At 67.1% G+C, this 98506-nt stretch carries 76 protein-coding genes and 1 tRNA gene; 39 read left to right on the top strand and 38 right to left on the bottom strand.

Translation table 11 applies throughout. From position 1 onward, the window contains the following. Together JZ792_RS14740 and JZ792_RS14735 are read left to right on the top strand one after the other, a co-directional pair. The coding region (locus JZ792_RS14740; RefSeq protein WP_216911010.1) for an N-acyl-D-amino-acid deacylase family protein at window positions 1–1621 on the top strand (1621 nt) is incomplete at its 5' end. Then, window positions 1618–2223, top strand: coding sequence for a TetR/AcrR family transcriptional regulator (locus JZ792_RS14735; protein ID WP_216911009.1), 606 nt, complete (start codon window positions 1618–1620; stop codon window positions 2221–2223). The genes JZ792_RS14740 and JZ792_RS14735, both read left to right, overlap by 4 nt. 17 nt (window positions 2224–2240) lie before the next feature. Here JZ792_RS14735 and JZ792_RS14730 read toward each other — a convergent pair. The 3 genes from JZ792_RS14730 to JZ792_RS14720 all read right to left on the bottom strand — a co-directional run bounded on the left by JZ792_RS14730 (window position 2241) and on the right by JZ792_RS14720 (window position 4119). Next, window positions 2241–2325: transfer RNA gene (locus JZ792_RS14730), tRNA-Ser, on the bottom strand. An 83-nt stretch (window positions 2326–2408) separates the two neighbouring features. Then, window positions 2409–2900 (bottom strand): MarR family winged helix-turn-helix transcriptional regulator, encoded by a 492-nt coding sequence (locus tag JZ792_RS14725; protein WP_308165300.1) that lies wholly within the window; start codon window positions 2898–2900, stop codon window positions 2409–2411. A gap of 43 nt (window positions 2901–2943) precedes the next feature. Further along, a complete protein-coding gene (locus JZ792_RS14720) occupies window positions 2944–4119 on the bottom strand; it encodes an alpha-hydroxy-acid oxidizing protein (RefSeq protein ID WP_308165299.1) in 1176 nt (391 codons plus the stop codon). Window positions 4120–4390: 271 nt separating this feature from the next. On the opposite strand from JZ792_RS14720, the gene JZ792_RS14715 reads away from it, so the two are divergent. Then, the gene (locus JZ792_RS14715; protein WP_216911008.1) at window positions 4391–5392 is read left to right on the top strand and encodes an NAD(P)H-quinone oxidoreductase; all 1002 of its coding nucleotides are present in this window, start codon (window positions 4391–4393) and stop codon (window positions 5390–5392) included. A gap of 113 nt (window positions 5393–5505) precedes the next feature. Here the strand turns inward: JZ792_RS14715 and JZ792_RS14710 are convergent, their stop codons facing one another. Next, the gene (locus tag JZ792_RS14710) at window positions 5506–6708 is read right to left on the bottom strand and encodes a cysteine desulfurase-like protein (protein WP_109522824.1); all 1203 of its coding nucleotides are present in this window, start codon (window positions 6706–6708) and stop codon (window positions 5506–5508) included. Between the two features lie 294 nt (window positions 6709–7002). On the opposite strand from JZ792_RS14710, the gene JZ792_RS14705 reads away from it, so the two are divergent. From JZ792_RS14705 to JZ792_RS14675, 7 genes are all read left to right on the top strand, one after another. Beyond that, a complete protein-coding gene (locus JZ792_RS14705) occupies window positions 7003–7605 on the top strand; it encodes a bacterial proteasome activator family protein (protein WP_216911007.1) in 603 nt (200 codons plus the stop codon). Between the two features lie 273 nt (window positions 7606–7878). Next, entirely contained in the window at window positions 7879–8727 is an 849-nt protein-coding gene (wzm, locus tag JZ792_RS14700; RefSeq protein WP_438804333.1) for a galactan export ABC transporter permease subunit Wzm/RfbD, read from the top strand. Between the two features lie 12 nt (window positions 8728–8739). Next, entirely contained in the window at window positions 8740–9615 is an 876-nt protein-coding gene (wzt, locus tag JZ792_RS14695) for a galactan export ABC transporter ATP-binding subunit Wzt/RfbE (protein ID WP_216911006.1), read from the top strand. After that, window positions 9612–10658, top strand: coding sequence for a galactofuranosyltransferase GlfT1 (gene glfT1 / locus JZ792_RS14690; RefSeq protein ID WP_254189829.1), 1047 nt, complete (start codon window positions 9612–9614; stop codon window positions 10656–10658). Before wzt ends, glfT1 begins: the two co-directional genes overlap by 4 nt. A gap of 239 nt (window positions 10659–10897) precedes the next feature. Then, a complete protein-coding gene (rsgA, locus tag JZ792_RS14685) occupies window positions 10898–11941 on the top strand; it encodes a ribosome small subunit-dependent GTPase A (protein ID WP_216911005.1) in 1044 nt (347 codons plus the stop codon). A gap of 55 nt (window positions 11942–11996) precedes the next feature. Further along, the gene (locus JZ792_RS42015) at window positions 11997–12899 is read left to right on the top strand and encodes a hypothetical protein (RefSeq protein ID WP_254189828.1); all 903 of its coding nucleotides are present in this window, start codon (window positions 11997–11999) and stop codon (window positions 12897–12899) included. A gap of 180 nt (window positions 12900–13079) precedes the next feature. Then, window positions 13080–13931, top strand: coding sequence for an SDR family oxidoreductase (locus tag JZ792_RS14675; protein WP_216911004.1), 852 nt, complete (start codon window positions 13080–13082; stop codon window positions 13929–13931). A gap of 48 nt (window positions 13932–13979) precedes the next feature. On the opposite strand, the gene JZ792_RS14670 is transcribed toward JZ792_RS14675, so the two are convergent. Beyond that, window positions 13980–15875 carry a glycosyltransferase gene (locus tag JZ792_RS14670; RefSeq protein WP_216911003.1) on the bottom strand — a complete coding sequence of 632 codons (1896 nt, stop codon included), beginning with the start codon at window positions 15873–15875 and terminating at the stop codon, window positions 13980–13982. 171 nt (window positions 15876–16046) lie between these two features. Beyond that, window positions 16047–16628 (bottom strand): GtrA family protein, encoded by a 582-nt coding sequence (locus JZ792_RS14665; RefSeq protein ID WP_308165298.1) that lies wholly within the window; start codon window positions 16626–16628, stop codon window positions 16047–16049. 130 nt (window positions 16629–16758) lie between these two features. Here JZ792_RS14665 and JZ792_RS14660 point away from each other — a divergent pair, with 130 nt between their 5' ends. Continuing rightward, window positions 16759–17751 carry a glycosyltransferase gene (locus tag JZ792_RS14660; RefSeq protein WP_216911002.1) on the top strand — a complete coding sequence of 331 codons (993 nt, stop codon included), beginning with the start codon at window positions 16759–16761 and terminating at the stop codon, window positions 17749–17751. Continuing rightward, window positions 17748–19403 (top strand): DUF2142 domain-containing protein, encoded by a 1656-nt coding sequence (locus JZ792_RS14655; protein ID WP_216911001.1) that lies wholly within the window; start codon window positions 17748–17750, stop codon window positions 19401–19403. The genes JZ792_RS14660 and JZ792_RS14655 overlap by 4 nt, the downstream gene beginning before the upstream one ends. Window positions 19404–19443: 40 nt before the next feature. Here JZ792_RS14655 and rfbB read toward each other — a convergent pair whose 3' ends face one another. Further along, complete coding sequence (gene rfbB / locus JZ792_RS14650) at window positions 19444–20454, bottom strand: dTDP-glucose 4,6-dehydratase (RefSeq protein ID WP_216911000.1); 1011 nt, start codon at window positions 20452–20454, stop codon at window positions 19444–19446. A gap of 307 nt (window positions 20455–20761) precedes the next feature. On the opposite strand from rfbB, the gene JZ792_RS14645 reads away from it, so the two are divergent. Further along, a complete protein-coding gene (locus JZ792_RS14645) occupies window positions 20762–21481 on the top strand; it encodes a DUF8020 domain-containing protein (protein ID WP_109522831.1) in 720 nt (239 codons plus the stop codon). Between the two features lie 115 nt (window positions 21482–21596). On the opposite strand, the gene JZ792_RS14640 is transcribed toward JZ792_RS14645, so the two are convergent. Continuing rightward, the gene (locus JZ792_RS14640; protein WP_216910999.1) at window positions 21597–22577 is read right to left on the bottom strand and encodes an alpha/beta hydrolase; all 981 of its coding nucleotides are present in this window, start codon (window positions 22575–22577) and stop codon (window positions 21597–21599) included. A gap of 257 nt (window positions 22578–22834) precedes the next feature. Here JZ792_RS14640 and rfbA point away from each other — a divergent pair, with 257 nt between their 5' ends. Together rfbA and JZ792_RS14630 are read left to right on the top strand one after the other, a co-directional pair. Next, window positions 22835–23707 carry a glucose-1-phosphate thymidylyltransferase RfbA gene (rfbA, locus tag JZ792_RS14635; RefSeq protein ID WP_216910998.1) on the top strand — a complete coding sequence of 291 codons (873 nt, stop codon included), beginning with the start codon at window positions 22835–22837 and terminating at the stop codon, window positions 23705–23707. 2 nt (window positions 23708–23709) lie between these two features. Beyond that, the gene (locus JZ792_RS14630) at window positions 23710–24267 is read left to right on the top strand and encodes a dTDP-4-dehydrorhamnose 3,5-epimerase family protein (RefSeq protein ID WP_109522834.1); all 558 of its coding nucleotides are present in this window, start codon (window positions 23710–23712) and stop codon (window positions 24265–24267) included. Between the two features lie 58 nt (window positions 24268–24325). Here JZ792_RS14630 and JZ792_RS14625 read toward each other — a convergent pair whose 3' ends face one another. Further along, window positions 24326–25792, bottom strand: coding sequence for an MFS transporter (locus JZ792_RS14625; RefSeq protein ID WP_216910997.1), 1467 nt, complete (start codon window positions 25790–25792; stop codon window positions 24326–24328). A gap of 85 nt (window positions 25793–25877) precedes the next feature. Here JZ792_RS14625 and JZ792_RS14620 point away from each other — a divergent pair, with 85 nt between their 5' ends. Beyond that, window positions 25878–26285, top strand: a complete 408-nt coding sequence (locus tag JZ792_RS14620; protein WP_216910996.1) for a MarR family winged helix-turn-helix transcriptional regulator — start codon at window positions 25878–25880, stop codon at window positions 26283–26285. A gap of 27 nt (window positions 26286–26312) precedes the next feature. On the opposite strand, the gene JZ792_RS14615 is transcribed toward JZ792_RS14620, so the two are convergent. Continuing rightward, a complete protein-coding gene (locus JZ792_RS14615; RefSeq protein WP_254189825.1) occupies window positions 26313–27146 on the bottom strand; it encodes a helix-turn-helix domain-containing protein in 834 nt (277 codons plus the stop codon). A gap of 259 nt (window positions 27147–27405) precedes the next feature. Beyond that, window positions 27406–27966 carry a DUF4282 domain-containing protein gene (locus JZ792_RS14610; protein WP_216910994.1) on the bottom strand — a complete coding sequence of 187 codons (561 nt, stop codon included), beginning with the start codon at window positions 27964–27966 and terminating at the stop codon, window positions 27406–27408. A gap of 228 nt (window positions 27967–28194) precedes the next feature. On the opposite strand from JZ792_RS14610, the gene JZ792_RS14605 reads away from it, so the two are divergent. From JZ792_RS14605 to JZ792_RS14595, 3 genes are all read left to right on the top strand, one after another. Beyond that, entirely contained in the window at window positions 28195–28668 is a 474-nt protein-coding gene (locus tag JZ792_RS14605) for a hypothetical protein (RefSeq protein WP_405179076.1), read from the top strand. Window positions 28669–28859: 191 nt separating this feature from the next. After that, window positions 28860–31061, top strand: a complete 2202-nt coding sequence (locus JZ792_RS14600) for a molybdopterin-dependent oxidoreductase (protein ID WP_216910992.1) — start codon at window positions 28860–28862, stop codon at window positions 31059–31061. A gap of 231 nt (window positions 31062–31292) precedes the next feature. Beyond that, window positions 31293–31919, top strand: coding sequence for a pyridoxamine 5'-phosphate oxidase family protein (locus JZ792_RS14595; protein ID WP_216910991.1), 627 nt, complete (start codon window positions 31293–31295; stop codon window positions 31917–31919). Window positions 31920–31931: 12 nt separating this feature from the next. Here JZ792_RS14595 and JZ792_RS14590 read toward each other — a convergent pair whose 3' ends face one another. Then, the gene (locus JZ792_RS14590; protein WP_216910990.1) at window positions 31932–32435 is read right to left on the bottom strand and encodes a GtrA family protein; all 504 of its coding nucleotides are present in this window, start codon (window positions 32433–32435) and stop codon (window positions 31932–31934) included. Between the two features lie 156 nt (window positions 32436–32591). Here JZ792_RS14590 and dprE1 point away from each other — a divergent pair, with 156 nt between their 5' ends. The 6 genes from dprE1 to JZ792_RS14560 all read left to right on the top strand — a co-directional run bounded on the left by dprE1 (window position 32592) and on the right by JZ792_RS14560 (window position 43393). After that, window positions 32592–34010, top strand: a complete 1419-nt coding sequence (gene dprE1 / locus JZ792_RS14585) for a decaprenylphosphoryl-beta-D-ribose oxidase (protein ID WP_216911022.1) — start codon at window positions 32592–32594, stop codon at window positions 34008–34010. Next, entirely contained in the window at window positions 34007–34768 is a 762-nt protein-coding gene (gene dprE2, locus JZ792_RS14580; RefSeq protein WP_216910989.1) for a decaprenylphospho-beta-D-erythro-pentofuranosid-2-ulose 2-reductase, read from the top strand. Before dprE1 ends, dprE2 begins: the two co-directional genes overlap by 4 nt. A gap of 282 nt (window positions 34769–35050) precedes the next feature. Then, complete coding sequence (locus JZ792_RS14575; RefSeq protein WP_216910988.1) at window positions 35051–37216, top strand: arabinofuranosyltransferase; 2166 nt, start codon at window positions 35051–35053, stop codon at window positions 37214–37216. 229 nt (window positions 37217–37445) lie between these two features. After that, window positions 37446–39470: a glycosyl transferase gene (locus tag JZ792_RS42010; RefSeq protein ID WP_308165297.1), complete on the top strand. Its 2025-nt coding sequence runs from the start codon at window positions 37446–37448 to the stop codon at window positions 39468–39470. Between the two features lie 62 nt (window positions 39471–39532). Continuing rightward, a complete protein-coding gene (locus tag JZ792_RS14565) occupies window positions 39533–43051 on the top strand; it encodes an arabinosyltransferase domain-containing protein (protein ID WP_216910987.1) in 3519 nt (1172 codons plus the stop codon). Window positions 43052–43234: 183 nt separating this feature from the next. Further along, window positions 43235–43393, top strand: coding sequence for a hypothetical protein (locus JZ792_RS14560; RefSeq protein WP_198654040.1), 159 nt, complete (start codon window positions 43235–43237; stop codon window positions 43391–43393). Window positions 43394–43531: 138 nt separating this feature from the next. Here JZ792_RS14560 and JZ792_RS14555 read toward each other — a convergent pair whose 3' ends face one another. Next, a complete protein-coding gene (locus tag JZ792_RS14555) occupies window positions 43532–46867 on the bottom strand; it encodes an arabinosyltransferase domain-containing protein (RefSeq protein ID WP_216910986.1) in 3336 nt (1111 codons plus the stop codon). Between the two features lie 228 nt (window positions 46868–47095). On the opposite strand from JZ792_RS14555, the gene JZ792_RS14550 reads away from it, so the two are divergent. Continuing rightward, entirely contained in the window at window positions 47096–47593 is a 498-nt protein-coding gene (locus JZ792_RS14550) for a peptidylprolyl isomerase (RefSeq protein ID WP_216910985.1), read from the top strand. A 68-nt stretch (window positions 47594–47661) separates the two neighbouring features. Here the strand turns inward: JZ792_RS14550 and JZ792_RS14545 are convergent, their stop codons facing one another. The 17 genes from JZ792_RS14545 to JZ792_RS14465 form a co-directional block, all read right to left on the bottom strand. Then, window positions 47662–49206 (bottom strand): acyl-CoA carboxylase subunit beta, encoded by a 1545-nt coding sequence (locus JZ792_RS14545; RefSeq protein ID WP_109522846.1) that lies wholly within the window; start codon window positions 49204–49206, stop codon window positions 47662–47664. After that, window positions 49203–54665, bottom strand: a complete 5463-nt coding sequence (gene pks13 / locus JZ792_RS14540; RefSeq protein ID WP_216910983.1) for a polyketide synthase Pks13 — start codon at window positions 54663–54665, stop codon at window positions 49203–49205. Before pks13 ends, JZ792_RS14545 begins: the two co-directional genes overlap by 4 nt. 91 nt (window positions 54666–54756) lie before the next feature. Further along, entirely contained in the window at window positions 54757–56670 is a 1914-nt protein-coding gene (fadD32, locus tag JZ792_RS14535; protein ID WP_216910982.1) for a long-chain-fatty-acid--AMP ligase FadD32, read from the bottom strand. 194 nt (window positions 56671–56864) lie between these two features. Continuing rightward, window positions 56865–57896 (bottom strand): LLM class F420-dependent oxidoreductase, encoded by a 1032-nt coding sequence (locus JZ792_RS14530; protein ID WP_254189824.1) that lies wholly within the window; start codon window positions 57894–57896, stop codon window positions 56865–56867. A gap of 211 nt (window positions 57897–58107) precedes the next feature. Beyond that, window positions 58108–59040: a cutinase family protein gene (locus JZ792_RS14525; RefSeq protein WP_254189833.1), complete on the bottom strand. Its 933-nt coding sequence runs from the start codon at window positions 59038–59040 to the stop codon at window positions 58108–58110. A 47-nt stretch (window positions 59041–59087) separates the two neighbouring features. Further along, complete coding sequence (locus JZ792_RS14520; protein WP_216910981.1) at window positions 59088–59642, bottom strand: DUF732 domain-containing protein; 555 nt, start codon at window positions 59640–59642, stop codon at window positions 59088–59090. A 112-nt stretch (window positions 59643–59754) separates the two neighbouring features. Continuing rightward, a complete protein-coding gene (locus tag JZ792_RS14515; RefSeq protein ID WP_438804332.1) occupies window positions 59755–61626 on the bottom strand; it encodes an alpha/beta hydrolase-fold protein in 1872 nt (623 codons plus the stop codon). A 275-nt stretch (window positions 61627–61901) separates the two neighbouring features. Next, window positions 61902–62939, bottom strand: a complete 1038-nt coding sequence (locus JZ792_RS14510) for an alpha/beta hydrolase (protein ID WP_216910980.1) — start codon at window positions 62937–62939, stop codon at window positions 61902–61904. A gap of 358 nt (window positions 62940–63297) precedes the next feature. Beyond that, window positions 63298–64287, bottom strand: coding sequence for an alpha/beta hydrolase (locus JZ792_RS14505; protein ID WP_254189823.1), 990 nt, complete (start codon window positions 64285–64287; stop codon window positions 63298–63300). Between the two features lie 266 nt (window positions 64288–64553). Next, window positions 64554–65609, bottom strand: a complete 1056-nt coding sequence (locus JZ792_RS14500; RefSeq protein WP_216910979.1) for an alpha/beta hydrolase — start codon at window positions 65607–65609, stop codon at window positions 64554–64556. A gap of 297 nt (window positions 65610–65906) precedes the next feature. After that, window positions 65907–66989 (bottom strand): alpha/beta hydrolase, encoded by a 1083-nt coding sequence (locus JZ792_RS14495; RefSeq protein ID WP_254189821.1) that lies wholly within the window; start codon window positions 66987–66989, stop codon window positions 65907–65909. 255 nt (window positions 66990–67244) lie between these two features. After that, window positions 67245–69119, bottom strand: coding sequence for an arabinofuranosyltransferase AftB family protein (locus JZ792_RS14490; RefSeq protein ID WP_216911016.1), 1875 nt, complete (start codon window positions 69117–69119; stop codon window positions 67245–67247). A 58-nt stretch (window positions 69120–69177) separates the two neighbouring features. Next, complete coding sequence (locus tag JZ792_RS14485; protein WP_216910977.1) at window positions 69178–70110, bottom strand: decaprenyl-phosphate phosphoribosyltransferase; 933 nt, start codon at window positions 70108–70110, stop codon at window positions 69178–69180. 13 nt (window positions 70111–70123) lie between these two features. Further along, window positions 70124–70630, bottom strand: coding sequence for a phosphatase PAP2 family protein (locus JZ792_RS14480; protein WP_109523219.1), 507 nt, complete (start codon window positions 70628–70630; stop codon window positions 70124–70126). Window positions 70631–70749: 119 nt separating this feature from the next. After that, on the bottom strand, window positions 70750–72687 hold the full coding sequence (locus JZ792_RS14475) for a glycosyltransferase (RefSeq protein ID WP_254189820.1): 1938 nt from the start codon (window positions 72685–72687) through the stop codon (window positions 70750–70752). Window positions 72688–72751: 64 nt separating this feature from the next. After that, window positions 72752–73978, bottom strand: a complete 1227-nt coding sequence (gene glf, locus JZ792_RS14470; RefSeq protein ID WP_216910975.1) for a UDP-galactopyranose mutase — start codon at window positions 73976–73978, stop codon at window positions 72752–72754. 192 nt (window positions 73979–74170) lie between these two features. Further along, window positions 74171–74893 (bottom strand): SDR family NAD(P)-dependent oxidoreductase, encoded by a 723-nt coding sequence (locus JZ792_RS14465; RefSeq protein WP_216910973.1) that lies wholly within the window; start codon window positions 74891–74893, stop codon window positions 74171–74173. 100 nt (window positions 74894–74993) lie between these two features. Here JZ792_RS14465 and JZ792_RS14460 point away from each other — a divergent pair, with 100 nt between their 5' ends. Further along, the gene (locus tag JZ792_RS14460; protein WP_216910971.1) at window positions 74994–75620 is read left to right on the top strand and encodes a TetR/AcrR family transcriptional regulator; all 627 of its coding nucleotides are present in this window, start codon (window positions 74994–74996) and stop codon (window positions 75618–75620) included. On the opposite strand, the gene JZ792_RS14455 is transcribed toward JZ792_RS14460, so the two are convergent. The 5 genes from JZ792_RS14455 to JZ792_RS14435 form a co-directional block, all read right to left on the bottom strand. Further along, the gene (locus JZ792_RS14455) at window positions 75609–75881 is read right to left on the bottom strand and encodes a hypothetical protein (RefSeq protein ID WP_216910969.1); all 273 of its coding nucleotides are present in this window, start codon (window positions 75879–75881) and stop codon (window positions 75609–75611) included. The genes JZ792_RS14460 and JZ792_RS14455 overlap by 12 nt on opposite strands. Window positions 75882–75997: 116 nt before the next feature. After that, window positions 75998–76552 carry a hypothetical protein gene (locus tag JZ792_RS14450; RefSeq protein ID WP_216910966.1) on the bottom strand — a complete coding sequence of 185 codons (555 nt, stop codon included), beginning with the start codon at window positions 76550–76552 and terminating at the stop codon, window positions 75998–76000. 224 nt (window positions 76553–76776) lie between these two features. After that, on the bottom strand, window positions 76777–77547 hold the full coding sequence (locus JZ792_RS14445; protein ID WP_216910964.1) for a MerR family transcriptional regulator: 771 nt from the start codon (window positions 77545–77547) through the stop codon (window positions 76777–76779). Further along, the gene (locus JZ792_RS14440; RefSeq protein WP_216910962.1) at window positions 77522–78037 is read right to left on the bottom strand and encodes a hypothetical protein; all 516 of its coding nucleotides are present in this window, start codon (window positions 78035–78037) and stop codon (window positions 77522–77524) included. Before JZ792_RS14440 ends, JZ792_RS14445 begins: the two co-directional genes overlap by 26 nt. Before the next feature lie 68 nt (window positions 78038–78105). Continuing rightward, window positions 78106–79335, bottom strand: coding sequence for a SpoIID/LytB domain-containing protein (locus JZ792_RS14435; protein WP_254189819.1), 1230 nt, complete (start codon window positions 79333–79335; stop codon window positions 78106–78108). Window positions 79336–79781: 446 nt separating this feature from the next. Between JZ792_RS14435 and JZ792_RS14430 the strand changes: the two genes are divergently transcribed. Then, a complete protein-coding gene (locus JZ792_RS14430; protein ID WP_216910960.1) occupies window positions 79782–81797 on the top strand; it encodes an N-acetylmuramoyl-L-alanine amidase in 2016 nt (671 codons plus the stop codon). A gap of 73 nt (window positions 81798–81870) precedes the next feature. Here JZ792_RS14430 and JZ792_RS14425 read toward each other — a convergent pair whose 3' ends face one another. Together JZ792_RS14425 and JZ792_RS14420 are read right to left on the bottom strand one after the other, a co-directional pair. After that, window positions 81871–82671 carry an HAD family hydrolase gene (locus tag JZ792_RS14425; RefSeq protein WP_216911012.1) on the bottom strand — a complete coding sequence of 267 codons (801 nt, stop codon included), beginning with the start codon at window positions 82669–82671 and terminating at the stop codon, window positions 81871–81873. A 74-nt stretch (window positions 82672–82745) separates the two neighbouring features. Continuing rightward, window positions 82746–83639: a hypothetical protein gene (locus JZ792_RS14420; protein ID WP_216910950.1), complete on the bottom strand. Its 894-nt coding sequence runs from the start codon at window positions 83637–83639 to the stop codon at window positions 82746–82748. Between the two features lie 180 nt (window positions 83640–83819). Here JZ792_RS14420 and JZ792_RS14415 point away from each other — a divergent pair, with 180 nt between their 5' ends. From JZ792_RS14415 to JZ792_RS14380, 8 genes are all read left to right on the top strand, one after another. After that, complete coding sequence (locus JZ792_RS14415; RefSeq protein ID WP_216910948.1) at window positions 83820–84797, top strand: ABC transporter permease; 978 nt, start codon at window positions 83820–83822, stop codon at window positions 84795–84797. A 61-nt stretch (window positions 84798–84858) separates the two neighbouring features. Continuing rightward, window positions 84859–85788, top strand: a complete 930-nt coding sequence (locus JZ792_RS14410) for an ABC transporter permease (RefSeq protein WP_216910946.1) — start codon at window positions 84859–84861, stop codon at window positions 85786–85788. Beyond that, on the top strand, window positions 85785–87635 hold the full coding sequence (locus tag JZ792_RS14405) for an ABC transporter ATP-binding protein (protein ID WP_216910944.1): 1851 nt from the start codon (window positions 85785–85787) through the stop codon (window positions 87633–87635). Before JZ792_RS14410 ends, JZ792_RS14405 begins: the two co-directional genes overlap by 4 nt. A gap of 45 nt (window positions 87636–87680) precedes the next feature. Beyond that, window positions 87681–89360 carry an ABC transporter family substrate-binding protein gene (locus tag JZ792_RS14400; RefSeq protein ID WP_216910942.1) on the top strand — a complete coding sequence of 560 codons (1680 nt, stop codon included), beginning with the start codon at window positions 87681–87683 and terminating at the stop codon, window positions 89358–89360. Then, the gene (locus JZ792_RS14395) at window positions 89357–91045 is read left to right on the top strand and encodes an ABC transporter family substrate-binding protein (protein WP_216910941.1); all 1689 of its coding nucleotides are present in this window, start codon (window positions 89357–89359) and stop codon (window positions 91043–91045) included. The genes JZ792_RS14400 and JZ792_RS14395 overlap by 4 nt, the downstream gene beginning before the upstream one ends. Window positions 91046–91113: 68 nt before the next feature. Beyond that, window positions 91114–92793 (top strand): ABC transporter family substrate-binding protein, encoded by a 1680-nt coding sequence (locus tag JZ792_RS14390; protein WP_216910939.1) that lies wholly within the window; start codon window positions 91114–91116, stop codon window positions 92791–92793. A 46-nt stretch (window positions 92794–92839) separates the two neighbouring features. Beyond that, window positions 92840–94507 carry an ABC transporter family substrate-binding protein gene (locus JZ792_RS14385; protein ID WP_216910937.1) on the top strand — a complete coding sequence of 556 codons (1668 nt, stop codon included), beginning with the start codon at window positions 92840–92842 and terminating at the stop codon, window positions 94505–94507. After that, window positions 94504–95187, top strand: a complete 684-nt coding sequence (locus tag JZ792_RS14380) for a hypothetical protein (protein ID WP_308165296.1) — start codon at window positions 94504–94506, stop codon at window positions 95185–95187. Before JZ792_RS14385 ends, JZ792_RS14380 begins: the two co-directional genes overlap by 4 nt. On the opposite strand, the gene JZ792_RS14375 is transcribed toward JZ792_RS14380, so the two are convergent. Continuing rightward, window positions 95184–95690 carry an NUDIX domain-containing protein gene (locus tag JZ792_RS14375; RefSeq protein ID WP_216910935.1) on the bottom strand — a complete coding sequence of 169 codons (507 nt, stop codon included), beginning with the start codon at window positions 95688–95690 and terminating at the stop codon, window positions 95184–95186. The genes JZ792_RS14380 and JZ792_RS14375 overlap by 4 nt on opposite strands. A gap of 111 nt (window positions 95691–95801) precedes the next feature. Here JZ792_RS14375 and JZ792_RS14370 point away from each other — a divergent pair, with 111 nt between their 5' ends. The 3 genes from JZ792_RS14370 to JZ792_RS14360 all read left to right on the top strand — a co-directional run. Next, entirely contained in the window at window positions 95802–96524 is a 723-nt protein-coding gene (locus JZ792_RS14370) for a FadR/GntR family transcriptional regulator (RefSeq protein ID WP_216910933.1), read from the top strand. A gap of 36 nt (window positions 96525–96560) precedes the next feature. After that, the gene (locus JZ792_RS14365) at window positions 96561–97244 is read left to right on the top strand and encodes a sterol desaturase family protein (RefSeq protein WP_216910931.1); all 684 of its coding nucleotides are present in this window, start codon (window positions 96561–96563) and stop codon (window positions 97242–97244) included. Window positions 97245–97580: 336 nt separating this feature from the next. Then, the coding region (locus JZ792_RS14360) for a DUF8832 domain-containing protein (protein ID WP_254189817.1) at window positions 97581–98506 on the top strand (926 nt) is incomplete at its 3' end.

Raw genomic sequence — 98506 nt, 5'->3', positions numbered from 1 at the left:
GGACGGGTGCGGGGAGGTGGTCGACGCGAGCGGTAAGTGGGTGCTGCCGGGGATGGTCGATATCCATACGCATTACGACATCGAGGTGCTGCGGGGGCCCGCGCTGGCGGAATCGGTGCGCCACGGGGTGACCACGGTGCTGCTCGGGTCGTGTTCACTGTCGACCGTGCACGTCGACGCGACGACGGCGGGCGATATCTTCGGACGGGTCGAGGCGATTCCGCGGCGGCACGTGATCGAGGCGATCAGCGAGAAGAAGACGTGGAATTCGGCGCGCGAGTATGTCGCGGCGCTGGAGGAACTTCCGCTGGGGCCCAATGTCGCGGCGTTCATCGGCCACTCCGATATCCGGGGCGCGGAAATGGGACTCGACCGGGCCACCCGAGGCGATATTCGCCCGACCGCGGCCGAAATGGCTTCGATGGAGGCCGCGCTCACCGAGGCGCTCGACGCGGGATTCGTCGGAATGTCGGCTCAGCAATTGCGATTCGACAAACTCGACGGTGATCTCTGCCGGTCGCGCACCCTGCCGTCCACCTATGCGAAAGCGCGGGAACGGCGGCGGCTCAACGCGATTCTGCGGCGTCGGCGTCGTGTGTTGCAGGCCGGTCCGGATATCACCTCGCCGCGCAGCATCATCGCGATGACCTCGAGCACGCTCGGGATCGGACGGCGGCGGCTCAAGACGAGCCTGCTCTCGGCCGCCGACCTGAAGGCCAATCCGTTCCTGGTCTATCTCATGGGTGCGATATCGCGGGTCCTCAACGGGCTCGGCGGGGATTTCCGCTGGCAGCATCTGCCGGTGCCGTTCGAGGTGTATGCCGACGGTATCGACCTGGTGATCTTCGAGGAGTTCGGTTCCGGCGCGGCGGCACTGCACCTGTCGGATCAGGTCGAGCGCAATGCCCTGATGCGGAACGAGAAGTACCGGCGCGAATTCAGGAAGCAGTACGACTCGAAATTCGGTATGCGGGTGTGGCATCGCGATTTCTTCGATGCCGAGATCGTGGACTGCCCGGACGACACCGTCGTCGGCAAGACCTTCGGCCAGGTCGGACAGGATCGCGGCGGCTTGCATCCGGTCGACGCGTTCCTCGACCTCGTCGTCGAATACGGGACGAAACTGCGCTGGCGGACAACGATTTCCAATCATCGCCCGGAATTCCTGGCCAAACTCGGCGCCGATCCCGGTGTGCAACTCGGATTCTCCGACGCGGGCGCGCACCTGCGCAATATGGCGTTCTACAACTTCGGGTTGCGTTTCCTGCGCCGCGTCCACGACGCGGAGCGGGCCGGGTGCCCGTTCATGACCATCGAACAGGCCGTGCACCGTCTCACGGGCGAACTCGGCGACTGGTACGACATCGACGCGGGGCGTCTGCGCGAAGGCGATCGGGCCGATATCGTCATCATCGATCCGGCCCACCTGGACGAATCACTGGACTCCTACGCGGAGTGCCCGGTCCCCCAGTTCGATAATCTGCCCCGCATGGTCAATCGCAACGACGACACCGTGACCGCCGTATTCATCGGCGGCCAACGGGTATTCGGCGACGGAGAACCGACGGCGGCTCTCGGCGACACGAAAATCGGGCGGTTCCTGCGGGCCGGCGCGAAGTGACGGCGCCGCCGCGCCGGACACAAGCCGAACGCAAAGGCGCGACCATCGCGAAACTGGTCGACGCGACCATCGAGGCGATAGAAGAGGTCGGCTATCACCGGGCCTCGATCGGCGAGATCTGCACGCGAGCGGGTGTGTCAAAAGGCGGGCTGTTCCGGCATTTCGATTCCCGGCTCGATGTGGTCGTCGCCGCGGCGCAAGAGGTCGGGCGACGGCATATGGCCAACTTTCGTGACCTGACCACCACCGAGGACCGGCTACCGCCGATCGACCTCGTCCGCTACGCGCGCGCGGCGATCCGGCACGAGACGAATGTCGTCTGGTTCGAATTGCTCGTCGCGGCACGGACCGAACCCGAACTCCGCGAGCGGCTGCATCCGGTGGCGCGGGCACTGATCGACGATGTCGAACAGGCCGCGATCGACGCGCTCGACCCGGAGGTGCCCCCGGATCTCACCCGCCTGGTCGCGACCTCGCTGATCCACATGTTCGACGGCGAGTCGATCTTCCGGCACACCTATCCGCGTCCGGATCTCGAGGAGGAGAGGCTGGAGAACGCGGCGCGGCTGGTCGAAGTGCTCAGCCGACAGGCGGTGACCTGAGAAGACCGATGAATGTGCGGAGACGGAGGGATTTGAACCCCCGGTCGCTCTCGCGACGCTCGCTTTCAAGGCGAGTGCATTCGGCCGCTCTGCCACGTCTCCCTGCGGGTCGGCGCGTGGACGACCCGTGCGGCGACTCTACCTTGCGGGGTGGGGGCACGCCCAATGAGATATGGGCGGTGTTGTCAGTCGCCGCGGCGGGCGATGGCGGCGTCGATGCGGGCGAAGACGTCGGCGATGACCTCGAGTTGATCGGGGGTGAGCAGGTCGATGAAATCGCGGCGGACGGCTTCGACGTGGCGGGGGGCGGCGGCCTCGAGGCAGCGCATGCCCTCTTCGGTGAGTTCGGCGATGACGCCGCGGCCGTCGTCCTCGCAGGTGTTGCGGCGGACCAGGTGCTGGTCCTCCATTCTGCGGATCTGGTGGGTCAGCCTGCTGCGGGAGGACAGGACGCCGTCGGCGAGTTCGCTCATCCGGAGGCGGTTGTCGGGGGCCTCCGACAGCAGCACCAGGATGCGGTATTCGGGGAGACTGAGGTCGCTATCGGTCTGCAACTGCCGGTTCAACGCCGCGTTCATCCGCTGATTACCGTCGATGTAGGCCCGCCATGCCCGTTGCTGCGCCGGGTCGAGCCACCGGGGCTCGGCAGGTGCGCGACGGTTCGGTTCGAGATCCACACTTCCATTCTAATGCCGTTGAACAGCACAAACACTTTTCGATTCAGCGGGAGGTGACGATCAGGGAGCGGCTCAGTTCGGCGGGGGTCGCGCAGCCGGACAGCCCGAGCGCGGAATCGAAATCGGCGAGCAGCATCCGGAGCGCGTGCCGCACGCCATCGCGGCCCGCCAGGCCGAGACCGTACACCCACGGGCGGCCGTACAGCACCGCTTTGGCACCCAGTGCCAGGGCGATCAGCATTTCCGAGCCGGTGCGGACGCCGGAGTCGAACAGGACGTCCGCGCGATCGCCGATGGTGGCGATCACCGCGGGCAGGGCATCCAGTGCCGCGACCGAACCGTCGACCTGGCGGCCGCCGTGATTGCTGACGACGATCGCGTCGGCCCCCGCGTCGACCAGTTGCCTGGCGTCGTCGGGGTGCATGACACCTTTCACCGCGATCGGCAGATCGGTCCATTCCCGCAGGTGGGCGAGGTCGGACGGGCGCAGGTCGTGGTTGCCGAACAGGCCGCGCCAGGCGAGGACGGCGGCCCGCATCGCTTCGGGGCTCTCGTGCGGGGGCGCGGCGAGGCGGTCGAGGAATACCGGGTCGGACAGGTAGTTGGCGATCCCCTTACCGTGTAGGAAGGGCAGGTGCGCGACCTCGAGATCGCGGGGCCGCCAGCCGAGGGTCGGGGTGTCGACGGTCACCACGATCGCGGAGGCCCCGGCACGCTCGGCGCGCTCGACGAAGGATCGCGCCAACTCGTCGTCGGAGGGCCAGTACAGCTGATACCACCAGGCGCCCGCGGCCGCGCCGACCTCCTCGATCGGCGTGGACGCCGCGGTGGAGAGAACGGTGCCGATTCCGAGTTCTCGCGTCACCTCCGCCACGATCACCTCGCCGCCCTCGTGCATCAATTCGAGCACCCCGATCGGCGCGGTGAGCACCGGGGCGGCCAGTCGCGTGCCGAGTACTTCCACCGACAGATCACGCGCATCGGGTCCGGTCGTGCCGCGCAACATTCGCGGCAGGATGCGATGGCGGTCGAATGCCGCGCGATTGGCCGCGGCGGTCCGCTCGGACGACGCGCCGCCCGCGACATAGGCGAAAGCGGACCGCTCCAGTTCACGCTCCGCACGTTCCTCCAAACCCGCTGCCGTCATCGGCAATTCGGGTACGTCACCTACCGATCCGCCCTGGTAGATCTCGTTTTGGAAGTCGACGAAATTACTCACGCCGGGAACGGTAGCGCCTCCGGCTCATCCGCGCGGCCCGGCGGGCAAATCGAAATCCAGGGATTACATACCGGGCTCGGCGCTGTGCGAATTCGGCAATATTCGCACCGGCAATGCGGACGGGTTCGCGTGCGGCGGACGGGTACCCTTTTGCACGCAAGAATCGATGTCGCCGGTGACCGGGTGACTCGCCCCGGAATCGACCGGCGGCGGCCCGGCGGGACACGGCCGAGACACTCACGTGCGACACGAGTCGCGGAGAGGCGGAGCAGTGCGCGCTATCAAGCTGAACGGTTTCGGCGGCCCCGAGGTCATGACATGGGGCGAGGCGCCGGATCCGAGGCCGGGGCACGCGGAGGTGCTCATCGACGTCGTGGCGGCGGGCGTCAATCGGGCCGACCTCCTGCAACGGCAGGGCTACTACTCGCCGCCGCCGGGATCCAGCGAGATCATGGGCCTGGAATGTTCGGGCGTCATCGCGGAAGTCGGCGAGGGCGTGCGGGATTGGCAGGTCGGTGACCGGGTCTGCGCGCTGATGTCCGGTGGCGGTTACGCCGAACGCGTCGTGGTGCCCGCCGCCCAGTTGCTGCCGGTGCCGCAGGATTTCGATCTGGGCGCGGCGGCCGGACTACCCGAGGTGGCCGCGACGGTCTGGTCGAATCTGGTGATGACGGCGGGTCTGCGAGCCGGGCAGCTGGTACTGATCCACGGCGGCGGCAGCGGCATCGGCACCCACGCGATCCAGGTGGCGGTCCAGCGAGGCGCGCGGGTGGCGGTCACGGCCGGTTCGCCCGAGAAATTGCAGCGCTGCAAGGAACTCGGTGCGACGGTGCTGATCAACTACCGCGACGACGATTTCGTCGCCGCCGTACGCCGCGAGACTTCGGGAGCGGGCGGCCCCGGCGCGGACATCATCCTCGACAATATGGGTGCGGCCTATCTCGCGCGCAATGTCGAGGCGCTGGCCGCGCACGGGCATCTGGTGATCATCGGTATGCAGGGCGGTGTCACCGCGGAACTCAATCTCGGTGCGTTGCTGGCGAAATGGGGCACGGTGCACGCGACGAACGTGCGCGGCAGGCCCGCGTCGGGTCCGCACAGCAAGGCCGAGATCATCGCCGAGGTGCGCGCACAGCTGTGGCCGCTGGTCACCGACGGCGCCATCGTGCCGGTCATCCACGCGGAACTGCCGATCGCCGAGGCCGCGGACGCGCATCGATTACTCGAATCGTCCGACGCGTTCGGAAAGGTCACGCTGCGGGTGCGGGACTGAGGACCACCGCGAGCGATGTCCGCGCGGCCGTGTCGGTTCGCGGACAGCGCGCCGAGCGCGGTTCTACTCGCGGGCGGTGCCTATCGCGGGCGGTGCCTACTCGAGAGAGGTGCTTACTCGAGAGCGGCGAGCGCCCGGCCGAGCTGGTCGATCTCGAATTTGGTCGTGTACGGGGCCAGGCCGACGGTCACCGCGCCGCCCTCGTCGTTGACGCCGAGCGCGTCGAGCAGGCGGCTGCCGCCGTGCACGCCGCTGAGCGTGCCGATACGGGCGTCGGCGAGTTTGGCCGCGACCTTCTCGGCCTGCATGCCGGACAGGGTGAAACTGACCGTCGGGATGCGGGTGGAGGCGCGGCCGATCACCGTCAGATTCGGGATCTTGTCCAGGGTGTCCATCAGATGCTCGAACAGCTGATCGTGATAGTCCTGTAGCGAGGTGATGGAGATCTCGAGTCGCTCGCGGCGGGTACCCGAGGCACGCTCGTCCAGGCCCGCCAGGAATTCGATGGACGTCGTCAGCCCGGCGAGCAGGGCGTACTGGTGCCCGCCGACCTCGAGCCGTTCGGCGCCTTTCGCGTAGGGGTTCAACGACATCGACGGGATGCGGTCGAGGAAGGCCGGATCGCGGAAGACCAGCGCGCCGATCTGCGGGCCGCCCCACGCGGGTGCGCTCAGCGCGACGACGTCGGCGTTGAGTTCATCGATATCGATCAGCGCGTACGGCGCGGCGCCGAACGCGTCGGCGACAAGCAGGCCGCCCACCTCGTGCACGCGGTCCGCCGCCACCCGCACGGCGGGGGCCGATCCGACGATCGGGGAGGCGGCGGTGAGGGCGACCAGCCGCGCCGTCGGCCCGATCAGCTCCTCGAACTGCCACGACGGCATCTCGCAGGTCTCGATCTCGACTTCGGCCCAGCGCACGTGGGCGCCGTAGCGGTTGGCTATCCGCAACCACGGCGCGACATTCGCCTCGTCGTCCAAACGGGACAGCACGATGCCCGTGCCGAGCCCGAGCCGGGAGCTCAGCGACTCCGCGAGCCAGGCCAGCAACACCGCCCGATCGGGACCGAGGACAACGCCCGCGGGATCACCGCCGACCAGATCGGCGACGGCCTCGCGGGCCGCGTCCAGGATCGCGGCACTGCGCACGGCGGCGCCGTTGCGCCCGATGTGAGAGAACGACGACGTACGGAAACCCGTTGACACGGCACGGGATACCGAATCCGGAACCAGCATGCCTGCCTGCGGATCCAGATGGATCCAGCCGTCGCCCAGGGACGGTATCAGGCCCCGAACCCTCGCGACGTCGTAAGTCATGCTGGCCACTCTAAGGGCAGTGGGCAAGCCCATGTAACAGTGTTCCCCCCGAGGTTCCCCCCGACCGGCGCGGACGAGTGCGATCGCCCCCGGTTACGCGGCGGCGTGACAGGGCGCGGCGAACTGGGACTCAGCATGGCAACCGACTTTCGACAAATCCGAACCATACGACGACCCGAACAGTTTAGGACGCTACCGGCCCGCGCAGACACCGACCGGCGAACAGCTCGGTCGGCTCGGTGTGCCCGACTCCCGCCTTAGCGCGATCGACCCGGATTCGACATGATGGAGATCATGACGCACTCGGATGAGTCACCCGATTCCATCGTCGTGGTCGGTCCCGACGGACAGCACCTCGTCATACCGGCCGACGCGGGTACACCGCTGACCGGTCAGGTGGTGTCCGGAACCGGGAAGAAATCCGACGATCAGGACGATCGCGACGACGCGGGCGAATCGCTGGCCGACATGGTGGAGCAGCCCGCGAAGGTGATGCGCATCGGCACCATGATCAAGCAGCTGCTGGAGGAGGTGCGCGCGGCTCCGCTCGACGACGCCAGCCGCACCCGCCTGCGCGAGATCCACCGATCGTCGGTCCGCGAGCTGGAACAGGGCCTCGCCCCCGAACTCCGTGACGAACTCGAGCGGCTGACCCTGCCGTTCACCGACGAGGCGATTCCCTCCGACGCCGAACTGCGGATCGCCCAGGCCCAGCTGGTCGGCTGGCTGGAGGGCCTGTTCCACGGCATCCAGACGGCGCTGTTCGCCCAGCAGATGGCGGCGCGGGCGCAGCTGGAGCAGATGCGCCAGGGCGCGCTGCCGCCGGGGTTGCAGACGGCGGATCCGCGCGGCGGGCGACCGGACCATGTCACCGGCGGCTCCGGTCAGTACTTGTAGTGCTCGAACGGCCCGGGGGGTCGCGAAATCCGGCGCGATCGTATATGCACCAGCGGGTCCGCACGGGATTCGGGACAGGTAGTGTCGTGCACCGTGCCCGCCGCTGCCGCTCGACCCGACTCCGATGTGAGTACGGTGCGTCCTGAAGAGAGCCAAGTGCGTTCAGATGACAGCTCGGTGGAATCTGCTGGAGCAGAGGACACCCGTGGATCGGAAGAAGAGAATTCGGTGACCACCGAGGACTCGACTACCGCCGACGATGCCGGCGCTCCGGTGATCGGCGTCCCGACCGAGCCGCTGGTCTCGGACTCGCAGACCTTCCGGCGTGCCTTCAAGGATTTCCGCGACGGCCTCACCCAGCGCGAGCTATGGCTGTCGCTGGGCTGGCAGGACATCAAACAGCGTTACCGTCGCTCGGTGCTCGGCCCGTTCTGGATCACCATCGCGACGGGCCTACAGGCGGCGGCCATGGGTGTGTTGTACGCGACGCTGCTGGATCAGCCGTTGCGCGAATACCTGCCCTACGTGACCGTCGGTCTCATCGTCTGGAACGTGATCTCGGCCAGCATCCTCGAGGGTTCGGAAGTCTTCATCGCCAACGAGGGCCTGATCAAACAGCTTCCGTCGGCGCTGAGCGTGCACGTCTACCGACTGGTATGGCGGCAGGTGCTGTTCTTCGCCCACAATATGGTCATCTACCTGGTGCTTCTCGTCGCGTTCAGCGTGTGGAAGAACCTGGGCTGGTCGAGCCTGCTCGCGCTGCCCGCGATGGTGCTGCTGTTCCTGAACGCGATGTGGGTGTCGATCGTCTTCGGCATCTTCAGCACCAGGTACCGCGATATCGCGCCCATCCTCAGCAGCACCACGCTGATGCTGTTCGTGCTGACACCGGTGATGTGGACGACCAAATCGCTGCAATCGCAGATGGGCGCGGGTGAGCGGGCCCGGCTGGTCGAGATCGTCCCGACCTTCCACTATCTCGAGATCGTCCGTGCGCCCCTGCTCGGCGAGCCGCAGGCGCTGCGGCACTGGGTGATCGTCGGCACGATCACCGTGGTCGGCTGGATCGTCGCGGTACTGGCGATGAAGCAGTTCCGTTCGCGCGTTCCTTACTGGGTATAAGGAGGCTCCCCGGTGACCTCTCAGGTGAGTATCGAAACCCATCAGGCATGGGTCGAATTCCCGATCTTCGACGCGAAATCGCGGTCGTTGAAGAAGGCCTTCCTCGGTAAGGCGGGCGGCGCGATCGGACGCAACCAGTCCGATGTGGTCGTCGTCGAGGCGCTGCGCGATATCAATCTCGCGCTGAAGGAAGGCGACCGGGTCGGGCTGGTCGGCCACAACGGCGCGGGTAAATCGACGCTGCTGCGGCTGCTCTCGGGGATCTACGAGCCCTCGCGCGGCAGTGCCAGAATCCGCGGGCGGGTCGCGCCGGTCTTCGATCTCGGCGTCGGCATGGACCCGGAGATCTCCGGGTACGAGAACATCATCATCCGCGGTCTTTTCCTCGGTCAGACCCGCAAGCAGATGCTGTCCAAGATCGAGGAGATCGCCGACTTCACCGAACTCGGCGAATACCTGTCGATGCCGCTGCGGACCTATTCCACCGGTATGCGGGTGCGGCTGGCGATGGGTGTGGTCACCTCGATCGATCCGGAGATCCTGCTGCTGGACGAGGGTATCGGCGCGGTCGACGCGGAATTCATGAAGAAGGCGCGGCTGCGGTTGCAGGAACTGGTCGCGCGTTCCGGCATCCTGGTGTTCGCCAGCCATTCCAATGAATTCCTCGCGCAACTCTGCGATTCCGCGATGTGGATCGACCACGGACAGATCCGGCTGCGCGGCGGTATCGAAGAGGTGGTGCGCGCCTACGAAGGACCGGAAGCGGGCAATCACGTCGCGACGGTGCTGCGCGAGCTGGGTGCTGAACGCACGCGGGAGCTGGGAGCCGAACGCCCGGCGCACGGCGAGAAATCCGACGATCGAGAACTGGAGCGCAATCCGACATGAACGAGCCGACCGGGAGCGATGTCCCGATCGATGCAGGGGTGTCGAACCCGGTCGACTCCGACGACGACTATCCACCGCTGTTGGACGTCTCGCTGGTACAGCCCGAGGCGGGAACCGGCCCCGACGCGCGGATCATCGCCGTCGTCGTCACGCACAAGCGGCGCGAACTACTCGCCGAATCGCTGAAAGTACTTGCCGCGCAGTCCCGGCCGGTGAATCACCTGATCGTGATCGACAACGGTAACGAGCCCGAGGTCGCGGAGTTGGTGCGCGACCAGCCCATCGAATCCACCTATCTCGGTTCGGCCCACAATCTCGGCGGCGCGGGCGGTTTCGCGCTCGGCATCCTGCACGCGCTCACCCAGGGCGCGGATTGGGTGTGGCTGGCCGACGACGACGGCAGGCCCGAGGGGGCCGAGGTGCTGTCGATCCTGCTGGATTGCGCGGCGAAATACGGCCTGGCCGAGGTCTCGCCGGTCGTCTGCGATATCGACGAGCCGGATCGGCTGGCCTTCCCGCTGCGCCGCGGTGTGGTGTGGCGGCGGCTGCGCTCGGAACTGGGCGAGGAGGATTTCCTACCCGGTATCGCCTCGCTGTTCAACGGCGCGCTGATCTCCGCGAAGGCGGTCGATCTGATCGGCGTTCCCGATCTGCGGCTGTTCGTGCGCGGCGACGAGGTGGAAGTGCACCGCAGGCTGGTCCGTTCCGGTCTCCCGTTCGGCACCTGCCTACAGACCGCCTACCTGCACCCCAACGGCGCGGAGGAATTCAAGCCGATCCTCGGCGGCCGGATGCACACGCAATACCCGGACGACCCGGTGAAGCGCTATTTCACCTACCGCAATCGCGGTTATCTGATGGCGCAGCCCGGTATGCGGAAGTTGTTGCCGCAGGAATGGATTCGCTTCTCCTGGTTCTTCCTGGTGACCCGGCGCGATCCGGCGGGATTGCGCGAATGGTTCCATCTGCGCTCGCTCGGACGGCACGAGCAGTTCGGCAAGCCCGACAAACAGCCACCCGATACGCAGGCCCCCGAGAAGTAGGTCGAGCCGACCGGTCACGGGATCGTCGCAGGTAGAAAATGCGTTGCGTGGGTTTCGGGGTCGTGCGAGAGTGTGTGCACCAGCGAGAGAGACGAGGAGGTGGAGTCATGAAGGTCAACGCTCGGATTGTCGTGTCCGGTCGAGCCGCGCATACGCGCGCCGCCACATGGAATTCCACCTCGAAACTTTCTCGCTGAGTCCTGCCGGGCTCGGCGCCCGCAGAAGGACTACACCTACCCATGGTCGAGAACGACCTCATTGCCTACGGCTTGAACGAAGCCATCTCCGACGAATACGAACGAATCCTCGCCGACGGATGCGTGCCCGCGCGCGTGATCCGCATGGACCGCGGCGAATGCGATGTCGCGACCTTCACCGGAATCGCCAGGGCGCGGTGTCCGCGTTCGGATTCCGAGCTCAGCGGGCTGTGCACCGGTGACTGGGTCGGCATCGACCAGCAGTTGAATGTGCGCCAGTTGCTGCCGCGGCGTTCGGCTATCGTCCGCTCCTCGGTATCAGGGAGATCCGAAGGGCATGTGCTCGCCGCCAATGTCGATACGGTGCTGATCTGTACCGCGGCGGACGGCGATGTGGATCTCAACCGGATCGAGCGAATGCTCGCCCTGGCCTGGGAGAGCAACGCGCAACCCGTCGTGGTGCTCACCAAAGCCGATGCGGCGGAATATGTTCCGCTCGACGAGGTACGGGCGGTCGCGCCGGGAGCCGTCACGCTGGCGGTGAGCGCGACGACCGGGGTCGGCCTCGACGTGCTCACCGCGACGCTGGAGGGCACCGTCGCGTTGATCGGACCGTCGGGCGCGGGTAAATCCACGCTCGCGAACGCGCTGCTCGGCGCGGAGGTGTTCGCGACCAACGCGGTGCGCGCGGGTGACAAGAAGGGCAGGCACACCACGGTGCATCGCGAACTGCGCCCGCTGCCCGGTGGCGGCACGCTCATCGACACCCCCGGACTGCGCGGCATCGGGCTCTGGGATGCCTCCGATGGCATCGAACGAACCTTCAGCGATATCGAATCCTTCGCGGACCGATGCCGATTCGGTGACTGCGCGCATCGCGGCGAACCGGGATGCGCTGTTCGCGCGGCCATCGACAGCGGGGAACTGACCGAGCGTCGGCTGGAGAGTTACCGCAAGCTCGCCAAGGAGAACGAGTGGATGCGCGCGCGCACCGACAAGCGTTTGCAGGCCGAGCGGGAACAGGTGTGGAAGGACATCACCAAACAGCAGCGCCGGAACTACCGGGACCGGAGCTCGCGCCGCTGATCGTGCGGAGCCACGGTAGATTCGGCACGCACACACGCGATCCTGGGAGAGATGGATGAGTTACCCCGGCGGAAATCCGCCTCAGGGCCAGCCGCAGCCCGGACAGTGGCCGGGCGCACCCGGTCAGCAGGCGGGTCAGCCGTACGACGCACCGCAGCCGTACGGGCAGTCGGCTCCGCAGCACCAGCAGGCGCAGCAGTATGGCCAGTCGGCTCCGCATCAGCAGGTTCCACAGCCGTATGGACAGTCGGCACCGCACCAGCAGGCGCCGCAGCAGCCCTACGGGCAGTCGGCTCCGCATCAGCAGGTTCCTCAGCCGTACGGGCAATCCGCACCACACCAGCAAGTCCCTCAGCCGTACGGGCAATCCGCACCACACCAGCAGGCACCGCAGCCCTACGGACAGTCCGCACCACACCAGCAGGTTCCACAGCCGTATGGGCAGTCGGCACAGCACCAGCGGGCGCCCTACGGGCAGCCGCAGCAGTTCGTGCAGCAGCCCGCGCCGCAATTCGGCGGTCGGCCGGGGCAATTCGGGCAACAGCAGGGGCAGCAGCAAGGTCCGCCCGCGCCGCCCGGCATCACCGTCAACACGTCCTACGCGTGGACGGGGTTCTTGTACGGGTTGCTCGTGAAGCCGAAGATCAAGATCAACGGTCAGCAGGTGCCGAACACCCGGTGGGGCGACAACCATATTCCGGTCGGTCCCGGCACCTACCACGTCTGGATCGCCACGCCGTGGCTGTTCGACATGGGCCCGGGCGAGATGCCGGTTCAGGTCGGCTCGGGGCCGGGCGCACGGGTCTACTACAAGCCCCCGGCCGTGTTCTTCTTCAAGGGCGCGATCGGGTTCGGGCCGCAGAAGACGCCGGGCATTCTGCTGGCCTGGCTTCCGCTCACGATCGTCGCGGTGCTCACAGTGTTGCTGTTCGTGCTCGCGCTGGCGGCCTCGGTCTGATTCCGACGGGCGTCGGACCTCGCAGGTCCGACGCCCGTTCTACGGTCGTCGCGCCGCGTGGCGGGCCGCCCGCAAACCCTATGCAACCAGTTGCATAGGGTCGTGGTCTACGCTTAGTGTGCAAAGCGCGGAAGGCCGCGGGCATCTGTCGACCTGCGGCACATACGACAGGAGCAGGTAATGACGGAACCGGCATCGAAGCCGCTCGCGGGCAAGACGTTGATCATGTCGGGCGGTAGCCGCGGCATCGGTCTCGAGATCGCCAAGCGCGCGGCGGCGGACGGCGCGAACATCACCCTGATCGCCAAGACCGATCAGCCGCATCCCAAGCTCCCCGGCACCATCCACACCGCGGCGGCGGAAGTGGAAGCGGCAGGCGGCCAGGTGCTGGCGTTCGTCGGCGATGTCCGTATCGATGAGTCCGTGGCCGAGGCCGTGCGTCAGACGGTCGAGCGCTTCGGCGGGATCGACCTCGTGGTCAACAATGCCTCCGCCATCGATCTGTCGCCCACCGACGCGATCTCGATGAAGAAGTACGACCTGATGCAGGACATCAACTGCCGGGGCAGCTTCCTACTCTCGAAACTCAGCATCCCGCATCTGCGGGCCTCGGCGAAGGCGGGGAACAATCCCCATATCCTCACCCTCTCGCCGCCGCTGAACCTGGACCCGAAATGGGCGGGTTCCTCGCTGGGTTACACCATCGCCAAATACGGCATGTCGCTCACCACACTCGGCCTGGCCGAGGAACTGAAGAACGACGGCATCGGCGTGAACTCGCTGTGGCCGCGCACCACCATCGCCACCGCGGCGGTCAAATTCCTGCTCGGCGGCGACGAGATGATCGCGACGTCGCGCACCCCCGATATCTACGCCGACGCGGCCTACCTGGTGCTGACCTCGCCCGCGGAGAAGACGACGGGCAATTTCTTCATCGACGACGATGTGCTCGCCGCCCACGGCATCACCGACTTGGACAAGTACCGCGTCACCCCCGGCGACGGGCCGCTGACCACCGACCTGTTCCTCTGAGAGTCCCGGTGGCCGCGCCCCTGGGCACGGCCACCGGTTCCCGCTCGATCAGTCCGCGTTGATCCCGTACAGCCGCTCCCAGTTCGAACGGCTGGTGAGTTCGGGCATGGCGGTGCGGTACTGCTCCTGGAGCGTGGGCAGTTCCTCGCGCAGGCGACGCAGCACGCGGATGGTGCGCAGCAGCAGGGCGCGGGCACGCGCCTTGTCGCGGCGGCGGATCCGGACGCCCGATTGCGAGGCGTCGGTGACGACGACATGGTCGAACAGCGAGACATGCCACCAGTAGGCGTCCTCGCGGGTGACCCCGATCAGACCGTGCTGGGTGCGACCGAACCACTGGTTGATCGCCCGCTTGACGAGCACGAGCATGGTTCGGCTCGGTTCACCGCCCGCGCGCCGGATCTGGATGTCCGCGGAGGGCACCGGCGGCGTCGCGGCCGGATGCTTGATCGTCTCGGCGTAGTCGGCACGGCTGGTGCGCGCCTCGGCCAGCGCGGCGATACCGCCGTCGCGCAGGATCTTCGGTCCCTCGAGGAAATCCTCGATGCCCTGAAGGGTGGTGTGCACGAGGCCGTACTGCATGGCGACCAACTGTTCGGCCAGATCGCGGAACAGCTTGCGGGTGATCGCCTTGCCGTCCAGATCGGTGTGCAGTGAACCGACGATGAGCGAGTTGCGGGTGCTGAAGTAGCGCGCCCAGTCGTCGTAGTCCTTCCAGTAGAAGTCGGCGTGCCAGACGGCCGCGTTGGGCAGGGTGACGGTCGGGAAACCGTGCTTCCTGGCGCGGACGCCGTATTCGACGTCGTCCCACTGGAAGAAGATCGGGACGGGCAGGCCGATCTCGGCGACGACTTCGGCCGGGATCAGGCAGGTCCACCAGGCGTTGTAACCCGCGTCGACGCGCCGCTCCTGATTCTTCTTGAGCATGCTGGTGTTGCGCAGCGCCTTGGACACCTTCTGCCCGTGTTTGAGCTCGTGCAGGTGCACCTCTTCGGCGCCGACGTTCAGGTAGTCCGGGTTGAGCAGGAACAGCATCTGCGCGCCGACCAGCATCGGTTCGACCGTGGAGTTGGCGAAGGCGTTGAGCCGCAGCACCGTCTCCGGTTCGCACAGGATGTCGTCGTCCATCAGGATGACGTCGGCGTGCTCGTTGGCCGAGGACACCTCGTAGAGCCCGCGCGTGAAGCCGCCCGCGCCGCCGAGGTTCGGCTGACGGATGTAGCGAAGTTTGTCGCCGAAGATCGGGCGGGTCTCCTGGAAACGCGGCCGGTCCTGCACCAGATCGGTGCCCTGGTCGACCACGTAGACCGCGTCGATGGCGGCGAGCACGGTCGCGTCGGAGGCCAGCGCGGCCACCGTCTCGGCGCAGTCGGCGGCCCGGTTGAAGGTGCAGATCGCGATGGCGACCGGGCGGACCCGCTCGGGCGCGACCGAGGTCCAGGTCAGCTCGGTGATGCCGAGGTCGCCGCCGAGCGCGTCGAATTCGAGCCACAGCGCGCCGCCGTCGACGTACTGGTCCAGCGGCGCGCTCAGCGTCACCGGGCCGCTCGCGGTGACCTTGGTGGTCTGGATGATCCGGCGGTGCCCGGCGATATCGGAGGCGACCAGCCGGACGTTCGCCTTGCCGACCACATCGAGCACCATGGTGGTGCGCACTTCGGTGACGGTGGTCCAGCGTTGCCAGTAGGCCGCGGCGAAGCGGCCGAAGTAGGTGTTGGTGTGCGCCGTCGCGCCCTTCTCCAAGCGCAGGGCCAGACGTTCGCGGTGTCCGCGACCTTTGACCACGGCGTACAGCTCGTCGCTGACCTTGGCCGAAGGTCCGGTGAAGATTCCGCGCTGCAAGACCAGCCGATCGGGCGCGCGGTGGTCGCCGCGCAGCGAGGCCGGCGCTGATTCGGCGCGGTCGTTCGTTTCGGTAACGGCCTGGGTAGCCGACTGCTCCATGAAGTTCCTCGAAATCCTTACTGTGCCGACGGGGCAGACACGCCCCTTGACGCCGATCGCGGCGGGGCCGAGGATATCAATCCGCGCCTTGGCCTGCCCGCCCAGCGACCGGATGATCCGGTCGGAACGGTCATGCGACGACCAACTCCGTACCCGTACACCGCGTTCACCCTATGCCTGATTCCGACCGTCCGGGGCGCGCAATGCCTCGGCCTCGTCCGATTTCTCGGATTTTCCGGTGAACACGAATTTGTCATATGCCCAATACCGGAAGACGACGGCGACGATCTGGCCGATCAGAGTTCCGGAGATGTTGTCCGACAGCGGCGAAGAAAGATCGAGAACATAGCGGGAGAAACCCAGGCAGCCCAGCTGGAGGCCGATCGCGGCCACGTTGAATACCGCGTAGAGCAGGTATTCCCGGCCCGGATTCTCGGTCTGCTTGTGGGAGAAGGTCCACCACTTGTTGCCGAAATAGGTGACGACGGTCGCGACCGCGATCGCGATGATCTTGGCCTGTAGCGGAGCGTGATGCAGAACACCCTCGCCGCCCCAGAAGACCAGCAGGTTGTAGGTGCCCGCGTCGACCAGGAATCCGATCGCTCCGACGACGAGGAACGCCGCGCCCTGGCGTAGACCCGCGATCAACCGCGACAACAGCGACGCGGGGACTCCCGCCTCCGGCGTCGGCGACGGTTCCGACGTGGACCCCGACCGGCGCGGAACCGACACGGGCTGTTCGGGGTAGGACACCGGGCGACGGTACCCCATCGGGCTCGACACACGCGGCCCGTGGCCGGAGCCCACCGGATGCGCGCCGTACCCTGTTGCCCTGTACCCTCCCGGTGTTCCCATTCACCGCCGACATCGAGGATTGACCCGGGTGGATTCCACCGAGCTTCGCATTGCCGCCGTGGTCCCGTGCCACAACGAAGAGGCTTCGGTCGCCAAGGTCGTCGCCGACCTGCAGGCCGCCGTGCCGGGAATCGTCGTTTACGTCTACGACAATCTCAGCACCGATAAAACCGCCGAGCGGGCCCGGGAAGCCGGCGCGATCGTGCGACACGAGCACACCAAGGGCAAGGGCAATGTGGTCCGCCGCGCCTTCGCCGATATCGAGGCCGATATCTATTTGATGATCGACGGCGACGACACCTACGAGGCGTCGGCCGCACCGCTGATGATCAAGACCCTGCTCGACGGTCCCTACGATCACGTGCTCGGCGTGCGTAAACAGGACGAGGCCGGAACCGCGTATCGCACCGGCCACGAAACCGGTAACCGGGTGCTCAACGGAGTGGTCGGCAAGGTATTCGGCGAGAATGTCGAAGATATGCTCAGCGGTTTCCGGGTGTTCTCCCGTCGATTCGTGAAGAGCTTTCCGGCGGTATCGCGTGAATTCGAGATCGAAACAGAACTCACGGTGCATTCACTACACCTGCGGGTGCCGCACACCGCGGTACCCGTCGGCTTCCGCGATCGTCCCGCGGGCAGTGAGTCGAAACTGCGCACCTACCACGACGGTTTCAAGATTCTGGCGCTGATCATCGGATTGGCCAGGCACGAGCGGCCGGTCGCGTTCTACGGCCTCGCCGGAACGCTGAGCTGGCTCATCTCGATCGTGCTGACCATTCCGATCGTGATCGAGTTCTACAACACCCACGAAGTGCCCCGATTCCCCACACTCTTCCTCGGTTTCACCCTGTTGCTGCTCGGCAGCCTGGCGTGGACGGCGGGCCTGATCCTCGACGGCATCCGCCGCTCGCGGCACGAGGCCGCCCGATTGGTCTACCTGCGTTATTCCGCGGTCGGCTCGGACGACGTGCGGGCGATCCGGCCTGGTGGTGACGAACCCACCGGCGGAGTCACGCGGTGACCACCTCCGCCGATCCCGCGCCGAACACCGAATCGGGCGATCCCGCCTCGGAAACGAAGCGAGCGGACTCGAACGGCAACGGCGCCGAGAGATCCGACGCGCAGGCAACGGGCACGACGAAGGCCGACACCACGAAATCCGAGGCCGTGACGGCCCCGCCGACATCGCGGATCTGTTCCGGTATCCGCCGATCCGCGCAACGCTACGGCGCACCGCTCGTCGCCCGCTTCGGCGCGGCGACCCTGGCTTTCACCCTGATCGCCGGGATCTTCGGCGCACTGTTCGCCGTGGTGACCCCGCCCTTCTGGGGACATGACGAGATCACCCAGTTCGGCCGCGCCTACCAGGTCGCGCACGGCGGCGTACTCCCCCAGCGCATCGATGACACCCGCGGTGTCGCCTACGGCGGCGACGTTCCCGTCAGCGTGACGGAACTGATGGGTTACGCGCTGCGTGACTACACCAGCAACCCCCAAGAGCCCGATCCGATGATCGAGGACCCGGCCGTCTACGACCGGTTGAAGGACGCCGCGGTCGGCGACACGGTCGAACCCGTCTGGTTCACCAATACCGCCGCCTACTCGCCGGTGCCGTATCTGCCCGCGGCCCTCGGTATCCGGGTCGCGGAGGTGACCGGTCTCGATGTCGGCGGCCTGGTGTTGCTGACCAGGCTGGCGGGCCTGCTCGCCTATCTCGCGGTGGTCGGATTCGCGCTGTGGACCCTGCGGGCGCACCGGATGCAGTGGCTGGCGTTCGCCGTCGCGGTGCTGCCCATCGCGGTGTTCCAGGCGGGCACCGTCACCGCCGACACGCTGACCAACGCGCTCGCCATCCTGGCTTCGGTGCTGCTGGTGAAGGGCCTGTTCCTCGGCGAGCGGCTGCGCGGCGCCGAAACCGCCGCGCTGCTGGCCGCGACGGTGCTGCTTCCGGTCAGCAAGCCGACCTACGTGCTGCTGGCGATGCTGATCGTCGTCGTACCCGCCGACCGGTTCGGTTTCACCGGTCCGCGCCGCTGGATTCCGTGGGGATTCGCGGCGGCGGGCGCGCTGTCGTTCGCGGTCTGGATGAAGATCGCGGCGCCGACCGGCGACGGTATGGGTCTGATGCGTCCGGAGCACCAGTGGAAATCGGTGCGCCCGGGTGATCAGTTGAGCGAAATCCTCGGTGATCTCCCGAAATTCGTCTCGACTTTCGGCGACAGCGTCGTCTACCGCGATCAGCGCTGGTTCACGCAGTTCTTCGGTGAACTCGGTTTCGCCTATATCGACGTGCCCGCCATCTCGGTGCTGGCCTGCCTACTCGCCTTCGCGGTGAGCGTCGGCATCGCCGAGCGCATGAATACCGCGACGGCGACCACGCGCCGCACGGTGATCGTCGCGCTGACGGTGGCCGCCAGCGTCGCGATGATCTACGTGACGCTGTACATGTCGTTCACACCGGTCGGGTACTACATCATCGACGGTGTGCAGGGGCGCTATTTCGTGCCGCTCGCCATCCTGGGCGTCGCCGTGCTGCTGCGGTGGATATCGTTGCGGCTCACCGATTCCGAGGGCAGGACGCCCACCTGGGGACCCGCCGTCACGGTGATCGCGGCGTCGACGGTCGCGCTGATCGCCGCGCTGGCGAAGTATCACGCCATCGTCTGGGGCTGAGCCGACGGCTCGCCCCGGCCTCGTGCTCGGGCCGGGCGGACTACTCGGTTCCGAGGGTCCGCTCGCCCGCCTTGGCGTAGGCGCGTTCGGTGCCCGCCTTGTCGGGGCGCCACCATGATTCGTTGTCGCGGTACCAGGCGATGGTCGCGTCGAGTCCCGCGCGGAAATCGCCGTATCGCGGTGTCCAGCCGAGTTCGGTGCGCAGCAGACTCGCGTCGATCGCGTAGCGCTGATCGTGGCCGGGACGATCGGTGACGTGGTCGAAATCGTCGGGATCGCGACCGAAAGCCTCGAGCAGCATGCGCACGACGGATTTGTTGTCGAGTTCGCCGTCGGCGCCGATCAGATATGTCCGACCGATTTGTCCCTTTTCCAGAATGTCCCATACCGCGCGATTGTGATCGTCGACGTGAATCCAGTCGCGTATTTGATGGCCCGCGCCGTAGAGCCGCGGACGAACGCCGTCGATCAGATTGGTGATCTGGCGCGGAATGAACTTCTCCACGTGCTGGTACGGACCGTAGTTGTTGCTGCAGTTGGACAATGTGGCACGCACCCCGAAGGAGCGCGTCCAGGCACGAACCAGCAGGTCACTGGATGCTTTGGTGGCCGAATACGGACTCGAAGGATTGTAGGGCGTCGCTTCGGTGAAGGCCGGATCGTCCGCGTCGAGATCGCCGTACACCTCGTCGGTGGAGATGTGGTGATAGCGGACGTCGTGCCTGCGCACCGCCTGTAGCAGCGAATACGTTCCGACGATATTGGTCTGGACGAAGGGCCACGGTTCCGACAGCGAATTGTCGTTGTGCGATTCAGCGGCGAAGTGCACCACCGCGTCCACACCGCTGACGAGTTCGTCGACCAGATCCAGATCGGCGATATCGCCGTGCACGAAATCGATCCGATCCGCCACCGAATCCAGCGACGCCTTGTTTCCCGCATAGGTCAACGCGTCGAGGACGGTCACCGTCACCTCGGACCGTTCGAGGACTGTCTGCTGGACGAAATTCGCGCCGATGAACCCGGCACCGCCTGTTACGAGCAATCGCACACCCATGACCTTACGTGGGCCACACCGGGTTACGTCGCCGGATGGTCGCGACCTGGATCGAAGAAATCAATCATTCCAGAGGTGTGATCTTCATCACACTACCTCGAAGTAGGGAAACGAGCACGAGCCTTCTTCGGCCGGGAAAACCCTGTTCACAGTACAGATTTCAACAAACCCACCAAACCGCAAGTCTTTATGGTGAACAAGATTTGAATTATCGGTCACGGTCGGTTCACCACGCGTTAGCTGGTCTCGATTTCTATCACCAGGTCCCCTCCGAACGCTTTACATCGAGGTTGAGAACCACATGCTGATGAGGAAATTCGCCGTCACCTCGGCGCTGCTGATCGCCGCTATCGGCGTCACCGCCGGTGCTGTCAACGCGGCCCCGGCTGCGCCGTCCACCGACGGTTCCGTCAATTTCACCGCGCACGCCACCGACACCCAGTCGATCATCACCACCGACTCCGGTTCCATCGTCGTGGAAAATGACACCCTGAAGGTCAAGGCCGCCGACGGCACCGTCGTCGCCGGCACCGAGCTGAAGTTCCGGGTCGACGAGTTCGAATTCCCGATCGCCGCGGAGATCGCCGGTAACACCGCGACCCTGACCCCGCAGGTCGACCTGGACAAGGCCGTCTACAAGCCGGTCGCCCTTCCCTACGAGGAGAAGGCGCCCTGGAAGAACGAGTACGACCGTGAGCTCGCGGCGTTCAACCGTCTGAAGGACACCATCAGCGTCGGCGCCACCATCGGCACCCTCGTCGGCGGCCTCAGCGGCGGCGCGATCGGCTGTGTCGTCGGTGCGGTCACCGCGGGCACCGTCGCCTCGGCGACCATCGTCGGCCTGTTCGGCCCGTTCATCCCGGCCGCCGCTGTCGGCTGCCTCATCGGCGCCAGCGCCGTCGGCTTCCTGGGCACCATCGTCGGCCAGATCTTCGTGACCGCCCCGGTCGCGATCGCCGCCGCGCTCCAGTACTTCGCCACCACCACCGCGCCGTTCGTCGCGCCGCCGGCGGCCAAGTAAGCGCTGGGCTCTTGCCTGACGCGCCGTAGAGATCGCTCGCGGCACAACTGAATTCAGACGGAGAACCCCGCCCCGAATCATCGGGGCGGGGTTCGACTCGTCCGGCCGACCGTGGTCAGGCCGTCCGAGCTCGGTGCGAGGTCTCGATGACGGTGCGGACGAATCGCGCCGCCCGCCCCAGCGCCGCCCTGCCCTCGGGCAGATTCGGCGCGATACTCGTGAAGGCGTGGACCTGACCGCGCCACAGTTCGAGGGTGTTCGGGACACCCGCCGCGGTGAGCCTGCGTGCCATCAGTTCGCAGTCGTAGCGCAGCATTTCGTCCTCGGCGGCGATCAGCAGCACCGGCGGCAGATCCGCGAGCGCGCCGTTCACCGGCGACAGCATCGGATCGAGCGCACCGTCCACCTCGGCGCCGAGCATGGCCACCGTGCGCAACGCCGTCAGCGGCAGGTAGGGATCGCGGACGACGTTCATGTAGTCGCGCTTGGCGATGTAGTCCAGGTCGAGCAGCGGACTGAAACCGATCAGCCCGGCCGGACCTGGCAGACCCGATTCGATCGCGGCGAGCGCGCAGGCGAAGGCGAGATATCCGCCCGCCGAATCACCCGCGAAGACGATGCGCGCCGGATCGGCGCCGTGCCGCAGCAGCCAGCGGTAGGCGGTCATGCAGTCCTGGACCGACTGGGTGATGCTTCGACCGGGCAGCTGACGGTAGGCGACATTGACCACGGGCAGTCCGGTGCGCCTGGCCAGGCTGGCGGCGACCGGGCGATGGGTCTCCAGGCCGCAGATCGCGAATCCGCCGCCGTGCATGTAGAGCACGGCGCCGTGCCGCAGCGCGCGGGCCGCGCCGGACGGGCGGATGATCTCCATGCGGAAACCGCCGAAACTCACCTGTTCGCGATCGATACCGCGCGGTCGCGGACGCAGTCTCGCGAGATTGTCGATGGCGAACGCGCCGATCGGAATGGTGGTGCGGGTGATCGGGGCGACCCGCAGGATCGGCCGCACCACACCGCGACAAGCGGCGAGCAACACTCGCGCCGACGCACTGGGACCAGCCGGATTGATGACGACACCGGTTTCGCCTGCCATCGGACACCTACTTCGACTCGGCGCGCCGATGCGGCCCGGCCGGTTGCTCCGGGACGATGTCGACGCTGACATCAAACACGGTGTTCATTCGAATGAGGTGTTCATTCAGAACACGGCCATTACAGAACACCATGTCATCGTGACCTATGCAACAGAATCGCCCCGACACACCTCGTAGCGAAACCTTCGTGATGAATTCGTAGGCCAGTCGGAACCTCCCCGACTCCGAAACGGGCGCGGCTGGCAGACTCCTGGGCATGCGCGGAATCATCTTGGCGGGCGGCACCGGATCGCGGTTGCACCCGATCACGCGCGGGGTCAGCAAACAACTGGTCCCGGTCTACGACAAACCCATGGTCTACTACCCGCTGTCCACCCTGATGCTCGCCGGTATCCGGGATGTCCTCGTCATCACCACGCCCGAGGACGCCGACGCCTTCGGCCGCCTGCTCGGCGACGGGAGTCGGTACGGCATCTCGATCAGCTACGTCGTGCAGCCCGAACCGGACGGCCTGGCCCGCGCGTTCGTGCTCGGCGCCGATCACATCGGCACCGAATGCGCGGCACTGGTACTCGGCGACAATATCTTCCACGGTCCCGGCCTCGGCACCAGCCTGAACAGGTTCGCCGGGCTGAGCGGCGGCGCGGTATTCGCCTACTGGGTCTCGGATCCGACCGCCTACGGCGTGGTCGAATTCGCCGACGGGCGTGCGGTATCGATCGAGGAGAAACCCAAGACGCCGCGTTCCAACTACGCCATCCCCGGGCTGTACTTCTACGACAACGACGTAGTGGAGATCGCGCGCGGGCTGCGGCCTTCGGCGCGCGGGGAATACGAGATCACCGATATCAACCGCGCCTACCTCGAACAGGACCGGCTGCGCGTCGACGTCCTCGCCCGCGGTACCGCCTGGCTCGACACCGGCACCTTCGACTCGCTGCTCGACGCCGCCAACTATGTGCGCACCATCGAAGAGCGCCAGGGCCTCAAGATCGGGGTTCCCGAGGAGGTCGCCTGGCGAATGGGGTATATCGACGACGACGAGTTGCGCGCCCGCGCCGAGCCGTTGGTCCGGTCCGGTTACGGCGCGTATCTGCTCGATCTGCTCGAACGCGGACGGGATTGGTGAGCATGGACATCCGGGAACTCGCGGTGCCTGGCGCGTGGGTGGTCACCCCGCGCCAGTTCCGTGACGAGCGCGGCGCTTTCGTCGAATCGTTCAAGGCGTCGGAGTTCGAGAAGGCCACCGGACGTCCGTTCGAACTGTGCCAGGTGAACTGCTCGGTCTCCGCCGCGGGCGTGCTGCGCGGCATCCACTACACCGAGGACCCGCCGGGCCAGGCCAAATACGTCACCTGCGTACGCGGGGCGTTCCTCGACGTGGTCGTCGACCTGCGGCCCGGCTCGCCCACCTACGGGCGCTGGGACAGCGTGCTGCTCGACGACGTCGACCGCCGTTCGGTCTTCCTCTCCGAGGGCCTCGGGCACGCGATCCTGTCGCTGGAGGACCAGTCGACGGTCACCTATCTGTGTTCGCTCGAGTACACCCCCGAATTCGACAGGGACGTCGACGCTTTCGACGCGACGCTGGCCATCGACTGGCCGACCGTCGGCCGCGACGGCGCGCCACTCACCTACGTCCGCTCCCCCAAGGACACCGTCGCACCGCCGTTCGCCGCCGTGACATGACCGAACGCCGTACCCGTGTGACCGGGTACGGCGTTCGGTTTCCACAGCGGCCGAGGGATCAGCCCGCCAGCGCGATCTCCGGTTCGCGTGCTTCGGTCGCACGCCCGCGGAATTTCGGCACGAAGGCCAGCAGCGCCACCAGCGCGCCGACCGCCGCGACCACACCGGCGAAGACCAGGCCGGGACGGTAGGCGTCGAGCATGCCCGCGGGTGAGGTGTCGGTATGGGCGCCCGAGGTGACGATCGCCGTGGTCACCGCGAGCACGATGGCCGCGCCGACCTGCATCGACGTCTGGAGAACACCGGCCGCGAGGCCCTGTTCCTCGTCCTCGATGCCGTTGGTGGCCTGGATGTTGATGGCGGGGAAGCCGACCCATCCGATGCCGATCAGCAGTACCGCGGGCAGCAGCATCGTCAGGTAGGACGGATGGTCGTCGAGCCGCAGGAACAGCACGTAACCGACAGCCATCACGACCAGGGTGACCGCGATGATGGGGCCGGTACCGAAGCGGTCGACCAGTTTGTCGGAGAAGAACGCCGAACCGACCACCATCAGACCGACCGGCAGCAACGCCATGGCGAGTTTCAGTGGCGACCAACCGAGTGATTCCTGCATGTACAACGTCACGATGAACTGCCAACTGAAGTAGGAACCCGCCACCGCGACGATCGCGATACTCGCCCGCACCAGTGACGCCTTGCGCAGGATGCCCAGGCGGATCAACGGATACCTGACCCGCTTCTCCACCGCGACGAAGGCGACGAACAGCGCGACGGCCACCACGAACGATCCGATGCTGCGCGCCGAGAGCCAGCCGACCTCGGGCGCGGTGACCACCGTGTACACCAGCAGCAGCATGGCCCCGGTCGACAGCAGCGCGCCGAGGATGTCGTGGCCGCCTTCTTCGGCGGCCTCGTCCTTGGGCACCAGGAAGTAGCCCGCGACCAGCGCCGCGACGGCGATCGGCACCGGGAGCAGGAAGGTCCAGCGCCAGCCGACGCCGGTCATCAGCCCACCGAAGAGCAGGCCCATGGAGTATCCGCCCGCGCCGAACACGGTGTAGATGGACAGCGCCTTGTTACGTGCCGGTCCCTCGGCGAAATTCGTCGTGATGATCGACAGACCGGTCGGCGCGGTGAACGCCGCGGCCAGGCCCTTGATGAATCGGGTGAGGATCAGCAGCGGACCGGAACTGACCAGGCCGCCGAGCAGGGAGGCGACCGCGAAGACGGCCAGGGCGATCAGGAAGACCTTGCGGCGGCCGAGCAGGTCGGCGGTGCGTCCGCCGAGCAGCAGCAGGCCGCCGTATCCCAGGATGTAGCCGCTCACCAGCCACTGCAGGGTCGAGGTCGACAGGTCGAGTTCGGAACCGATGGAGGGGAGGGCGACTCCGATCATGGAGACATCGAGTCCGTCGAGGAAGAGCACGATGCACAGGGTGATCAGCATGCCCCAGAGCCGGGCGGACCAAGCGGTCGGATCGGTCGCCGTTCGGGCGGCCGAGAGCGTTGCTGGTGAAGTCATGCGGTGGACATTACATGCGCACGCATTAAATGCCAACACATCTAATGCAGTTGCATACGTTGCCGCCGGGGCCTAGAATGAGGCCATGTCGAACCCGTCGACGTCAGAGACAGCCCGGCGCAGCGAAGCGCCGACCGGGCTGGTCGACGAGTGGCGTCGACTGCTCGATCGGCACGCGGCCGTGAGCTGCGCCTTGGAGAAGGCGTTGCAGGGGCAGCACAACATCGGCCTCAGCGAATTCGAGACGCTGGACCGTCTGATCGACGCGAATTGCGGCGACTACCGGATGGCCGACCTCGCGGGTGACATCTACCTGAGCCAGAGCGCGCTCTCCCGGACAGTGGCCCGGCTCGAACGCGACGGCCTGGTACGGCGCAGCATGTGCGCCGAGGACCGCCGCGCGATCTTCGTCTGCCTCACCGAACGCGGCCGCGAGGTCTACGAGCAGGCCGCGCCGACGCACCGCGAGGTGCTCGCCCGCAACTGGGAATAGAACCCCCGGTCGGAGGAATAGAACCGGTCAGCGCAGGTCGTCGATCACCGTACGCACATCGACCGCGGCCGCCTCGATACCGGCGAAGGCCTTGCGGTACCGCTCGATCTCGGGTTCCTTGTCCAGATACACCGGACCGGTGAACGCCTCGATGTAGACGACCGGCGGCTCCGGCGGTTCGCCCATCCGGCCGTCGGGGAATTCGAGCATGACGAAACGCCCGGTCTCCATGCCGTCGTGATAGCCGGACTCGGTCGGCACCATCCTGACCCGCACGGTCGGCAGCTCGCACAGGCGAAGCAGGTGCTCCAGCTGTTCGGCGTGTACGCCCGCGTCACCGATCCGGTGCGTGAGAGCGGCCTCGGTGATCACCGCGTCCAGCCGCACCGGCGCCTCGGCGCGGACGACGAGCTGCTGACGGGCCGCGCGCAACTGCACGCGCCGGTCGATCTCGGTGGCCGGTGCGGACGGCCGCGCTGCGGCCAGCATCGCCCTCGTATAGCCCTCGGTCTGCAACAGGCCGGGAATCAGGGCGTGCTCGTAGGAGCGCAGCGCCCATGCCGCCTCCTCCAGCCCGATGTAGGCGTCGTACCCCTCGGCGATCACATCGCCGTACCCGGTCCACCAACCCCTGGCCTTGGTCTCGCGGGCCAGCGCGGTCAGCGGGGCGACGATATCGCCCGGCGCGCCGTAGACCTTGCACATCGCCTCGACGTCGAGACTGCGCAGCGACGTCTGCCCGGTCTCGATCCGCCAGATCTTGGCCTCGGACCATTCCAGCTGCTGCGCGGCGGTGCGCGTGGTCATCCTGGCGCGATTGCGCAATTCCCTGAGATGACGGCCGAGCTGCCGTCTCGGCATGGTCGACCCGGTCGTACCGTGCGGTAAAGCCATTACTTCCCCCTCGCGCCCATGCGCCGCATCGACCCTGCGTGATCCCCAGAGCCCCCGATACGACGCTTGCCAGCGGACGCCTTCACTCCTCAGTCGGTCATCCGGTCAGCATTGTTTCACAGCGAATCTGACATAGGGCACGCTTTGGTGCACAGGCAGGCCATTGTCATAATCGCGCCAAAGAGGTTAGTGGGCAACCGGATCCGGCAATGTCGATCGGTTGCCCCTACTTGCGGGGGCTCCGACCGCGGAACCGCCAGAACTGCACCGCCCGAACATCCTCGGACAGTTGGTTGACCGGTTCGGCCACATCGGACAGCGCCTGGAACAGATCGTCGGCCAACTCGCTGATGTGCTCGACCCGCGTCGCCAGCCGCGAGGCGTTGACCAGGAATTCCAGCAGCAGACGCACCACGGCGGCGATGGTCAGGCCGAGCGGAACGGCGATCAGCGCGGCCAGCACCCCGAGCACCGCCGAAAGCTGCCACATCAGGACGGTCACCGCGATCGGTATTCCGAGAGCGAATGCGAGTCCGAGAATGTAGGCGAGCGGCAGCAGGGTCGTGGTCGCGGGCCTGCGGAATTGCACGTCGAGAAGTCCGCGCGCGGCCCGCGCGCTCCACTCACCGAATGCGCGCGGACTCTCGAAGGGTTCGGCTCGCGGCTCCTCCTCATCGGACGCTCGCGCAAAACGCCTGGTAGTAGAGGTTTTCCAGGCGATCCACCTGGACTCGGTCCCGCGCTCGGCCGAATCCGCTGCCGGAATTCCGTCGCTCTCATCGGTCATCACGCGATACTCCCCCGTCCGCGCGCGAAGGGCCAAGCGGAACCCTTCGGATTCATAGCGAAAAGACACTGAATGAGACGAAGGCGACAGTCCGGAAAAATATTTCGAAAGAGCCGTAACGCCGGGGCTACCGGTTGTCGATACGCCCCATGAACGCAGACCCAGATCTATCGGGGAATGGAGAAAACAGTGCGCACCACGTTTCCGACTTCCGTCTCGGCGGCCGAGATGACCGCTGCAGCGCAGGACTACACCCAGCGCGGATGGACGGTCGCCGAAACGGCCAACGGGATCTGCCTGATCACCGATGAGGACGTGTCCGGCATCGAGGTCAGCGGCGAACTCGCCGGCGACGTGCGTCGCTACCTGCGCGCCAACAACCTCTCCGGCCCGGTGATCGAGATCCCCGGCACGGAGCGTCGCGAGATCCACCTGGTCACCGGCCTGCGTAAGGCCGCGATGGCCCTCGAGGGGCTGCGCGAGGCGGGCGCCACCGTCTACACCGACGGCGCGGGCATCGCCCTACCGCCGACCCAGATCTCCGCCGCGGGCGCCGCCCAGTGGCGGGTCGCCCCGCACGAGGCCCGCTGGCTGCCGCCGGTCGTCGCCATCGCCGCGGCCGTCCGTTCCTCGATCGCGCGTCGCCGCGCGGGCGAGACCGTCACCCGGACCGGCGAAAGCCTCACCAGCGTCGCCTGCTGACCTTCCGGATTCGTGCGAACGGGTCCGCGTTCAGTACCCGCGACGAATTCCCGATCCGCCCGGCGGATGACTCCCCCTGCAGGGGTCGGCCGGAATTCCACCGGCTCACGCGACCGGTATCCGTCACGCGGATACCGGTCGTTTCCGTCAGCACCCTGTCGCGAGAAGTACCTCGCGCGCGATGATGGGGTATGGCCCAGCTCACCGACGCCCGGAATCTCCTACGCACCTGCCCGCTCTGCGAGGCCGTCTGCGGACTCGAGATCACCCTCGATCCGGACGACCACGTCTCCGCCGTGCGCGGTGACAAAGAAGATCCGTTCAGCCGCGGATTCATCTGTCCCAAAGGCGCGAGCCTCGGACATCTCGACGAGGATCCCGACCGGGTCACCGAACCACTGATCAGGGACAGGGCCACCGACACCTGGCGCACCGCGTCCTGGGACGAGGCCTTCGATTACATCGCGCGGCGGTTCCCGGCCGTCGTCGCCGAGCACGGCGCCGGATCCGCGGCGCTCTACCTCGGAAATCCCAACGCGCACACCATCGCCGGGGCGCTGTACGTGCCCGTGCTGATCCGCGCGCTCGGTACCAAGAACCTCTATTCGGCCAGCACCGTCGACCAGATGCCGAAACAGATCGCCAGCGGACTGATGTTCGGCGACCCGCTGACGGTTCCCGTCCCCGATCTCGATCGCACCGATTACCTGCTGATGCTCGGCGCGAACCCGCTGGAATCCAACGGGTCGCTGTGCACGGCCCCCGATTTTCCCGGCAGACTCAAGGCGTTGCAGCAGCGCGGCGGACGATTCGTCGTCGTCGACCCCCGGGTGACCCGCACCGCGAAACTCGCCGACGAACACCTGTTCATCCGGCCCGGCAGTGACGCCTACCTGCTCTTCGGCATCGTGCACACGCTGTTCGCCGAAGAGTTGACCGATATCGGGATCGAGGTCGCCGGACTCGACGACGTGCGGGCCGCCGCGGCCGATTTCACCCCCGAGGTGGTCGCCGCGCGCACCGGGGTACCCGCCGACACCGTCGTCAGGATCGCCCGCGAACTCGCCGCGGCGCCGACCGCCGCCGTCTACGCGCGCATCGGCACCTGCACGGCCGAATTCGGCACCGTCACCCAGTGGCTGGTCGACGTCGTCAATGTCCTCACCGGCAATCTGGACTCACCCGGCGGTGCGATGTTCGCCGATGCCGCGGGCGGCGGGATCAACCGCACCAAGCCGTTCCGCACCGGGCGGTGGACCAGCCGGGTACGCCAACTGCCCGAATCGATGGGCGAACTGCCGGTGGCGACGCTGGCCGACGAAATCCTCACCCCGGGAGACGGGCAGATCAGGGCCATGATCACCGTCGCGGGTAATCCGGTGCTGTCCGCGCCCGGCGGCACCAGGATGGCGGAGGCGTTCGCCGATCTGGAATTCATGGTCAGCGTCGACAGGTATGTCAACGAGACGACCCGCAACGCCGATGTGATCCTGCCGCCGCCCCGGCCGCTGCAATCCCCGCATTTCGATTTCGCGCTGCTCAAATTCGCGGTGCGCAACTACGTCAGGTATTCGCGGCCGCTGGTGCCGCTGGGTGATCGACCGTCCGAGGCGGGGGTACTGGCCAGGCTCGGCGCCGCGGTGAGCGGACAGCCGCATACCGGCGACGTACTCGGCGCGGTGGACGAGATGCTCATCGCGGGCACCCTGGAGAAGGCGGGCCTGGCCGATCGTCGCCACGAGTTGTACGGCGAGACCACCACCGAACAGCGCATCGACATGATGGTGCGGCTTGGTCCCTACGGCGAATGGAACGAACCGAGCGCCGATTCCGACGGGCCCCGGCACGCGCTGAATCTGCGGAAACTGCTGGACAATCCGCACGGCATCGACCTCGGCGCGTTGCGCCCGCGGCTGCCCGGCGCATTGCGCACCGCGTCGCGACGGGTGGAACTCGCGCCCGCGCAACTACTGGCCGACGTGGACCGGATGCGGGCCGGACTCGCCGCCGTCGCACCGGAGTTCGTCCTCATCGGACGCCGTCAGCTGCGTTCCAACAACAGCTGGATGCACAATGTCGTGCGGCTGGTCAACGGATCGAATCGCTGTACGTTGCAGGTCAATCCGGCCGACGTGGAGCGGCTCGGGCTCGGGCAGGAGGCCGTGGTGAAATCGGCGGCGGGGACGCTCACGGTGCCCGTCGAGCCGACCGAGACGATCATGCCGGGCGTGGTCAGCCTGCCGCACGGCTGGGGTCACGCCGACAGTCCGCAGTCGGTGGCCAGTGCCAACGCGGGCGTCAACGCCAATGTGCTGACCGATGATTCGGTGATCGATGTGCCGTCGGGCAACGCCGTTTTCAACGGCGTTCCGGTGACGCTGATCCCGGCCTGAGTTTCCTCGCGCCGAGGTGTCGCAATTCCGACCGGCCGAAAATATTCCGGCCGGTCGGAATGGGCAAATCCCCGGAAAACCCTGTAGCAAACCGGCATTCGACCCATCCTCGGCGCTGATTCCGCTCATGCCACCCCCCGCATTCCCCTAAAATGGACGAGATTTCGGCCCTATTCCGGGTTCAGCGCAGAACCCCGATCATCCGGATTCCGGCTACCAAAGGGGGCGCACATGCCCGATCCACGTTGGGGCAGCGACGGCGAGCACGAACTACAGGACAGGTACGGTACGCAGGCACGAGCCGAACGTTTCTACACCGATCAGGTGCTCGACCGACTCAATCCGACGATGGTCGAATTCATCGCCAGGATGGACATGGCGTTCATCGCCACCAGCGATAAACACGGCGAATGCGATACCAGCTTCCGCGCCGGTTCCCCCGGATTTCTGCACGTCATCGATGAACGCACGGTCGCCTACCCCGAGTACCGCGGCAACGGCGTGATGGCCAGTATGGGCAATATTCTGGAGAATCCCCACGTCGGCATACTTCTCATCGATTTCGTCCGTGACCTCATCGGACTCCACGTGAACGGATCGGCCCGCATCGTCGAGGACGTCACGCTGCGGCGAAGCACCGAGTTGCCGCCGCAGACGAAAGGCCGCGCCGCCGAACTGTGGGTGGTCGTCGGCATCGAAGAGGCCTACATCCACTGCCGCAAACACATTCCACACCTGATCCCCGCGCAGCGCGAACAGCGCGCCTGGGGTACCGACAACGTCCGGGCCAAGGGCGGGGACTACTTCGGGGCCAAGGCGCACCAGCCTCGGGAACCCGAAGAGCTGGTGGTGGGCTGACCGACCGGGTGATCAGCGCAGTTTGAAGATCACCAGCCGCTGCACGACGAAGTTGATGACGGTGGCGGTGCCCTGTGCGACGACGAATGCCGCCGTCAGCTGCACCCCGCCTTCACCGAGCGTGTTCACCAGCACCTGGTTGATACCGACCTGGACCGCGAAGGTGGTCGCGTAGAGCGCGACCACCGCGAGGAAACGGGCCCGGCTCGGCGGCGCCTGGAAGGTCCAGCGCCGGTTGAGCAGGTAGGCCGTCGTGGTGCCCGCGACGAAACTGATCGACTTGGCGGCGCTCGTCGGCAGCCCGACCACCTTCAACAGGAACAGGTACAGCCCGAAGTCGACGATCGCGGACAGCCCGCCGGTCACGGCGAACCGGAAGACCTGGGTCACGAGACCGCCACCGGGTGCGGCACCACGGTCCGGAGCATCCTCGGCATGCTGACCATCTTCGCCACCACCTTCACGCGAGGCGTCGACGACGCCCGCGGGCTCGTCGACCAGCGGCGGTTCGGTCATGAGCGGACGGTGGGGTTCGGCGTGCACGGCGGTCAGCTTAATGCGCGCGGGCCCCGGACGTACCCCGCCATACCCGGGTGTACGGCGACCCGGGCGCGACCTGCGCCCATACCTGTAGCCTCTATGCCGATGTCCACGAAAGCTTCGACCCCCACCATGACAACCGGTGACGCCGAGCCCGCGTACGACCTACCTACGCGGACCAGATCGTTGACCGGGTGGGGTCGCACCGCAGCAACCTCCGCCGAAGTTCTCGCGACCGGTGATCCGGAAGTGATCGCCAAGGCCGTGGCCCTGGTCGCCGAGGACAACGACGGCAAGCCCGCCCACCTGCGCCGCGGCGTGATCGCGCGCGGGCTCGGCCGCTCCTACGGCGACAACGCCCAGAACGCGGGCGGGCTCGTCATCGACATGACGGCGCTGAACAAGATCCACCGGATCGACCGCGACACCAGGATCGTCGACGTCGACGCCGGCGTGAACCTGGATCAGCTCATGAAGGCCGCGCTGCCGTTCGGCCTCTGGGTTCCCGTACTGCCCGGCACCCGCCAGGTCACCGTCGGCGGCGCCATCGGCTCCGATATCCACGGTAAGAACCATCACAGCGCGGGCAGTTTCGGCAACCACGTGCGCTCGATCGATCTGCTCACCGCCGACGGCACGGTGCAGCACATCACGCCGCGCAAGAACGCCAAACTCTTCTGGGCCACCATCGGCGGCTGCGGTCTCACCGGCATCGTGCTGCGCGCGACCATCGAGATGACGCCGACCGAGACCGCGTACTTCATCGCCGACGGCGACGTCACCGCGACGCTGGACGAGACCATCGCCTTCCACAGCGACGGCTCCGAGGACCGCTACGAGTACAGCTCGGCCTGGTTCGACGCGATCAGCCCCGAACCGAAACTCGGTCGGGCCGCCATCTCGCGCGGCAACCTCGCCAAACTGGATCAGCTGCCCAAGAAATTGCAGAAGGATCCGCTGCGATTCAACGGCAAGACCTTCCTGTCGCTGCCCGACGTCTTCCCGAACGGGCTGGCGAACAAATACACCTTCACCCCCATCGGTGAACTCTGGTACCGCAAGTCGGGCACCTACCGCGACAAGCCGCAGAGCCTCACGGCCTTCTATCACCCGCTCGACATGATCGGCGAGTGGAACAGGGGCTACGGATCCAACGGATTCCTCCAGTACCAGTTCGTGGTGCCGCCGGAGTCGGTGGACGAGTTCAAGCGGATCATCGTCGACATCCAGCGGTCCGGGTTCTACTCGTTCCTCAACGTGTTCAAACTCTTCGGGCCCGGCAACCAGGCGCCGTTGAGTTTCCCGATGCCGGGCTGGAACATCTGCGTCGACTTCCCGATCTCGGCCGGACTCAACGAGTTCGTCTCCGAACTCGACCGCCGGGTGCTCGAATTCGGCGGACGGCTCTACACCGGCAAGGATTCGCGCACCGACGCGGAGACCTTCCACAAGATGTATCCCCGAATCGACGAGTGGATCAAGATCCGCAGGACCGTCGATCCCACAGGCGTTTTCATGTCCGACATGGCGAGAAGGCTGGAGCTTCAGTGATCAATGCCGTAGGTAACCCGCAGACCATCCTGCTGCTGGGCGGAACCTCGGAGATCGGTCTGGCGATATGCGCGGAGTACCTGAAGAAGGGCCCGATCCGCATCATCCTCGCGGCACTGCCCAACGATCCGCTGCGTGACGACGCCGTCGCGCAGTTGCAGGCCGCGGGCGCGAGCACGGTCGATCTCATCGATTTCGACGCGCTCGACAACGGCAGCCACCCCAAGGTGATCGACGCGGCGTGGGCCGCCGGTGACGTCGACGTCGCCATCGTCGCCTTCGGACTGCTCGGCGACGCCGAGGAACTGTGGCAGGACCAGCGCAAGGCGGTGCAGATCGCCGAGATCAACTACACGGCCGCGGTATCGGTCGGCGTACTGGTCGGCGAGAAGATGAAGGCGCAGGGCTTCGGGCGGATCATCGCCATGTCCTCGGCGGCGGGCGAACGGGTCAGGCGCTCCAACTTCGTCTACGGCTCGACCAAGGCCGGGCTCGACGGGTTCTACCTCGGTCTGGGTGAGGCGCTGCGTCCGTTCGGGCCGCGCGTGCTCGTCATCCGGCCGGGCCAGGTCCGCACCAGGATGTCGGCGGGTGTGAAGGAAGCGCCGCTGACCGTGAACAAGGAAGACGTCGCGGCCCTCGCGGTGTCGGCCTCCCAGAAGGGTAAGGATCTGGTCTGGGCGCCCGGCGCGTTCCGGTACGTGATGATGATCCTGCGTCACATCCCGCGCCCGATCTTCCGCAAACTCCCCATCTGAGCCGTTTCCCCGAGCCGCACCACGATCCGCCGCGTCACGCGGCCGGAACCGGGTGCGGCTCGGTCGTATCCGGGCTCGCCGCACGGGTGGCTACCATCGTTGCGGCTGCGCTCACGCGGTCACGTCCGGCGCTGCCGGGCGGGATCGCCGAGCACCATGTCACGGAGCCGATCAGTGAACCGGAGGCGCAATGCGAGAAGTCCGACGAATCCTCACCGGTCACCCGCCGTGCCGGGTTCCCGCCGAGAGGGATTTCGCGCGCCGGTCCGGAGCGGTGGGTCGATGAGCGCCACCGTGACTTCCCCCGGTGCCACCGGCCCGGCGACCGGACCGGGCCGGGCCTCGGTACTGCTGCGGCGTCTCGGCGCCGGACTGGGTGAGGCGCTGCTCGCGACGGTGGTCGCGGTCGTGGTCGCCGGTGTCGGACTCGTCGCCTTCTCGCTGGTGGACTGGCCCGCGTTCAACTCCTCACACGTGACAAGGGCGCTCACCACCGTGGGCCAGGTGGTCTCGGTGGCCGTGCTGATCGCGGCGATGGTCCTGTTGCGCCTGCACAAGTGGCCGTGGCTGGCGAAAGTGCTGTCCTGGGCCGGTATCTCGGCATTCGTGACGGTGACGCTCGGAATGCCGCTCGCCGCGACCAAGCTGTACCTGTTCGGCGTCTCGGTCGATCAGGAATTCCGCACCGAATACCTCACGCGGCTCACCGACAGCGCGGCACTGCGGGATATGACCTACGCGGATGTGCCGCCGTTCTACCCGGCCGGATGGTTCTGGATGGGTGGACGCGTCGCGAACGTCCTCGGCATGGACGGCTGGGAAGCGTTCAAGCCGTACGCGATCGGGTCGCTCGCGGTGGCGGCCGTGCTCGCACTTGTGCTGTGGTCGGAACTGATCCGCGCGGACTGGGCCGTCGCTGTCACCGCCGCGACCACCGCGGCGGCGATCACCTTCGCCGCGCCCGAGGCATACAGCGCGGTGATCGTCCTGCTGCTCGCGCCGTCGCTGGTGCTGGCGTGGGGTGCTGTCCATCGGCCCGCCGAGTCGAAATTCGCGACGGCGGGGCCGGGTACCGATTCCGCTGGCTCGGGCTCGGGCTCGGGCTCGGGCTCGGGCTCGGGCTCGGGCTCGGGCTCGGGAGGTGAGGATGCCGTCGTGGGTGGAAGCGGCACCGCGACCGATACGACGGAGGGCGGCACGACCAGCCGGACGCGAGGGATCACCGCAGGCGGGTGGGGGGCGGTGATCGGCGCCGGGTTGTTCCTCGGGCTCGCCGCCACCTTCTACACCCTCTACTTCCTGGTCGCCGCCTTCGCGGTGGGGCTGATGGGGCTGATCTCCGCCGGACTGGCCGTGCGGGCGCGACGGGTCGAGGCGCGGGCGCGACGCGTGCGGCCGGAGGATCTGGGTCCGGCGTGGCGGGTGGCGGCGCCACCCCTGCTGCGCCTGGTGGTGATCGCGGTGATCGCCGGGGTGATCGCGGCGCTCGTGTGGCTGCCCTACCTGCTGAAACACCTCACGTCGACAACACCGAGTTCCGGGACCGCGCTGCACTACCTGCCGGAGTCCGGCGCCGAACTGCCGTTGCCGATGGTGGATTTCACGCTGTTCGGCGGGCTGTGCCTGATCGGCACCGTCTGGCTGATCGTGCGCGCCGGTTCGTCGCGACGCGCGCAGGCGCTCGGCATCGGCGTGGTGGCGATCTATCTGTGGACCCTGCTGTCGATGCTGGCCACGGCCGCGGGCACCACCCTGCTCTCGTTCCGCCTGGAAGCCCCGCTGCGGGTGCTGCTCGCCGCGGCGGGCGCGTTCGGTTTCGTCGAGGGCGCACGCGCGCTCTACCGGGCCTTCGACGAACCCGCCCGGTTCCGGCCCGCTGTCGCCGTGCTCGCGACGCTCGGCGCGCTCGCGTTCGTCCAGGACATCCCGCATGTGCTGACCCCCGAGATCACCACCGCCTACACCGATACCGACGGCAACGGTGAACGAGCCGACAAGCGCCCGCCGTCCGCGGTGTCCTACTACCGCGAGATCGACGCCGCGCTGTCGGCGCAGACGGGACGACCGCGCGACGAGAATGTCGTCCTCACGGCGGACACCACCTTCCTCGCGTTCTATCCGTATTGGGGATTCCAGGCGCTCACCTCGCACTACGCCAACCCGCTCGCCGATTTCGCGGGCCGGGCCGCGACCATCAAGGCTTGGAGCACCCTGGATTCGTCCGCCGAACTGCGCGACGCCCTGAAGGCTTCCCCGTGGCGCGCGCCCGACGCCTTCCTGTTCCGTCGCAGCGGTGACACGTACACGCTGCGCCTGGCCGAGGACGTGTATCCCAACGATCCGAACGTCAAGCGGTACACGGTCGCGTTCCCGGCGGACCTGTTCAGCGATCCGGCGTTCACGACCACCGATATCGGACCGTTCACGCTGGTCACCGTCCGGCGGTAGGCACGCCCGAGCCGTGATCGCGGCGCACGGAGCCCACACCCGCGGCCGGTGAAGACCCCCTACTCGTCTTCACCGGCCGGACGTGATTCGTGCCGCATCGGGGTTAGCGGGGATATTTGTGGATAACCTCCCGGGAAGTTGCCTGCGCTCCGGGCACTCGATCGCCGTTCACAGCGGGGCGCGCACGGGGCCGGGCCGGTTCCGAGCGTCGAGTTGTGGGGATTTGCCGGTGAGAGCAGGGAACGTCGATCGGGTCGCACCGCGGGAATCGACGGAGGAGGCGACCGTACCGGAGGCGGCGGTCACCACCGACACCCTGTTGCTGGACCGGCCGGAACCCGCTCGGAGAAGTGCGCGCAAGCGGGTCACGCGGGCGGATCTGTTCGCCGGAGCGGCCTATCTCGGGCTCGCGGTGCTGGTGCTGTCGGGACAGTGGCGTGACACCGGCGGGGCCTATCTGATCAAGAGCGGTCAGGACCAGACCATGTGGGAATGGTTCTTCGCGGTGACCGCGCATTCGGTGGCACATCTGGAAAATCCGCTCGGCACCACGTTGCAGAACTTCCCGGCGGGCGTCAACCTCATGGCGAACACGGCGATGTTCGGGGTCGGTGTTCCGCTCACTCCCGTCACGTTGCTGTTCGGACCCACCGTCACCTTCGTCCTCGTCCTCACCCTGGGCCTGGCCCTCACCGCGTTCGCCTGGTACCGCCTCTTCTCCCGTGAACTGGTCGCATCCCGGTTCGCGGCGGCGCTCGGCGGCCTGTTCTGCGGTTTCGCGCCCGCGATGATCTCGCACGCCAACGCCCACCCGAATTTCGTCGCCCTCGGCCTGCTTCCCGTGATCGCGGGTCTGCTGATCCGGATGAGCCGTCGTCGTGCGGACGGGCCGCGGTCGGGTGAGTCCGGAGGCACGGCGGGACCGGGGAGCCTCGGCCCGGAGTCCCGCGCCGTTCGCGGCCGCGACGCCGGTGCCGTCACCATCGGATCCCACCCGGCCGGATTCGACCACGTCGGAACACCCGGCGGGGCGGCGCGCGTCGGCATGCGCGCCCGGGGCGTACGCCTGCGGGACACGCTGCTGCTCGCTCTCCTGGTCACGGCACAGATCGCGCTCGGTGAGGAACCACTGCTGATCTTCGCCATGTCGTTCGCGCTGTTCGCGGTGGTCTACTACCTGCACGCGCCGCGCGCGGGTCTGCGAGCCCTGCGCGCGGTCGTCCCGACCGTGGCGGTGGCGGGGCTGATCACGCTCGCGCTGACCGCGATACCGCTGTGGTGGCAGTTCTTCGGTTCGCAGAGTTACCGGTCCATCGACCACGGGCCGATGGGCAACGATCTGAAGGCGATCACGCAGTTCCCATCGGAATCGCTGGGCGGACTGTTCGCGCCCGGACAGCCCGTCGCGATCAACGAGACCGAGCAGAACGCCTATTTCGGCTGGCCGCTGCTGATGCTGCTCGCGGTGGCGATGTTGTGGCTGTGGCGCGATCGGGTGGTGCGTGCCGCGACGGCGGTGATCCTCGTCTTCGGCGTGCTCTCCCTGGGTGCGACGGCGATGATCGGCAAACGGTCCACCGGCGTCGCCCTGCCGTGGCGGTGGGCCGAGCAGGTGCCGCTGGTGAATTCGGTGCTGGAGACGCGACTGACGATGGCGGCGATTCCGGCCATCGCCGCGATTCTCGCCCTGGCCGCACAGCGCGCGGTGTCGATGTGGCGAGAGTCGGCGGTGGACTGGAGGCCGCTCGCCTGGTTCACCGCGACGGCGCTGGCACTGTTCCCGCTGACGCCGACCCCGCTACCGGTCGTCGACCGCGCGGGCACGCCCGAATTCTTCGCGCACGGGACGGTACGCGACTACGTCGGCGACGGGTCGGTGGTCCTCGTCCCCACCCCGCGCCCGGACGATGCCGAGCCGCTGCGGTGGCAGACCGAGGACGATTTCTCGTTTCCGCTCGCGGGCGGCTACTTCGTCGGCCCGACCAGCGGCGACAAGAAGGGCATCTACGGACCCGAATTCCGGCCGACCACCGCCCTGCTCGTCGGAACGCGCGCTACCGGGGTGGTGCCCGAGATCGGGCCGGACGAACGCGCGAACGCCATCGCCGACCTGAACTTCTGGCGCGCCGACGTCATGGTGCTGCCTCCCACGCGCAATGCCGACGCGCTGCGCTCGGCCGTCACCGAACTGCTCGGCTTCGCGCCCACCCGGATCGAGGATGTCTGGCTGTGGGATGTGCGCGCGCTGCGCTGAATTCGACCCGCTGACCCTCTCCCGGCCCGGACGGCGGGCGACGGTGGCTAGCATGAACCCCCGTGCGACCGGACCGATCGACTTCAGCGTTTGACCGCTACCGCCTGATAGCCCTGGTTTCCGGGCTTCTCGGATTCATCCTGGCGTTGCTGACCCCGCTGCTGCCGGTCGAACAGGATCGGGCGACGCTGGACTGGCCCCAGGTGGGCAACAGCATCGACGTCGAAGCGCCGCTGGTGTCCTACGAGCCGCAGCGGCTCACGGCCACACTGCCGTGTTCGATCCTGCCGAGCGCGACCGACACTTCCGAATCCGGCGCGACGGGCCGACAGGGCGAGCCGACCCCGTCCGGCGACACGCAGCAGACCCCGGCGTCGCCCGGCACCCAGGGACAGGCCGACGACTCGTCGCGACCCGGCGCCTCGCAATCGGGCCCCTCGCAATCGGGCACGGACGCGCGATCGGATACGGCCGCGACGCAGGCGGAGCCGTCGCGCACCATCCTGTCGACCATCCCGGTCGCCTCGGGTCAGGCCGCGACCAAGGGGCTCGTCGTCGCGGTGTCGGACGGCACGTTGGCCGTCGTGCAACGCGATATCCCGCTGCTCTCGGCTCCGGTCGCCGAAATCGGCGGATGCACCGCGATCACCATCGATTCCACCGCGGCCGCCACCACCGTCGAATTCACCGGTGTGCGGCGCGAAGACGGAAATCCCTTCGTGAACACGCTGCCGCGCGATATCCGTCCCCAGGTCGTCGGCATCTTCACCGATCTCGACGCCGCGCAGGTCGCCGACGCCCGCGTGCATCTCGATATCGATTCGCGCTTCTCCTCGACACCGACACTGCTCAAACTGCTCGCCCAGATCGCGGCGGTGATCTGCACCGTGATCGCGCTGATCGCGCTGCATCTGCTCGATACTTCCGACGGGCGTAGGGCCCGGCGTTTCCTGCCCGCGCACTGGTGGCGTTTCTCCATCGTCGACGGCGCGATACTCGGCGTGCTCGCGCTGTGGCACATCATCGGCGCGAACACCTCCGACGACGGCTACATCCTGAATATGGCCAGGGCGTCGGAACATTCGGGCTACATGGCCAACTACTACCGTTGGTTCGCGGTACCGGAGGCCCCGTTCGGCTGGTCCTACGAGGTGCTGGCCTGGATGACCAAGCTCTCCGATGCCAGCCCGTGGATGCGGCTGCCGACGTTGCTCGCGGGCGTGGTGTGCTGGCTGGTCATCAGCCGCGAGGTGCTGCCGCGCCTCGGTGCGCGGGTCCGGCGCGACAGGGTCGCGCTGTGGACGGCGGGCCTGGTGTTCCTCGCGTTCTGGCTGCCCTACGACAACGGCCTGCGCCCCGAACCGCTGATCGCGGCGGGCGCCCTGCTGACCTGGTGCTCGATCGAACGCGCCATCGCCACCGGACGTCTGCTTCCCGCCGCGATCGGCGTGCTCATCGCGGCGTTCTCACTCGCCGCGGGCCCCACCGGGCTGATCTGCATCGCGGCGCTGATCGCGGGATCGCGGCCGGTGCTACAGATCATCGTCAAGCGCGCGCAGGGGGCGTTGCCGCGCCGGATCGAGGCCGACGCGCACGCGCCGGGCGCCACCGATGACGACGGGCGACGCGCACCGACGCCGATACTGTCGCGCGCCTCGCTCTTCTTCCGGTACGCGGCGCTGATCGCGCCGGGACTCGCGGCGGGCACCCTGGTGCTGATCGTCGTGTTCGCGGATCAGACCTTGGCCACCGTGCTGGAGGCCACCCGGGTGCGCACCGTCGTCGGCCCCAATGTGGCGTGGTTCGACGAGCGCACCCGCTGGGATTCGCTGCTGATGCTCTCGCCCGACGGTTCGCTCGCGCGGCGGTTCGGCGTCCTGGTCATGCTGCTGTGCCTGCTCGTCTGTGTCCTTCAGGTCCTGCGCAAGGGCCGCATCCCCGGCACCTCGCGCGGTCCTTCGGTGCGGATTCTGGGCATCGTGTTCGCCTCGCTGCTGCTCATGATGTTCACCCCGACCAAGTGGACCCACCATTTCGGCGTGTACGCGGGACTCGCGGGTTCGCTCGCGGCGCTGGCGGCGGTCGCGGTCGGCACCAGCGGTATCCGTGCGCCGCGCAATCGGGCGCTGTTCGCCGCGGCGGTGCTGTTCCTGCTGGCGATCACCTTCACCGGTTCCAACGGCTGGTGGTACGTCTCCAGTTACGGGGTGCCGTGGTGGGACAAAGCGCCGCTGATCGCGGGTAAGGGGCTCTCGACGCTGTTCCTCGGCCTGAGCGGACTCGCATTGGTATGGGCGGTGTGGGCGCACTACCGCGAGCCGTACCGCGAACCGGCGGCTCCCCGCCGTTTCGGACGTTTCGCCTCGGCGCCGCTGACCATCGCGGCGGCGCTGCTCGTCCTCTTCGAACTGGCCTCGCTGACCAAGGCGGCGCTCACCCAGTACCCGGCGTATTCGATCGCGAAATCGAACGTGGAAGCCCTCGGCGGCGATTCGTGCGGTCTCGCCGACGGGGTACTGGTCGAGACCGATACCGCGGATTCACTGCTGCAACCCTTCGACGGTTCTCCCGCCGACGGCCTGTCCGCGAAGTCGAAGGGTTTCACCCCCAACGGCGTCGCGAGCGATCTCACCGCCGACGCGGAGGAAACCGTCTCCGGCGGAGCGAATTCCATCGACAAGGATTCGGCCAACAAGACGACCAACACCACCGGCGCGGGCACCGGCGGCGGCACCAGCGAGCGCACGGGGATCAACGGCAGCACCGTGGCGCTGCCCTTCGGGCTCGATCCGGCCCGCACCCCGGTCATGGGCAGCTACCAGGACGGCGAGCAGCAGCAGGCCACGCTCGAATCGCAGTGGTACCACTTGAATCTGGTCGACAGCATGCGCCACGATCCCGCCTACCGGGTGCTGGTCGTCACGGCGGCGGGCCGTATCCGCTCCGTCGACGCCGACGGCGTGCTCACCTACGGCCAGGAACTGCACATGGAATACGGCGTGCGGGGCGCGGACGGTCAGGTGCGCGTGCTCGGTTCGGTCGATCCGCTCGATATCGGACCCGCGCCGTCCTGGCGCAATCTGCGGGTGCCGCTGGACGGTCTGCCGAGCGAGGTGAACGCCGTGCGCCTCGTCGCGGTCGACAACGACATCACGCCGAAGCAGTGGCTCGCCGTCACCCCGCCCAGGCTGCCGAGCCTGAAAACCCTGAATTCGGTGGTGGGGTCGCGGGATCCGGTCCTGCTCGACTGGCATGTCGGACTCGCGTTCCCCTGCCAGCGACCGTTCGACCACCACGACGGCGTCGCGGAAGTGCCGCAATGGCGCATTCTGCCGGACCGGGTCGGCTCCGACGCCTCCAATGCGTGGCAGGACGATATCGGCGGCGGTCCGCTCGGCTGGACCGGTCTGCTGCTGTCCTCCGAATCGGTGCCGACCTATCTCGAGGACGACTGGGGTCGGGACTGGGGTTCGCTCGAACGGTTCACCCCCTACGATCCGGGTGCGGACAACGCTGTGATCGATATCACCACCGTGAATCAGGGCGGGATGTCCCGCCAGGATCCGATTCGGATCCGATAGTCGACCCGATGGCGTCCGATCCGGGTGCGGCACAGACCGATCGGTCTGTGCCGCACCCGTTCACGTTACGTGGGCATTTCGCCAAAACTCCTGATAGGGCATCGGTTTCATCCGGGTGACGCCTCAGTAACCGATGAGCGGATTGCCAGGCATAGCACAGTTTGAGAACGTACTGTTGTGGGTATGACAGGAGCCTTCGATGACATGGATCTGCGCGATCTCGTCGATCTGCTCACAGATGACGAAAAGCGCGAATTACGGCCGGCGGTCTTACGAGTACTCGAAAGACTGCCTTCCCAGGAGGTGTTGCGCCGCGAACTCGGCAGGCGCATGAAGGTCTGAGCGCCCACGTCACGGCACCGTGACGCAGGGCACTCGCGTCCCTACGATTCCCCCCGCCACGCCATCGATCCCGGGCAACTCCCGGAAAAAATTGGGCCGTAGCGTCATAGACGCTACGGCCCTTCGACTTTCGGCCTCCTAGAACACCCGCAACTGTCCCGGGGACCACAGTCCCCAGCGATTCGCGGTGCCGGTCTCCAGTTTCGCCGGTTTCGCGTCGCGGTCGTACTGCTCGTAGCGCTCGAGCGAACCCCAGTCGCGGGCCCAGTCGTCACGCATATAGGTCGGCACCGTGACCGAACGCGCCAGCATCTGGGTGAAGCCGAGCGGTCCGCCGAATTCCTCGGCCTGCCAGGTGTTCGTCGAACTGATCGCCAGCGGACGGTCCGGCAGGATGCGGTAACCCGGCACCTCGGCGACGCCGTTGCGGTGATCGAACGGACGCTGGCACGGGAACTGGAGTCCGACAGCCCAGTCCAGCAGCACCGGCTGATCGCCGCCGATGAAATCGTTCAGCGGTGTCAGTTTCGGCATGCGCGGCGGGGTGAACGCCAGCCACTGGTCGCCGATGAGGATCGGGTCGTTGGCGACGATGCGCACCGCGTCGGCCTCCGGCGCGATCTCGTCCAGCGGAATCCGGAGATTGCGCCAGGACGGGAACGGGCCGATATCGCGCGGCAGGTAGTTGCCGAGCGGTTCGACGGTGCCGTCGGGCAGCCGCTTGCCGTAGTCGACGGTCAGCGACTGGCCGTATTTCAACGCTCCCGCGTTGTCGAAGGACAGGATGCGCCCGGCCGCCGAGATGACGACGAGGGGCTTGTCCTCCGAACGCGGCGCCAGCTGGTACCAGCTCGAGGTCAGCAGCGCGGGCTGCTGCACGCCTTCCTGGTAGCTGCCCATCACCGGCGTGCTCGCCGGATCGAGTCCGAAGGGCAGGGCGGCGGTGCTTCCGTTGACGCCCTGCGCGCCCTGACCGCCGCCGGTGCCCGCGCTCTCGCCCTCGGCGAAGGCCGCGCCGACCGACTGGGTGGAGGTGTTGCCGGTGCCCGGTTTCACCTCGACGGTGTCGGCGGACAGATCGTCCGGCACGCCGTTGGCGTCGAAACCGACCGGGTCCACCCCGCCGAGCGGGTCGCCGTTGGTCGGCGGCTCGGCCGGATCGATGACCGGCTGCAACCGGCCGCCGTTCGGATCCGGTTCCACCAGGATGTCATTGGCCAAGCCGCAGCTGTCACCGGTGAGCGCGTCGATATTGGATCGGGCCAGCGAATACGCCGGGTACTGCTCGGCGGCGCCCTTCACCAGCGACATCACCTCGATCACCACCATCAGGGCGGCGACGACGGTCAGCGGTATCGCGGCGAATTTGCGAATCCGTTTGCCGCGCGCCGATTTCGGTGACGCCGCGGGCGGAATGTACTGCTCGCGCAGGGTGAGCCAGGCGACGAGGGCGAGCGCGGCCGCGAACAGCAGGAGCATGATCGTGTTGGACTGGAAACCACCGAGCGAGATGCGCCTGTCGAACCACGGCACGCCGAAGCTGGAGACGTACCAGTACCCGTTGATGCCCGAGAACGAGATCGCCAGCACGAACAGCAGTCCGGCCAGGAATATGGCCCTGTTCTTCCGTGCCCGCAGCGCCGAGGCCGACACCGCGACCGCCGTGACCGCGGCCAGCGAACCCGCGATCCCCGCGTACGCGCCGAAATGGTGGGTCCACTTGGTCGGGTTGAACATCATGAAGAAGACGGTGCCGAGCACGACGCCCATGAGCCGCCAGGTGGGCCCGCTCGCGATACCCGGCACCTGCCTGCGTCGCAGCAGCACCAGCATCGTGGTGAACAGGCACAGCAGCATGGTCAGGAAGGCGAAGCGGCGCGAGAGCGAACCGTCGACCGTCTCCACGAACAGGTAGTAGTAGCGCAGGTAGTCCTCGTACCAGGCCAGGTTCGGCCCGGTGACCTGGCGGACCCGGTTGGCTTCCTGGATACCCGCGAAGGTCTGATCGCTGTAGACCACCGTCAACACCAGCAGACCCGCCGCCGCGATCGGCGCGAGCAGCGGCAGCGTGCCGTGCACGCGATGTCGTCGGACGACGATCTTGACCAGCGGTCTGATACCAGCGAGCAGCGCCGCCACACACATCAGGCCGGTCGGTGCCGCCGCCAGCGTGAACGCGGCGATCAGCACCGCGGCGGCGGCGGGCAGCAGGCGGCCGGTGGCGATGGCTCGCTCGATCGAGACCCAGGTCAGCAGCGCGCCGAGCGCGACGACGGGTTCGGAGCGCAGGCCGTTGTCGAAGGGCAGCCAGAACGCGAGGAACACCAGTCCACCGGTCCACAGCGCCACCCGGCTGTTGCGCACACCGCGACCCAGACGCGGCACCACCTCGCGGCTGATGACCATCCAGCACAGGATGGCGCAGGCCAGCGCGGGCAATCGCACCCACGGACTCGCGGTGGAGATCTCCGAGAAGACCTGGATCACGTAGTAGTACCAGCCGAACGGGGCCTCGGGGACGCCGTACCAGCGGAAGTAGTTGGCCATGTAACCCGCGTGCGGCGCGACCCTGACCATACTCAGGATGTAACCGTCGTCGGAGGTGTTGGCGCCGACGAAATGCCAGACCAGCAGGGTGCCGATCACCGCACCGTCGGCCCAGGTCGGCTTCAGCCAGTTGGCGGGCAGGAAACGGCGGTGGCCGCGGCCGTCGCTGCCGTCCAGACGGGCCAGCGCGCCCAGCGCGATCAACGTGCACAGCACCGCGACGATCATCGCGATCAACTTGATCAGGGTCGGGGTGGAGCTGAACCGGGTATCGACATTCATCGTGAAGGACAGCCCCGACGGCACGGCCCCCTCCAGATCGGAGAACACGCCGACGACCTGGGGCCGCAGATCACCGATCAGCTGCCCCTCGACCGGAACCTGCACCGTCTCCTTCACCCCGGGCGCCCCGCCCTGGACCGGCCGTTCGACGGTTTTGGTCAACCCGGTGAACGCGGCCGTCGTGCGCTCGTTGTCCGAGGTGATGACGATGCTGGAGCACTGCCCCATCGCGGCCCGATCGGCCGTGGTGACCACGGCGTTTCGATCGACGACGTCCACCGAGGTCTCCGACACGCGCACGAACAGCGCCTCGAGCGCCGCCCCGTCGCCCTGCGGCGGCGCGGTGGCCAGCAACATGCCGCCCTGCGGCGGCAACGCCTCGACCGCGCTACACGGGATGGTGGCCTGCAATTCGATCGGCACCTGCGACATCAGCGGCGCCTGCACGTTGCCGAGCGTGCCGCCCTGCGGCCAGTTCAGTACCGCCGTGGTCTGGGTGACCGGAAGAAACGGTGTCGCCAGCGCCAGCAACGCGCCTATCAGGCCTGCGACGAGCGCGATGATGCGCGCGGTCCGGAAATCGCGTGATCCGACCGCCGGGGCGGGGGTCGGTTTCGTGAGAACAGCAGTTGCGGCGTCGGGCACGGTTGGCAATGCTAGCGGCAGCCGTAGTCCGCGTCGTGGTCTGTAGGCACGAACCGCGAAGCCCGCGCGCCGACATCGGCCGTAGCGCCCACGCCGGGCCCCGGCTCCGACACGCCGGTGTCACCGCGCCGTGCGCGAGACGCCGTCGAATCGATCACCACCGGCGAAAAGTCGCGTGGAGGCGGGGAGATTGCTGACCCGTATCCGATGCCATGGAAAGGTAGAGATATGACCAAGGTGAATCTCGTAACGAATTACGGTCCGATCGTCCTGGAGCTGGACGACGACAAAGCGCCGAACTCGGTGCAGAACTTCGTGAACTACGTGAAAGCCGGCCACTACAGCGGAACCATCTTCCACCGTGTGATCCCGGGCTTCATGGTCCAGGGCGGCGGTTTCGAGCCCGGCATGAAGCAGAAGGGCACCGAGGCCCCGATCCAGAACGAAGCCAACAACGGCCTGAAGAACAACAAGTACACCGTCGCCATGGCGCGGACCAACGATCCGCACTCGGCGACCGCGCAGTTCTTCATCAATGTCTCCGACAACGATTTCCTGAACCACTCCGCGCCGACCCCGTCCGGCTGGGGCTACGCCGTCTTCGGCAAGGTCACCGACGGCACCGACGTGGTCGACAAGATCACCGCGGTGAGCACCGGATCGGCGGGTATGCACCAGGATGTCCCGCGCGACGACGTCATCATCGAATCGGCCGCCATCGTCTGACACCGGTTATCGGACGCGAATCGGGCCGTCACCACCTGGTCACGGCCCGATTCCCGGACTGCGACCGCCTACAGCGGCAGCAGGTGATGTTTACGTGGATTGCGGGTCAACTTCTTGTCCCGCAACAGATGCAGCGCCTTGCGTAGCTCCAGGCGGGTCGTCGACGGCTCGATGACGGCGTCGATATATCCGCGCTCGGCCGCCACCCACGGTGTCGCCATGGTGGCGTTGTAGAAGTCGACCATCTGCTGACGGACCGCGGCGCGCTCTTCCTCCGGCGCGGCGGCGATCTGTCTGCCGCCGATCAGGCTGACGGCGCTCTCGGCCCCCATCACCGCGATACGGGCGGTCGGCCAGGCCAGATTCACGTCCGCGCCCAGCTGTTTGGACCCCATGACCGCGTATCCGCCGCCGTACGACTTGCGGATCACCACGGTCACTTTCGGTACCGAGGCCTCCACGAAGGAGAACAGGAACCGGCCGCCGCGTTTGATGACGCCGATCTTCTCCTGCTCCACTCCGGGCAGGAAGCCAGGCGTGTCGACCACGAAGACCAGCGGCACCTCGAAGGCGTCGCACAGCCGGACGAAATGCGCGGCCTTGTCCGAGGCGCGCGCGTCCAGCGCGCCCGCGTAGACCATCGGCTGATTCGCCACCACGCCGACACTGCACCCGTCGACCCTGGCGAATCCGGTGAGGATATTGCGTCCCGCCGTCGCGCCGATCTCGTGGAAGTCGCCGTCGTCGAAGATCCGCAGCAGGATGTCGTGCATGTCGTAGCCCGAGTTATCCGAATCGGGGACAATCGAATTCAGCTCGAGATCGGATTCGGTCAGCTCCGGTTCCAGCCCCGGGTTCACGATCGGCGGCAGTTCCTGGCAGCTCGTCGGCAGGAAGCCGAGGTAGTTGCGCACCCACTCGAAGGCCGCCACCTCGTCCTTGGCCACGTGGTGGATATTGCCGTATTCCGCCTGGCTCTGCGCGCCGCCCAGTTCCTCCAGGCTGACGTCCTCGCCGGTGACCTCGCGGATCACCTTGGGACCGGTGACGAACATGTACGCCTCTTCGGTCGCCACCACCACATCGGTATTGATCGGCGCGTACACCGCGCCGCCCGCGCATTTGCCGAGAATCATCGAGATCTGCGGCACCAGACCGGACAGCGGTTCCTGCCGCCTGCCGAGTTCGGCGTACCAGGCCAGGGAGGTCACCGCCTCCTGCACCCGCGCGCCGCCGGAATCGTTGATGCCGACGACCGGGCAGCCGACCTTGGCCGCGTACTCCATGATGTAGGCGACCTTGCGGCCGAACATCTCGCCGACCGTCCCGCCGTAGACGGTCTGGTCGTGGGAGAAGACCGCCACCGGGCGGCCTTCCACCAATCCGTGCCCGGTGACAACACCGTCGCCGTAGAGCGCGGCCGGATCTCCCGGCTTGCGCACCAGCGCACCGAGTTCCACGAAGGTGCCGGGATCGAGCAGCATTGTGATCCGGTCGCGGGCGCTGGGAATTCCCTTCCTCGCCCGCTTCGACACCCCCGCTTCGCCCGCCGGTTCCTGCGCCAGCTCGAGGCGTTTACGCAGATCGGCGAGTTTCTCGGCAGTAGTTGTCACTTGGCCCCTTTCGCCTCGATCGCCACGAGCTTCGCGGTCAGGTCGGCGCCGATCTTTCCGATGCGCGGCTCATCGACGATCTGTAGGTGGTCGCCCGCGATGTGAACGACCTCGAGATTCGGCAGGTACTCGTCCCAGCCGCCGTTCTCCTTGCGTTCGGCGAAGCGGGGTTCGAGTTCGATCATGCCGTCGTGATAGCGATCCGCGAGGTAGAGCACCACTGTGCCGTCGTAGCGCGAAGGCGTGGTCCGGGCGAGATGCCTGCTCTCGATCCACGAGGTGCGCTGGTGTTCGAGCACGCCACCGGGGATCTTGGTACCACTCATCTTGACCAGATCACTGATCATCTTGAACTGGTTCTCGTCCGAGGCCGCGGCCAACTCCTCCAGCTGTTCGCGATCGAGTTCGCCCTCGACGCCGTAGGTCTTCTTCGCGAAGCCCTGGTAGCGCTCGATCCGACGCACCCGCTCCTCGGGGCTGTTGTCCTCGCCCTCGGTGGGGATCGCGAGGTCGATGAGCCCGACCACGCTCACCTCGGCGCCCTCGGCGCGCAGCAACTGCGCGACCTGCAAGGCGAAGACCGCGCCGAGCGACCAGCCGTACAGCACGTACGGACCGTTGCCCTGGATCTTGCGCAACTCGGGCAGGTACTGCCGCGCCCGCTCCTCGATATCGCCCTCGACGCGTTCGAAGCCGTACATCGGGGTGTCGTTCGGCAACCTGCGCAGCAGCGGCTCGTAGACCAGCGTGTTACCGCCGGACGGATGGAACACGAAGACCGGCACCGCGTTCGACCCGTCGACGCGCGCCCGCAGCGGGCGCACGAAACCGTCGATCTCGGCGGCGCTGTCCTGGAGATCGCGCACGATATCGGCCAGCTGCTCGATGGTCTCGCAATCGAGCACATCGTCGACGGTGACCTCGGCCTTGACCCGCTCCGACAACCGCTGCGCGAGTTTCTCCGCGAGCTCCTCCTCCAGGATCGGGAGGGTGTTGAAGATGCCGCCCGCCGACTTGCCGGTGATGTTGGCCCAGGTGCCGAACGTCAACCGCTCGGCGGCGTCACGTGGCGGCACATCGTCTTCCTCGTCCGCGCCCGCGCCGCCGAACAACGTCGACGGCGTCGAATCGGCCTCGGCGACAATCGCTTCGGCGGCGCCGACGGCGGTCGTGTCCTGGACCTCTAGTGCCCGTTCCACCGCCGCGTCCTTCGAAGCGGCCGCGGCGATCTGCTCGTCCGACGCGCGAGCCGGTGCGGCCGTTCCCGCGTCGGCGGGACGACCCGCCTCGGCCTCGGCCACGATCGCCTCGGCTTCGGCCTGCACCGAGGTGTCGACGATCTCCGCGGTGCCCCCGACCGCCAGCGGCGAACCCGATTCGGCGGCAACGGATTTCGCGGCGGCGGCCGGATCCTCACCGGCCGCGAGCGCGGCGCGGGCAGCGGCGACGAAACCGCCGTCGACGTCGATATCCTCGCCCGCCGCCTGCTTCTCGGCGATCTCGGCCACTTCGTCGCGGTGCTCGATGGCGTAGCGCAGCACCTTGCCGACCTCGCTGAGGTTGGCGTCGCGCACGGCCTGCATCTGCAACTGCGGGATGTCGAATTCGTATTCGACACGGTTCTTGATACGCATCGCCATCAGCGAATCGAGTCCGAGTTCCATCAGCGGGATCTCCATCGGGAGATCCTCGACCGCGTAACCCATCGATTCGGCGACGATCAGCGCCAATCGTTCCTCGATCGTCTGGGAACCCTGGGGATCCCAGCGGTCGCCGTGACTCTCGACCGCGCCGACAACCTCGGCGACCTGTACCTCGACGCTTTCGGTGACCACCGGCTGCGCCACCGCGATCTGCGGCAGCGGCGCACCGGAGACGACGGTGCCGTCGAACAACAGCCGGAAGGTCGCACCGTCCTTGGCGTGCACCTGCACCGCGCCGCCGCCCGGATACGGGGTCAGCGTGACGGTCAGGGTTCCGCTCGCGGGAACGGCGGCGTGCGGCACCGATATACCGAGCGACACCTCGCTGAGCACCTGTGCCGCAGCGGCTTTGGTCAGCTCCGACAGGTCGGTGACCGATCCCGCCTGCACCTCCCACACGTGGCGGCCGTCGGGCAGCGACACGTGCGCGCCGGGAATCCTGGCACTGCCGCCGCCGGAGTTCAGCCTGACCTTGGGCCAGTACTGCTTGCGCAGGAACACCGTGCGCGGCACGTCCGCGTACTCACCATCGGGCAGCAGCGAGACCAGGTCGACCTTGTGGCCGTGCACGTACAGCTGGGCCAGCGCGCCGATCACACCGGCCGACTCGTCTTCCTTGCGCTTGAGCGTCGGAATGAGCTGGGCGTCGTGCACGCCCGCGGCGAAGGTGGTGCCGAGCACCTGCATGAGCGCGACGGAATTCGGCGCGAGTTCCAGGAACGTGGTGTGGCCCGCGTCCACGGCGAGTTTCACCGCGTTGGTGAAGTACACCGCGTGGCGCATGTTCTTGACCCAGTAGTCCTCGTCGTGGATCGGGTCGTTGCCGGGCCGGTAGAACTCTTCCTTGTGCACCGTCGAGTACAGACCGGCCGTGAGTTTCGTCGGCTCGATACCGGCCAGTTCGGCCGCCAGTTCGCCGAGCAGCGGGTCCATCTGGGAGGTGTGGCCCGCGCCGCGGGTCTGTAGCACCCTGGCGAATTTGCCCGCCGCCTCGACCTGCGCGACGATCGCCGCGACCTGATCCTGCGGGCCGCCGATCACCGTGTTGGTCGGTGCCGCGAACACGGCCATCTCGACATCCGGGTAGTCGCCCAGCAGTTTCTCGACATCGGCGACGCCGAGTTCGACCAGCGCCATATTGCGCACGTCGGCGTCGGAGATCATCGCCTCGCCCTCGCCCATCAGGCGCGAACGCGCGCAGATGACACGCACCGCGTCCTCGAGCGTCAGACCACCGGCGATATACGCACCGGCCACCTCACCCATCGAATGGCCGACCACCGCGTCGGGTTCCGCGCCGTGCGCGCGCAGCACCGCGGCCAGACCGACCTGGATGGTGAAGATGCCGACCTGCGAGGTGCCGACGTTGTAGTCCTGCTCGTCGTCCAGGATCATCTCGCGGATCGAATAACCCGCCTCGTCCTGCACCAGTTCGTCGACCTGGTCGACGGCCGTGCGGAAGATCGAATTCTCCCCGTAGAGCTGTTTGCCCATCTTGCGATGCTGCGCGCCGAAACCCGCGAGCACCCAGATCGGAGCCTTCACCGCGGGGGCGTCGGCGGTGAACACGCCCGTGCCGGGTTTACCCGCCGCGATGGCGCGCAGACCGGCGACCGCCTCCTCGTGCGTTTGCGCGAGAACCACACCGCGCGAACGCCAATGGCTGCGCTTGGCCAGCGACCGGGCGACGTCGGCCAACGGTACGTCGCGACCGGCGTCGGACTCCAACCAATCGGCGAGTTCGGCGGCGGCACGGCGGCGACGGGAGGGGAGGTATCCGGATACCGCGAGGATCACCGGCAGAGGCTCTGCCCGGTCGGCACTCCACTCGGGTTCGGGAGTGGTGGTCGCGGTGCCCGCCGCAACCGCTGCACCGACCAGAATCTCAGCATCCGCTGTGATTCCAGCGTCCGCCGCGACCCCGGCGCCCGCGGAATTCTCGGCGTCCTCGGCGCTCTCGGCCGCCTCGGCGATGACATCGGTGCTCTCGTCGGGGAGTTCGCCCGTGCTCGGCGCGGCGGTCTCGACGGACCCCGGCACGTACTCCTGGAGCACGAGGTGCGCGTTGGTGCCGCCGAAGCCGAAGCCGGAGATACCGACGGTCGCGGTGCCGCTGTAGCGCGGGAATTCGGTCGGCGCCTCGACGACCTTCAGATGCGCCTGCTCGAACGGGATGTACGGGTTGGGACCGGCGAAGTTGATATTCGGCGGCAGCACATTGTGCTGGAACGACATGACGACCTTGGCCAGGCCCGCCGCGCCCGCACCGGATTCCAGGTGTCCGAAATTGGTTTTCGCCGAACCGAGCAGCGCGGGCTTGTCGTCGTCGCGACCGCGACCGACCACGCGGCCGAGCGCGTCCGCCTCGATCGGATCGCCGATCAGGGTTCCGGTGCCGTGTGCCTCGATGTAGTCGACCGAGGACGGCGCGATACCGGCGTCGCGGTAGGCGCGGCGCAGGACGTCGGCCTGGGCGTCGGGGTTCGGGGCGAGCAGACCGTTGGAGCGGCCGTCGTTGTTGACCGCCGACCCCTTGATGACCGCGAGGATCCGGTCGCCGTCGCGTTCGGCGTCGGTCAGGCGCTTGAGAACGACCAGACCACCGCCCTCGGAGCGGATCATGCCGTCGGCGTCGGCGGAGAACGCCTTGATATGGCCGTCCTTGGCCAAGCCGCCGTTCCTGTCGAAACCGAGCGTCGCCAGCGGCGCGAGAAGCATGTTCACGCCGCCCGCCAACGCCAGATCGGCGTCGCCTTCGCGCAGCGCGCGCACGGCCTGGTGCACCGCGACCAGACTCGACGAGCAGGCCGTGTCGACCGAGACCGAGGGCCCGCGGAAGTCGTAGAAGTAGGACACCCGGTTCGGGATGATGCTGGAGACGCTGCCCATGATCGCGTACGCCTCGGCGGAGGCGGGCACGTTCGGATCGTTCTCGCCGAGTCCGAGGGCCGCGAGCAACTGGAAATCGTTGCTGGAGGAGCCGATGAAGATGCCGACCGGTTCGCCGCGCAGCTCGCTCGCGGGAATCCTGGCGTGCTCCAACGCTTCCCAGGTCAGTTCCATCATGAGCCGCTGCTGCGGATCGACCCGCGCGACCTCGATCGGCGACATGGCGAAGAATTCCGCGTCGAAACCCTTGACCACTTCCTGGTCCAGGTAGCCACCGGCGGTATTGCCCTCGGCGACGGCCGCGGCCACCTCGGGATCGCTGGTGAATTCCTCCCAGCGTCCTTCGGGCAGATCGCGGATGCCGTCTCCGCCGCCGATCAGGAATTCCCACGTCGACTCGGGGGTATCGCCCGCGCCGGGCAGCCGGGTCGACAAGCCGACGATCGCGATGTCGTGCGCCTCGCCGGGGGTGTACGACGCGTAGAAGGCGTCGTCACCGGATTCCTCGGGCGCGTCGGGCTCGCCGTTGATGATCCGCTCGGCCAGCGACGCGATGGTCGGATGCTGGTAGACCACCGTCGCCGTGAGGATGACCCCGGTCAATTCCTCGATATCACCACCGAGGGCGAGTGCATCGCGCGAAGCGAGCCCGAATTCCTCCATCGGCCGGTCGACGGTGATCTTGTCGATCTCCTGACCGGTCGCGTCGGCGACCCAGCGCCGCAACCACTCTCGCAGTTCGGCCACCGACATCTCGATGGCCGCCGCGGGTTCGGACACCACGACCTCGGAAGACACGGCAGCGTCTTCCGGATCCGTGCTGGCGCTCTCGGTCGTCGGTTCGGGCTTACCCTCGTTGTCAGCCATCAATTCCTCAAGCTACCTGTCTGCGTACCGGGCGCGCCGCCAAATGACGCTCGGGTGTGTGGTCGAGCGATATGGAGCAATCGCGAGTTGGCTACTCTTCCGGTGCATCGGGGAAAGCCTGCTGGGTGTAACCACCCCGCAGCGTTCCCTCCAGATACGCGGTCTTGCACGCACGCCGCGCGATCTTGCCGCTGGAGGTACGCGGGATCGAACCCGCGGGCACCAGCAGCACATCGCGCACCGTCACGCCGTGCCGCAGCGATACCGCCGCGCGGACCGCGTCGGCGATCGGAAGCGGATCGGCCTTACCCGCGCCCGGTCCGCGCTCACCCACGATGACCAGCTGCTCGGAAGCGTCGTCGGCGTCGAATTTCAGGCCCGAATGGCTGCCCTGTTCGAAAACCTCGACCGGCAGCTGATTCGCAGGCACCGAGAACGCCGCGACGAAACCGGGGCGAAGCGCGCTGTTGGCCTCCTGCGCGGAGAATTCCAGATCCTGCGGGTAGTGGTTACGGCCGTCGACGATCACCAGATCCTTCACCCGGCCGGTGATGTAGAGCTCGCCTTCGAAATACACGCCGTAGTCGCCGGTGCGCATCCAGTTGGCGTCGGATTCGGTGCCCTCGGCGTGGCTGCCCTCGGCGACCCGCTGGCTGACCTTGTTGCGGAAGGTCTTGGTGGTCTCTTCCTCACGACCCCAGTACCCGATGCCCATGTTGTTGCCGTGCAGCCAGATCTCACCGACCCGGCCGTCGGGCAGTTCGTGGCCGCCGTCGGCTTCCACCGTCTCCGGATCCACGATCACGGCCCACTGCGACAGCGCGACGTAACCGCAGGACACCTGCGCGATCGAATTCTCGGCTGCCTGGTCGACCTTCACCATCCGACCGGCGTTGAGTTCCTTGCGATCGACGTAGACGACCTTGGCCTCGTCCTCGGACTTGGTCGCGGAGACGAACAGCGTCGCCTCGGCCATGCCGTAGCAGGGCTTGATCGCGGTCTTGGGCAGACCGAAGGGCGCGAACGCCTCGTTGAACTTCTTCATCGAGGAGGTGGTGACCGGTTCGCTGCCGTTGATCAGGCCGATGACGTTCGACAGATCGAGCGTCTCGCCGTTCTTGGGCAGACCGCGTGCGGCGGCGTGCTCGAAGGCGAAGTTCGGCGCCGCGGCGAAGGTGCCCGCGCCGTCGGAGACCGCGGCGAGTTCCTTGATCCAGCGGTAGGGCCGCCGGACGAAGGCGCTCGGCGACATGATGGTGATGTACTTGCCGCCGACCGCGGGCAGGATCACCGTGAGCAGACCCATGTCGTGGAACAGGGGCAGCCAGGTCACACCGCGCGAACTCCAGTCGAGGTTGAGCGCCTCGACCATCTGCAACAGGTTGGTGCCGACCGCGCGATGAGTGATCTCCACGCCCGCGGGCACCCGGGTCGAACCCGAGGTGTACTGCAGGTAGGCGATGTCGTCCATCTTGATGGCCGGGCGGGCCCAGGTCTCGGCGACACTGTCCGGGATGGCGTCCACGGCGATGATGCGCGGACGCTGAGCGGCGGGCAGGGCGCGGAAGAACTGGCGAACACCCGCCGCCGACGTGCTCGCGGTGAGGATCGCCGACGGCGTGCAGTCACCGAGGACGGCGTGCAGCCGATCGGTGTGCCCCGGCTCGTCCGGATCGAAGAGCGGCACCGAGATGCAGCCCGCGTAGATCGCGGCGAAGAAGGAGATCACGTAGTCCAAGCCCTGCGGGGCCAGGATCGCGACCCGGTCGCCCCGCTTGGTCACCTGCTGGAGACGACCGGCCACCGCGCGCAACCGAACACCGAACTCCTGCCACGTCAGCTCCAGTACCTCACCGTCGCGTTCCCGCGAATAGTCGATGTAGCGATACGCCAGCGTGTTCGCGTCGTTCCTGGTGTGCTTCTCGACGTGATCAACCAGGGTGTGATCCTCGGGAATAACGATGTTCCCGGTTTCGTCCAGGTAGTCGTCGAAAGTCTCGTCCATTCCTTCTTCTCCTCCGAGGCACACGCAGCAATACGGCGTGATCGCCGCTGTCACCTGTGAGGCCCCGACTCGCTTTCGCCCGCGGGTGCTCTAAATGTAGGGAGAGCCAACCTGCAGATTTTCGTGCGGTCTGCGCGGTGACCGCTATCGGCTAGATGTACTCAAACCAGAGTTATGTTACAGAGAACAGCGGCTCACTCATCTCGCAGCATGGGGATAACCGGCGCGAACGCGTCCATCTGGGTGGGGAACACCCCGACATACGACATCGAGGTGAGTTGGCGCACACGTCGGAGCTGCTCGGCGATCTCCTCGAACGACCCGATCGCCACATACGGCGACGACAGGATCTCCTCGACGGAGAGTTTCACATCGACCTCGAGATCGGGGTGCAGACCGCGTTCGAGTGCCGACAACGCCATCTCGGCGGTCTTCTCCCGATCGTCGGTGATGACGATGGCGGTGATCGCCCAGTTGAGTTCGATATCGGCGAAACGATCCCCCGCCGCTTCCTTGATCAGCTCGATCTTCTCGATCGTCTTCTCGAGGGTGATGCCGGAGAGCAGGCCTTTGCCGTTCTTGGTGGTGACGGGAACGACCGAGATGATGTCGGCGTGCTTGGCCGCGAGCCGCAGCATCTTCGGACCACCGCCGCCGGTGCAGATCGGCGGGCGCGGACCCTGACGGGGTCGCGGCGTGCCCTTGATCCCTTGCACCTGGTAGTACTTGCCGTCGAAATTGCATTCCTGGCCGCGCAGCAGCACATCGAGGATGGTCAGCGCCTCGTCCAGTTTCGCCAGCCGGATGCCCGGCGAATCGTAGGTCAGCCCGGCGGCCTGGTACTCGTCCTGCTTCCAGCCCGCGCCGAGTCCCACCTCGAGGCGTCCCTTGGACAGCACGTCGATGGTGGCCAGATCCTTCGCGAGCACCACCGGATGGCGGAAGCCGTTGGCGAGCACCGACGTGCCGAGGCGAATGCGCTCGGTGGCCTGGGTCAGCGCGCCGAGCGCGGCGATCGGGCCGATCTGGTCACCGAGGTGATCGGGGACGACGAAGGTGTCGAACCCGTACTCCTCGGCCTGCTGCGCGGTCTGGATGAACTTGCGGGCCCCACCCTCCTGCTTATTCCCCTCGCCCGCGGCCGCGAAGCGGAAAGGACGCAGCGGAACCCCCTGCGCGGTCGACCCGGCGACGGCCGAGTCGACCGGTGCGGCGGCTTGTGTCATGAACTCGTGCTCCTGGCTGTCGGTGTGCGTTCCTCGATCACCGAGGAGGTGATCGCCGCTGAACCACCACGACGCCCGGTGCGCCGCGGGTGAAAACGGCTACCGGCATCGCGATCATCAGCGCACTTTACAACGTGCAGACGAACCACAGTGCGGTTGTCGAGGCAGCCGATGGGTTCCCACCGACGGCCGGTGTCGGGCTTGTGCAACGTCACGAATGCGCCGGATGCGGCGCCTTCTCGATCAGGTCGGCGGCCCAGACAGTCGTCCACTCGGTGGCGGTCGTGCCCTTCTCGTCGACGACGAAACCCTTGTAGAGCGCGTGCACCGGATTACCCGCGGCACGCACCAACGTGAGCACACTGCTGACGAAATTGATCGGATTCAACGCTTGTCGTGGCGAGTCACAGATCAGGTCGGTCGGCGCGCAGATGGTGTAGGTGCGGTCGGCGACCTTGCCGAAACCACCCTCGCGCGGGCCGGTCATGGTGATGCCTGGCACCCGGACGCCGGTCAGGGCGATCTCCGCGCCGACACCCGGCGGCGGGGTGCCGATCTGGGTGGCCTCGCCGGACCCGGTGTCACCGGTGCGCCTGCCGTCGGCGATCAGCGTGACGCCGAGGACCAGATCGGCCGAAACCGGACCCTTGCCCGAGCCGATCAGGTTGGCGATATCGCCCGCGATGACCGCGCCCTGGGAGAACCCGGCGATCACGTAGGTGGTCAGCGGGCACTGCTCGGTGCGCTGGGCCATGAAATCGACCATCCGCTGCGCGCCCTCGGCCCTGCTGTTGTTGTAGGACTGCTGCCCGTCCGGCGGGATGGCGACCGGATTCGAGAACTGCGCGACATACGGCACGGTGTAGACATCGACCCGTTCGGACGGGAACTGCTGTCGGATCGGGTTGGAGACGTTGAGCATCAGCGACGCCGGATTGGCCGTCGGATTGTAGGGATCATCGCCGCTGCCGGACTCCCAGGTGCCCGGCACCGAGATCATCTGCACATCCGGACACCACGCGGGCTGCGAGGTCGGCGGCTCCGGCGGTTTCGGCGGTTTCGGCGCGCGACCGCAGCCTGCCAGCATGTACCAGGCAAGCACCGCGATCGCGATGATCAGCGCGACGCCGCCGAGGAACGTCAGGCAACCCGCAGGCCGGAACCTGCGGGTGGCGGGGCCGCGACGCGCGTTCACTGGCAGTACGTCTGCTCAGCGGTGTCGATGTAGATCTTGCCCGCCGTCTCGACCGGCATCTTCGATGGATCGAACGACGGATCGGATCCGGCCATCGCCGTGACGAAGGTCGACAGATCGGCTTCGGAGGCGCCTGCGGCGACGCCCTGGCAGACATAGGTGGCGATGCTCAGCGCGATATCGGGGCTGGCCGGGGCGATGCCCTGGGCCTTCAGGGAGTCGAGGAATTTGCGATCCTTGTCGCTGAGCCCCGACGTGTCCTGCGGCACCTCGTTGGTCGGCACCGGCTGCGGACGCTCGGGCGCCACCGTCGCGGTCTCGGGCGCGGGCGCCGGGGCCGCGGTTTCAGGCGCGGGCGCTGGGGTCTGCGGCTGGGCGCTCTCCCCCGGAGCCGAGGATGTCGCGGCGCTCGACGCGGCGGCCGAGGTGCTCGACTTCGTCAGCGTCGGCGTGCTGGACGCGGTCGAGTCGTTATCGCCACACGCGGCGAGCAGGCCGGTGGCGGCGATCGCGAGGGCGACGCCGACTACCTTTCCACGGGTCCGATGCATGAATTCGTATCCTCGATCTGTTCACAGGGGGACGCGGTCGCCCCCAGGGTAGCGGTGTCCGATTCGCGGCGCCCTCGGCGCTACGTCTGCGATGTGAACAGAGCGGTGCGAACTACAGGCCGTTGACTTCCGGCCTGCCGTCGCGAACGGTGACGAATCCGGCCTGGAAGTTCTGCTGGATGCCACCGGGGATCTGGAACTCATCACTGATGGGATAACCCAATTTCCCGTTCTCGTAACCGGCGGCTTTCCACGCTTCCATCACCGGACCCGATCGCACCGGCCAGGCGCCCGACAGCGGGCTCCAGTAGATATTGCCGCCCTCGAATCGGGCGTGGACACCGAAATCCTTCAGCGGCGCTTCCTCGGCCACCGGGAAACCGAGCGCGCTGTTCTCGTAGCCGAGTTCGGCGTACTTGCCGAGGATCAAACCCTGAACGCGATGCACTCCGGTGCGCGGGCTGTAGTAGAAGGGCCCGCCCTCGAAAGCCTGGACGACACCGTCCTTGCGCGGCGTCGGCACCTCCGGGGCGGAGGGATAGCCCGCAGGGCCGCGTTCGAACCCCTGCCTGCCCCACTCCGCCAGGATCGCGTCGCGCACCACCTGGGCGCCGGTCTGCGGTGTCCAGTACAGCGAGCCGTGCTGGAACGGCTGGAATCGACCGCGGCCGTCGGGGAGTCCGGATTCGACGCCGGTCGGCAGACCGAGCGCGCCGTCGGGGCCCTGTGCCGCCTGGTAGCCGCCGCCGATCAGGCCGCCCACCGGATACGCGCCGGTCGCCGGGGCGTAGAAGACGCGACCGTGCAGGAAGTCCTGCGCGAGACCGCCTTCGACCGGGTACTCGCCGGTGAGGCATTCACCGAGCCACCCGTTGTCCACCAGCGTCGCGGCGATCGCGCCGCCCGCGGCGCAGGTCGGTTTACCCGGCTCGACGCCCAATGCCGCCGCGGCGGTCGGCCAGGACTGGCGCATCTCGAAATCCCAGTACGGCCACGTGTGCGTGCCGGACTGCCGGTAGTTGATCTGGGCCGGGATGGACAGTTTCGCCAGTTTCGTGACGAAGTTCTGCGAGGTCAGTCTGGACAGGATCTCCAGACCCATCCCGGCGTAGTTCGTGCTGACACCGGGGATATCCGCCCCTTGGTCGTAGGCGCCGACCGTGCCGCTGCCGCTGGAGATGTAGAGGCTGACGCCCTTCAGTTTGTCGGCCAGCGCGTACGGATCGTGGCCTTCCCATTCGGGGCTGGTCGGTGGACCCCACATGGAGGCGGAATCGAATCCGCCCGCGTCGCGCATGGCGAACTGGATGGCCTGCGGCATGCCGAGGGTGGTCGTGGTGAGGAAACCGGAGTAGGAGGCGGCGTAGCGGACGAATTCGGGGTTGCGGCCCGCGAGGAACATCGCGGCGGTGCCGCCCATCGACAGCCCTTCCATACCCCGCGCCTCGGTGGCCCGCCATTGACTCTCGAGCAGCGGCGGGAGTTCCTTGGTCAGGAAGGTCTCCCACATGTAGTTCTTGCCGTTGTTCGGCTGCAACCAGTCGGAATAGAAACTGGACTGGCCGCCGACCGGCAGCACGACGGTGACGTTCTTGTCGGCGTAGAAATCCTGCGCGCCCGCCTCTTTGGTCCAACCGCTCTCGTCGTCGGTGGCGCGCAGACCGTCGAGCATGAACAGGACCGGGAACCTGGCATCGGGGCGGCTGTTCCAATCCCTGGCGAGCAGCAACTGCACCTGGACCGGGGTCGCCATCGACGGCGAGTACACCCACAGCGCCACCCGGCGGTCACCCAGCCACACCACCTTCTGCACCGACGCCTCGGCCGGCGCGGTCGCCGGTTGCGCGACAGCGGGCGCGGGGTGGGTGACCGACGCCGCGAACGGGAGGACCAGCGCGGCGGCGAACAGCGCCAGCCCACGGCGGGCGGCGCGTCCGCCGCGTCGACGCCCTGTCCCTGCGCTGCCACACCTCTTCCCGGCCACCAGTGCTTTGTACCCCGGTGGGCGACGGGTTCCGGTGACGACGCGCGGATGTCGAGCTAATCCTGTTCCAGCCGTTATGCGGCGTCTTCACGTGCTGTAATACCCGATTTGCCGGATAGGAGCGATTCTATTTCCGACATACAGCATCTATCCCGCTATCCGGGCGGTCACGACGACGATCGTCGTCGTGACATCTCACCTCGGGTCTGGAACATGAAACGGCGCCACCATCCTCGCGAACGAGGAGGTGACGCCGTTTCGGTGTCGCTTGTGGGTCACCAGCCGCCGGTGGCGTCCAGGATTCCCTTGCGAGCGTTGAAGAGCTGGCCTTCCCAGTACTTCCACGAGTGCGTACCCGAGGCCGGGAAGTCGAAGAACGCCGGGATACCGAGCGAACTCAGGCGAACCTGGAACGCGCGGGTATTGACCAGCGAGAGGGCTTCCAGCGCCATCGCGTTGCCGGTGTTGAACGCACCGACCGCCGACGCCGGACGATCGAACTGCCCCGGCAGACCGCTGGCCGCCGAGATGTACATCGGCAGACCCTTCAGCTGCGGCGCGAAGACGAACGGATCCATGCGCAGCCACGCGGGGCTCCACGGCGCCGCCATCGAGTCGACGTTGAAGCGACCCGCGTCGAGCATCGCGATGCGGATGGCCTCGCGCATACCCGGCGCGGAGATGTTCAGGTAGCCCGAGAACGAGGAGGCGTGCTTGAACTGATCGCGGTGGTACGCGGCCAGCGCCAGTGCGGCACTGCCGCCCATGGACAGACCGGCGACGGCGTTGTTGGTCTTCGAGACGCCGTAGTTCGCCAGGAAGTTGGGGAGTTCCCTGGTGAGGAAGGTCTCCCACTTGTAGGTGGTCTTCTGACCGTTGGTGTTGCTCGGGGAGACCCAGTCGGTGTAGAAGCTCGACTGGCCACCGACCGGCATCACCAGGGTGATGTTGTCGTTGCCGAACTGCTGCTGCGCGTTCGTCTCGAACGACCAGGCGTTCTTGTCGTCGCGAGCGCGCAGGCCGTCGAGCAGGTACAGCGCGGCGCTACCGCCGCGGGCTGCCCACTGGACCTGGACCTTGACCGGTCCCATGGCCGAGGGGACCATGAGCTCTTCTTGGCCACCCGCAGGCGCGCGCAGCACCGGCGCTGCGATGGGAGCGGCATTCGCGGCGGTCGGGGCCGCCACTCCCGCGGCGATCGGTAGCGCCAACGCAGCGGCACCGACAGCCAGAATTCGATTACGCCAACCGCGAGGTTCGCCTCGCCTGCCCGGCTTGACTATCTTCGGCGCGGCGGCCCTGCCGAAACGCATGAATGCTGCTCTCTTTCTGCTGTTGTGGCGTCGCCCAGCACCCGCGAGGGAGCGGGCAACACCTCGTGCTGCCAACGGACACACGCCATATCGGAGCCGGACCCCGACAGCCGGCACCTATGGCAGCGCTACAACGATCTGGTCACACTTGCGCTCGCAGGAGGATATTCGACGCCGGACACCCTAGGCAAGGCCGAGGCCCGCCGAGAAGTCTGGATTGGCCGAAATCCGCCCGAACACAATCTGTGATGGTCCGGTGACACTACCGCGTTCATCCAGTGATGTCGTCCCGGATGACGTGATTCGTTACTCGGCCCAGGTGGGCAGTCGAAAACAGCGGCCGAGCGGACGGAAAACATCAACCCAGGTGCGCGCTCAAATCGGGAAGCATCTTGTAAACCTGGTCTTCCCAGTAGCGCCAACCGTGTACGCCGACGGGCGTGTAGTCGAATACCGCATTCAGGCCGCCGATACTGTCGACCCTGGCCTGGAAGGCGCGCGTGTTGGCCAGCGCGATCGTCTCCAGCGCCATCGAATTACCGAGGTGGAAGACGTCCATCGGGGCCCTGATCACATCGCGCGGGCCGTTGACGCCGTTGCCGGTCGCGATCCACAGACGAGTTCCGTTCTGCCGCAACAGTGGCGCGAACATGAACGGATCGTTGCGCAGCCAGCGCGGATCCCAGGGCGGACCCCACATCGCGTCGATATTGAACCCGCCCGCGTCGAGCAGCGCCAGCCGCAGTCCCTCACGCATACCGGGGGCGGAGATATTCAGATATCCCGAATACGAACCCGCATACCGGAATTGCTCCGGATGATAGGCGGCCAGCGCGAGTGCGGCACTGCCGCCCATCGACAGCCCGAATACGCCGTTGCCATTGGGGTTGAGTCCGAGCCGGTCGCGCAGCGCCCAGCGCAAGTCCTGCGTCAGGAACGTTTCCCAGGCATATGTGGTCCGTTGACCATTGGTATTACTCGGCGCAACCCAGTCGGAATAGAAGCTGGATTGCCCGCCGACCGGCATGACGACATTGATGTTCCAATCGGTCAGCACCCGCGAAACCTCGGTGTCGACCTCCCAGCCACTGAGATCGTTTCGGGCACGCAGGCCGTCGAGCGCGTAGACCACGCGCCTGGTGTTGCCGTCGGCGGCCCGGAAGATGCGCGACTTGATCGGTCCCATACTCGAATCGACCCAGAAATCCATTCCGGCGGGATTCATCCGCGCTCCCGCGGTCGCTTCGAGACCGACCGCGGCGACGCCGAACGGTAGCGCGAGAGCGAGGACGAGCCCCGCGGCCGCACGTCTGAGGGCAACTCTTCCGCACATCATGCGAGAACGCATCGATTCGGACCTTTCGCCGCGCGGTCACCGTTGACCGCAACCATCCTGCACAAGCAATGCCGACAGCGGCGCCGGTCATCGCGATCGGCGTCACTGCACTTCTATAGGCAGATATTCGGAGCAGAGCCGGGAAAACGCCCCGCGATGCGGGATCGTGATCGAAACCAGAAATTTGCCGCGGCTACGCCAAACAGCCGCGGCGGAATACCGGCCGCACGGGACAGGGGCTCCCGGCGACTTCTCGGACAACCACCCGATGGCGGGCGCTATCCGATATTGGCCGAGAGGTCCGGGATCATCCGATAGGCCTCGGCCTGCCAATTGGTCCAGTTGTGGATACCGAACGCCGGATAGTCGTACACGGCGTTACCGCCACCCAGTGTCGCCATCCTGAGCTCGAACGAGCGGGTGTTCGCGAGGGCGAGAGCCTCGAGCCCCATGCCGTTGAGCGTGTCGAAACTCGGCCCGTCTGTCGCGCTGGGCAGTCCGCTCGCCGCGGCCACCCACAACCGGGTGCCGTTGCGCACCAGGTTGGGCGCGAACACGAACGGATCCATCCGCAGCCACTGCGGACCCCACGGCGGCGCCATCGAATCCACGTTGTAACCGCCCGCGTCGAGCATCGCGATGCGGATGGCCTCGCGCATGCCGGGGGCCGAGATGTTCAGGTAGCCGGAGTAGGAACCGGCGAAACTGAACTGCTGGGGGTAGTAGGCCGCCAATGTCAGCGCGGCGCTTCCGCCCATCGACAGGCCGAATACCCCGTTGCGGGTCGAACTGAAGCCGAGCCGGTCGCGCAGCGCCTCGCGCAGGTTGCCGGTCAGGAAGGATTCCCACTGGTATCGGTAGCTCTTGCCCGGCCCCGCCGCGAACGCGTTGAGCGCGCCGGAACCGGAGAAGGAGGAACCCGATCCGGGCGGGACGCCGAAGAAGGAACTCGGCGCGTTCCAGTCGGCGTAGAAACTCGACATCCCGCCGACGGGCATGACGACATTGATATTCCAGCTCGCCAGGACCGCGGGGACGTTGGTCTCGATCTCCCACCCGTTGAGGGTTTCCGGGGCGCGCTGGCCGTCGAGCACGTAGACCACCCGGTTGGTGTTGCCGTCCGCGGCGCGCAGGATCCTGGATTTGATCGGCCCCATCCCGGAATCGACCCAGAAGTCGAAAGCCGCGGGATCGAAGGCCCCGGACGCCGTCGCGCCGTCGCCGACCACGGTGACGCCGAGCGGAATCAGCACAGCAAGCGCCACTCCCGACGCCATGCGCCCGAACCATGCCCTCGAGATTCCCGGCCTACGTTTCCAGCGGACATTTCGCATCGACTCGACCTTTCATCCGGACGGCCGACAGCGAACGGAAAGCTATTCCGCCGGCCCCTCATCGGGCACCGAATCCGGCCATCCACAGCGAAACGGACGAATCCGACCTCGGTGCATCACTTTCCCTATATCGATCAGCGAACGATCGCCTTCATGTTGCTGGAAAGTAATTCAAGTCACAAGTAGCGGAGCCTCGCCGCAGCGCATTCGTTGTCGACCGATGTCGCAGAAGGGCCACCGACGCGAAGAGGCCGCCCGACGCGGATGCGCCGGGCGGCCCCTGTCGATCGGATCGGATCAGCCGATATTGGCAGACAGGTCCGGAATCATCCGGTAGACCTCGGACGCCCAGTTGTTCCAGTTGTGGATACCGACCGGCGGGAAGCTGTAGGTCACGTTGTTCGCGCCGAGGCTCGCCATCCGGATCTGGAACGCACGGGTATTGGCCATGGCGAGCACCTCGAGCGGGGTGCCCTGCACGATGCCGAGCGGATCGGTCGCGTCACCACCGGCCGGAATACCGCTGCCCGCGGCGACCCACAGACGGGTGTTGTTGGCCTTGAGCTGCGGGGCGAAGACGAACGGATCCATCCGCAGCCACTGCGGACCCCACGGCGGCGCCATCGCGTCGATGTTGTAACCGCCCGCGCTGATCATCGCGACGCGCAGCGCCTCGCGCATGCCGGGCGCGGAGATGTTCAGATAGCCGGAGTACGAACCGGCGAAGGTGAACTGGTCCGGGTGATAGGCCGCCAGTGTCAGCGCCGCGCTGCCGCCCATCGACAGTCCGAACACGCCGTTGCGCACCGAACTGAAGCCCAGTCGATCACGCAACGCGCTGCGCAGATTCTGGGTGAGGAAGGTCTCCCACTTGTAGGTGTTCGTCTTGCCGAGGGTTTCCTGCCAGCCCGACGATCCGGTCAGCGCGGAACCCGACGACGACCCCGACGGGCCCGAACCGGTCGGGATGCCGAAGAAATTACTCGGCGCGTTCCAGTCCGCGTAGAAGCTGGACGGTCCGCCGACCGGCATGACGACGTTGATATTCCATTTGGTCAGTTCACGGGCGACCTCGGTGTCGTTCTCCCACCCGTTCAGATCGCCGCGGGCACGCATACCGTCCAGCGCGTAGACCACGCGTCCGGTATTGCCGTCGGCCGCGCGGAAGATCCGCGACTTGATCGGCCCCATGCTCGAATCCACCCAGAAGTCGAAGGCATCGGGGTTGAACGCCGCCGAAGCGGTCCCAACCCCACCTGCCACCGACGCCCCGAGCGGCAGCACGATCGCCATCGACAACAGCATCGTCCGCTTGAGCCAGCCCGCACTTCGAGCTTTCAGACGACCATCCTGCGCCCTACGCCCGATAACGCCTCGCATCTAGTTCGCTCCTTCATTCGGCCGGATTTCGGCCGCGTTCGACGGTGACTCCGCCGGATGTTTGCCCAGAAATTACCGACGCCCCGGCGGGCGTACCCCGACCGAGACTAACCTGCCATCGATGCAGGCGCGTTATCAAACCGAGATGAAGCGGCGTACGCCACTTTTGTGGAGCATAGCCAACGAGGCCACTGGGCTCATAGTGCTCGCAGAGCATTTGTGATGCCTGTGTGAATCGTCGGCCCGCCACTGGGATCAGCGCGGCGGGTCGGGAACGGGGTTCACGAGATTGCAGCGCTGGATCTCGTACTTCGGCACACGATCGATCCGGTACTGCGCGAAATGCAGCGCGTTCTTGAGGTTGTGGCGGAACCGCTCGAAGGTCAGCGGATCCTGGTAGGAGATCATCAGCGCCTGGGTGTCCGGGCAGGTGAGCGCGGTCCTGGCCTGGATGACCCAGTCCTCGTCGAGATACCAGGGCATCCACGGCTTCCTGTCGACCATGCCCGCCTCGACGACGACCCAGTCCGGGTACAGGTTCTTGTCGTGCCCGATCCGGCCGTCCTCCAGCCGCTCGGTATGCGCGGCGAGCGGATAGGCCAGGCCCATCTGATCGATGACCCGCACGTCCAGCGGGACGTTCATGCTGGTCATGCCCAGATTCAGGAAGTAGACGGTATGTCCGGCGCCGCCCTCGGGGATCGGCTGCGGCGGCGGCGCGATGTACCAGAAGGTGAAGGCGGGCGAATTCAGCAGCAGACCGCCGTCGGGGGTGGCGGCGATATTGTCGACCATCGCGCGGATACGCGGGTAGTCGAGGTAGTCCTCGGCCCGGATCGGATGATCGTGCCCGGTATTGAGCACGTAGTAGACCCGCTCGTCGACGATGCCGGAGGCGCTGATCTTGGTGCCGGTCTTGATCGCGGTGGTGTTCGCCGCGAAAAGCGCCCAGCCGACGGTCGCCAGCCAGCCGATCGCGAGCACGGCGAAGGTCACATCGACGCGGCGCGGACCCCGTTCGGGCATCCTCAGCGGCAGGACGGCGACCGGGAGCAGGAAGAGGAACAGCTGCGGCAGCAGCATGCGGCCGTGCATGAAATCACCGCCGACGCGCAGCGCGTAGACCGTCAGGATGACGGCACTCGCCAGCACCAGCGTGACGACGGCACCCGGCGAGCGCAGCCATCGGCGCGCCCACTGGATCGAACGGCGCGGCGCGGTGTCGGCGGTGTTCTCGGACGCCGCGCGCGAGCGACCGGCGGCGATACCGGCCACCAGCAGCACCAGCAGCGGCACGAGCAGGTAGTAGGGGCCGACCATATCCCACAGGTAGGTCAGACCCTGACCCCATTTGGCCCCGCCCGCGTCCTTGGCGACCGCGGTGTTCGGATAGGGCAGGCCGTAGTAGCCCATCCGCCAGATCTGGTATCCCAGCGGCACCAGACCGGCGGCAGCGACGATGAGCGCGCGCAACACGATCGGGCCGTACCGGAATTCCGGCATCGGGGCGAGGAAGATCATCAGCAGGGCGAACGCGCCGACCAGGGTCATCTCCGGCCGGATCAGCGGTGCCAGACCGGCGAGGAAGACCAGGCCGAACATGCCACCGACACGGACCTTGTCGGCCTGGGCCCAGCGCATCAGCTGCCACCACAGCAGGCCGAGCCAGCAGATGACGAGGCCGCTCTCCAGCCCCGACGTGACGTAATCCCGCGCGGGCGGCACGGCGATGTAGGCGAACGCGCCCGCGGGCAGCAGCAGCGCCGACCCGGTGCCGCCCCACAGGCGCGCCGAGCCGAGCATGGCGAAGACGACGGCGGCCAGCGACAACGTCAACGCGATGGCGAGCACCACGTATTCGAGCCTGAGTTCGGTCAGCCAGCTGAAGAACCAGACGATGTAGGTCCACGCGGTGCTGGTGTTGGTCTCGACCCGCTCGCCCTCGTTGAAGACCGGGCCGTTGCCCGCCATCAGATTGCGGACGGTGCGCAGCACGATCAGGCCGTCGTCGGCGATCCAGCGCCGCTGCCAGCCGCCGATCGCGAAGAGCGCGACGGTGAGCACGATCCCACCGACGAAGGTGGCACGGGATAGCAGGGCGAAACGCGACGCCGAGCCCACCTGCTGCATGGCAGGCGGCTGCTCCGCGTCGTCGTCCGTTCGCTCCACTCCCTCTACCAGCTTTTCGTCAGGTGAGATAGACAGCGACACCTACCGCTCCGATCCAGGCGATTGCGAGGAACTGGAGGACGCGATCCCCCAGCGCGATCTCTTCGGGTTCACCGGCCTCGCCGCCATCGACGTCGACCGCGTAACGCAGGATTGCGATGGTAAACGGAATCATCGAGATTGCGTACCAGTTCGTGTCGTTCGCCTCGCCCTGTTCGAACGCCCACAGGCCGTAGAACACCACGACGGCCGTGGCCGCGAGGATCCAGACGAAACGCAGGTAACTGGGTGTGTAGTACTCGAGCGACTTGCGGATCTTGGCGCCGGTGCCGATGGCGATCTGGAGTTCGGCGAAGCGTTTGCCCGCCGCCATGAACAGCGAGCCGAACGCCATGATGAGCAGGAACCACTGCGACAGGTCGATACCCGCCGCCGCGCCGCCCGCCACCGCGCGCAACAGGAAGCCCGACGACACGATGCAGATGTCGAGGACCGGCTGATGCTTGAGTCCGAAGCAGTACGCCAGCTGGATGCCGATGTAGACCGCCATCACCACGGCCAGCTGCCACGACGCGACGAACGACAGCGCGAGCGCGGCGACGAGCACCGCGACCGAGAGGGCGTACGCCAGGTTGATCGGCACCACGCCCGCGGCGATGGGACGGAAACGCTTGGTCGGGTGGGCCCGGTCGGCCTCCACGTCCAGCGCGTCGTTGACCAGGTAGATGCCCGAAGCTGCCATGCAGAACACCACGAACGCGATCGCGACGTTCCACAGCACCGACGCGTCGCTGAGCACATCGGGACCGGCCGCGAGGGGTGCGGCCAGTACCAGGACGTTCTTGACCCACTGACGGGGCCGAACGGCCTTGATCAGCCCGCCCGCCAACGTCTTGGGCGGGCCCTTCACCACGGACTCGGCCAGGTCGGCGCCGGTCGGCTCTTCACTCATGTCAACCAAGGCCTTATCTTGTGCGGTCACTATCTAGTCTTCTTTCGGCGGCTAGCACGACAGCGGCGGACGCGGCACCCAACGCGGATCCGGCGAGCACGTCGGAGGGATAGTGCACGCCGAGCACGACCCGCGAAAGCAACATCGGTGGTACGAGCACCGCAGGCAAGGGTAGCCCGGTCAGCTTTCCGAGCAACACCGCCGCTGCCGTGGTGGAGGTGGCATGGGAGGACGGAAAGCTCAGTTTGCTCGGTGTCGAGACGTTGACCTGCACCGACGGATCGTTGGGGCGGGGACGACGGACGACTCGTTTGATCACGATCGAGGCGGCGTGCGCGCCGACGGCGCCCACGGCGACCCCGGCCCACTGTCTGCGCCGCGGCTTGTCGACGAGCCAGCCCACCGCGGCGATGCCGATCCAGCCGAGCGCGTGCTCCCCGAAATGCGACATACCGCGCGCTGCGCGCACCACCTCCGGCTTGGCGCCGAGCGTGGCCTGCACCGCGTTGATGATCTTCACCTCGGGCGGTTGCTTCACCGCGTTCGCCGACTCGGCGACGTGCGGTCCGTGCCCGTTGGTGCTGTACCGCGGCTGATCCACCGCCGCGGCGTCGTCCGCGGAGGTATTCGGTCCGAGACTCACCGCTGCTCGCTCCCCGTGCCGTCGATGCCGAACGCTCGCTCCCAGGCCGCCGTGCTGGTCAGCTCCGGATGGGCCGCGCGGTAGCGCTGCTGCATCTCGGGGAACCGCGCGGCGAGTTCCTTGCGCAACCGCATGGCCTCCTTGAACAGGCCGACGGCCTGGCGCGGGTCACGCTTGCGGTAGACGACACCGCGGCCGTCCGCGGTGGTGACGGTCACGCCGTCGACCTGCGAGAGCAGGTACCAGCGCGCGTCGAGCGTCGGCACGTTCAGCTGCGGCGTCTCGTGGTGACGTTCGTTCGCGGGTTTCGCGTTGTGCAGTACGCCCTTGAGCAGTCGCACCACCTTGGCGACCGGATTCACCGGTTCGCCGACGGCGCCGACCTCGAGGTGGCTGGCCAACGGCAGCTCGGTCGACGACGGCAGCACCACCGCGTCCGGGAACTGCTTGCGCATCTCGTGCACGGCGCCGAGGGCGCTCGGAAGCAGCTGGAACAGACGTTCGGGTCCGGCGAGGAAATCCTTGATCGCCAGGTTCTGGATGGCGACCGTCGAATACTCGAGGCAGAGCAGGTGCTTGAGCGTCGCCTTGATGGTGTTCACCACCAGGCCGCGGCCGTTGCCCGGCATGTGCAGCGAGCCGACGACGAGACGGTTGCGCAGGTGGAAGTACGCCTGCCAGTCGATGGCGTCGTCCTTATCGCTCCACGCCATGTGCCAGACCGCGGCACCGGGCAGGGTGACCGTCGAATATCCGTGGTCGCGGGCCCGCAGACCGTATTCGACGTCGTCCCATTTGAGGAACAGCGGCAGCGGCTGACCGATCTCCTCGGCCACCTGACGCGGGATCACACAGGTCCACCAGCCGTTGAAATCGACGTCGATGCGCCGGTGCAGCAGTTTGGAGTTGTCGCGATCCTTGAGCGGGTACTTCGAGAAATCGTGGTCGTACTCGACGTTCGGCGCCGAGGTCCACATGAAGATGCCGCGGTCGACGACCTCGCCCATGGAATGCAGATGCGAACGTTCCTGGAGGTTGAGCATCTGCCCGCCGACCAGCATCGGCGATTTCGCGAACCGGGCGAAGGCGAGCGCGCGCAGGATCGAATCGGGTTCGATCTCGATATCGTCGTCCATGTAGACGATGTACTGGGCGTCGGTGGTTTTCAGCGCCTCGTACATGACCCGGCTGTAGCCGCCCGATCCGCCGAGGTTGGGCTGATTCCTGATCGCGAGACGGTCGCCGAGCACCGCGGCGGCCTCGGTGAAGCCGGGCTCGTCGACGACCTTGCGATTGCCCTGGTCGGCGACGATGACGGCGGCGATCTTCTCCAGCACCAGCGGATCGGAACCGAGCGCCGCGAGGGTTTTCACCAGGTCGGTCGGTCGGTTGAACGTCGGCATGCCGACCGCGATGCTGCCCTCGCCTGGCGCCTCGACCGGGGAGTACCAGCCGCCGTGCAGCAGCGTGACCGCCGTGTCGGTGGTGATGTCGAACCAGATCCAGCCGCCGTCCTCGAACGGGCCGAGATCGGTCTCGAACTCGACGGTCACCGAATCCGAACCCGAGCTGACCGCGAATTCCCGGCCTTGCACGTGGATTCGCGAACCGTCGGTCTTGGAGCGGTACACGTCGACCCGACCGTGTCCGGCCAGTTCCAGCCGCAGGACCACCGAATTCAGGATGCTCCAGCGCCGCCAGTAGCTGGCGGGCAACGCGTTGAAATAGGTGCTGAACGAGACTTCGGATTCCGCGCCGATGGACAACTCGGTCCTGGTGCCCGCGTGCGCGCGCCTGGCATTGGTCGGCGACTCCTCCAGGTAGAGGGTCCGCACGTCCAGCGGTTCACCCGGCCGAGGCAGGATGATCCGCTGGAGCAGCGACGTGGCACGGGTCTCGATGGTCGTCTCTTCCACTATGGATGGGGAGGTCATTCGTTGCTTTCGTCATCTGTGCGGGTGACCCGCACTCGGTCGGCTGCGAGGAGCCGGGCTGTGTCTAGGTTTCCTGGTCGACCAGGGGCGCGTCGGATTCCAGATGCGGTCGCAGCACATTGTCGAACATGCTCAACGCGGAACCGATGGCCATATGCATATCGAGATACTGGTAGGTGCCGAGCCTGCCGCCGAAAAGCACCTTGTCCGAAGCGGTTTCCTTCTTCGCGCGCTCCCGGTAGGCGAGCAGTTTGGCGCGGTCCTCCGGCGTGTTGATCGGGTAGTACGGTTCGTCCCCGGTCTGCGCGAAACGGGAGAATTCGCGCATGATCACCGTTTTGTCCTGCGGGTAGTCCCGCTCGGGATGGAAATGGCGCGGTTCGATGATGCGGGTGTAGGGCACGTCGGCGTCGTTGTAATTCATCACCGAAGTGCCCTGGAAATCACCGGTTTCGAGTACTTCGGTCTCGAAATCGATGGTGCGCCAGCCCAGCTCACCCTCGGCGTAGTCGAAATAGCGATCCAGCGGGCCGGTGTAGACGACGGGGGCGTCCGGGCTCTCGGCGCGCACCTGTTCGCGCACGTCGAACCAGTCGACATTCAGCCTGACCTCGATGAGTTCGGAGGCCGCCATGTTCTCCAGCCACTTCGTGTACCCCTGCGCGGGCAGACCCTCGTAGGTGTCGTTGAAGTAGCGGTTGTCGAAGGTGTACCGGACCGGAAGCCGGGTGATATTGCCCGCGGGCAGTTCCTTGGGATCGGTCTGCCACTGCTTGGCGGTGTAATCGCGGACGAAGGCCTCGTAGAGGGGGCGCCCGATCAGCGAGACCGCCTTCTCCTCGAGATTCTGCGCGTCCTTGGTGTCGATTTCGGCGGATTGTTCGGCGATCAGCGCGCGCGCCTCGTCCGGGGTGAAATAGCGGCCGAAGAACTGCGAGACCAGACCGAGGCCCATCGGGAACTGATACGACTGGCCCTTGTGCATGGCGAAAACGCGATGCTGGTAGCCGGTGAACTCGGTGAACTGCGTGACGTAGTCCCAGACCCGCTTGTTCGAGGTGTGGAACAGATGCGCACCGTATTTGTGCACTTCGATTCCGGTCCGAGGTTCCGGCTCCGAATAGGCGTTGCCGCCGAGGTGGTAGCGGCGGTCCAGCACGAGCACACGTTTGCCGAGTAGGTTGGCGGCGCGTTCGGCGATGGTGAGCCCGAAGAAGCCCGAGCCGACGATGATCAGATCGAACGGTGCGGTGGAGTCGAGGGAGGTACCCGGAGACGATGCGGCGGTCACGGTGGCCCAGCGTATCGGAAGACCGCGCCGCACCCGGGGGGAGTTCCGTACCCGGCGACGCGGTAGCTCCCTTATCCGAAACCACCCGGCCGGGAGCGGGCCCGCCGACCGGGTGCGGAAGCGGGCGCGGCCACCGGCCGATATCCACGGTCCACCTCGATTTCGCCGAGAATTCGCGCGAGGTGGGATGGATCAGTTCGTGAAGCCGACGTCGAGTTCCACATTGTCGCGTTCGGTATACAGCCGCCAGTAGTGATCACCCAATTCGTCGTTGCCGATGCGGGTGATCTCGAGACCGGGCGGGATGAGTTCCGGATGCTCGTCGACGGCGACCTGGGCCAGGCTGCCCTGGATCAGCGCGCCGATATTGAGCAGCCCCGCGTAGACGCCGGTGCCGCGCAGTTCGGCGTCGAGCTGGCGGACATATTGGCGCTGCGCGCCCAGGATCACGCCGACATTCGCGAGATAGGGCTGAAGATGGCTTTCCGAGAGCCCGGAGGAGAACAGCAGCGCGCCCTCCCCGCGTTCGATCATGGCGGGCGCGAGTGCCCTCGCCATCCAGATCGGCGAGTAGAGCTTGAGTTCGAGCGGCGCTCGCAGCGCCTCGGCGTCGACGCTCAGGGTCGAGGCCGACCGGATCGACATATCCGCCGCCGCACCGTGCAGGGCGACGTCGATCTGCCCGAATCGGGCGGTGACCTCATCGACCGCCCGGCCGAGTTCGGTCTCCACGCTCAGATCCGCGGTGAACGCGTCGGCGCCGATCCCTTCCCGCTCCAGGGTCGCCACGTGGGCTCGCGCCCGGTCCGCGTCCCGCCCGATCACCGCGACGCGGAAACCCTCGCGGCCGAATCTGCGTGCGGTGCCGAGTCCCAGTCCCGGGCCGAAACCGAAGATCGCGATCGTCTTCGACATTCCACTACCTCGCTAAGTTGAGTCATAGTTCAAGTTAGCTCCGACGGTAGCCCAACTTGAACCTACGCTCAAGTTATTTCGGCGTTTGTAGGATCGGTGGATGTCCGAGGAGAAACCGCTGCGCGTCGACGCCCGCCGCAATCGCGACGCGCTGGTGGCGGCGGCGCGCGAGGTCTTCCTCGAACGCGGTCTCGACGCACCGCTCAAGGAGATCGCCGCGCGGGCGGGCGTCGCCATCGGCACGCTGTACAACCGCTTCCCCACCCGCGACGAACTCGTCGCCGCCGCCGTCGAGGACCGCATCGGAGCGGGCGGGCGCGTCGCCGAGGCGGCACTCGCGATCACCGACCCCTGGGATTCGTTCGTCTACCTCGTCGAGAACGTCTGCGAACTCCAGGCGCGCGACCGGCTCATCGGCGAACTCGCCCTGCGCGCGGCCCCCAGCCAGGCCATCGCCCGCGCCCGGGAATACGGGCACGGCCTGATGCACGAGATCGTCGACCGGGCGCAACGGGCGGGCGTACTGCGCCCCGACTGGGCGCTCGAGGACATCGCCCTCATCTCCTGGGCGCATATCCGCATCGTGGAGGCCACCGCCGATATCGCACCCGAGGTCTGGCGACGCCACCTCGCCCTGGTCCTCGACGGCCTGCGCGCACCCGCCGCGCACCCGTTGCCTGTCGCCCCGCTCACCGAGGAAGAACTGATGCGAGCCCTACGCGGCTGAACGCCGGGCCTGTTTCGCCGCCTCCAGCCAGCGCGTAGTCGGACCGCAGACCGCGAATGCGAACGTCGTCGCGACGACGCCGATCGGCAGAATCGGCAGGTAGCTTCCCGCCGCGGCCCACAGGCCGAAGAAGGCGAGCTCCACCACCGACGCCGCGACCACGAGCCAACGCCCCGCCGCCCGGCCCAGCAACAGCAGCACCGCCCCGGCGAGGCCGACCGTTCCGGCGATCACTCCCGCCGAGGGGATGATCGAGGACAACCCCGAGTTCGTGTACTCGCGCCGCCACAGCGCCCCGACCGAACAGGAAGACCGCCTCCGCCAGCACCAGCACCCCGGCGACCATCGCCAGCGCCGCCGCCGCGAGCGCCGTGGAGCTACCCGGACCCGCGACGCGGCCCGGGACCTCCCGTGGCCCTGTCGGACGGGTACCTCGGCGTCGCCGCGAGGGCGGTGAGCACCGGCGGGGCGAGCGCGACCAGGGCGGCGATCGGGTCGGCGGCCAGCAGTGCCGTGACCGCGCCGACGATGCCGGTGAGCGCGAACAGGGATTCGGCGACAGGGCCGGTTCCGGCGAACCACTCGACGCCGTAGTCGAACGAATAATCCACCAGCGCGAGGGCGAGACCGACGACGCCGATGGCCGCCCACACCCAGGAGGTGACGATCACCGTGAAACGGCCGGTCTCGTCGTGACGGAAGAGCAGGATCGCGCCGTAGGTCAGCATCGCCGCGGTCAGCAGACCACCTAACAGGGTGATGTAGGCGAGCGAATTGTCGAAATCGCCCGGGTCGTGCAGGAAATCGAGTCCGAGCCGCCCGACCCCGATCAGATTCAGCACCGCGCCGAGCAGCGCGAGCGACCCCGCCAGGGTCGCGACCGCACCGATGGACCGGCCCGCGTGCGCCGCCCCCGGGTTCTCGTACAACATCACGAAACCTCCACCTGCGCGGGCACACCCGCACCCGCCCCACTGAGAAAGTATGCGCAATCGCCCGCGCTGTCGCGGGGTTAGCGCGTTCGGCCGCGGCTGTCCGCACGGCGCGCGACGGGTGCGGGACCGACGTCTCGATAGCTCTGTCCCTCGCCGAAGTCCACGCCGGTCACACGAAAACCCGCATGTCGGAGGACATGCGGGTTTTCGATGACCGGGTACTACAGGTTGGCCTCGGCGTAGATCGTCATCGCGTCGCGGACGAATTCGACGGTGCCCGCGCCGTGCACGTCGTAGTTCCGGCCGAAACGCGGATCCGCGACATACATCTCACCGAGTCCGACGAACGCCTGCTTCTCCACCGCTCGGCCCTGCCAGCCGACCCCGATCCATTCCCGATGGCGGGCGACGATGGCCTGGACCTCGGCGCTGTCGGGGCCGAGACCGGCCGCGTGGGCCCGGCCGTAGTCGGCGGCGATATCCAGGTGGGTCTGCTGGAACCGCTGTTTGTCGGCATCGGTCATCGAACGCCACCAGCGGTCACCGCTGTCGTAGGCGTCCTCGCCCCACCGCTCGATCACCTCGTCCTTGTACCGCGTGTGGTCGAAACCGTCGAAAACTTCGGCAGCCACGAGTCGTTCACCTCTTTCCGTCTTGTGCAACGTGGTTCGCACCGACTCGATCCGCCGCCGGATCCGATCCTGTTCCTGCTCGAGCAGTCCCAGGTGCGCGCGCAACGCGGTCGCCGTATCCCGTTGTCCCGCGAGAACTTCGGCGATGGCCGGAAGGCCGAGGCCGAGTTCGCGCAACAGCAGGATGCGTTGCAACCGCACGAGGCAGTCCTGGTCGTAGTAGCGATATCCGTTGACGCCGATCCGGCTCGGCGTCAACAATCCGAGCTGCCCGTAGTGGCGTAGCGCGCGGCTGGTGGTGCCTGCCGCCTTCGCCAGATCCTGGATGGACCATTCACCGGGGCTGGCCGCCGCTGCCATGACCTTCTCCTCGTTGTCTCGTCGGTACGACCAGTCTGCGAGTTGACGCTACGTCAAGGTCAACACCGACGAGCGGGGGTTTTCGCCGCGCCCGGGCGGGCAGCCGGACGACCGGCCGGGCGGGCAGATGGACGGGCGGACGAGCGGGCAGGCAGACGGGCGCCAGCAGCACGGCGACGGCAGCAGCAGCGGTAGCGGCAGCGGCAGCGGCAGCGGCAGCGGCAGTAGCAGCGGCAGCGGCAGCGGCAGCGGCAGTAGCACGGCGGAACGGCGGCCCGGCGGCAGCAGCGGCGGCGGCAATAGCACGGCGGAACGGCAGCAGCGGCGGCAGCGGCAGCGGCAGCGGCGGCAGCGGCGGCAGCGGCGGCAGCGGCGGCAGCGGCGGCAGCGGCGGCAGCGGCGGCAGCAGCGGCAGCAGCGGCAGCAGCGGCAGCAGCAGCAGCAGCGGCAGCAGCGGCAGCAGCAGCAGCAGCAGCAGCAGCAGCAGCACAGTCGTGGAACGAACGCCGTTACGCCACAGCGGTTCCGATGACGCCGAGGCTTCCCTTCGGTTCTGGACTACTCGCCCGGCACCGAATCATCCTGCGGTACGAAATCTCCCGCCGGATCCAGCGCGACCGCCGGGTCCTCCGCGACCGCCGGGTCCTCCGCGACCGCCGGATCCGGCACCTGCTCCGACCGCGCGACCGGTTCGTCGGACGTCGGCGCCTCAGCATCCACCTGCGGCGGCGTGTCCTGCGTCGACTCCGAGGGCGGCACGGCCGGGTCCGGCACCAAGCGCATCAGCGTCGTGAAGTCGACAATCTGCGCACCGAGCGTCGGCGTCGCGATGATGACGCCGTTGGTGAAGAGGCGATAGGTGCCGCCGTTCTGTGGCAGGCGCATCTCCGGTCCGAGGGGAGCGCCGATCGCACTGGATTCGCCGCCGATGCGGGCGTATTCGTGCTCGATGGCCGACGCGGGAACGGTGGCGTCGACTCGCGGATCGGTGGGCGGTTTGCCGACGGCGAGTTCGGCGGGTTCCGGGCCGACCTCGAAGGTGGTGATATCGGCGGGCGCGCCGGCGTCGGGAGCGGCGGAGTATTCCGCGCGCAGGATCCGTCCGTCGCGCAGCAGGACGGTGCCCGCCGTGGTGGCGATCGCCGTACTCGCGCGCTGATCCTCCTTCGCGGTGCCCGGATAGACCTGGCAGTCGGCGGTGTCGCAGGTCTGGGCGTACGGGTAACGCTGTTCGGCCAGCGCGTAGGACCGGGCCGCGATGGCCTGGGCTCGCAGGGCCTCGTTGGCGCCCTTGTCCGCCCAGTTGGCCTGCACCTCGGCGGGTACGACGCCGAGCAGGTAGTCCTCGATGTCGACCCGGTTGACGGTGCGGGCCGCGCCGTCCTCGCTCGCGACTCCGAGCGCGCCGCGATAGGTAGGTCCGCCGCACAGCGTGAGGTGTTCGGCGGCGGGGCGGCCCGGCCTGGGGTCCATCGGGTAGATCCACGGGTCCCTGGTCGCCGTCTGCCAGAGCACCTCGCCGTCGCAGCCGACGGTCACCGCGACATTCGCGCCGCCGTCGGGCAGTGCGGTCATATGCGCGACCTGGCCCGATTCCAGTTCTCGGCCCGCGACCCTGAGCCCGGCGGCGGCGTACACGTCGAGTCCGGCGTCGTCTCGTTCCATCAGCCGCACGGCCACCGTGGTCGTCGGAACCGTGCCGAGGGTGGCGCCCGGGTAGTAGTGCGCGAGTATGCGTTCGGCCATCGAGCCCTGCCGCGCGCTGTCGAAGGCGCCGAGTTGGCTCATGCCCCGTCCGTGGCCCGACTCGACGAGTTCGATTTTCGGCGTGTCGCCGGGCGTGTCCCAACCCGCCAGTGCCGTTCCCGCGAGGAGCGCGGCACCGCACGCGACAACTATCCGCCGGAGTGTAAATACCGTTCGCCGACCGTTGATCCGGTTCCCGAAATGTATTCTGCGCTGCACTTTCGGCTCCCTCTCGCTCCTCGATACCGGTGCGGGACGATTAATCCACGCACCGCCCGCACGGGTTTCCGTATTCGGATCGACCCGACGCCTTTTCGGCATGTCGCGCCGTCCATCCACATCCCGAGAGCTACATTCGAGCTATTCGCAAAATCCTAAACAAGAGGTTTAGACATGTGAGATTTGTGAACCAGTGTGGTCGTTGATACATCAAGAATCAAGTAGGAAATTGTGCGCATGTTCACAGGTCGATCCGATTGGAGACGCTCGTGCCGAACCGCAAACCGAAACGTTCCTACGTGCTCCCGGTTCTCACCACCCTTGCGGTCACGGCTCCGCTGGCGGCACTGACGCTCAGCGACTCGGTCGGTTACCGACCGGCGAACAACAGCGATCTGGCGGCGGTACCGGCCCGGATGGCCGAAGTGGTGATGAACTCCGCACCCGACATCACGCTTCCGGTGCGCGAACTCACCGGACTCGACCTACCCGACCTGCACCTGTCCGATCTGCGGATGCTGCCGTTACCGCCGTCGGTCACCGTCCCCGACGGGCTGCCGCTGCCGCCCGGCGTGGAATTGCCGGACGAGATCCCGCTGCCGCAACTGAACAACGGCGGCCCTTCGGTTCCCTCCCGGGCTCCGGGGCAGACGGGCGGGAGTATCCGATTCGCCGCCGATCCCACCCAGCTCGAACCCGGAACCACCCCCGACACACCGGCATTGGCACCGGGCGCGATCCCCGCCGACCTGGTCGATCAGGTCGGGGCGCAGGTCAAGGAACTCTCGCGCGACACCCCGTTCAGCGTCGTCGCGCTCACCGCGCAGGACCTGGTGGACACCAAGGCCATGGTGCGGGCGCGACAGCCGAACGGCACCTGGGGGCCGTGGTACGAGACCGAACCCGTCGACACCAGGCGCACCGATCGCGGCACCGCCGACCGGACCGCGGGCACCGAACCGATCTATGTCGGCAGCACCACCGCCGTGCAGATCCTGGTGACCCGTAAGGACGCCGCCGCCGCGCCGAAGGCCCCGCCGCCGCCTTCGCTGCCGCTGGCCGATCCGGTCCAGCCGGTGCCCGCCGCCGCGCCGCGGTCCGACATCTCGGCGCTGGCCCCCGGATTGACGGCGGTGCTGATCGATCCGGGCCGCGGCGCGATCGACGGCGCACTGCACGACATCGCCTCGGCGTTGCCGGGCGGCGGGCCGAACATCATCAGCCGCGCGCAGTGGGGCGCGGACGAATCCATCCGGTGCGACGAACCCACCTACGACGACCAACTCGGCGGGGTCACCGTCCACCACACCGCGGGCCGCAACGACTACGGCAAATCCGAATCGGCGGGCATCGTCCGGGCGATCTACACCTATCACGCGCGCACGCTGGGCTGGTGCGACATCGGGTACAACGCCATGGTCGACAAATACGGTCAGATCTTCGAGGGCCGCGCGGGCGGATTGGACCGGCCGGTGCAGGGCGCGCACGCGGGCGGGTTCAACGAGAACACCGCGGGTATCGCGCTGATGGGCAACCACGAATCCGAGACACCGTCGAATATCGCCTTGGAGGCGGTGGGGAACTTCATCGGTTGGCGGACCAGGGTGGCGGGCCTCGACCCGAAGGGTTCCACCACCATGTGGTCCGAGGGCACCGAGTTCACCCCGTACGCGCAGGGCGAATCCGTGCGACTGCCCGTGGTTTTCGCGCACCGCGATGTCGGGAACACCAGCTGCCCGGGCGACGCCGCCTACGACGTGATGGATCGCATCCGCGATATCGCCGCGGGCGGCGGCGACACCCGTCAGCAGGACAGTGCGACTCCCCGGCGCAGCGCCGCCGAACTCGCCGAACTCGCCGCGCTGACCGCCCGGCTGCTCACCATGGTCGATGACAATGTCATCGCCAGGCACTGGTCCGAGCGGGGCGGTCCGGACGGTCCACTCGGTGACGCCGAATCCGAGCCGATGCCCGCCGCCAACGGCGGCCAGTACGCCCGATTCACCAACGGCTACGTCTACACGACCGCCGACGGCGGGGTATTCGAGGTGCTCGGCGCCATCCTCGACCGTTTCCTGCAACTCGGCGGGGACGGGGGCGCACTCGGACTCCCCCTGACCAACAGCTATCCGGTGCCCGACGGGTTGCGCTCGGATTTCCAGAACGGATCACTGATCCTCAACGAACTCACCGGGATCGTCACCACGGTGCTGAAGACCTACAACGACACCTACGAGCAGGAGATGCGACGGGATCCGGCCGAGGCGTCCGCGCCGGGCCCGTAGCGCCGAACCGGAACCGAACAGCAGCGGCGGGTGTGCCCTCGAAAGGGCGCACCCGCCGCTTCGTGTACCGGGTTCAGACCCACCAGCGTTCGAGTACCTGGGCGACCCCGTCCTCGGAATTCGCCGCGGCGACCTCGTCGGCCGCGGCGATGGCCTCCTCGTGCGCGTTCGCCATGGCGACACCGTGCCCCGCCATACGCAGCATCGGCACATCGTTGGGCATATCGCCGAAGGCGATGATCGCGGAATGTTCGACGCCGAGGCGCTGCGCGACCGAGGACAGTCCCGACGCCTTGGTGACGCCGGGCGCGGACAGTTCGATCAATCCGTGGTCGGTGGAATAGGTGATGTCGGCGCGTTCGCCGACCAGCGGTTCCAGGGTCGCGAGCATGGTCCCGCTGCGGGCCCCCGGCAACCGGATGAGCATCTTGATCGCGGGCGCGTCGATGACCTCGTGCCGCGCGACCGCCGTGTCGTCCGGGTTCAGCCAGGCGTGTTCGTATTCCGGTGAGCTGACGAACTGTGGTGTCACCGCGTCGTGCGCGGTGGCCCCGACCCGTTCGGCGGCGAGCCCGCAGCCGGGGAGCGCCCGCTCGGCGAGATCGGCGATCCACGACAGTGTCGGCACGTCGAGGGTGCGGCTCGCCAGCACTTTGTCGGTGGCGCTGTCGTAGATCACCGCGCCGTTGCCGCAGACGCACAGCGGCGCGTAGCCGAGGCCGTCCACCACCGGATCGATCCAGCGCGGCGGCCTGCCGGTGGCGAGAACGAACGGCACACCGTCGGCGATCAGGGCCGCCACCGCGGCCTTCGTGCGCGCGGTGACCCGCTCGTCGTGGTCGATGAGGGTGCCGTCCACATCGGTGGCCACCATCTTGGGCTTGGGCAGGTGCAGACGGGTCACCTATTCCATCCTGCCGGAAATTCGTCGAAGCGCGATCGCAACGCTCACCATCCACCCTGTGGTTTCCACGTTTCGTCCTGGGATTTGGTCAGCGGGACGGGCGGCGGCGGGTAGGCGGAGTCGGGTCGCTGCCCCGGAGGCGTTGCGGAATAGGCCGGGTCGCCGAGCGGCACGCCGGGTGCGGGAATGCCGTGGTCCTGCTGGGGGTAACCGGTCTGCGGCACCGAGGGCGGCGCGGGGTAGGCGGGACCACCCAGCGGCATGCCCGTACCGGGAACGCCGGGAGCCTGCTGCGGATAACCGGGCTGCTGGTACCCCGGCTGCGGGCCGCCGAACCGCTGGTCGCCGGATTGCGGATATCCGGGCTGGGGGTAACCCTGCTGCGGATAGCCGTACCCCGGCCCGACCTCCGATGGCCGGTAGGCCAGCCACCGCGATGTCGCGGGCACCAGAACCAGGACGAGGGTCGCGGCCGGGAAGACGATGCTGAAGATTCCGCTCAGACCACCGCTGACCGGCGAGACGTCGGTCGAGGACACCAGGCTGAGCACGACGACCACCCCGACGAGCTGCGACACGATGAAGACCGCGCACGCCGTCGCCACGAGCGTCCGCCCGAGTGCCTTGCGGTTGAACAGCATGATCGCGCCGGCGCCGAGCACCACCGCCGTGACGATCGAGACGATCCCGGTCACCAGGGCGAATGTGCTGTAGCTGTCGTTGCCGAGTAATCCGGTCGAATCGAATTCCGACAGTTCCGAGCCGAAGCCCGCGGCGCTGAACGCGACGTTGAATCCCCCGCCGACCAGATTCGAGAGCGCGCCGAGACACGCCAGCACACCGGCGATGATCGCGGTCGCGCCGTTCGGCGCCGCGGCGGGCATCGAATAACCGCCGGGATACGGGTTGTAGCCCCCCGGATATTGCGGATACGCCACTGGTGTTCCCCCTCCCACGCCGGATAGCTCGGCGTCATGGTCCGCTCAGGATAAAGCAGTTCACCGACACCCGGCGGACCTGCTGTTGCGCGCGCGGCATGCGAGACCGGTGTGCGCGTCCCTATGATCGGGGCCTAATACTCGGACGCTGGCCCGACCAGCCGTAGGACCAGAGGACTGATGACCGGCTTCCTGCTACGACGCGCGCTGAACTATGTCGTGCTGTTGCTGCTGGCCTCCTTCCTGACGTTCAGCCTGGCGTCGCTGACGTTCCGGCCGCTGGACAGTCTCGAACAGCGCAACCCACGCCCCCCGCAGTCGGTGATCGACGCCAAGGCCCAGGAGTTGCATCTCGACGACCCGATCCCGCAGCGGTACGTCACCTGGCTGAAGGGCATTCCGCACGGCGATTTCGGCACCACGCTGGCCGGGCAGCCGGTGAGCGAGGAGTTGCCCAGGCGGGTTGCCGTGAGCCTGCGTCTGCTGATCGTCGGCTCGCTGATCGGCACGGCGCTCGGTGTGCTGATCGGCGCGGCGGGGGCGATACGGCAGTACAAGTTCAGCGACTATTTCACGACGATCGTGTCGTTGCTGATCTTGAGCACGCCCATCTTCCTCCTCGCGACGCTCCTGAAATACGGTGCGCTCGAGGTCAATTCGCTGACCGGGTCGCAGATATTCCTCTATACCGGCGAGACGTCGGCGAACAAGATCGAGGGTTTCGGGCCGCAACTGCTCGACCGGGTACAGCATCTGGTGCTGCCGACCGCGGCGCTTGCCCTGGGCGGTATGGCCGGATACAGCCGCTACCAGCGCAATGCGATGCTCGATGTGCTTCAGAGCGATTTCATTCGCACCGCGCGCGCCAAGGGCCTGACCCGCAACAAGGCGTTGTACAAACACGGTCTGCGCACCGCGCTGATCCCGATGGCGACGCTGTTCGCCTACAGCCTCGGCGCCCTGATCACCGGCGCGACCTTCACCGAGAAGATCTTCGGCTGGCACGGGGTCGGCGAGTGGCTCGTCGATTCGATCAACGCCCAGGACCTGTACGTCGTGGTGACGGTGACCGCCTTCGCGGGCCTGGTCGTGCTGGTCTCCGGCCTGCTCTCCGATATCGTCTACGCGCTGCTCGATCCACGGGTGCGTGTGGGATGAGTGTCGGACAGAGGCAGACCGGCGCGGTCGCGCGGTCGGATCGCACAGGGGAGGCGCGGGCATGACCGAAGCCGAGATCATCGTCCAGGGCGCGCCGGAGATCGCGGCGGCTGGACGCCGCAAACTGGTGATACGGCGCTTCCTGCGCAACAAACCGGCCGTGGCCGGCGCGGTGGTGCTGATCCTGATGTTCATCCTCAGTTTCGCGCTGCCGCCGCTGCTGCCCTACGACTACCAGCAGATGGACTACACGGCGCTGCTGAAACCGCCCAGCGCCGACCATCCGTTCGGCACCACCCAGATCGGTCAGGACGTGCTGGCGCAGACCCTGCGCGGTCTACAGAAGTCGCTGGTCATCGGCCTGCTGGTGGCGCTCATCTCGACGACCATCGCGGCCACGGCGGGCGCGCTGGCCGGACTGCTCGGCGGCTGGACCGACCGGGCCATCATGTGGTTGGTCGACCTGCTGCTCGTCGTCCCGAGTTTCATCATCATCGCGATCTTCGCGCCGCGCACCAAGGGCAGCGGATCCTTCTGGCTGCTGATCGTGCTGTTGGCGGTCTTCGGCTGGATGATCAGCGCCCGCATCGTGCGTGGACTGACGCTGAGCCTGCGTGATCGCGAATTCGTCAAGGCGGCGCGGTACATGGGCGCGCCGACCCGCACCGTGATCGTCAGCCATATCGTGCCGAATATCGCGTCCATCCTGATCATCGACACCACGCTCACCGTGGGTGCGGCGATCATGGCCGAAACCGGTTTGAGCTTCCTCGGATTCGGTGTGCAGCCGCCGGATGTGTCGCTCGGTTCGCTGATCGCGACGGGCACCCGATCGGCGCTGACCTACCCGTGGCTGTTCATGTTCGCGGGCGGCCTGCTGATCCTGACGGTGCTGTGCGCGAATCTGGTCGGCGACGGCCTGCGCGACGCGTTCGATCCGAGCGCCGCGCGCGCCAGGTCCAAGAAGTCGGAAGAGAAGGCCAAGCCATGACAGGCGCACATTCGACAGCGCCCCTGCTGGAGGTTTCCGATCTGCGGGTCTCCTTCCCCGGTGAAGAGGGTCGCATCGACGCCGTGCGCGGGGTGAACTACACCGTGGCCGACGGTGAGGTACTCGCGATCGTCGGCGAATCCGGTTCGGGCAAATCGGTATCATCGCTGGCGATCATCGGTCTGCTGCCCGAGCAGGCGCGTATCAACGGGTCGATCCGGCTGCGCGGGCGCGAACTGCTCGGACTGGGCGACCGTCAGATGTCGGCGCTGCGCGGCAGTTCGATCAGCATGGTCTTCCAGGACCCGCTCTCCGCGCTCACGCCGGTGTACCGGGTGGGCGAGCAGATCGCGGAGGCGCTGCTCGCGCACGGCTCGATGGGCCGTAAGGAGGCCGCGGCGAAGGCGGTCGACCTGCTGAAACTCGTCGGCATCGAAGACGCCGAGGTACGTGCCAAAGCCTTCCCGCACGAATTCTCCGGCGGTATGCGCCAGCGCGTGGTGATCGCGATGGCGATCGCCAACGATCCCGCGCTGATCATCTGCGACGAGCCGACCACGGCACTCGACGTCACGGTGCAGAAGCAGATCCTGAATCTGCTGCGCAAGGCACGCGACATCACCGGCGCGGGCGTCATCATGATCACCCACGACATGGGCATCGCCGCGACCCTGGCCGACCGGATCGCGGTGATGTACGCGGGCAAGGTCGTCGAAACGGCCACCGCGGCCGAACTCTTCAACGAGCCGAGGATGCCGTACACGGTAGGTCTGCTCGGCTCGATCCCGAGGATGGACGGGCCGGCCCGCTCGCCGCTGATCCCGATCGTCGGCGCGCCGCCCGCCATGCACGCCCTGCCGCCCGGCTGCTCGTTCGCGCCGCGCTGCCCGATCTCGATCGACGAATGCCTGGTCGCGGAACCGCCGTTGGAGAACACCGCGCCCGGGCACGCCGTGGCGTGTATCCGCGCCGAAGAGGTCGGCACGGCCGAACTGTTCACCGCCTACCGCACCGAGATCGCCGAGCCCGCGACCCGCGACGACGCCGATACCGGTGTGGTGCTGCGAGTCTCGGAATTGCGGAAAACCTTCCCGATCACCTCGGGGGTGATCTTCCAGCGCCGCAAGGGCGAGGTCCGTGCGGTCGACGGCATCAGTTTCGAGGTGCGCAAGGGCCGGACGCTGGCCCTGGTCGGCGAATCCGGTTCCGGCAAATCGACGACGCTCACCCAGATCCTCGACCTGGCGAAACCGGAATCGGGCACCATCGAGATCATGGGCCGCGATGTCTCGACGCTGACCAGAGCCCAGAAACGCGAGATCCGCCGCACGATGCAGATCGTGTTCCAGGACCCGACGGCCTCGCTCGATCCGCGGCTGCCGATCTTCGACGCGCTGGCCGAACCGCTGCGCATCGACGGCAGGCCGAGGGCCGAGATCGCCGAGCGGGTACCGCAACTGCTCAGGCAGGTCGGCCTGCGTCCCGAACACGCCGACCGCTATCCGGCGGATTTCTCCGGCGGCCAGAAGCAGCGCATCAGTATCGCGCGCGCCCTCGCCCTGGATCCGGAACTGCTCGTGCTGGACGAACCGGTGTCGTCGCTGGACGTGTCCATCCAGGCCGGTGTGCTGAATCTGCTGCGCGACCTACAGACCGAGCGGGGACTGTCGTACCTGTTCGTCTCCCACGACCTGTCGGTGGTGCGCAATCTCGCGCACGATATCGCGGTGATGTATCGCGGCAAGATCGTCGAAGCCGGTCCGGCCGAGCAGATCTTCGACGATCCTCGACACGAGTACACCCGGGCGTTGATCGAGGCGGTGCCGGTTCCGGTCGTCAGCGGGTAGGCAGGAGAGAGCGCTGTGGTAGTTCGTTCGAGGCGGAGCCGGTCGGTGCACACGCGGTCCGGGCGGTTTCGCTGTGCCACGGCGATCGTCGTGGTCGGACTCGTCGCGGCGGGCTGCGGCTCGAGCGACGATCATTCCGCCCACGGCCTGTCCGACGCGATCGGCACCACCAGCGATATCAATCCGAGAAACCGCGACGAGATCCGCGACGGCGGCAACCTGAGGTTGGCGGTGACCTCGTTCCCCGCGAACTGGAACACGCTGTCCAACGACGGCAACGAGGGCGAGATCGCCGATATCGAGAAGCCCATGATGCCGCGCGCCTTCCAGGTGAACGCCGCGGGCGAACTCGCCGTCGATACGAACTACTTCACCGATATCGCGCTGACGGGAACGAATCCGCAGCAGATCACCTACACGATCAATCCGAAAGCCACCTGGTCCGACGGGAATCCGATCACCTGGGAGGATCTCGCGTCCCAGGCGAACGCCCTCAGCGGACGGGACAAGGCGTTCCTGATCGCGATAACCAACGGTTTCGAATTCGTGGAGAAGGTGGAGCGCGGCGTCGACGACCGGCAGGCGGTGCTCACCTTCAGGCAGCCCTATGCCGAATGGCGCGGGCAGTTCGCGGGCAATGCGTCGCTGTTCCCCAAATCGGTGACGGCGACGCCGGATTCGTTCAACAAGAGTCTGACCGACGCGATGGGGCCGACCGCGGGCCCGTTCCGGATCCGGTCGACCGATCGAGGCCAGGGCCGGATCGTGCTCGAACGCGATCCCGGGTGGTGGGGCGATCAACCGAAACTCGACACCATCACCTTCAGCGTGCTCGACCACGCCGCCTGGATCGGCGCGCTACAGAACGACGAGCTCGACCTGGCGCTGCTCAGTTCGGTCGACGAGGTGAAGACCGCGCGCAACTCTTCCGGCCTCGAGGTGCGCCGCGCCCCCGGCAATCGCTGGCGTCACATCACCTTCAACGGCGCTCCGGGTTCGATCCTGGCCGATCAGGGTGTGCGCGTGGCGATCTCGAAGGCCATCGACCGACAGGGCATCGCGACCGCCATTCAGAACGGACTGGTCGAGAATCCGAAACCGCTGAACAATCACGTCTACCTCCAGGGGCAGGACGGTTACCGGGACAACAGTCTCGGCTACGACCCGGCCGCCGCGGCGCGCGAACTCGACGCGCTCGGCTGGAAACTCGACGGTGACGTCCGCGCGAAGGACGGGCGCAAGCTGGTCATCCGCGATGTCATGTACAACGACCCGGTCTGGGTGCAGGTCGCGCAGATCATCCAGCAGAATCTCGCGGGCATCGGCGTCGGGCTCACCATCGACACCAAACCGGGCGCGGGATTCTTCACCGATGTCATCCAGCCGGGCGATTTCGACGCCGCGCAATTCAGTTTCCAGGGTGACGCCTTCCCGCTCGGGAGCATCCGGCAGATCTACTACTACGACCCCACCGACCTCCAGGGCAACTACGGCCGGATCGGCTCACCGGAACTCAACGCCCTCATCGAGCGCACCCTCGCCGAACTCGATCCGGACAAGGCCGTCGAGCTGGCGAACGAGGTCGATCGCAAGGTTTTCGAAGAGGGGCATTCGCTGCCCTTGACCCAGTCCGACGGTAGTTACGGCGTCCGGGCGAATCTGGCCAATATCGGATCTCCCGGTCTGGCGACCTACGACTACACCAAGATCGGATTCCTGCGATGAGAACCCCGCGGATCACCGCACGCGGTCGCGGACTGGCCGTGCCGTTCGTCGCCCTCACCCTGGTGCTCGCGGGCTGCGGCGGCGCCGACGAGAGCGCGCCGGCCGGTGCGACCGCCCAGCTCGGTACCACCAGCGATATCAATCCGCGCGATGTCTCCGAACTGCGCGACGGCGGCAACCTGCGGCTGGCCCTCACGTCGCTGCCGGAGACCTGGAACGTGCTGCACACCGACGCCAGCGGTGAGGTCGGCGCACTGGCGAGGCCGATGATGCCGCGGGCCTTCCGCACCAGCGCCAGCGGTGAACTGTCCGTCGACACCAATTTCTTCACCGATGTCCGGCTGACGAGCACCGAACCGCAGCAGGTCAGCTACACGATCAACCCGAAGGCCGTCTGGTCCGACGGCAGCCCGATCACCTGGGAGGACATCGCCTCCCAGGCCAACGCCCTGAGCGGGCGGGACACGTCGTACCTGATCAAACTGACCACCGGTTTCGACCGGGTGGCCAAGGTCGAACGCGGAGCCGACGACCGCGAGGCCGTACTCACCTTCGCCCAGCCCTACTCCGAATGGCGCGGCCAGTTCGCGGGCAATTCGTTCCTCTACCCGAAATCGGTCACCGCGTCGGCCGAGGCGTTCAACAACAGTCTGCGCGACGGCATCACCCTGACCGCGGGACCCTTCCTGGTCCGGTCGGTGGATCGCGCGCAGGGGCGCGTGGTGCTCGCCCACAATCCCCGGTGGTGGGGCGCCACACCGAAACTCGACACCATCACCTTCTCGGTGCTCTCCAGCGAGGCGCTGATCCCGGCCTTGCAGAACAACGAGATCGACGCGGTGGGAATCTCCTCGATCGACGAGATGAAGACCGCGCGCAACACCCCGGGCGTCGCCATCCGCCGCGCGCCGGGCAACAGTTGGTCGCATCTGACCTTCAACGGCTCCCCCGGCTCGATTCTGGCCGACCCGGCCTTGCGCGTCGCGGTGTCGAAGGCCATCGACCGCCAGGGCATCGCGACGGCGGTGCAGAACGGCCTGGTGGAGAATCCGAAACCGTTGGGCAACCATGTCTTCGTCGAGGGACAGATCGGCTACCGCGACAACAGCCTGCCCTACGATCCGGCGGCCGCCGCGGCCGAACTCGACGCGCTCGGCTGGAAACTCAACGGCGAATTCCGCGAGAAGGACGGCCGCAGGCTGAAATTCCGCGATGTCATGTACAACGCGCAGTCGTGGGTGCAGATCGCGCAGGTCATCCAGCAGAATCTCGCGCGGGTCGGCATCGAGATGGAGATCGTGACCAAACCCGGCGCGGGTTACTTCACCGACGTGATCAAACCGGGTGATTTCGATGTGGCGCACTGGGTCTGGTCCGGCGACGCCTTCCCGTTGAGCAGCCTGCCGCAGGTCTACGCCTACAACCCCGGCGGAGAACTCCAGGGCAATTACGGTCGCGTCGGCTCGCCGGAGATCAACGCGCTGATCGAGCGGTCGCTGGTCGAACTCGACCCGCAGAAGGCCAACGACCTGGCCAACGAGGTCGACCGCGAACTGTTCGAGATCGGCTTCTCGTTGCCGCTGGTGCAGTCGACCGGCAATGTCGCGGTGCGGGCCGACCTCGCCAATTACGGCGCACCGGGTCTGGCATCCTACGACTACACCACGATCGGATTCGTGCGGTGAACATTCGCGCGGTGAGGATTCGAGTACGACAGCCGGGTCACGCACTTCGTCGTCAGGAAGGTAATTCCATGAGATATCGGTCTCTCGGGTCACGCTCGGCCGTCACGGTCCTCGCGTGCGCGCTGGTGCTGACGGGGTGTGGTTCCGGCGACGACGCCGCCCCGGAAGGGGCCGTCGCCGAACTCGGGACGACCAGCGATATCAATCCCAAGGATGTCTCCGAACTGCGTGACGGCGGCAATCTGCGGCTGTCGGTCTCCGCCTACCCGGCCAACTGGAACACGTTGTCCAACGACGGCAACGACGCGACGATCACCTCGATCGAGCGGCCGATGATGCCGCGATCGTTCCGCACCGACGCCTCGGGCCGATTGTCGATCGACACCGACTACTTCACCGATATCCAGCTGACGAATACCGAACCGCAGCAGGTCACCTACACGATCAACCCGAAGGCCGTCTGGTCCGACGGCAGCCCGATCACCTGGGAGGACATCGCCTCCCAGGCCAACGCCCTCAGCGGACGGGACAAGGCGTTCCTGATCGGCAACAACAACGGTTTCGACCGGGTCGCGAAGGTCGAACGCGGCGCCGACGACCGGCAGGCCGTCGTCACCTTCACCCAGCACTACGCCGAATGGCGCGGCCAGTTCGCGGGCAATTCCTTCCTGTACCCGAAATCGGTGACGGCGACGCCGGAAAGTTTCAACAAGAGCCTCGTCGACGCGATCCAGCTGACGGCGGGCCCGTTCACGGTGCAGTCGACCGACCGGGCCCAGGGCCGGATCGTGCTCGGCCACAGCCCGACCTGGTGGGGTGACAAGCCCAAACTCGACACCATCACCTACTCCGTGCTCTCCAGCGAGGCCACGCTGCCCGCACTGCAGAACAACGAGATCGACGCCACCGGCCTCGGTTCCAGGGACGACCTGAAGACCGCGCAGAACACGCCCGGCGTCGTGGTCAGGCGCGCGCCCGGCAACGGCTGGAGCCACCTGACCTTCAACGGCGCGCCCGGTTCGATCCTCGCCGATCCGGCGGTGCGCGTGGCGATCTCGAAGGCCATCGACCGACAGGGCATCGCGACCGCCATTCAGACCGGACTGGTCCAGGATCCGAAACCGCTGAACAACCACATCTACCTGCGGGGCCAGGAGGGGTACCGGGACAACAGCCTCGGCTTCGATCCGGCGGCGGCCGCCGCCGAACTCGACGCCGCGGGCTGGAAGCTCAACGGGGAGTTCCGCGAGAAGGACGGGCGCAGGCTGGAGATCCGCGACGTCATGTACAACGACGTCACCTGGGTGCAGATGGCGCAGATCATCCAGCAGAATCTGGCCGCGATCGGGGTGAAGGTCAATATCGAGACCAAACCCGGCAAGGGCTACTTCACCGACGTGATCCAGCCGGGCAATTTCGATGTGGGGCAGTGGAGTTGGGTGGGCGACCCGTTCCCGCTGAGCAGCCTCAATCAGATCTACGGCTACAACCCGGACGATCTTCAGGGCAATTACGGCCGCATCGGCTCACCCGAACTCAACGCGCTGATCGACGAGACGATGTCCGAACTCGATCCGCAGAAGGCGATCGAACTGGCGAATCAGGTCGACCGCAAGGTTTTCGAGGAGGGCCATTCGGTGCCGCTGCTCCAATCCCCCGGCAACGTGGCGGTACGCGCCGAACTCGCCAATTTCGGCGCGGCGGGCCTGGCCTCGCTCGACTACACGAAAATCGGTTTCGTGAAATGACTTTCGCCCTAGGTGGCGGACGGTTCGGTCATCTGGAAGGAACACCGTGAGGATTCGGTCGCTCGGGCTACGCCTGATCATTCCCGCCACCGCTGTCGGACTCGTCGTCGCCGGATGTTCGGCTGACAGCAGCGTGACGGCGGGCAGCGGCGCCATCGGCACCACCGTCGACATCAATCCGCACGACGTGAGCGAATTGCGCCAGGGCGGCAATCTGCGGCTCCAGATCACCGGTTTCCCGGAGACGTTCAACAGCCTGCACGTCGACACCGACGGCGATGCCTCCGAGGTGGTCGGGTGGACACTGCCCGGCACGATCAACTCGACCGCGTCGGGTGAGCTGCCGATCGACCGCAACTACTACACCGACATACAGCTCACCGGTACCGAACCGCAGCAGATCACCTACACGATCAACCCGAAAGCGGTGTGGACGGACGGCACCCCCATCACATGGGAGGACCTCGCGAGCCAGGCCAACGCGCTCAGCGGTCGCGACAACGCCTTCCTGGTCGGGGCGACCCAGGGCTACAGCCGTATCGAGAAGGTCGAGCGCGGAGTAGACGACCGGCAGGCGATCGTCACGATGGCCAAGCATTACGCCGAGTGGCAGGGCATGTTCAATCCGCTCTACCCCAAGGCGACCACCGCGACACCGCAGACTTTCAACGATCTCGATCGCAACGGATTACACGCCTCGGCGGGGCCGTTCGTGATCACCTCGATCGACCGGGCGCAGCAGCGAATCGTGCTCGGCCGCAATCCCAAATGGTGGGGTGATACGCCGGTTCTCGACACCGTCACCTACAGCGTGCTCGACAGTTCGGCGCGTCTGAGCGCTCTTCAGAACAACGAACTCGATTCGGCGTCCATCAGCGGTATCGACGAGGTGACGACGGCGTCGGGTTCGCCCGGGCTGGTGGTGCGGCGCGCACCGTCGCTGAATTTCACGCATATGACCTTCAACGGCGCTCCCGGCTCGATTCTCGAGGATCCGCGGTTGCGCGTCGCCGTCTCCAAGGGCATCGACCGGCAGGGTATCGCGACGGCGCTGCTGAACGGGGTGGTGCAGGATCCGAAGCCGCTCGACAACCATCTCTACCTCAACGGCCAGAAGGGGTATCGGAACAACGCCCAGTCGGTCGCCTACGACCCCGATCAGGCGGCGAAGGAACTGGACGAGCTCGGCTGGAAACTCAACGGCGACGTCCGCGAGAAGGACGGACGCAAACTCGTCATCCGCAATGTCATGTTCCAGGCTGAAGCCTGGAATCAGGTCGCGCAGATCGCCCAGCAGAACCTGGCCGCGATCGGCGTGAAACTCGATATCCAGACCTATCCCGGCAACGGCCTGTTCACCCAGGTCATCGATCCCGGCAATTTCGATATCGCCAACTTCGTCTGGGGCAAGAGCATCTTCCCGCTCGGTGCGCTGCCGCAGATCTACGCCTACGACCCGAACAACCTCCAGGGCAACAAGGGCCGTATCGGGTCACCGGAGTTGAACGCGTTGATCGAGGAGATCATCTCCGAACTCGACCCGGAAAAAGCGATCGAGATGGCCAACGAGGCCGACAAGATGATCTTCGCCGAGGGTTTCTCGCTGCCGCTCTACCAGTCGGCAGGGACCATCGCCCAGCGTGCCGATCTCGCGAACTGGGGCGCGTTCGGTCTGCAATCGGCCGATTTCACGAAAGTCGGCTTCCTGAAGTGAGATCCGGACCGGGTCATCCGCTCGGCTACCCGGTCGGAACGACCATCGGCGTCGTCGCGGTATGTGCCGCGATGACGCCGTTCGCCGATGTGGACCAGCTCGCCGGCCTTGCCGTGGTGGTCGTCGTCGTCCTCGGCTACACCGTGTTCCGGCTCGCCACCGCGTTCGGCCGCCTGCCCAACGGGCTGGAGACGCCGGGAACGGTCACGATCAGGCGGGTCAGGAATCAGCACCGGCTGGTCAGCCGATCGTGGCTGGAGATCACCGGGAATGCCGCGTCGGGTTCGCGCGAGAACACCGAATCCCGCTGGCTACCGGTCTATTTCGACCCCGCACTGCTCGCACTCACCGAGACCACCGCCGAGGTCACCGCGCGAACGCTGCGCGTGGACGCCGTACGCCTGTATCCGTCCGGCCGTATCCGCACCGGCGAACCTCCCGGCCGCCTCGTCGACAACGCGTCCCTGCCCGACCCGGAGGCCGCCGAGAAAGGCGCGACGGTCACCACGCCGACCCGCCGCCTGCTCCTGGACGCCCAATCCGCGGTCGCCGCCCCGTTCGCGGCCCTGCTCTGGGTCTACGTCATGGGCGGCGGTCTGCCCGCCTTCGTCGGGGCCACGCTGGTCGGCGCGGCCGTCACCGTCTGGCTCGCCGCCGTGCGCGGCTCCGATCCCAGCTAGGTCAGCAGGCCGAGCGCCTCCGCGTGATCCAGGGTGCGCCGCACATGCCAGACCAGCGGCACATGGGTGGCCTCGGCGTAGGACATCCACTCGAATTCGCAGTGTTCGGGCGTGAGGCTGACGTCGCGGTCGAGCCTGTTCTCGAAACAGCCGAAGGTGACGGTGTGGATGCCGACGGTCGTGGCCTCGTCGATCTGGAGCGGGTTGGTCTGGGTATTGATCGTCTCGGTATCCGCGGTCTGTAGGTCGACCGCGTCGTCTCCGCTGTCGGGATTGACGAAATGGGTCAGTTCGTCGGCGATCAGAACGTCCAGACCGGTTTCCGCGCTGACCTCGCGTCGCGCGGCCTGTGCCGGGGTCTCGCCGGGGCCGACCGAGCCACCGGGAATGTCCCACAGATCGCCGTGTCTACCCCCCGGATTGCGATGCAGGAGCAGCACTCTCCCGGTCCGGATCGGCAGCGCGTGCGCTATCCACCGTTGCCCGCCGTGATGTTGCGTCATGACCTCTCCCTCCTCCCATCTTCGAGTCTGCCACGACCGGTCGGGCTACGGCGGGCCGAGAAATTGGTATGACCACTTGACCAGCTGACCACTGCGGGGCAAGGTGGGGGCATGGCATTGCAACCGGTGGTCAAGCGTTCGGTATCGGCTGACGTCTTCGAACAGATAGCCGCGGATGTGCTCAGCGGCGAACTCGCACCGGGTTCGACGCTGCCCAGTGAGCGACAGCTCGCCGAGGCGCTCGGCGTATCGCGTCCCGCGGTCCGCGAGGCGCTGCAACGACTCGGCGCGGCCGGGCTCGTCGCGGTACGCCAGGGCGACGCGACGACGGTGCTCGACTATCGGCGCGGCGCCGGACTGGAGGTGCTGCCGCGGCTGCTCGTCCGATCGGGCGTGCTGGAACCCGCTGTCGCGCGCAGCATCCTGGAGGCGCGACTGCACAACGGCCCCAAGGTCGCCGAACTGGCCGCGGCGCGAATCGTGCGTGCCGACACCGAGGCCCTGCGCGCCGAGCTCGCGCGACTCCTCGAAGCACTCGGCGCCGAATCCGACCCGATCGCCCTGCAACGGCTCGCGCTGGAATTCTGGGATCACATCATCGACGCGGCGGACTCGATCGTCTTCCGGTTGATGTTCAACATGCTCGGCGCCGCGTACGAACCCGCGCTCGTCGCGCTCGCCCCCCTCATGTCCGCCGAGGTCGGCAATACCGACGGCTACCGCCGACTCGCCGACGCCGTGCTCGCGGGCGAGCCCGAACAGGCCGCGGACGCGGCAACGGCACTTCTGGAACCGGCGACCACAGCCCTGATCGCCGCCCTCGGCGGGCAGTGACCGCCCCGGGACCGTCTCAGCACAAGGAAAACCGTCATGACACGTACCGATAGCCCCACCGCCACACCCGGCCGCGCGCTGCGGCGCGGACTCGATCTCCCCGACGCCTTCCGGGAATTCCTGCGACATCCGTCGCCGTGGATGATCGCCACGGTGCTCGCCGGGGCCCTGATCGCCCGCATCGTCGTCGGCGACTGGCGGTGGAGTGACGCCGCGCTGCCCGCCGTGATGCTCGCCGTCTTCCCCGCCTTCGAATGGGTGGTGCACGTGCTGGTCCTGCACTGGCGACCGAAACGGCTCGGCCGACTCTCCATCGACAGCGAACTGGCGCGCAAACACCGCGAACACCACGTGAATCCGCGCGACATCCCGCTGATCTTCATCCCCACCCGGTCACTCGCGGTGGTCGTCGCGGCACTGCTCGCGATCACCGTATTCGCCTTCCCCCGAACGGGTCTCGGCCTGACATTCCTGCTCACGGTCACGGTGTTCGGCCTCTGCTACGAATGGACCCACTACCTCATCCACACCGACTACAAACCGAAACACGGCCTCTATCGGGCGGTGTGGAAGAACCACAGGCACCACCACTACAAGAACGAGCATTTCTGGTTCACCGTGACCACCTCCGGCACCGCCGACCGCCTCTTCGGAACCCACCCCGATCCGGCCACGACCGCCACCTCACCGACCGCTAGGAATCTGCACGCGACATCCTGACGACTCGGCTCGTCGGACGCGCGGTGATGGCTCGCGCGCTCCACGTCGGTGGGCTCGACTCATTCACCGCCGTCACGATCGCCCCGTGTAGGTACCGCCGGAGATGTTCCGGAGGTGCCGACCCAGGGCGATCTCGGTTTTCGGGGGCGCCGTGGCCGGGTAGGGCGAAGTCAGCCCGTCGACACCGGTGCTACTACCGCACGTGGGCGACCGCAGCCGGTTGACAAGTTACCCTAGGGGGGTATGGTAACCATCAGGACGACGGTGCGCCGCGCGAGTACATACCGCGCGGACCAGCCCGAATCCGTCACGAGACCATCCGGAACGGAGCCCCCGATGAACACACCAGCGAAGTTCGCAGGCTTCGCCGTCGGCCTCGCGGCGATCTTCGGGATCGCCGTCGCGGCAGGCGCGACGATCGGCCCGGAACCCAGCGGGCCCGCCGCACACGATTCGAATTCGCACACCGACGAGCAGGCGGCTCCGGTCGACGAGATGCCAGGGGGGCTCATGTCCACCGAGAACGGATACACCCTTCGCCTGGAGAATCCGGTCGCCACGGCGGGGCCGAACGTCGCGGTGCGGTTCCGCGTCCTCGATGCCGATGGCAGCGCCGTCACCCGCTACACGCGCAGTCACGACAAGGATCTGCACCTGATCGTGGTGCGGCGCGATATGGCCGGATACCAGCACGTGCACCCGGTCCTCGACGGCAACGGCGACTGGAGCGCCGCGCTCGACCTGCGCCGCGCGGGCGACTACCGGGTCTTCGCCGACTTCACCCCCGACGGCGGCGTGAACACCACCCTCGGCGCCGACCTGCGAGTTCCCGGACAGTACGACGTGCAGCCGCTGCCCGCCCCCGCCACGACCGCGACGGTCGGCGAGTACACCGTCACCCTCGACGGCACGGTGGCACCGGGTCGGGCGTCGCAGGTGACCCTGTCGGTGGCCCGCGACGGTCGGGCGGTGACCGACCTCCAGCCCTACTTGACCGCCTACGGCCACCTGGTCGCGCTGCGCACCGCCGACCTGGCCTACCTGCACGTCCATCCGGAAGGCCATCCCGGCGACGGCGTCACCCCCGCCGGACCCGGCATCACCTTCTCGATGACCGCGCCGAGCGCGGGCGACTACCGCCTCTTCCTCGATTTCCAGCACGACGGCGTGGTCCGCACCGCCGAATTCACCGTGCGAGTCGCCCTGCCGTCCTCGGCGCCGACCGCCGAACCGCACGGCGGCCACGGGGCCACTCCCGCCCC

Source organism: Nocardia noduli (assembly GCF_019038455.1).
GTDB lineage: Bacteria > Actinomycetota > Actinomycetes > Mycobacteriales > Mycobacteriaceae > Nocardia > Nocardia noduli.
This window is presented reverse-complemented; position numbering and strand designations above follow the sequence as displayed.

Excerpts from the sequence above, each read along its gene's own strand:
- JZ792_RS14595 (WP_216910991.1), top strand. The coding sequence starts at position 31,293 with ATGCCCGATCCACGTTGGGGCAGCGACGGCGAGCACGAACTACAGGAC.
- JZ792_RS14630 (WP_109522834.1), top strand. The coding sequence starts at position 23,710 with ATGGACATCCGGGAACTCGCGGTGCCTGGCGCGTGGGTGGTCACCCCG.
- JZ792_RS14395 (WP_216910941.1), top strand. The coding sequence starts at position 89,357 with ATGAGAACCCCGCGGATCACCGCACGCGGTCGCGGACTGGCCGTGCCG.
- JZ792_RS14710 (WP_109522824.1), bottom strand. The coding sequence starts at position 6,708 with ATGACTTACGACGTCGCGAGGGTTCGGGGCCTGATACCGTCCCTGGGC.
- JZ792_RS14610 (WP_216910994.1), bottom strand. The coding sequence starts at position 27,966 with ATGACCGATGAGAGCGACGGAATTCCGGCAGCGGATTCGGCCGAGCGC.
- JZ792_RS14705 (WP_216911007.1), top strand. The coding sequence starts at position 7,003 with ATGACGCACTCGGATGAGTCACCCGATTCCATCGTCGTGGTCGGTCCC.
- JZ792_RS14640 (WP_216910999.1), bottom strand. The coding sequence starts at position 22,577 with ATGGCAGGCGAAACCGGTGTCGTCATCAATCCGGCTGGTCCCAGTGCG.
- JZ792_RS14615 (WP_254189825.1), bottom strand. The coding sequence starts at position 27,146 with ATGCCGAGACGGCAGCTCGGCCGTCATCTCAGGGAATTGCGCAATCGC.
- JZ792_RS14620 (WP_216910996.1), top strand. The coding sequence starts at position 25,878 with ATGTCGAACCCGTCGACGTCAGAGACAGCCCGGCGCAGCGAAGCGCCG.
- JZ792_RS14465 (WP_216910973.1), bottom strand. The coding sequence starts at position 74,893 with ATGTCGAAGACGATCGCGATCTTCGGTTTCGGCCCGGGACTGGGACTC.
- JZ792_RS14675 (WP_216911004.1), top strand. The coding sequence starts at position 13,080 with ATGACGGAACCGGCATCGAAGCCGCTCGCGGGCAAGACGTTGATCATG.
- rfbA (WP_216910998.1), top strand. The coding sequence starts at position 22,835 with ATGCGCGGAATCATCTTGGCGGGCGGCACCGGATCGCGGTTGCACCCG.
- JZ792_RS14625 (WP_216910997.1), bottom strand. The coding sequence starts at position 25,792 with ATGACTTCACCAGCAACGCTCTCGGCCGCCCGAACGGCGACCGATCCG.
- JZ792_RS14600 (WP_216910992.1), top strand. The coding sequence starts at position 28,860 with ATGGCCCAGCTCACCGACGCCCGGAATCTCCTACGCACCTGCCCGCTC.
- JZ792_RS14645 (WP_109522831.1), top strand. The coding sequence starts at position 20,762 with ATGCTGATGAGGAAATTCGCCGTCACCTCGGCGCTGCTGATCGCCGCT.
- JZ792_RS14485 (WP_216910977.1), bottom strand. The coding sequence starts at position 70,110 with ATGAGTGAAGAGCCGACCGGCGCCGACCTGGCCGAGTCCGTGGTGAAG.
- JZ792_RS14410 (WP_216910946.1), top strand. The coding sequence starts at position 84,859 with ATGACCGAAGCCGAGATCATCGTCCAGGGCGCGCCGGAGATCGCGGCG.
- pks13 (WP_216910983.1), bottom strand. The coding sequence starts at position 54,665 with ATGGCTGACAACGAGGGTAAGCCCGAACCGACGACCGAGAGCGCCAGC.
- JZ792_RS14505 (WP_254189823.1), bottom strand. The coding sequence starts at position 64,287 with ATGCGTTCTCGCATGATGTGCGGAAGAGTTGCCCTCAGACGTGCGGCC.
- JZ792_RS14390 (WP_216910939.1), top strand. The coding sequence starts at position 91,114 with ATGAGATATCGGTCTCTCGGGTCACGCTCGGCCGTCACGGTCCTCGCG.
- JZ792_RS14370 (WP_216910933.1), top strand. The coding sequence starts at position 95,802 with ATGGCATTGCAACCGGTGGTCAAGCGTTCGGTATCGGCTGACGTCTTC.
- JZ792_RS14550 (WP_216910985.1), top strand. The coding sequence starts at position 47,096 with ATGACCAAGGTGAATCTCGTAACGAATTACGGTCCGATCGTCCTGGAG.
- JZ792_RS14495 (WP_254189821.1), bottom strand. The coding sequence starts at position 66,989 with ATGCGAGGCGTTATCGGGCGTAGGGCGCAGGATGGTCGTCTGAAAGCT.
- JZ792_RS14560 (WP_198654040.1), top strand. The coding sequence starts at position 43,235 with ATGACAGGAGCCTTCGATGACATGGATCTGCGCGATCTCGTCGATCTG.
- rsgA (WP_216911005.1), top strand. The coding sequence starts at position 10,898 with ATGGTCGAGAACGACCTCATTGCCTACGGCTTGAACGAAGCCATCTCC.
- glfT1 (WP_254189829.1), top strand. The coding sequence starts at position 9,612 with ATGAACGAGCCGACCGGGAGCGATGTCCCGATCGATGCAGGGGTGTCG.
- JZ792_RS14490 (WP_216911016.1), bottom strand. The coding sequence starts at position 69,119 with ATGCAGCAGGTGGGCTCGGCGTCGCGTTTCGCCCTGCTATCCCGTGCC.
- JZ792_RS14425 (WP_216911012.1), bottom strand. The coding sequence starts at position 82,671 with ATGGTGGCCACCGATGTGGACGGCACCCTCATCGACCACGACGAGCGG.
- JZ792_RS14365 (WP_216910931.1), top strand. The coding sequence starts at position 96,561 with ATGACACGTACCGATAGCCCCACCGCCACACCCGGCCGCGCGCTGCGG.
- JZ792_RS14670 (WP_216911003.1), bottom strand. The coding sequence starts at position 15,875 with ATGGAGCAGTCGGCTACCCAGGCCGTTACCGAAACGAACGACCGCGCC.
- JZ792_RS14375 (WP_216910935.1), bottom strand. The coding sequence starts at position 95,690 with ATGACGCAACATCACGGCGGGCAACGGTGGATAGCGCACGCGCTGCCG.
- JZ792_RS14475 (WP_254189820.1), bottom strand. The coding sequence starts at position 72,687 with ATGACCTCCCCATCCATAGTGGAAGAGACGACCATCGAGACCCGTGCC.
- fadD32 (WP_216910982.1), bottom strand. The coding sequence starts at position 56,670 with ATGGACGAGACTTTCGACGACTACCTGGACGAAACCGGGAACATCGTT.
- JZ792_RS14500 (WP_216910979.1), bottom strand. The coding sequence starts at position 65,609 with ATGCGAAATGTCCGCTGGAAACGTAGGCCGGGAATCTCGAGGGCATGG.
- JZ792_RS42015 (WP_254189828.1), top strand. The coding sequence starts at position 11,997 with ATGAGTTACCCCGGCGGAAATCCGCCTCAGGGCCAGCCGCAGCCCGGA.
- JZ792_RS14405 (WP_216910944.1), top strand. The coding sequence starts at position 85,785 with ATGACAGGCGCACATTCGACAGCGCCCCTGCTGGAGGTTTCCGATCTG.
- JZ792_RS14450 (WP_216910966.1), bottom strand. The coding sequence starts at position 76,552 with ATGTTGTACGAGAACCCGGGGGCGGCGCACGCGGGCCGGTCCATCGGT.
- JZ792_RS14530 (WP_254189824.1), bottom strand. The coding sequence starts at position 57,896 with ATGACACAAGCCGCCGCACCGGTCGACTCGGCCGTCGCCGGGTCGACC.
- JZ792_RS14575 (WP_216910988.1), top strand. The coding sequence starts at position 35,051 with ATGAGCGCCACCGTGACTTCCCCCGGTGCCACCGGCCCGGCGACCGGA.
- JZ792_RS14435 (WP_254189819.1), bottom strand. The coding sequence starts at position 79,335 with ATGAGCCAACTCGGCGCCTTCGACAGCGCGCGGCAGGGCTCGATGGCC.
- JZ792_RS14510 (WP_216910980.1), bottom strand. The coding sequence starts at position 62,939 with ATGCGTTTCGGCAGGGCCGCCGCGCCGAAGATAGTCAAGCCGGGCAGG.
- JZ792_RS14460 (WP_216910971.1), top strand. The coding sequence starts at position 74,994 with ATGTCCGAGGAGAAACCGCTGCGCGTCGACGCCCGCCGCAATCGCGAC.
- JZ792_RS14605 (WP_405179076.1), top strand. The coding sequence starts at position 28,195 with ATGACCGCTGCAGCGCAGGACTACACCCAGCGCGGATGGACGGTCGCC.
- JZ792_RS14445 (WP_216910964.1), bottom strand. The coding sequence starts at position 77,547 with ATGGCAGCGGCGGCCAGCCCCGGTGAATGGTCCATCCAGGATCTGGCG.
- JZ792_RS14590 (WP_216910990.1), bottom strand. The coding sequence starts at position 32,435 with ATGACCGAACCGCCGCTGGTCGACGAGCCCGCGGGCGTCGTCGACGCC.
- JZ792_RS14520 (WP_216910981.1), bottom strand. The coding sequence starts at position 59,642 with ATGCATCGGACCCGTGGAAAGGTAGTCGGCGTCGCCCTCGCGATCGCC.
- dprE1 (WP_216911022.1), top strand. The coding sequence starts at position 32,592 with ATGACAACCGGTGACGCCGAGCCCGCGTACGACCTACCTACGCGGACC.
- JZ792_RS14415 (WP_216910948.1), top strand. The coding sequence starts at position 83,820 with ATGACCGGCTTCCTGCTACGACGCGCGCTGAACTATGTCGTGCTGTTG.